The organism is Paracoccaceae bacterium Fryx2 (assembly GCA_032334235.1).
Classification (GTDB): domain Bacteria; phylum Pseudomonadota; class Alphaproteobacteria; order Rhodobacterales; family Rhodobacteraceae; genus JAVSGI01.
Window position 1 is genome coordinate 224,307 of record JAVSGI010000003.1, and the last position, 110,584, is coordinate 334,890.

122 protein-coding genes, 2 tRNA genes, 5 pseudogenes and 1 other annotated feature (2 of these 130 only partly in view) are annotated in these 110,584 nt (G+C 61.9%); of the genes and pseudogenes, 32 read left to right on the forward strand and 97 right to left on the reverse strand.

The features are described 5' to 3' along the window. On the forward strand, positions 1-56 hold the end of the coding sequence (locus RNZ50_02015; GenBank protein ID MDT8853826.1) for a DUF3489 domain-containing protein. 511 nt of this gene lie to the left of the window's left edge; the window shows 56 of its 567 coding nt (coding positions 512-567); its start codon lies off the left edge, out of view; it ends in the stop codon at positions 54-56. A gap of 11 nt (positions 57-67) precedes the next feature. Here RNZ50_02015 and RNZ50_02020 read toward each other — a convergent pair whose 3' ends face one another. The 20 genes and pseudogenes from RNZ50_02020 to RNZ50_02115 form a co-directional block, all read right to left on the reverse strand. Next, a complete protein-coding gene (locus RNZ50_02020; protein ID MDT8853827.1) occupies positions 68-511 on the reverse strand; it encodes a VanZ family protein in 444 nt (147 codons plus the stop codon). 67 nt (positions 512-578) lie between these two features. Next, positions 579-1,859, reverse strand: coding sequence for a site-specific DNA-methyltransferase (locus tag RNZ50_02025; GenBank protein ID MDT8853828.1), 1,281 nt, complete (start codon positions 1,857-1,859; stop codon positions 579-581). Between the two features lie 451 nt (positions 1,860-2,310). Then, on the reverse strand, positions 2,311-2,760 hold the full coding sequence (locus RNZ50_02030; protein ID MDT8853829.1) for a DUF6362 family protein: 450 nt from the start codon (positions 2,758-2,760) through the stop codon (positions 2,311-2,313). After that, the gene (locus RNZ50_02035; protein ID MDT8853830.1) at positions 2,750-2,953 is read right to left on the reverse strand and encodes a hypothetical protein; all 204 of its coding nucleotides are present in this window, start codon (positions 2,951-2,953) and stop codon (positions 2,750-2,752) included. The genes RNZ50_02030 and RNZ50_02035 overlap by 11 nt, the downstream gene beginning before the upstream one ends. 5 nt (positions 2,954-2,958) lie before the next feature. Beyond that, positions 2,959-3,495: a hypothetical protein gene (locus RNZ50_02040; GenBank protein ID MDT8853831.1), complete on the reverse strand. Its 537-nt coding sequence runs from the start codon at positions 3,493-3,495 to the stop codon at positions 2,959-2,961. A 704-nt stretch (positions 3,496-4,199) separates the two neighbouring features. Continuing rightward, positions 4,200-6,608 carry an AAA family ATPase gene (locus tag RNZ50_02045; protein ID MDT8853832.1) on the reverse strand — a complete coding sequence of 803 codons (2,409 nt, stop codon included), beginning with the start codon at positions 6,606-6,608 and terminating at the stop codon, positions 4,200-4,202. Then, the gene (locus RNZ50_02050; GenBank protein ID MDT8853833.1) at positions 6,605-7,333 is read right to left on the reverse strand and encodes a hypothetical protein; all 729 of its coding nucleotides are present in this window, start codon (positions 7,331-7,333) and stop codon (positions 6,605-6,607) included. Before RNZ50_02050 ends, RNZ50_02045 begins: the two co-directional genes overlap by 4 nt. 38 nt (positions 7,334-7,371) lie before the next feature. Then, the gene (locus RNZ50_02055; GenBank protein ID MDT8853834.1) at positions 7,372-7,572 is read right to left on the reverse strand and encodes a DUF6511 domain-containing protein; all 201 of its coding nucleotides are present in this window, start codon (positions 7,570-7,572) and stop codon (positions 7,372-7,374) included. A 266-nt stretch (positions 7,573-7,838) separates the two neighbouring features. Beyond that, positions 7,839-8,741 carry a helicase-related protein gene (locus RNZ50_02060; protein MDT8853835.1) on the reverse strand — a complete coding sequence of 301 codons (903 nt, stop codon included), beginning with the start codon at positions 8,739-8,741 and terminating at the stop codon, positions 7,839-7,841. Positions 8,742-8,951: 210 nt separating this feature from the next. Next, positions 8,952-9,713: an IS21-like element helper ATPase IstB gene (gene istB / locus RNZ50_02065; GenBank protein MDT8853836.1), complete on the reverse strand. Its 762-nt coding sequence runs from the start codon at positions 9,711-9,713 to the stop codon at positions 8,952-8,954. 12 nt (positions 9,714-9,725) lie between these two features. Further along, positions 9,726-11,264 (reverse strand): IS21 family transposase, encoded by a 1,539-nt coding sequence (gene istA, locus RNZ50_02070; GenBank protein ID MDT8853837.1) that lies wholly within the window; start codon positions 11,262-11,264, stop codon positions 9,726-9,728. Positions 11,265-11,397: 133 nt separating this feature from the next. Then, the gene (gene istB / locus RNZ50_02075) at positions 11,398-12,219 is read right to left on the reverse strand and encodes an IS21-like element helper ATPase IstB (GenBank protein ID MDT8853838.1); all 822 of its coding nucleotides are present in this window, start codon (positions 12,217-12,219) and stop codon (positions 11,398-11,400) included. Beyond that, positions 12,216-13,693: pseudogene (gene istA, locus RNZ50_02080) on the reverse strand (IS21 family transposase). Before istA (RNZ50_02080) ends, istB (RNZ50_02075) begins: the two are co-directional and overlap by 4 nt. Before the next feature lie 100 nt (positions 13,694-13,793). After that, positions 13,794-14,708 carry a DEAD/DEAH box helicase family protein gene (locus RNZ50_02085; GenBank protein MDT8853839.1) on the reverse strand — a complete coding sequence of 305 codons (915 nt, stop codon included), beginning with the start codon at positions 14,706-14,708 and terminating at the stop codon, positions 13,794-13,796. Positions 14,709-14,718: 10 nt separating this feature from the next. Next, positions 14,719-15,390, reverse strand: a complete 672-nt coding sequence (locus tag RNZ50_02090) for a hypothetical protein (GenBank protein MDT8853840.1) — start codon at positions 15,388-15,390, stop codon at positions 14,719-14,721. A 14-nt stretch (positions 15,391-15,404) separates the two neighbouring features. Beyond that, positions 15,405-16,304: an ATP-binding protein gene (locus RNZ50_02095; protein ID MDT8853841.1), complete on the reverse strand. Its 900-nt coding sequence runs from the start codon at positions 16,302-16,304 to the stop codon at positions 15,405-15,407. Next, positions 16,301-16,822 carry a hypothetical protein gene (locus RNZ50_02100; GenBank protein MDT8853842.1) on the reverse strand — a complete coding sequence of 174 codons (522 nt, stop codon included), beginning with the start codon at positions 16,820-16,822 and terminating at the stop codon, positions 16,301-16,303. Before RNZ50_02100 ends, RNZ50_02095 begins: the two co-directional genes overlap by 4 nt. Further along, positions 16,812-17,585, reverse strand: coding sequence for a hypothetical protein (locus RNZ50_02105; GenBank protein MDT8853843.1), 774 nt, complete (start codon positions 17,583-17,585; stop codon positions 16,812-16,814). The genes RNZ50_02100 and RNZ50_02105 overlap by 11 nt, the downstream gene beginning before the upstream one ends. Further along, positions 17,582-18,115: a hypothetical protein gene (locus tag RNZ50_02110; GenBank protein MDT8853844.1), complete on the reverse strand. Its 534-nt coding sequence runs from the start codon at positions 18,113-18,115 to the stop codon at positions 17,582-17,584. The genes RNZ50_02105 and RNZ50_02110 overlap by 4 nt, the downstream gene beginning before the upstream one ends. Continuing rightward, on the reverse strand, positions 18,115-18,468 hold the full coding sequence (locus RNZ50_02115) for a hypothetical protein (GenBank protein ID MDT8853845.1): 354 nt from the start codon (positions 18,466-18,468) through the stop codon (positions 18,115-18,117). The genes RNZ50_02110 and RNZ50_02115 overlap by 1 nt, the downstream gene beginning before the upstream one ends. Between RNZ50_02115 and RNZ50_02120 the strand changes: the two genes are divergently transcribed. Further along, on the forward strand, positions 18,461-18,919 hold the full coding sequence (locus tag RNZ50_02120) for a hypothetical protein (protein ID MDT8853846.1): 459 nt from the start codon (positions 18,461-18,463) through the stop codon (positions 18,917-18,919). The genes RNZ50_02115 and RNZ50_02120 overlap by 8 nt on opposite strands. A 271-nt stretch (positions 18,920-19,190) precedes the next feature. Here the strand turns inward: RNZ50_02120 and RNZ50_02125 are convergent, their stop codons facing one another. Both RNZ50_02125 and RNZ50_02130 read right to left on the reverse strand, forming a co-directional pair. Then, positions 19,191-20,153, reverse strand: a complete 963-nt coding sequence (locus RNZ50_02125; GenBank protein MDT8853847.1) for a hypothetical protein — start codon at positions 20,151-20,153, stop codon at positions 19,191-19,193. Beyond that, positions 20,101-21,354 (reverse strand): hypothetical protein, encoded by a 1,254-nt coding sequence (locus RNZ50_02130; GenBank protein ID MDT8853848.1) that lies wholly within the window; start codon positions 21,352-21,354, stop codon positions 20,101-20,103. Before RNZ50_02130 ends, RNZ50_02125 begins: the two co-directional genes overlap by 53 nt. A gap of 337 nt (positions 21,355-21,691) precedes the next feature. Here RNZ50_02130 and RNZ50_02135 point away from each other — a divergent pair, with 337 nt between their 5' ends. Genes RNZ50_02135 through RNZ50_02145 form a run of 3 tightly spaced genes read left to right on the forward strand, consistent with a single transcriptional unit; the run spans position 21,692 to position 23,879 of the window. Next, positions 21,692-22,147, forward strand: a complete 456-nt coding sequence (locus RNZ50_02135; GenBank protein MDT8853849.1) for a DUF2924 domain-containing protein — start codon at positions 21,692-21,694, stop codon at positions 22,145-22,147. Next, entirely contained in the window at positions 22,147-23,472 is a 1,326-nt protein-coding gene (locus RNZ50_02140; protein ID MDT8853850.1) for a recombinase family protein, read from the forward strand. Before RNZ50_02135 ends, RNZ50_02140 begins: the two co-directional genes overlap by 1 nt. Next, positions 23,469-23,879, forward strand: a complete 411-nt coding sequence (locus tag RNZ50_02145; GenBank protein MDT8853851.1) for a hypothetical protein — start codon at positions 23,469-23,471, stop codon at positions 23,877-23,879. Before RNZ50_02140 ends, RNZ50_02145 begins: the two co-directional genes overlap by 4 nt. Here the strand turns inward: RNZ50_02145 and RNZ50_02150 are convergent. Next, a complete protein-coding gene (locus RNZ50_02150) occupies positions 23,860-25,194 on the reverse strand; it encodes a hypothetical protein (GenBank protein ID MDT8853852.1) in 1,335 nt (444 codons plus the stop codon). The two genes, RNZ50_02145 and RNZ50_02150, sit on opposite strands and share 20 nt — an antisense overlap. Positions 25,195-25,749: 555 nt before the next feature. Between RNZ50_02150 and RNZ50_02155 the strand changes: the two are divergent. Further along, positions 25,750-26,010: pseudogene (locus RNZ50_02155) on the forward strand (transposase). A 22-nt stretch (positions 26,011-26,032) separates the two neighbouring features. On the opposite strand, the gene RNZ50_02160 reads toward RNZ50_02155, so the two are convergent. Further along, on the reverse strand, positions 26,033-27,196 hold the full coding sequence (locus tag RNZ50_02160; GenBank protein MDT8853853.1) for an ISAs1 family transposase: 1,164 nt from the start codon (positions 27,194-27,196) through the stop codon (positions 26,033-26,035). Between the two features lie 16 nt (positions 27,197-27,212). On the opposite strand from RNZ50_02160, the gene RNZ50_02165 reads away from it, so the two are divergent. From RNZ50_02165 to RNZ50_02185, 5 genes are all read left to right on the forward strand, one after another. Further along, positions 27,213-27,980 carry an IS1380 family transposase gene (locus tag RNZ50_02165; protein ID MDT8853854.1) on the forward strand — a complete coding sequence of 256 codons (768 nt, stop codon included), beginning with the start codon at positions 27,213-27,215 and terminating at the stop codon, positions 27,978-27,980. 157 nt (positions 27,981-28,137) lie between these two features. Continuing rightward, on the forward strand, positions 28,138-28,992 hold the full coding sequence (locus RNZ50_02170; GenBank protein ID MDT8853855.1) for an ATP-binding protein: 855 nt from the start codon (positions 28,138-28,140) through the stop codon (positions 28,990-28,992). After that, positions 28,989-29,657 (forward strand): response regulator, encoded by a 669-nt coding sequence (locus RNZ50_02175; GenBank protein ID MDT8853856.1) that lies wholly within the window; start codon positions 28,989-28,991, stop codon positions 29,655-29,657. The genes RNZ50_02170 and RNZ50_02175 overlap by 4 nt, the downstream gene beginning before the upstream one ends. Before the next feature lie 186 nt (positions 29,658-29,843). After that, the gene (locus RNZ50_02180; protein MDT8853857.1) at positions 29,844-31,406 is read left to right on the forward strand and encodes an ATP-binding protein; all 1,563 of its coding nucleotides are present in this window, start codon (positions 29,844-29,846) and stop codon (positions 31,404-31,406) included. A 260-nt stretch (positions 31,407-31,666) separates the two neighbouring features. Continuing rightward, positions 31,667-32,278 carry a hypothetical protein gene (locus tag RNZ50_02185; protein MDT8853858.1) on the forward strand — a complete coding sequence of 204 codons (612 nt, stop codon included), beginning with the start codon at positions 31,667-31,669 and terminating at the stop codon, positions 32,276-32,278. Positions 32,279-32,376: 98 nt separating this feature from the next. Here RNZ50_02185 and RNZ50_02190 read toward each other — a convergent pair whose 3' ends face one another. The 18 genes and pseudogenes from RNZ50_02190 to RNZ50_02275 form a co-directional block, all read right to left on the reverse strand. Then, positions 32,377-34,554: a CDC48 family AAA ATPase gene (locus tag RNZ50_02190; GenBank protein ID MDT8853859.1), complete on the reverse strand. Its 2,178-nt coding sequence runs from the start codon at positions 34,552-34,554 to the stop codon at positions 32,377-32,379. Between the two features lie 80 nt (positions 34,555-34,634). Further along, on the reverse strand, positions 34,635-35,030 hold the full coding sequence (locus tag RNZ50_02195; protein ID MDT8853860.1) for a gas vesicle protein K: 396 nt from the start codon (positions 35,028-35,030) through the stop codon (positions 34,635-34,637). After that, positions 35,027-35,734: a GvpL/GvpF family gas vesicle protein gene (locus RNZ50_02200; GenBank protein ID MDT8853861.1), complete on the reverse strand. Its 708-nt coding sequence runs from the start codon at positions 35,732-35,734 to the stop codon at positions 35,027-35,029. The genes RNZ50_02195 and RNZ50_02200 overlap by 4 nt, the downstream gene beginning before the upstream one ends. Further along, positions 35,731-36,054 (reverse strand): gas vesicle protein, encoded by a 324-nt coding sequence (locus RNZ50_02205; GenBank protein MDT8853862.1) that lies wholly within the window; start codon positions 36,052-36,054, stop codon positions 35,731-35,733. Before RNZ50_02205 ends, RNZ50_02200 begins: the two co-directional genes overlap by 4 nt. Further along, on the reverse strand, positions 35,945-36,775 hold the full coding sequence (locus RNZ50_02210; protein MDT8853863.1) for a GvpL/GvpF family gas vesicle protein: 831 nt from the start codon (positions 36,773-36,775) through the stop codon (positions 35,945-35,947). Before RNZ50_02210 ends, RNZ50_02205 begins: the two co-directional genes overlap by 110 nt. 12 nt (positions 36,776-36,787) lie before the next feature. Further along, entirely contained in the window at positions 36,788-37,825 is a 1,038-nt protein-coding gene (locus tag RNZ50_02215) for a GvpL/GvpF family gas vesicle protein (GenBank protein MDT8853864.1), read from the reverse strand. After that, positions 37,822-38,190 carry a gas vesicle protein gene (locus RNZ50_02220; GenBank protein MDT8853865.1) on the reverse strand — a complete coding sequence of 123 codons (369 nt, stop codon included), beginning with the start codon at positions 38,188-38,190 and terminating at the stop codon, positions 37,822-37,824. Before RNZ50_02220 ends, RNZ50_02215 begins: the two co-directional genes overlap by 4 nt. Before the next feature lie 37 nt (positions 38,191-38,227). Beyond that, entirely contained in the window at positions 38,228-38,533 is a 306-nt protein-coding gene (gene gvpO, locus RNZ50_02225; GenBank protein MDT8853866.1) for a gas vesicle protein GvpO, read from the reverse strand. Positions 38,534-38,570: 37 nt separating this feature from the next. Beyond that, the gene (locus tag RNZ50_02230) at positions 38,571-38,825 is read right to left on the reverse strand and encodes a gas vesicle protein GvpG (protein ID MDT8853867.1); all 255 of its coding nucleotides are present in this window, start codon (positions 38,823-38,825) and stop codon (positions 38,571-38,573) included. Beyond that, on the reverse strand, positions 38,822-39,604 hold the full coding sequence (locus tag RNZ50_02235; GenBank protein ID MDT8853868.1) for a GvpL/GvpF family gas vesicle protein: 783 nt from the start codon (positions 39,602-39,604) through the stop codon (positions 38,822-38,824). Before RNZ50_02235 ends, RNZ50_02230 begins: the two co-directional genes overlap by 4 nt. Next, complete coding sequence (locus RNZ50_02240) at positions 39,579-40,154, reverse strand: Hsp20/alpha crystallin family protein (protein MDT8853869.1); 576 nt, start codon at positions 40,152-40,154, stop codon at positions 39,579-39,581. Before RNZ50_02240 ends, RNZ50_02235 begins: the two co-directional genes overlap by 26 nt. A gap of 53 nt (positions 40,155-40,207) precedes the next feature. Continuing rightward, complete coding sequence (locus RNZ50_02245) at positions 40,208-40,561, reverse strand: hypothetical protein (GenBank protein MDT8853870.1); 354 nt, start codon at positions 40,559-40,561, stop codon at positions 40,208-40,210. After that, positions 40,558-41,586, reverse strand: a complete 1,029-nt coding sequence (gvpN, locus tag RNZ50_02250; protein MDT8853871.1) for a gas vesicle protein GvpN — start codon at positions 41,584-41,586, stop codon at positions 40,558-40,560. Before gvpN ends, RNZ50_02245 begins: the two co-directional genes overlap by 4 nt. A gap of 38 nt (positions 41,587-41,624) precedes the next feature. Continuing rightward, the gene (locus tag RNZ50_02255; GenBank protein MDT8853872.1) at positions 41,625-42,419 is read right to left on the reverse strand and encodes a hypothetical protein; all 795 of its coding nucleotides are present in this window, start codon (positions 42,417-42,419) and stop codon (positions 41,625-41,627) included. Positions 42,420-42,591: 172 nt separating this feature from the next. Next, complete coding sequence (locus RNZ50_02260; GenBank protein MDT8853873.1) at positions 42,592-43,119, reverse strand: hypothetical protein; 528 nt, start codon at positions 43,117-43,119, stop codon at positions 42,592-42,594. A 97-nt stretch (positions 43,120-43,216) separates the two neighbouring features. After that, entirely contained in the window at positions 43,217-43,420 is a 204-nt protein-coding gene (gene gvpA, locus RNZ50_02265) for a gas vesicle structural protein GvpA (GenBank protein ID MDT8853874.1), read from the reverse strand. A 394-nt stretch (positions 43,421-43,814) separates the two neighbouring features. After that, positions 43,815-44,180: pseudogene (locus tag RNZ50_02270) on the reverse strand (transposase). Positions 44,181-44,421: 241 nt separating this feature from the next. Further along, a pseudogene (locus RNZ50_02275) lies at positions 44,422-44,832 on the reverse strand (IS5 family transposase). Between the two features lie 346 nt (positions 44,833-45,178). On the opposite strand from RNZ50_02275, the gene RNZ50_02280 reads away from it, so the two are divergent. After that, complete coding sequence (locus RNZ50_02280) at positions 45,179-46,597, forward strand: IS1380 family transposase (protein ID MDT8853875.1); 1,419 nt, start codon at positions 45,179-45,181, stop codon at positions 46,595-46,597. A 428-nt stretch (positions 46,598-47,025) separates the two neighbouring features. On the opposite strand, the gene RNZ50_02285 is transcribed toward RNZ50_02280, so the two are convergent. The 18 genes from RNZ50_02285 to RNZ50_02370 form a co-directional block, all read right to left on the reverse strand. Then, on the reverse strand, positions 47,026-48,258 hold the full coding sequence (locus RNZ50_02285) for a radical SAM protein (GenBank protein ID MDT8853876.1): 1,233 nt from the start codon (positions 48,256-48,258) through the stop codon (positions 47,026-47,028). Further along, complete coding sequence (locus tag RNZ50_02290) at positions 48,258-48,887, reverse strand: hypothetical protein (protein ID MDT8853877.1); 630 nt, start codon at positions 48,885-48,887, stop codon at positions 48,258-48,260. Before RNZ50_02290 ends, RNZ50_02285 begins: the two co-directional genes overlap by 1 nt. Positions 48,888-48,889: 2 nt before the next feature. Next, a complete protein-coding gene (locus RNZ50_02295; GenBank protein ID MDT8853878.1) occupies positions 48,890-49,177 on the reverse strand; it encodes a hypothetical protein in 288 nt (95 codons plus the stop codon). Then, complete coding sequence (locus tag RNZ50_02300) at positions 49,167-49,913, reverse strand: hypothetical protein (protein MDT8853879.1); 747 nt, start codon at positions 49,911-49,913, stop codon at positions 49,167-49,169. The genes RNZ50_02295 and RNZ50_02300 overlap by 11 nt, the downstream gene beginning before the upstream one ends. Then, positions 49,910-50,518 (reverse strand): hypothetical protein, encoded by a 609-nt coding sequence (locus RNZ50_02305; protein ID MDT8853880.1) that lies wholly within the window; start codon positions 50,516-50,518, stop codon positions 49,910-49,912. Before RNZ50_02305 ends, RNZ50_02300 begins: the two co-directional genes overlap by 4 nt. Positions 50,519-50,594: 76 nt before the next feature. Next, on the reverse strand, positions 50,595-51,410 hold the full coding sequence (istB, locus tag RNZ50_02310; protein MDT8853881.1) for an IS21-like element helper ATPase IstB: 816 nt from the start codon (positions 51,408-51,410) through the stop codon (positions 50,595-50,597). After that, positions 51,407-52,915: an IS21 family transposase gene (istA, locus tag RNZ50_02315; GenBank protein ID MDT8853882.1), complete on the reverse strand. Its 1,509-nt coding sequence runs from the start codon at positions 52,913-52,915 to the stop codon at positions 51,407-51,409. Before istA (RNZ50_02315) ends, istB (RNZ50_02310) begins: the two co-directional genes overlap by 4 nt. Before the next feature lie 70 nt (positions 52,916-52,985). After that, positions 52,986-53,408, reverse strand: coding sequence for a hypothetical protein (locus RNZ50_02320; GenBank protein ID MDT8853883.1), 423 nt, complete (start codon positions 53,406-53,408; stop codon positions 52,986-52,988). Continuing rightward, entirely contained in the window at positions 53,405-53,998 is a 594-nt protein-coding gene (locus tag RNZ50_02325) for a tail fiber domain-containing protein (protein MDT8853884.1), read from the reverse strand. The genes RNZ50_02320 and RNZ50_02325 overlap by 4 nt, the downstream gene beginning before the upstream one ends. Positions 53,999-54,000: 2 nt before the next feature. Continuing rightward, positions 54,001-55,245, reverse strand: coding sequence for a head decoration protein (locus tag RNZ50_02330; GenBank protein MDT8853885.1), 1,245 nt, complete (start codon positions 55,243-55,245; stop codon positions 54,001-54,003). Beyond that, complete coding sequence (locus RNZ50_02335; GenBank protein ID MDT8853886.1) at positions 55,245-55,472, reverse strand: hypothetical protein; 228 nt, start codon at positions 55,470-55,472, stop codon at positions 55,245-55,247. Before RNZ50_02335 ends, RNZ50_02330 begins: the two co-directional genes overlap by 1 nt. A gap of 4 nt (positions 55,473-55,476) precedes the next feature. Beyond that, positions 55,477-55,839: a hypothetical protein gene (locus RNZ50_02340; protein ID MDT8853887.1), complete on the reverse strand. Its 363-nt coding sequence runs from the start codon at positions 55,837-55,839 to the stop codon at positions 55,477-55,479. 132 nt (positions 55,840-55,971) lie between these two features. Then, positions 55,972-56,220 carry a hypothetical protein gene (locus RNZ50_02345; GenBank protein ID MDT8853888.1) on the reverse strand — a complete coding sequence of 83 codons (249 nt, stop codon included), beginning with the start codon at positions 56,218-56,220 and terminating at the stop codon, positions 55,972-55,974. Beyond that, complete coding sequence (locus tag RNZ50_02350; protein ID MDT8853889.1) at positions 56,217-57,149, reverse strand: TIGR02594 family protein; 933 nt, start codon at positions 57,147-57,149, stop codon at positions 56,217-56,219. The genes RNZ50_02345 and RNZ50_02350 overlap by 4 nt, the downstream gene beginning before the upstream one ends. 112 nt (positions 57,150-57,261) lie before the next feature. Then, entirely contained in the window at positions 57,262-57,573 is a 312-nt protein-coding gene (locus tag RNZ50_02355; protein MDT8853890.1) for a phage holin family protein, read from the reverse strand. Next, positions 57,570-58,226, reverse strand: coding sequence for a tail fiber domain-containing protein (locus RNZ50_02360; GenBank protein MDT8853891.1), 657 nt, complete (start codon positions 58,224-58,226; stop codon positions 57,570-57,572). The genes RNZ50_02355 and RNZ50_02360 overlap by 4 nt, the downstream gene beginning before the upstream one ends. A 2-nt stretch (positions 58,227-58,228) precedes the next feature. Beyond that, positions 58,229-60,775: a phage tail protein gene (locus RNZ50_02365; GenBank protein ID MDT8853892.1), complete on the reverse strand. Its 2,547-nt coding sequence runs from the start codon at positions 60,773-60,775 to the stop codon at positions 58,229-58,231. A gap of 29 nt (positions 60,776-60,804) precedes the next feature. Beyond that, positions 60,805-61,212: a hypothetical protein gene (locus tag RNZ50_02370; protein ID MDT8853893.1), complete on the reverse strand. Its 408-nt coding sequence runs from the start codon at positions 61,210-61,212 to the stop codon at positions 60,805-60,807. A gap of 102 nt (positions 61,213-61,314) precedes the next feature. Here RNZ50_02370 and RNZ50_02375 point away from each other — a divergent pair, with 102 nt between their 5' ends. Both RNZ50_02375 and RNZ50_02380 read left to right on the forward strand, forming a co-directional pair. Further along, positions 61,315-61,542 (forward strand): AbrB/MazE/SpoVT family DNA-binding domain-containing protein, encoded by a 228-nt coding sequence (locus RNZ50_02375; protein ID MDT8853894.1) that lies wholly within the window; start codon positions 61,315-61,317, stop codon positions 61,540-61,542. Continuing rightward, complete coding sequence (locus tag RNZ50_02380) at positions 61,532-61,930, forward strand: PIN domain-containing protein (protein MDT8853895.1); 399 nt, start codon at positions 61,532-61,534, stop codon at positions 61,928-61,930. The genes RNZ50_02375 and RNZ50_02380 overlap by 11 nt, the downstream gene beginning before the upstream one ends. 16 nt (positions 61,931-61,946) lie before the next feature. On the opposite strand, the gene RNZ50_02385 is transcribed toward RNZ50_02380, so the two are convergent. From RNZ50_02385 to RNZ50_02410, 6 genes are all read right to left on the reverse strand, one after another. Then, positions 61,947-62,465, reverse strand: a complete 519-nt coding sequence (locus RNZ50_02385) for a hypothetical protein (protein ID MDT8853896.1) — start codon at positions 62,463-62,465, stop codon at positions 61,947-61,949. 41 nt (positions 62,466-62,506) lie between these two features. Next, positions 62,507-63,268 carry an IS21-like element helper ATPase IstB gene (istB, locus tag RNZ50_02390; protein ID MDT8853897.1) on the reverse strand — a complete coding sequence of 254 codons (762 nt, stop codon included), beginning with the start codon at positions 63,266-63,268 and terminating at the stop codon, positions 62,507-62,509. A 12-nt stretch (positions 63,269-63,280) separates the two neighbouring features. After that, entirely contained in the window at positions 63,281-64,819 is a 1,539-nt protein-coding gene (gene istA / locus RNZ50_02395; GenBank protein MDT8853898.1) for an IS21 family transposase, read from the reverse strand. 239 nt (positions 64,820-65,058) lie between these two features. Further along, positions 65,059-66,705 carry an IS1634 family transposase gene (locus RNZ50_02400; GenBank protein ID MDT8853899.1) on the reverse strand — a complete coding sequence of 549 codons (1,647 nt, stop codon included), beginning with the start codon at positions 66,703-66,705 and terminating at the stop codon, positions 65,059-65,061. A 216-nt stretch (positions 66,706-66,921) separates the two neighbouring features. Then, positions 66,922-68,034, reverse strand: coding sequence for a hypothetical protein (locus RNZ50_02405; GenBank protein MDT8853900.1), 1,113 nt, complete (start codon positions 68,032-68,034; stop codon positions 66,922-66,924). Beyond that, positions 68,034-69,053 (reverse strand): hypothetical protein, encoded by a 1,020-nt coding sequence (locus tag RNZ50_02410; protein MDT8853901.1) that lies wholly within the window; start codon positions 69,051-69,053, stop codon positions 68,034-68,036. The genes RNZ50_02405 and RNZ50_02410 overlap by 1 nt, the downstream gene beginning before the upstream one ends. Positions 69,054-69,162: 109 nt before the next feature. Between RNZ50_02410 and RNZ50_02415 the strand changes: the two genes are divergently transcribed. Further along, a protein-coding gene (locus RNZ50_02415; GenBank protein MDT8853902.1) for an IS3 family transposase occupies positions 69,163-70,406 on the forward strand; the annotation gives its coding sequence in 2 pieces (ribosomal slippage) (positions 69,163-69,469 and positions 69,469-70,406; 1,245 coding nt in all). Beyond that, positions 69,459-69,575 (forward strand) — a sequence feature (AL1L pseudoknot). It overlaps the preceding gene by 117 nt. Here RNZ50_02415 and RNZ50_02420 read toward each other — a convergent pair. Genes RNZ50_02420 through RNZ50_02430 form a run of 3 tightly spaced genes read right to left on the reverse strand, consistent with a single transcriptional unit; the run spans position 70,330 to position 74,492 of the window. Beyond that, positions 70,330-71,364, reverse strand: coding sequence for a hypothetical protein (locus RNZ50_02420; protein MDT8853903.1), 1,035 nt, complete (start codon positions 71,362-71,364; stop codon positions 70,330-70,332). The genes RNZ50_02415 and RNZ50_02420 overlap by 77 nt on opposite strands. Positions 71,365-71,404: 40 nt before the next feature. Then, on the reverse strand, positions 71,405-71,998 hold the full coding sequence (locus tag RNZ50_02425) for a hypothetical protein (GenBank protein ID MDT8853904.1): 594 nt from the start codon (positions 71,996-71,998) through the stop codon (positions 71,405-71,407). A 16-nt stretch (positions 71,999-72,014) separates the two neighbouring features. Then, complete coding sequence (locus tag RNZ50_02430; protein ID MDT8853905.1) at positions 72,015-74,492, reverse strand: phage tail tape measure C-terminal domain-containing protein; 2,478 nt, start codon at positions 74,490-74,492, stop codon at positions 72,015-72,017. A 70-nt stretch (positions 74,493-74,562) separates the two neighbouring features. On the opposite strand from RNZ50_02430, the gene RNZ50_02435 reads away from it, so the two are divergent. Beyond that, positions 74,563-74,775 (forward strand): AbrB/MazE/SpoVT family DNA-binding domain-containing protein, encoded by a 213-nt coding sequence (locus RNZ50_02435; GenBank protein ID MDT8853906.1) that lies wholly within the window; start codon positions 74,563-74,565, stop codon positions 74,773-74,775. Beyond that, positions 74,775-75,155 carry a type II toxin-antitoxin system VapC family toxin gene (locus RNZ50_02440; GenBank protein MDT8853907.1) on the forward strand — a complete coding sequence of 127 codons (381 nt, stop codon included), beginning with the start codon at positions 74,775-74,777 and terminating at the stop codon, positions 75,153-75,155. Before RNZ50_02435 ends, RNZ50_02440 begins: the two co-directional genes overlap by 1 nt. A 7-nt stretch (positions 75,156-75,162) precedes the next feature. Here the strand turns inward: RNZ50_02440 and RNZ50_02445 are convergent, their stop codons facing one another. From RNZ50_02445 to RNZ50_02455, 3 genes are all read right to left on the reverse strand, one after another. Beyond that, the gene (locus RNZ50_02445; protein MDT8853908.1) at positions 75,163-75,324 is read right to left on the reverse strand and encodes a hypothetical protein; all 162 of its coding nucleotides are present in this window, start codon (positions 75,322-75,324) and stop codon (positions 75,163-75,165) included. Positions 75,325-75,386: 62 nt separating this feature from the next. Next, a complete protein-coding gene (locus RNZ50_02450; GenBank protein ID MDT8853909.1) occupies positions 75,387-75,842 on the reverse strand; it encodes a hypothetical protein in 456 nt (151 codons plus the stop codon). Continuing rightward, entirely contained in the window at positions 75,839-77,110 is a 1,272-nt protein-coding gene (locus RNZ50_02455; GenBank protein ID MDT8853910.1) for a phage tail tube protein, read from the reverse strand. Before RNZ50_02455 ends, RNZ50_02450 begins: the two co-directional genes overlap by 4 nt. A 137-nt stretch (positions 77,111-77,247) precedes the next feature. Between RNZ50_02455 and RNZ50_02460 the strand changes: the two genes are divergently transcribed. Continuing rightward, a complete protein-coding gene (locus RNZ50_02460; GenBank protein ID MDT8853911.1) occupies positions 77,248-77,622 on the forward strand; it encodes a polymer-forming cytoskeletal protein in 375 nt (124 codons plus the stop codon). Here RNZ50_02460 and RNZ50_02465 read toward each other — a convergent pair. Beyond that, positions 77,595-78,014 carry an acyl-CoA transferase gene (locus RNZ50_02465; protein MDT8853912.1) on the reverse strand — a complete coding sequence of 140 codons (420 nt, stop codon included), beginning with the start codon at positions 78,012-78,014 and terminating at the stop codon, positions 77,595-77,597. The genes RNZ50_02460 and RNZ50_02465 overlap by 28 nt on opposite strands. Positions 78,015-78,063: 49 nt before the next feature. Between RNZ50_02465 and RNZ50_02470 the strand changes: the two genes are divergently transcribed. Beyond that, positions 78,064-78,139: transfer RNA gene (locus tag RNZ50_02470), tRNA-Ile, on the forward strand. Positions 78,140-78,238: 99 nt separating this feature from the next. On the opposite strand, the gene RNZ50_02475 is transcribed toward RNZ50_02470, so the two are convergent. The 10 genes from RNZ50_02475 to RNZ50_02520 all read right to left on the reverse strand — a co-directional run bounded on the left by RNZ50_02475 (position 78,239) and on the right by RNZ50_02520 (position 86,368). Further along, positions 78,239-78,526, reverse strand: a complete 288-nt coding sequence (locus tag RNZ50_02475; protein MDT8853913.1) for an HU family DNA-binding protein — start codon at positions 78,524-78,526, stop codon at positions 78,239-78,241. 77 nt (positions 78,527-78,603) lie between these two features. Then, positions 78,604-79,233 (reverse strand): DUF6441 family protein, encoded by a 630-nt coding sequence (locus RNZ50_02480; protein ID MDT8853914.1) that lies wholly within the window; start codon positions 79,231-79,233, stop codon positions 78,604-78,606. Then, positions 79,230-79,541 carry a hypothetical protein gene (locus tag RNZ50_02485; protein MDT8853915.1) on the reverse strand — a complete coding sequence of 104 codons (312 nt, stop codon included), beginning with the start codon at positions 79,539-79,541 and terminating at the stop codon, positions 79,230-79,232. The genes RNZ50_02480 and RNZ50_02485 overlap by 4 nt, the downstream gene beginning before the upstream one ends. Next, a complete protein-coding gene (locus tag RNZ50_02490; GenBank protein ID MDT8853916.1) occupies positions 79,541-80,554 on the reverse strand; it encodes a major capsid protein in 1,014 nt (337 codons plus the stop codon). Before RNZ50_02490 ends, RNZ50_02485 begins: the two co-directional genes overlap by 1 nt. A 22-nt stretch (positions 80,555-80,576) precedes the next feature. Beyond that, positions 80,577-80,942: a head decoration protein gene (locus RNZ50_02495; GenBank protein ID MDT8853917.1), complete on the reverse strand. Its 366-nt coding sequence runs from the start codon at positions 80,940-80,942 to the stop codon at positions 80,577-80,579. Between the two features lie 4 nt (positions 80,943-80,946). Then, a complete protein-coding gene (locus RNZ50_02500; protein MDT8853918.1) occupies positions 80,947-82,089 on the reverse strand; it encodes a Clp protease ClpP in 1,143 nt (380 codons plus the stop codon). A gap of 4 nt (positions 82,090-82,093) precedes the next feature. After that, positions 82,094-83,596 (reverse strand): phage portal protein, encoded by a 1,503-nt coding sequence (locus RNZ50_02505; protein ID MDT8853919.1) that lies wholly within the window; start codon positions 83,594-83,596, stop codon positions 82,094-82,096. Between the two features lie 3 nt (positions 83,597-83,599). Beyond that, positions 83,600-83,815: a hypothetical protein gene (locus RNZ50_02510; GenBank protein MDT8853920.1), complete on the reverse strand. Its 216-nt coding sequence runs from the start codon at positions 83,813-83,815 to the stop codon at positions 83,600-83,602. A gap of 2 nt (positions 83,816-83,817) precedes the next feature. Continuing rightward, positions 83,818-85,812, reverse strand: a complete 1,995-nt coding sequence (locus RNZ50_02515) for a phage terminase large subunit family protein (protein ID MDT8853921.1) — start codon at positions 85,810-85,812, stop codon at positions 83,818-83,820. Then, positions 85,760-86,368 carry a hypothetical protein gene (locus RNZ50_02520; protein ID MDT8853922.1) on the reverse strand — a complete coding sequence of 203 codons (609 nt, stop codon included), beginning with the start codon at positions 86,366-86,368 and terminating at the stop codon, positions 85,760-85,762. The genes RNZ50_02515 and RNZ50_02520 overlap by 53 nt, the downstream gene beginning before the upstream one ends. A gap of 113 nt (positions 86,369-86,481) precedes the next feature. Here RNZ50_02520 and RNZ50_02525 point away from each other — a divergent pair, with 113 nt between their 5' ends. The 6 genes from RNZ50_02525 (at position 86,482) to RNZ50_02550 (ending at position 88,551) form a co-directional block, all read left to right on the forward strand. Further along, positions 86,482-86,703 carry a hypothetical protein gene (locus tag RNZ50_02525; protein MDT8853923.1) on the forward strand — a complete coding sequence of 74 codons (222 nt, stop codon included), beginning with the start codon at positions 86,482-86,484 and terminating at the stop codon, positions 86,701-86,703. Positions 86,704-86,715: 12 nt separating this feature from the next. Continuing rightward, positions 86,716-86,931: a hypothetical protein gene (locus RNZ50_02530; GenBank protein ID MDT8853924.1), complete on the forward strand. Its 216-nt coding sequence runs from the start codon at positions 86,716-86,718 to the stop codon at positions 86,929-86,931. A gap of 13 nt (positions 86,932-86,944) precedes the next feature. Continuing rightward, entirely contained in the window at positions 86,945-87,250 is a 306-nt protein-coding gene (locus RNZ50_02535) for a hypothetical protein (GenBank protein ID MDT8853925.1), read from the forward strand. Continuing rightward, complete coding sequence (locus RNZ50_02540; protein ID MDT8853926.1) at positions 87,247-87,609, forward strand: hypothetical protein; 363 nt, start codon at positions 87,247-87,249, stop codon at positions 87,607-87,609. The genes RNZ50_02535 and RNZ50_02540 overlap by 4 nt, the downstream gene beginning before the upstream one ends. A 117-nt stretch (positions 87,610-87,726) precedes the next feature. Further along, complete coding sequence (locus RNZ50_02545; protein ID MDT8853927.1) at positions 87,727-87,954, forward strand: hypothetical protein; 228 nt, start codon at positions 87,727-87,729, stop codon at positions 87,952-87,954. Between the two features lie 87 nt (positions 87,955-88,041). Further along, entirely contained in the window at positions 88,042-88,551 is a 510-nt protein-coding gene (locus RNZ50_02550; GenBank protein ID MDT8853928.1) for a DUF3489 domain-containing protein, read from the forward strand. Positions 88,552-88,634: 83 nt separating this feature from the next. On the opposite strand, the gene RNZ50_02555 is transcribed toward RNZ50_02550, so the two are convergent. From RNZ50_02555 to RNZ50_02600, 10 genes and pseudogenes are all read right to left on the reverse strand, one after another. After that, the gene (locus tag RNZ50_02555; protein ID MDT8853929.1) at positions 88,635-89,075 is read right to left on the reverse strand and encodes a hypothetical protein; all 441 of its coding nucleotides are present in this window, start codon (positions 89,073-89,075) and stop codon (positions 88,635-88,637) included. Then, the gene (locus RNZ50_02560) at positions 89,050-89,358 is read right to left on the reverse strand and encodes a hypothetical protein (protein MDT8853930.1); all 309 of its coding nucleotides are present in this window, start codon (positions 89,356-89,358) and stop codon (positions 89,050-89,052) included. The genes RNZ50_02555 and RNZ50_02560 overlap by 26 nt, the downstream gene beginning before the upstream one ends. Further along, positions 89,355-89,837: a hypothetical protein gene (locus RNZ50_02565; protein MDT8853931.1), complete on the reverse strand. Its 483-nt coding sequence runs from the start codon at positions 89,835-89,837 to the stop codon at positions 89,355-89,357. The genes RNZ50_02560 and RNZ50_02565 overlap by 4 nt, the downstream gene beginning before the upstream one ends. A gap of 202 nt (positions 89,838-90,039) precedes the next feature. Beyond that, positions 90,040-90,627: pseudogene (locus RNZ50_02570) on the reverse strand (DNA cytosine methyltransferase). Further along, complete coding sequence (locus RNZ50_02575) at positions 90,551-91,924, reverse strand: ParB N-terminal domain-containing protein (GenBank protein MDT8853932.1); 1,374 nt, start codon at positions 91,922-91,924, stop codon at positions 90,551-90,553. Before RNZ50_02575 ends, RNZ50_02570 begins: the two are co-directional and overlap by 77 nt. Positions 91,925-92,518: 594 nt before the next feature. Next, positions 92,519-93,694 (reverse strand): Fic family protein, encoded by a 1,176-nt coding sequence (locus RNZ50_02580; protein MDT8853933.1) that lies wholly within the window; start codon positions 93,692-93,694, stop codon positions 92,519-92,521. Between the two features lie 77 nt (positions 93,695-93,771). Beyond that, positions 93,772-94,200 (reverse strand): DUF6362 family protein, encoded by a 429-nt coding sequence (locus RNZ50_02585; protein ID MDT8853934.1) that lies wholly within the window; start codon positions 94,198-94,200, stop codon positions 93,772-93,774. Further along, positions 94,193-94,393: a hypothetical protein gene (locus RNZ50_02590; GenBank protein ID MDT8853935.1), complete on the reverse strand. Its 201-nt coding sequence runs from the start codon at positions 94,391-94,393 to the stop codon at positions 94,193-94,195. Before RNZ50_02590 ends, RNZ50_02585 begins: the two co-directional genes overlap by 8 nt. A gap of 5 nt (positions 94,394-94,398) precedes the next feature. Further along, positions 94,399-94,929, reverse strand: a complete 531-nt coding sequence (locus RNZ50_02595; GenBank protein MDT8853936.1) for a hypothetical protein — start codon at positions 94,927-94,929, stop codon at positions 94,399-94,401. A 2-nt stretch (positions 94,930-94,931) separates the two neighbouring features. Then, complete coding sequence (locus RNZ50_02600) at positions 94,932-98,417, reverse strand: toprim domain-containing protein (GenBank protein ID MDT8853937.1); 3,486 nt, start codon at positions 98,415-98,417, stop codon at positions 94,932-94,934. Between the two features lie 572 nt (positions 98,418-98,989). Between RNZ50_02600 and RNZ50_02605 the strand changes: the two genes are divergently transcribed. From RNZ50_02605 to RNZ50_02620, 4 genes are all read left to right on the forward strand, one after another. Continuing rightward, on the forward strand, positions 98,990-100,441 hold the full coding sequence (locus RNZ50_02605) for a hypothetical protein (GenBank protein MDT8853938.1): 1,452 nt from the start codon (positions 98,990-98,992) through the stop codon (positions 100,439-100,441). A 216-nt stretch (positions 100,442-100,657) separates the two neighbouring features. Beyond that, entirely contained in the window at positions 100,658-102,196 is a 1,539-nt protein-coding gene (gene istA / locus RNZ50_02610; protein MDT8853939.1) for an IS21 family transposase, read from the forward strand. Between the two features lie 12 nt (positions 102,197-102,208). Next, on the forward strand, positions 102,209-102,970 hold the full coding sequence (istB, locus tag RNZ50_02615) for an IS21-like element helper ATPase IstB (GenBank protein MDT8853940.1): 762 nt from the start codon (positions 102,209-102,211) through the stop codon (positions 102,968-102,970). A gap of 737 nt (positions 102,971-103,707) precedes the next feature. Further along, positions 103,708-104,124, forward strand: coding sequence for a hypothetical protein (locus RNZ50_02620; protein ID MDT8853941.1), 417 nt, complete (start codon positions 103,708-103,710; stop codon positions 104,122-104,124). A gap of 152 nt (positions 104,125-104,276) precedes the next feature. Here the strand turns inward: RNZ50_02620 and RNZ50_02625 are convergent, their stop codons facing one another. Next, positions 104,277-104,978, reverse strand: coding sequence for a hypothetical protein (locus RNZ50_02625; protein MDT8853942.1), 702 nt, complete (start codon positions 104,976-104,978; stop codon positions 104,277-104,279). A 386-nt stretch (positions 104,979-105,364) separates the two neighbouring features. On the opposite strand from RNZ50_02625, the gene RNZ50_02630 reads away from it, so the two are divergent. Genes RNZ50_02630 through RNZ50_02640 form a run of 3 tightly spaced genes read left to right on the forward strand, consistent with a single transcriptional unit; the run spans position 105,365 to position 107,534 of the window. Then, entirely contained in the window at positions 105,365-105,811 is a 447-nt protein-coding gene (locus tag RNZ50_02630; GenBank protein MDT8853943.1) for a DUF2924 domain-containing protein, read from the forward strand. After that, a complete protein-coding gene (locus tag RNZ50_02635; protein ID MDT8853944.1) occupies positions 105,808-107,130 on the forward strand; it encodes a recombinase family protein in 1,323 nt (440 codons plus the stop codon). The genes RNZ50_02630 and RNZ50_02635 overlap by 4 nt, the downstream gene beginning before the upstream one ends. Beyond that, positions 107,127-107,534, forward strand: coding sequence for a hypothetical protein (locus RNZ50_02640; GenBank protein ID MDT8853945.1), 408 nt, complete (start codon positions 107,127-107,129; stop codon positions 107,532-107,534). The genes RNZ50_02635 and RNZ50_02640 overlap by 4 nt, the downstream gene beginning before the upstream one ends. 444 nt (positions 107,535-107,978) lie before the next feature. On the opposite strand, the gene RNZ50_02645 is transcribed toward RNZ50_02640, so the two are convergent. From RNZ50_02645 to RNZ50_02655, 3 genes are all read right to left on the reverse strand, one after another. Beyond that, positions 107,979-108,068 (reverse strand) — tRNA-Ser (locus tag RNZ50_02645). 67 nt (positions 108,069-108,135) lie between these two features. After that, entirely contained in the window at positions 108,136-108,855 is a 720-nt protein-coding gene (locus RNZ50_02650; GenBank protein ID MDT8853946.1) for an alanyl-tRNA editing protein, read from the reverse strand. Then, positions 108,852-110,584, reverse strand: partial view of a DUF3772 domain-containing protein gene (locus tag RNZ50_02655; protein MDT8853947.1) — the 3' portion only. The gene runs 736 nt beyond the window's last position; only the last 1,733 of its 2,469 coding nucleotides appear in the window; its start codon lies beyond the right edge, outside the window — the gene reads right to left on this strand; the stop codon is at positions 108,852-108,854. Before RNZ50_02655 ends, RNZ50_02650 begins: the two co-directional genes overlap by 4 nt.

The following is a 110,584-nucleotide window of genomic DNA, read 5'->3' on the forward strand; positions in this document are numbered from 1 at the left end:
TGAACATCACCTCCAAGAAAGAAGACCAGCGTGGAAGGGTATATCGGTTATCTTAAACAGCGTTCTATCAACGTTCCTCGCCGAGCTGGGAAATAGCAGAGTGCAAACGCGACGCATTCCGTGGGTTGGACAGCAGATATTTTTTGTCTCCACGGAATCTGCGAAGCCAAAGCCCAAGTTGGCGCGCAACAACCGCACCGAGGATAGCGCCGATCCCGTCTGCCACGAGGTCAGCCCATTCGGCCTGCCGACCAAAGAAGGGTTGGATCAGTTCAATGGCGCCGCCGTAGGCAATAACACCCACCACGACCCAGATCGTCAGTCGCGGCCGCACAAGCGGCAGAGGGAACGCGAGGCAGGCAAAGGCCAAAATATGATAGAGCTTGTCAGACCCCGAGGGGCCGCCCGAGGGCATAGGCGCGAGCGTCAGCACGGCAATGATCAGCGCCAAGACGATCGTCACCGCGCTGCAAATAGCTATCCGTCTCAGTTTCTTCTGCCCTTGCGTCACACATCGCTCCTGTCGGTGAATGTCTACCAGCGCAACATTCCCATGGAGTGTCAATGCCGTAGCCCGGTCAGGAATCCATTTTGGCGTCAACCGGCGGGGCTTCGCCGGATTTCAGGTCATCAAAACTCTGCCCACTGCTTTCCAACACCGCGGTCTCACCGGTGAACTGTTGCCACCGCTCTACGGCGACATCGACATACGCCGGGTTCAATTCGATCCCGAAGGACACGCGCCCTGTCGTTTCCGCCGCGATCAGCGTCGTGCCCGATCCCATGAAGGGCTCGTAGACGGCTTGCCCGGGGCTCGAGTTGTTCAGGATGGGCCGGCGCATACATTCGACCGGCTTTTGCGTCCCGTGAACTGTTTCGGCATCCTGATCCTTGTTTGCGATCTGCCACAGCGTTGTCTGCTTGCGGTCACCCGCCCAATGGCCCTTGCCGGTCTTTTTCACCGCATAGAGGCATGGCTCGTGCTGCCAGTGGTAATCGCCACGGCTCAGCACCAGACGATCTTTTGCCCAGATGATCTGCGACCGGATATTGAAGCCTGAGGCGATCAGGCTGTCGGCGACCGTGGTCGCGTGCAGCGCCCCGTGCCAGACATAGGCGACGTCGCCGGGGAACAACGCCCAGGCCTCGCGCCAATCAGCCCGGTCATCGTTCAGCACCTTGCCGATGCGTTTGGTCGCGGCGGCTCCCGCCTTGTTGCGCCAACCGGGATCGTATTGCACACCGTAGGGTGGATCAGTCACCATCAGCAGCGGCAGGACGCCATTCAGAACGTGCGCCACATCGGTGGCAACCGTCGCATCACCGCAGAGAAGCCGATGCTTGCCAAGCAACCACAGATCGCCGGGTCGGCTGATCGGGGTTTCAGGCGGTTCGGGAACATCATCCTCGCTTTCGCGGGAGGCGGTTTCAGGATCGACCTCTCCGGCCAACAGCGCCTCGAGTTCAGCGTCGTCGAACCCGATCAAGGACAGGTCGAAATCCTCGGCCAGCAGGTCGTTCAGTTCCGCCGACAGCAGCGCCTCATCCCATGCCCCGAGTTCGGTCAACTTGTTGTCCGCGATCCGGTAGGCTCGACGCTGGGCCTCGGTCAGATGGCCCAGCACGATCACCGGCGCTTCAGTCAGCCCGAGTTGCGTTGCCGCCAGAACCCGGCCGTGTCCCGCGATCAGTTCGCCGTCCTCAGCCACAAGGCAGGGCACGGTCCAGCCGAACTCGGCCATGCTGGCGGCGATCTTAGCAACCTGATCCGCGCCATGCAGCTTCGCGTTCTTCGCGTAGGGCTGCAATTGACTGATCGGCCGCATTTCGATGCGGTCTGGAGCAAAGGCGAGGGTCATGAGTTGCGTCCTGTTGCAGGATTGGCTGGCTTCCGGGGTGGACTCCGGATGCGGAATCCATGGTGGATTCCACTGGCTTCAAGCTGGACTCCGGAGTTCAGGGTATCCACCCCGGAGTCCACCAGCCAAGTATCTGTTTTGTTGTGCTATTTCAGGGTTTCCGGGTGGACTCCACGACGGGTGGACTCCCAAAAAAATCGCTCTGACGCTAGCGATATGCCGCGCTGCGCCCCCCCGTATACGTTTTCGGCCGGAAAGGAACCGGAAAACAATGGCTTAGGGGGTGGACCCCCGCTGGATTCCGGTTCGGACTCTGGGGTCCACCACGGTATCCACCCGGAGATCGATTGCAGTGGCAGTCTTCTGCACGCGTCACTCCCGAGTATATCCAATAGATAGCCTCCAGAGCCGTGTGATGGAATCCCTTCCGGTGTCTCTCTGAAAATTTTTCTCACATTATGATTTTCCTTGACAGATTGTTGGCGTTTTCAATCACGAAGCGCTTCGAACGTTTGGACGATGGCACGCGTGCCCAGAGCCGCCAGGTGATCAGCGCGATGCCATACTGCCAATGACGGTTGGCCGCCGGACGGCTGAGGCCCACCTCCCAGCAGACCTTCTTCCACTGCACATGGTTGGCTCGCAGCCAGACGATCCGTGCGTCGTCCTTCTCGAGCCAGCGCAGCCAGAGCATGGCCTCCTCCGCCTCGGTGATTTGGCGTGGGCCTGGCCGGGGACGACGCATCTGCGGCTCCTGACCAACCTTGTCCGCGAAGCTGTAGAAATAATCAGGCCAAGCGTTGACGAAGCCCTGTGGCCTCACACTGGGCAAGGCGCGGAAGACGTCGGCGGCGCTCTCCAGCCGATCCTCCACCTGTGTGGTTGTCCAGTCAGCGGCCATTGCGCACCTCCCATACCGCAGGAAGTTTGCCGTAAAGCCTCTCGCCAAGCTGTCGGACGAGTTCCCGCTCTGGCCAGGTCAGCCGATGATCGTCGAGCGAGACCGCCAGCATTTGTTGCTCCTGCCAGCCGTCGCGTTTGACCTGCTCGGGGCTACGGCGCTGGCCGCCGCAGCCCTTTGGGGTGAACCGCATGCCCATCACGCCAGCCCTCCCTGCGTTTCAAGGGCCCAGAACAGAATGGCGATGGCATCGGCCTCGTTGTCGTCGGCGGGGCTGAAACCCCGCGCACGGGCCGCCGTGATCATCGCCTCCTTTGGCGCATTGCCCTTGCCGGTGGCGTGGCGCTTAATCGTGCCGACTGGGACGCCCTGATAGGGCACACCCCGCAGCTCGGCCCATGCTGTCAGCGTGGCCATCAAGCCACCGTAGACGTGGGCTGCGTCAGTGCCGGTGTGGCGCCGGACCTCTTCGAACCAAATTGACCCTATCGGTCCAGACAGACGGTCCAGCTCACCCAGCCAGTTGGTGAAGCGCAGGTAGCGCATGCCGCCGCCGTCGAAACGGCCGGGGCGGAAGCTGGCGGTACCGCTGGTGATCAGCCCGTCGTAGCTGCGCCGCGCCCAGCCGGTGGCGGTGCCGAGGTCGAGGGCAAGGATTGTACGGGCCGTTTGCGGCGGCAGTGGCGATTCAGGTCTTGCGCCTCGGATCGTGGCGCGTTGAGTTAGGTCAGCCATGGGTGGTCTCCTTTTTGGGTGCATTGCTCGGGTGGAAGACGACGGCGATCATGTTCTTGGCGGAGCGGGTCGCCGTCGTCGGATTGGGGTTAAGATTTTTTACTGCTGCCATGCTTGCGTATGTATTTGGACGCGCGCTTGCGAGCCGCTAAGGCAACAGCCTTGCCAGGTGCGTGGTGTTGAGGGCAGCGACGGTTCAGTGTCCACGATCGCAGACCGCTCCAGCACTCGAACGGCCCACCACATTCTGCGCAGTGACTTTGCCAAAGGATGATCGGGACGATTTGCCCATCGCGGCGTTTGTACAGGTCGGAGCCAACCGCGACGTAGCGCTGCCCCTCATGCATCAGCACGGTTCCCGGCAACGGCAACACGCGGAAATTGATCTTTTGAACGACCCGCGCAAACTTGGCTTCAGAGGAACGCTTTCCACAATCGACAACAGCCTTGGGCAACCCGGTCGCGCGAATACTATCGTTGTGTGAGGGGGCAGGACGGCGTCCGCCCCCCTCATACTTAGTATAGGGGTTTCTAATCTTCCTCATCCTAACGACGCAAGTATCTGTTTTCATTTCAGTTTATCCCATTTTTGATGACAAAGGGGCATGATGGAGACCCTCGTCATCCTCATCAGCAAGTTGTTGATTTCATTGACTTCATGACCGCGGCATGAGGATGACAAAGGCCTTTGTCATATGACAAAGTCATTCATCCACCCCCTTCGGAAAGACCCAGACAGCAGGGTTTTCGACCTCCCTGGCACGGCCGGAATGGGGGCATTTGAAGTGGCTAGGAAGGACGATCTGGCCCTCGGCCAGCACCTCACCCGTGTCAGGATCGACCACCGGGTCACGACCAAAACACATGCCTTCAACGCAGAGATAGCCAAAGTGCGATTGGGTGGCGGAGAAGCCATGTTCGACCAGATCACGACGAAATTTCACGAAGCCCTTGGTCGCCAGGACATTCAGCCGATCCCGAATGGTAAACTGGCTGCCAAGGCCATGCTTGTTCTCAAAAGCAGCACCAAGTTGCGTCGACGTGTAGAGACGGCCTTCGACGGCTTCTTCGTAAAGCAGGCTCAGGATCACGTCGTGTTTCCGATCCCGCTCCGCGTCTTGCCGGGCCCCCGTCTCGGCTCTCACCAGCCGCTCGTTCATGGCGTTGATCTCGACCCATTCCCCGTTGACCTTGTCGATCAGCTTCGGCGCCAAGGCAGGCCCATTACGCAGCTCAATCTCCAGTTTGCGCTGGGGACTTTCCTCGTCGGGACGGTGCAGGATCAGGCCAGAAGTATAGAAGCCACGCAGCGCACTCGCCCCGGAGAGCGCCAGAAAGGGATCGTCTTTGACCTGCTGCTTGCTGAGTTTTTTCGTGTGATGCGCAAGGATCACGCCGCACTCGGGGTTGATGTGGTCTCGCAGAACTTCGACCCGGTCCTTCAGAAAGAACATCATCGCACCGTTGTCGTTTTCGCCGCCGCCGTCGGGTCCGCCGTCAAAGATGTTGCGAATTGGATCGATGCAGATGATGTCGACCGGATCGGTCGGGAAGGCCCGCCGAATGGCCTCGGCCACGCGCATGCTGCCTTCGGTGTCTAGCAGCATCTTCAGCTTCGGTGTCGCGACCAGGTTGTCGCGCGCGCCAGCCAAAACCCTTTGCGGCAGCGAAATCTGCTTCATCCGTTCGCGCAGATAATGATACTGGATTTCTGCCTGCAGGTAGAACACGCGCAGGGGACGCGGCGGTGTGAAGTCGAGAAACGGCACGCCAGCGGCCATATGCACGAGCCAGGAGACCAGCAGGTCGCTCTTGCCCACCTTGGGTGCCCCGCCCAGCACCAGAAGCCCACCGGGCGTCAGCACGCGCGGAGCGATGATATCAGCGGGCATCGGACTCTGGTCGTCCAGCAGTGCACCGAGCGTGAAGGCTGGCATATCATTGGGCACAGGGGCCGCGCTATCGAGACGGATCAGCGGGGGCCCGTGCTTCTCGACATGGATGGCCCAGAGCCGCTCGGACTCGCGCTTGAGCCGCTCCACTGGCCACTGGGGCCGCAGCATGGCCGCGTTGTAGCCGCAGATCGCCGTCCACCCCTCGTCCCTCGAGAGGCGCCCGTCATGGACCATGCGGATGAAGTATCCGATCGCCGCACTGGCGCCCTCAAAGCGTGACCAGTCGTCCTGCCCGCCTTCGCGAACGGGGGTGACCAAGACCTCGTCGGAGCGGGGCTTGTCCAGAGCCGTGAAATCCGGCTGCAACGACACCCCCGGCGCGGGCGGCATGTCTGCGACGGTATCGATGAATTCGCCCAAATCGCGTTCCAGCGCAGGGTTCATTTCCACGATCCGAACTTGGGTCTTGAGGTTGTTCTTGTAATAGACCGAGCCTGCCACCCGGATCGGCTGGTGGGCCGAGCGGAAGTGCATGTCACCGCCGACCTTGGCGGCGATGTCACCACGCAGACGGCACACCCGGCGAATGTCATCGCCCTCGGCGGGCTCGCTGAGTTTCCACCAGACATGGGCCTTGCGCTGCCCCTCGGGCGTCACGCCGCCACTCTCAACGACCATGGTAGGCAGGCCGAGGTGGCGTTCAAGATGGGCGCGTTTGGCGGCAATATCGCCGGTGTCGATATCCACGACCACGGTCTGCATCTGCAGGACTTCTGCGGCCTTGGCCTGGCCGGGGGCAGCGACTGTACCGGGGATGACGTAGACCGCCGCCCCTTCACGCCAGGCCCATGTTGCGAACGTCGTCATCTTATCGCCGGTGGCGGCATTGGCCTCGATCCAGATGTTATGCGGGCGGCCATCGATGCCTTGGCCCTTGTCGATAAAACTGCGCACCGGGATCAGCCCGTCGCAGTAGCCGAAGACCACCCCCATGAATTGGGCGATTTGCACGGGGTCCGGCTCGTCTCCGAAGACATCCACCTGCGAGACCGCATCGTTGAAATCCCGCCATGGGTTGAAATGGATCAGGTTTTCTTTGGGCTGGTCGATGGGCGGCGGCGTGTCGGACGGCGCGTGGTGATCGTCGTGATCATTACTCATTTTGGATCCCTCAAATTGATCTTGTGAACGGGGCGGGTCTTTGGGTGTGTCGCTCATGCGGGCATCCCCCAGCAGCGCTCCGCCCATGGGCAGAAGCGGCATTCAAAGAAATCGCGATTTTGGGCCACACGCGGCAGCAGCTCGCCCGCGTCCGTGGCCTGTAGGATCCGCACACCGCGATCCGACATCCGCTGCGCCAGATCCGCGTCGAACGGCACCAGCTCGTGGTGCATTTCGGCGGTGTCCTTGTTGATTGCGGTGAACAGCGCTGGCGCGGCGCTAATGCCAGGCACAGTCGCCTCCATGTACGCCTGATAGACAGCGATCTGCGCGGCGTAGACCGGCTTGGACTTGGTGACGCCATCCTTGACGCAGAGCCGCCAATTCTTGGCGTTCATCGTCTTGCATTCCCAGAGTGCGGGAATGGCCAACCCCAAGCCTTCGGGGCCTGCGGCGATGATGCCATCGACATGGCCACGGATGCGCCCGCCAGCGATGGAGAAGCCGAACTGGCCACCATCGGGGCGATTGCCCTTCCGCGTGTAAAGATCGAAGCCCGCGCCGCGCAGCCATGCCACCGCCAGATCCTCAAGGACATGGCCTATGGCGAAGATGCGCAGCAGCTGGCCGCTGAAATCCTGGCCCTCGTCCTTGGGGGCATGGGTGAACTCGAACTGCAGCGCGCGTTCGCAGGCATGGCCGAGCCGCGAGCCGCCGAGATAGTCGCGCGGAGTGCGTGCAGCATTGTCAGCAGTCAGGGTTGCGTCGACGGCGGCGTTCACCTTGTCGGCAAAGCTGGGCCTGTGATTATAGTCTAACATCAGAAGGGGATCTCCGTATCCTTGGTGATCAGAGCCATTTCAGCGCGAAATGCTGCGACCATTGTCACCATCAGCTGTTGCATGTCGTGCTGGGTGAGCTGACCCAACTGCCGGTTCCAGCCGATGCGCTCCATCTCGGGGGCGAGCGCGCGCATGACGGCGGGCAGCACTCGCGTTTCCTCTTCGGTGAAATCGACCATGTTCAATCCTTTTTGGGCTTTGAGGGTAAAGGCCGCCTGGCAGCCCATGGAGCAAAACCAGCGGCGGGTTCGGTGAGCCGGATCAGAAAACGGTCCGGGGGACCGTTTCCCCGGCGAACGGCGCGGCTGGTGGGGATCGAACCAGCCAAACCCCTGTGTGGGAGATGTGCAAACGGCGCAAAGCAGAGGACGCGGGTGCCAGAGGCGATCTGGACCCGGCCGATCCGGAGCCACCGGGGGCGGGGACGCGATTTGCGCGACATGGCTCATGCGGCCCTCCGCTGGTCGGGGCCGGAGGTCATGACGAGGTGGCGGATCGCCCGTTTGTTGAAGGTAAACGTCATCAGCGCCGAAGCATGATAGCGCGTCAGGCCATAATCCTGCCGATAGGCGGGCGGCAGGTATTGCAGCTGCTTGTCCGTGGCGGCCTGTTTCAGCCAGCCACGCGTTTTGAACGCACTTTCATCGGTCTCGACCTCGTTGAGCCAATCATCGGCCTGCGCAAGGCAGACGGTCCGCTCACCAATGCCCAGCAGGCGGGGATTTTGGCCCTTTGCGCCACCGACCGCATGCCAGCGCCCTTCCAGAAAGAAGATGCCGCCCCAGGCGTTGAACCCGTTGGCCATTAGCGCGTCATCGGCCCCAAACAGGTCGATCCAAGCAAAGCTGGACCGCTTCAAAAGGTCGATCTCGGTCATGATGAAGCCGGTCAACTCGGCGCGGCCCGTCGCCTCAGCCACGCCGTCCTCGTCAGCGCCAAGAACCTCGCCGCAGAGCGGGCATTCAAAGCAGGCCAGTGGAATGTCGGCGCAACAGGCAGGGCAGACCTTGGTTGGGGCGTCGCCAGTCTCGGTCTTGCCGTCAAGATCGACATCCTGCTCAAGCGTGCCGTGGATCAGGCTCGAGGTGCCGAAATCCAGCACAACGCAGTCGGTCTTGATGACGCCGGGGTGTTCCTCCGGATCGATGGTGCGCAGCCCGCGCCCGACCATCTGAATCATGGTGGATTTGTAGGATGAGGGGCGCAGCAGCACGACGCAGGAGGTCGGCGGGTGATCCCAGCCTTCAGTCAAAACCGAAACGTTGACGATGACGCGAATTTCTCCGGCGGCATATGCTGCCAGAACCTGACGGCGATCCTCGCTTGGCAGATCACTGTAGCGCGTCAACCAGCATGTCCGTGACCGTCAACCACGTTGGCCGGTTTTAGGCCGCTGGGTTGGCGTATCTGGAATTGTTTTTCGCTCAGCCTTCTCCTTTGTCTGCGGATTTCGCGGAGAATGGGCGCTGATTTCGCGCGATCGTGGGCACGCGTTTCGCGCCATTCTGGGCAGTCATTTCACGGGATCGTGGGCAGGCTGGCCGACGCTTTCATGGAGTCAGGCTTGAACGATTTGGTCAAGCTTTTTTGTGACGGCGGAGCGCCTGCGCAGGCTTTCACCTGAGAGGGTGAGGCGGTGTGCGTTGTGAACGAGGCGGTCGAGGATGGCATCTGCGAGCGTTGGGTCGCCGATGGCTTCGTGCCACTGGTCAACGGGGAGTTGGCTTGTGACGATGGTGGAAGCGCGGCCGTGGCGGTCTTCGAGGATTTCCAGCAGGTCACGGCGCTCCGGGGCGGTGAGGACGGCGAGGCCCCAATCGTCAATGATCAGCACATCCATGCGGGCGATGGTTTTGAGGATGCGTTCATGGCGGCCATCGCCACGGGCCAGAGCAAGGGCCTCGAACATGCGCGGCGCACGTTGATAGAGGACGGGCCGCCCATCCCGGCACGCCTTGTGGCCAAGGGCGCAGGCGATCCAGCTTTTGCCCAAACCGGTCGGCCCGGTTATCAGCAGGTTCTCGTGCCGGGCGATCCAGCCGCCATCGGCAAGATGCGCCATGACACTGCGGTCAAGACCACGTGGGCTGCGCAGGTCCAGATCCTCGACGCTGGCATCTTGGCGCAGAGCCGCAAACTTGAGCCGGGAGGCCAGTTTCTTGGTGTCGCGCTCTGCAGCCTCGCGGTCGACCAGCAGGCCGAGACGCTCTTCGAACGAGAGGGCGTCGAAGGCGGTTGACCTGCGTTGTTCTTCGAGCGCCGATGCAATGCCGGTCAGGCCGAGCGCCAACAGTCGGTCGTGGGTGGGATGGGTCAGCATTTTAGTCCTTTCTCAATGGTAATAGCTGCCGCCACGAATGTTGGCGTGCTGGAGGGGGGCGACCTCTTCGGAGCCTTCCAGGAAGGCGCGATCGAGGCCGGTCTTGAGGATCGAACGAATGGAGGTGACGGTGCGGGCCCGGATGGTCACACCCCGCTGGCAGGCCGCATCAACGCGCTCCGGCCCATAGGTTTTGACCAAGGCCAGCACACCCAGGCAGGTGCGGAACCCCTGTTCAGGATGGGGGCGGTCAGCCATCACCATCTCGCAAAAGGCGGCGACGGCGGGGCCGGTCTTGGTTGCCTGCGCCAGCATTCTGGCCGGGGTCCATTCGGCAAAGCGACGATGGGCCGATGGCATATGGTCGGCCACGGTGACATGGCTGCGCCGCCCCGGGGTGCGCACGTGGCTCGCAACCCTCTGACCACGATGGAATATCTCGACCGTCTGGCCGCTTGTGCGAACATCGACCTCTTGTTTGATCAGCGCGAAGGGCACGGAATACCATGAGCTGTCGACCTCAACGTGATAGTCGGGTGCCACGCGGGCGCGCTTCCAGCGGGCGAAGACATAAGGTTCGGGCGGTAGGGGCTGAAGATTGGGCCGATCCAAAGTGGCAAACAGATCGGCGCGGCTGGCGCCATAGCCGCGCATCACGCGCATGTTCAACTCGTCCAGCAGCCGCCGGATCGCCACGTTCAACTCGGCCAATGAGAAGAACCGGTGGTTCCGCAGCCGCGCCAGAATCCAGCGTTGTGCCACTTGGACAGCCACTTCCACCTTCGCCTTGTCCCGGGGTTTGCGCGGCCGGGCGGGCAGAACGGCGGTGCCATAATGCGCCGCCATCTCGGCATAGGTCCGGTTCAGCCCCGGATCAAACCGGTCTGCCTTGATCACGGCGGACTTCAGATTGTCCGGAACCACCGCCTTTGGCACGCCGCCCAGAAAGGCGAACATCCGGATATGCGCGAGGATCCAATCTTCCAACCCCTCCGATGCCACCGCCTCGGCATAGGTGTGATTCGATGCCCCCATTGCCGCCACGAACAGCTTCATGGCCCGCGCTTCGCCGGTCGTGGGGTCGATCACGTCGATGGTGTCGCCGGCAAAGTCAACGAACACCTTCTCGCCGCCCACATGTGTCTGGCGCATCGTCGGGCGCACCCGACCCTTCCAAGCCTCGTAATGCGTGCAAAACCAAGTATAGGCAAAACCCCCGGGGTGCGCGGCACGGTATTCTTCCCAGAGCAGCATCCGCGTCACCCCAGGGCGGCGCAACTCGCGGTCAATCTCCGCCCAGTCGGGCACAAGCCGCTCCGCGTCCGGCACCGTGGGCGGGGCTGGAAACAAAAGAAGTTCAAGGCTGTCGTCATCGATCCCCTCCGGCAAGGGCCACGTGAGCCCGGCATGACGCGCCCGTTGGGTGTAGCTTCCGACGCTCCCCTTGCTCAGACCGAGGGAAGCGGCAATGGACCGCTCGCTCAGGCCTTGCCCAAGCTTCAATCGCAAAACATCTCGTATCCGGCGCATGTTCAATCGTCCTGTCGGCATCAAGCCACCCCTTCATTCCTGAAGGCGCAACTATCCTCAATTTGCCGACCAGACCTGCCCGCGATCCCGCGAAATCAGTGCCCAGCTTCACGCGAAATGACTGCCCATGATCCCGTGAAATCGATGCCCACCATCAAGCGAAACACGCACCTTTGTCCTTGTTGTCGGCGATGGTTGTCGTTGGCGGTCTGCTCAGCGCCTCTTTGTTGGAGGCGGCCGCGCGCTGGCGGAAGCTTTCGGCATTCATCTCCAGGATCGCTGCGTGATGAACCAGCCGGTCGATGGCGGCGACGGTCATCGCCTTGTCCGGGAAGATCTGGTCCCAGCCGCTGAAGGGCTGGTTGGCGGCGATGGCGATGCTGCGGCATTCGTAGCGCCGGGCGATCAGCTCGAAGAGCACGCCTGTCTCGGCCTGATCCTTGTGGGCGTAGGTGATGTCGTCGAGGATGATCAGGTCGAACTTGTCGAGCTTGGCGAGCGCGGCTTCGAGCACCAGATCGCGGCGGGCGGCCTGAAGTCGCTGCACCAGATCGCTGGTCCGGGTATAGAACACGCGGTGTCCCCGCTCGATCAGGGCATGGCCTATCGCGCAGAGAATGTGCGTTTTGCCCGTGCCGGAATTGCCGATGGCGATCAGATTGCCGCCACCCTCCAGCCAGTCGCCGGCCGCCAAGGCCTCGATCCGGGCGCGCGGCAGGGTTGGCAGCGCCTTGAAGTCGAAGGTCGCCAGCGTCTTGCCAGCCGGTAGCTGTGCCTCGTTCATGTGGCGCTGAATGCGGCGCATGTCGCGCTCGGCCAGTTCGTATTCCGCGAGGACGGCCAGAAAGCGGGCAGCGGGCCAGCCTTCGGCATCGGCGCGGGTGGCGATGTCGGCCCAAAGCTTGTGGAAGCTGGGCAGGCGCAGCGCGGTCAGCATGCCTGGCAGCGTGTGGATGTCGATCTCGCGGGAGGTCATGCGCAGGCTCCCAGAAGGGCATCGAAGCTGTCGAGCGAGGGATGGGCGACGGTGACATCTGTCGGCAGCGCCGTTTGCTTCGGGCTCAGGCGGAGCATCAGCAGGTCAGGGTCCGGCACCCGGCCGGCGTCGAGATCGTCCGTCAGGAGATGTGCCAGTTCCGCCTCGCAGGCCCGGTCGTGGGCGATGAACAGCAGGTCGACCATGCGGCGGCAGGCGTCGCGGCGGGGCAGATCACGCTGCAGCACCTTCCAGGCCTCAGCGTATTCGGTTCGCGGGAACAGGCTGTCGCGGTAGATCGAACTCCACAGGGCTTGCGGTTTGCGCCGCAGCGCGTGGATGACGTGATGGTAGTTGATGACATGCACGCGATGGCCGTCGCCGCGACCACGCGCCCTTGTATGGCTGACGACCAGGGTGCTGCCGAGAAAGGCCTCAAGGCGATCGTCGTAAAGGTGGACCCGCAAGCGCTGCCCGATCAGCTGCGACGGGGCGCTGTAGAAGATGCTCTTGACCAGAAAGCCGCTGGTGCGGGTGACCGGAACCACGGTCTCTGTAAAGTCGGTGGTGCGCCGGGACGGCAGGGGCTTCAGATGCGCCTGTTCCGCCTGAACCGCGATCGCCCGCTGCCGGTTGCGCCGTGCCACCAGAATGTCGACGAAGCGCCGGTAGTCCTCGATGCTGGCGAAGTCGCGGCTGCCGCGCAGGATCAGCGCCTGTTCGATGGCCTTCTTCAGGTGCCGGTTCTGGGATTCCACCGCGCCGTTCTCGTGAGCCTCGCCGCGGTTGTTGCGACTGGCCTCCATGCCGTAATGGCCGACGAAGGCATTGTAGCGCGTGGTGATATCCTGGCGCTGGTCAGCCGTCAGGTTGCGGAAAGCGGCCGAGAGGCTGTCGGTGCGATGCTCCTGTGGTGCCCGCCGAGCGACCAGAGCGCCTGCTGCAGGTTCTCGGCCAGGGCCGTGAAGCTCTCCCCGCCCAGGACCACCCCGACATGCTCCCACCGGCTGTAGACCATGACGAAGTGGTAGAGCAGATGCGGGAATAGCTGGCCCGCGATCGTCACCTCCAGCTCCTCGGCATGGGTGAAGTCCGACTGGGCCATGCGGCCCGGCTCCGGCGTCTGGCGGAAGATGATGTCGCGCTCGGGTCCGTTCAGCGCCCGCCACTGCCGCACCCGCCGTTCCAGGGTGCGCCGGATGCGGTCATCGGGGAAGGCCAGCGGATGCAGGCCCTGAAGGTGGCGCAGCAGGGTGACGGCCTGCAAGGCGCTGTCCCTCTCCAGCAAGGGAAGGATGTCGCCCTCCCAAAAGCCTTCGAGGGGATCGGCCACCGTGCGCCCGTGAACGATCTTGCGGTTCGAGGGCAGCGTCGGGTTGGCATCGAACCGTCGGGCCGTGCGCTCGCTGAACCCGGCGCGGGCGGCCGACGTGCGCTGACTGTGATATCGGAGGTCGGACATGTATAATCTCAATTGCTGGTCGTTGATGGGTTTGTAGGCCAACCCGGATCCTCCGTTTGACGGCAGAGGAACCCGGCTTACCAACCCGCAGCGACCAGCACCTTCCCCGAAATCAATCAGGCCGGTGGGGCTGCCCTCCAGACGGGCATGCCCGTCTTCCGTTCAGCCCCACCGGCCAAGGTGGTTGTCGGCACCGGCCAAGATGGTTGTCGCGCAACAGATCACCATGAATCAGCCCGGCAGGCACGTCTGCGGCGTTGAAGGCCGCCGTGACATGGGCGGCGTGGGCGACGGTAGAACAGAACACAACCGTCTGCCGGTCACCCGCTTTCTCCTTCCAGTGGCGGATAACCTCGTCGGTGACCGGCGCGCGGTCCATGATCGACGCGACCTCTGCCATGTCGAAGTCAGCCAGCGACTTGCGCACAGTGCGCAACTTGTCCTGCACACCGACATCGATCACGAAAGTCCGCGGTGGCACCAGATGGCCCGAGGCGATCAACTCGCCCAGACGCACCTGATCAGCGACATTATCGAAAACCTCGCGCAGGCCCGTTTTGTCGCCGCGGTTCGGGGTTGCTGTGACGCCAAAGATCCGAGCGTCAGGATTGGCATTGCGGACATGGTCGATGATGCGGAGATAGCTTGCCGCCACCGCATGATGCGCCTCATCAATCACCAGCAGATCAAGCTGTGGCATGGCCGCGAGATTGCCGATCCGGGCCAGCGTCGGCACCATGGCGAAGGTCACCTGACCGGCCCACGCTTTGGCACTGGCATCGACCACCGACGTGGTGAGGCCCGGATTGACCCGGGCAAACTTGTCCCGGTTCTGATCGGTCAGCTCGTCGCGGTGGGCCAGCACGCAAGCCTTGGCGGCGCTGTCGCCGATCAACTCACCCGTGACCGCCGACAGCATTATTGTTTTACCCGCGCCGGTGGGCGCGATGCCCAGCGTGTTGCCATGAGCGCCAAGCGCAGCAAGGCTGCGATCGACAAAGAGTTTCTGACGAGGGCGAAGGCGCATTGCTCTGCCCTCACTCGGCCCAGCTGGGACGCCCGGAAAAACCGGGTGTCGCAGGGGTTTGTGGCGTCTGGGTTTGGGGGCTGGGTGCTGCGTAGCCCGGAGCCGGGGCGGCATAGCCCTGCTGCTGCGCACTGGTTGCCGGTGCCGGGGGCTGGCCATAGCGCGGTATGGAGGCAGCCCCACCCTGCCCCATCAGCTGCGCATAATCGCGGTGGCTGGGTGTGATGGCACTGCGAACCTCGTTCTTGTCCTCGCCATTGGTGTCAGAACCGATGTCCATGCGGGCAATGAATTCGATCCCGTCCAAATCGGCAAAGCCACTGATCCGGCGGCGGGCCTGCGCATCGGTTGAGTTATCCTTGTCGCCGATGCCTCGTGCCGAGTTCAGGATGCCCTTGACTAGGCCGCGCCCGGCGTTGCCCCAATCAGGGCCCTTGGGGCTGTAAAGCCCAATCAGCGACCAGATCTTGCGCTTGGTATAGGGCCCCTCGACGACGGTATATTCGGCGTCGAGATAGACCGCGCCGGTGGCACCGCGCTTGGCATAACCGCCAGTCCAGCCCTGCGACGGATCGTCAAAGCCGCCAGGGCGGATGGTCAGGCGCACCTTGGCCAGCGTGCCCTTGGGAATCATATCGCTGTTGGAATGTGCGGAGTTGAAGTCGTTCCAGAGTCCAGTCATCGGGTTTGTCCTTTTCAGTTTTCAGTAGAGGTGTTGGATGGGCCGGTGCTTTCGGCCACCGGGGGCGCGGGCAGCACCGGCGGTTTGAAGGTCAGGCGACGCTCAACAGGGAGCAGAGGGCCCCGGATTTTCTCCATCAGCTGACCCAAATGCGGGGGCTCCAGCAGCGAAAGACGACCTGATCGGTCCTTGGCCGGATAGCCCCAAGGGTTCAGCGTCTGGCAGACAAAGCCCCGCTGGGGCTGGCCCTTCGCATCAGGCACATCAATCATGGTGATGACCTGATCGACGATCCCGGGCAGCTCGAGGCCGGTCTTGGACCCATCAATTTGCGGCACGAAGATCTTGCGATTGAAGTCATCGAGCTTCTGGTCGAGGATCCCCACGAACCAGACGTTCTTGCCGCGTGTGTGCTGCAGGTGCGTGAGCCAGGCGATCATCTCGCGGCCATGCAGACCGTAAGCGCCCCGCACATCCGGCTTTCCGGTCTTCTCCGACAGGGCCTCTGGCTGGCCCTTGCACCACTGGAAGCAAAGCCGCCCCGCCACGGTGATCGAGTCGATGAAAACCGTGTCGTATTTACCGAGTACGGCCGGATCGCCAAACCGACCGCAGACCTCGTTATAATGTGCCTGGCTGTAGGGCTGTTCGCCACGCAGCGCTGGATTGGGCCCGCCGATGAACACCGCGAAATCGCGGCATTCCTTCCAGGTCCGCGGGCGGATGACGTCGATGGCGAGACCCTCGATCGCCAGATCCCCAGCTTCAAGATCGAAGAACAGCGTCGTGGTCGCCATCAGCGTCCACAGCAGCGTTGTCTTGCCGATCCCGGAGGGCCCAAAGATCACGCCCTTGATGCCGCGCGTCTCGGCCATGCGCTGGTCGGCGGTGATGATGGGAAGCGCGCCAGTCATGACAGCACCTGCGCGCCAGCAGCCACGCCGGTCACACGTGGCGGGTGGACGGCTTCAGAGCGTCTTTCATCAGGATCGTGGGCAACAATCGCCGCGAAGAGCGTGTCGAGCCGGTCAGCCTCCGCGAGGCATTCGATGCCCTTGCGGCGCATGAAGCGGCGGGCATCGTCCAGCAAATCGGGCTCGGCGATGAGTTCGGGGATACCAACATATTCCTGCGCACTTTCAACGAAGTAGGTCTTGGATCGCAGGGCACGAACGAGCGGTGAAAAGGTGTCGGCGATCTCCGCGAAATCCCCTTGCTCCATCGCATCGTTCTGGTTGCGCAGGATGCGCTTGACCTCAGTGATGACGCCCGTACGCAGCATCCTGAACGCCCCTTCTTGGCGCGCTTGCGCGCAGGTCTGCGGAAAGGCATCTTCCATCATGTTATCGGCGATTTTCGGTGCGTTGTTTCCAAGCTGGGAGGCGATCTCCCAGACACGTTCGGCAAAAGCCACTGTTTGGCTATTGAGCATCAAAGCATTCCTTGATTTGGGTGAAGGCTGCTGATCCACGGGCGATGGCCTGCGCATCGAGCTCGTGAAACGGGGCGTCGCGGGCCTCGCGCATGCCGTCATAGGCAAGGGCAAGGTTGGCGTCAGATGCCCATTCGGCGAATGCGCGGAACGTACCCGTGACATGCCGCCAAGCCGCCTGCTCGCGCGTCGGCGGGACATATAGGGGATTGCGTCGGCTGGCCGACCGCTGGGGGCGTAGGCCCCGCATGGCGGCATCCACCACCATCTTGCGCAAGGCCGCCCTTGTGGGTTCCTCGCCCCGCGCAAGGCGATCATCGAGGCTGCGGCGCACGATGCCGGGGTCATTTGCCTCAGCATCGCGGATCAGGCGCGCGTCATGGATTTCATCGTGACGCAAACCCAGGTTAGCTGCCGTGGCCTGAAAACTCTTGCCGCCTTCAAGAGTTTTTGGACGCCCCGCGGCTACCTCGCCCCGGGCCTGCGCCGCATCATATTCATCTGCCAGCCGGTGCTTGGCCTGCGCCTCGATTTCCAACGCATTCGCCTGTGCGCGGTGGGCGGCACCGATCAGCACATCATGCGCATCCTTAGCCCGCTGTATCCGCGCGGTGCGCTTTGCGACGTCATAAGCGAGGCCCGCCATCTCACGCGCATCAAGAATTTCGGCCGAACTGCGCGCGTTTGCGAGAATGCTTGCGGCGCGGTCGACCAGCGCACGCAGGTCATGCACCTCGCCTATGACAAGGGGAACGGCGGTCATTGCTGATCCTCCGCCGGGATCAGCGTGACGGACAGCGTGCCAGTGCGAACGGTGCGCGCAGGTTCAAAACCTTCGCGGATGGAATCGGGCCAAGCCGTGTATTTTCGCTCAGGCACCTTGTAGGTGATGTCGACATACTGGGCGGGATCGTCCTTGGCGGCGCGAATGCGAGCGACCATTGCGGCCAGCCGATCCTGATCCCAATCTACCCGTTTTGGAAGATCAGCGACCACACTGAAATCACCGTCGTCAAAACGGACAGTGCCGGTGTCCTTGGCCTGAACCTGACGTTCCTCGGCAGCGCGGGTGGCGTAGCGGATGACCAGCCCAGCATCGAAGCGGGTCTTTGCGGCCTTGTAGCGTTTTAGGCGCTCATCGATCTCGCGCTGCAGGATCGCGAGCAGTTCGACCGGCAGTGATGCGATATCGGCCGCACTGAGGGATGGCAGATCGTCGGGTGTGGGCGTGTTTTCAGGGAATGGCATGAATGGATCTCCATGATCGGTAAAAAGGGATTGAAATGCGGGCATCACGCGGCCTCCTGTTCGGCGAGCAGCAGCTCAGACATGGAGACAGCGGCGGCTTTGGGCTTGGGTCTGGCGACGGCGATATAGGCGAACAGGTCGATGCCGAGGCGCTCTTGCACAAGATGCACGAGGCCCAGTTCGGCGGCCCAAAATGCGCGGGAGGCGAGCCTCGCCAGTTCCGCCCGTTGCAGGTCCGACAAGCGGGCCAGTACCGGAAAGATGTCGAGGACCAGAAAGCCGCGATAATATTCCAGCCGGTCGCTTGGGCTGGCCTGCGCCACCCACGCGCAGAACTCGATTTCGGTAAGCGGTCGGCTGGCGCGAACCGTGGTGAAAGTTGTGGTCTTCATGAACATGATCTCCTCCATTTCCCTCTACTCAGGCCGCCACGAGATCGTCCCAAGCGGGACCGAGGCCGTGGGCGGTGAAAACGTGGCGAAGATCGGCGAGGCGGCGGTAAAGTGCGGACCGGCTGCCGAACCCCGCGCCCGCCAGCGCCGCAACCGGGCGATGCGCCAGCGCCGCGCAGAAGCGGCGGTCCTCGGCCGAAAGGTGCCCAAGGGCGGTTTGCAAGGCGTGGTGGAGTTCGATGTAGGCAGCGGCGCAGCAATTCTGACCGTGCCAGGCGGAAAGACCGTCCGCCTCGATCAACGTTTTGCCTACCGGCACTTGGCTTCCGGCCAAAGGCATCTCGAGCGACAGCAGAGACCCGCCCTGCGCGCGGCGCTGCTGGTGGTGACGGATTGCAATCCGCGAAGCCTGGTTGCGCAGGATCAGGCCAGCGAAGGCCCCAAGGCTGCCGCGTGATGGGTCGAAGGCAGGCAAGCGGCGCAACAGATCGACCAGGAGGTCCTGACCCAGATCCTCCCGCTCGCAGATCGGAAGACACAGCCGCCGCCGCAAACGGCGCGCCGCTGCATTGGCTTCGTGGATGATGGTGGCAATGTTGTCGGGGGAAATCTGTATCTGCATCGCGGCATACCTCGGTCATCGTTTCTGATGAGCCTAAGGTGCCTGATGCGGTCGTCGCCCAGGTGGGAACGAGGTGGGAAAAGAGTGGGGGTTTGGTGGGCGGCGTTTAGCCTTCGATCATGATCTCCGCTGCGGAAACGCCAAGACGGTAGCCCCTACCGCGCACAACCTCGATGAGGAATTTGGTTTCGGCATCGGTGAAGCCAACAGCCTTGAACGCTTCGCGCAGTTCCCGGATCAGATCCTTGGCTTCACGCCCGGTACCGCCTTCGACATGGGAACCGGAGGCAACCTGATCGCGTGTTAGGGCCTTCTCCAGCAGTCGCTGGAACAGCGGAAACATCTGGTGTGACAGGATGACGGAGCGTCCGGACCAGAACACTTCTGCTGCTCCTGTGCGGACCCGAAGCGACGCCACTGCCGGGACAGGGTTCAGCGATGCAGCGTCGATGGTGGTGCCCATTCCACCGGAAGCTGGCATCATAACGCGAAGGGTTTCAACCAGATGAAACCCGTTATCGAGGAATCGCAGCGCAGAATCTGCGGGCAGGTTCGGCCCGAGAATCGTGACAGCTTCGGATCGCGCAAACCGGCGGATCGTCGCAACGATGCTCTCACCAGTGAGGGCTGCGGGTTCAAAAGCAAGAAAGACTGCCCGGCCTGATGGCGTGACGCCAAGATGCCAGACTTTCCGTGCAGCGAGGGCTGGAGTCGCAACCAGTCCCGCTTTAACACCGATCAAAGATGCCAGGTGAGCGGCATCGATGTGGAACAGGCGTACTTCGTCATCGGTCAGAACAACGTCCTGACGGCGGTCGAGCGGACATTCCACCCGAAATCCGTCGCCCACCGGGCGGATCGTGCGTGAAGGCAAGCCGCATTCGCAGGCATCGCAGACATCCCAATAACTGAGCGGTGCCTGTTCGACCAAGACGCGCCTGGCCAGCAGCCGATCGAAGACCGGCCCGTGAAAAGGCTTGGCGAGATCGCCGGGCAGAATTGCGTCGTCGCCAGCTTCACTCAGCCGCGTCAACAACTGCAAAATCGTCTCGGGCATCGTCTCGCTCATTGATCAACCCGTTGCGTTCGATCAGCTTCATCACCCGCGCCTCATGCTGGGTGCGCCGGAATTGCAGGACGCCCGGCGGCCGCAACCTGACCGTCACCTGCGGCTGGCGCTTGCCGTCCCCCTTGAACAGGATCCGGAAGACCAACTCGCCCAGCCGCCAGGATCCGCCGAACGCGACCGGCGTGCCGCCGAAGTGCCGCAGCGCATCCCCGCCGAGATCCCGTGATCTGAGCGTGCGTGCGACGCGAAGATAGCCGTTCTTACCTGGTACAATCAGGTCGGCCGCAGCCTCGATAATCTGGACGCGGTCGATCTGCTGATCGTAGGTATGATCAAATGCAAAGCCCGCCTTGGCCAGTTCCACCGGGCGCAGGGTGTAGAGATCCTGCGCATCGTCGCCGTCGAAGAAACTCGTCTTCTCAAGGATGATCGATGCAAAGAGTTCCGCGATCTGGGGCTGATGGGCTTTGCGGATACCGGCCAACCGCAGCATGCCGGTGTTTTCGGAATAGCGCAGCACGGCATGGGAGATTTGCCGCACGCTGATGACCTTTTCTTGCTGGCCCTCGACGACTGGCATGGTCCACACCATCGAGCCATGACCGACCACGAGGTTGATCTCATCCGCATCCGCATAATCGCCGACCCGGCAATAATCGCCGAGGAACGCCTTGCGGAACAACTCGGCAACTGCGGCCCGGAATGCCTTGACCTTCTCCTCCGTAAGATCAATCGCGACGCCCCGTTCCCGACCGGCAAATTCGTGCAGGCGATCAGGAGCAAGCAGCGCCATATGATCCGCGGCAGCTTCAAACAGATCGGGATGCTCTAAGAACACCCGGACAGCTATGTGCTTGGGATCATGCGCCTTGTTCGGGGCATCTTGATCGGCGGTCATTATCTCCGGAAACAGGTCGATCCCTTCGCGATCCGCCTGCGTCTGGATGATTTCGAGTCCCCGGGCGTCGCCTAGTTCCGCGATCCTGTGCAGGTCGGCACGCAGGCCTTCGGGGTAAGTATCCTCCGCACCAGCCAAAAAGGCCTGCAGAGATTCGCGGGCGTCCTTCTCGTCCTGATCCAGCAGATCAAGCGAAAAGCCTTTGAATTTTCCATCGTGGCGGACCAGCAAGGCCGTCATGATGGTCATGTCGATTGTCTTGATGAACTTGGGGTTCACGAACTTCTTTAGATTGCCCGCCATATAGAATCCCCCGGCTTGTTATATAAGTGTTCATTGTATGTTCTCATGAAGGGGCGTGCAACCTTTGCGCGATTGGTTGGGACGAAAATCGAAGTTCATGAGTAGGAGCCAAAGGAGACGACCAATCAGAGGTTTCCATGAAGCGACCGAACCCATTGCCGCCCGACCAGATGACCCCAGCCGAACGCCGCGCCGAGTTGTGCGGGTTGCTGGCCACGGCTGTGGTGCGCCTCGTAGATCGCGATTGCGACCAATTATCCAAGAATAGTGGAGACTGTTCCCTACACTTACCAATCAAAAAGAGCGGTACTGCAGGTCCAACTCAACGGAGATCCACATGACAACATACGAACCAACCTTGGCGCGGCTGGCAGGATTGAAGGCCATGGCTGTCAGCGAACTGAAGGCCGAGTGGCAGCTGCTTTTTGATGCGCCTGCGCCGAATAACAGTCGGAACTTTCTGGAAAGAAGACTGGCTTACCGCATTCAGGAACTGACCTATGGTGGACCTGATCGGCAAACGAAGCGACTGCTGGACCTTCTGGCCGACGAAGTGAACGGCACCCTAACGCGCAAAACGCAGATTGCGGATCCCCGCAACCCAGTGGTCGGCACAAAGCTGATCCGCGAATGGGATGGCACAGCCCACACCGTCACCGTTCTGAAGGAAGGCTTCGAATGGGAAGGCCGACGCTACAAATCGCTCTCAGCAGTGGCACGCACCATCACCGGCACGCGCTGGAACGGATACCGGTTCTTTGGCCTGCGCGAGCGCAAGCGGGGAGAAACGTGATGGATGCCAGCACCAAACCGCCCCGCCGCCTGCGCTGCGCCGTCTACACCCGGAAATCCTCGGAAGAAGGGCTGGAGCAGGAGTTCAACAGTCTCCACGCACAACGTGAAGCCTGCGAGGCCTATATTGCAAGCCAGAGGTCGGAGGGCTGGGCGCTGGTGCGCGACCAGTATGACGATGGTGGTATTTCCGGTGGAACGCTGGAGCGGCCCGGCCTCAAGCTGCTGCTGGCCGACATTGAGGACGGCCTGGTGGACGTAGTCGTGGTCTACAAGATCGACCGCCTGTCACGCTCGCTGATGGACTTTTCCAAGCTGGTCGAGGTGTTTGACCGCAATGGCGTCACCTTCGTCTCTGTCACCCAGTCCTTCAACAACACGACATCCATGGGGCGCCTGACCCTGAACATCCTGCTTAGCTTCGCCCAGTTCGAGCGCGAAGTAACCACTGAGCGCATTCGCGACAAGGTGAAAGCCTCGCGCATGAAGGGCATCTGGATGGGTGGCCGAGTTCCCATCGGATATGACGTGAAGGATCGCAAATTGGTGGTAAACGAGGACGAAGCGGTCCAAGTCCAAATGCTCTTTCAGCGCTTTGTCGAAATTGGTTCGGCCACTAACTTGGCAAAGGACTTGAGAAAGGAAGGCTTTCGCAACAAGCGCGGCACCCTCATCGACAAAGGGTACCTTTACCGCTTGCTCAACAACCACGTCTACCGCGGCCTCGCCGTCCACAAGGACAAAGCCTATCCCGGCGAGCATAGCGCAATTATCGATGAGCGGCTCTGGGATCAGGTGCATGCCATTTTTCGCGAGTGCCCGCGCAAACGCGCCAACAACAGCCGCGCGCAAACCCCTGCATTGCTCAAAGGGCTGATCTTCACCGCCAGCGGCGTCGCGATGACCCCATCAAGCACAAAAAAGGGCTCGCAGCGGTATCGCTACTACGTCTCGATGGACGTCATCAAAAACCGCGATACCGGCGAGGAGGATATGCCCCACCGCCTTGCCGCGGACATGGTCGAGTCCGCGGTCGTGACTGAAATCCGGCGCATCATACGCACGCCCGAGACAAAGGCAAAGGTGCTGGCCACCTTGGCCCGCGATGGGCACTTCATCCCCGATGCCGAAGTCATCACAGCCCTGCAGCAGTTTCAGGGGCTCTGGGATCAGTTCTTCCCCGCCGAACAGACACGGATCATCCAACTTCTGGTACGCCGTGTCACCGTCACCAGCGGGGGGCTGGTGATTGATATCCGAACTGACGGGATCGCGGGAGTCATGCGCGAAATGATGACACCACACAAGCAGGAGGCCGCAGAATGAACCATGCACCCGACACCATCCAGATCTTTGTGCCTCTCAAGCTTCGCAAGAAAAACGGGCGACCCAAAATCCAGCCACCCGCCAATTATCGGCCCAGCGAGGACCAGACGCAGGACCCGCACATCCTGCGCGCCATCGGCAGGGCATGGGGCTGGCGGCGGCGCATGGAGGCTGGCGAATTCAGCACCATTCAGGAACTGGCAGAGGCTGTTGGGTTGGCTGAACGCCATGTCAGCAGGCAACTGCGGCTAGCGTATCTAGCACCAGAGGTCTTGAAGCGGCTGACCTGTGGGCGCGAGGCGTCGGCGGTCAGCATGTATGACCTTTGTTTTTTGGCAGGGGAGAATTGGGGGGAGCAAATGGTCAAGGCTTTTGGCGAAGCGTCGGTCAGGACCGCAGGTCGGTAATGCCGAGCTCTGTCCACATCCAACTGAAATCGTAATCATGCATCGGATCGTCCGCGGGAAGGCGGGCATTGTTTTGTTCGAAGCCTTTCAGCCAGTTGGCGACCGCCTGTCGTCCCTTGGCACTCCGCACGGCCTGTCGCGGTGTTTTGTCGCCCAGCATGGGTATCCGTTCGCCGAGTGCCTTTCGATATTGGCGGTCAAGAACCTGATGTACTGCCTCGTGCATGTCTTCCGGGCTCATGCCATCAGGGAGCCTCTTGGCTGAGGATGCTGAGGCATTACCCCTCGCGGCCATCGCCTGTTCAGGCGTAACCCGCTCAACCAGCGGTGTCTGGACCAGACCATCGAGAATCGGTGTCAGCAGATCCCGGATGCGCGTCGCGCGGACTTCAGAATTGACCATGACCTCGAGCGTTGTCGGGCCGAGCGTCAGATGCCCATGAATGGTACGTCCAGTGTCTGCACTCTCAGAGCGCGAGGACTTGCGTCCTTTGCGGCTGGGCCTGTCTGGCGTAAACCAGATCCAATGCTCCCCATCGTTTTCATCACGAATATCAGGTGCGCCAGCAAGCGCCGCAACAACATCGGCCGCCACAACCCCGAGCAACAAACGATAATGCAGCGTCATAAACTCCAGCTTCTCGCCGTCGCTGTTGGCGAGTTCAGGCAGTGGTGCGCGGTAGCGTCGGATCGTGTCGTTTAGCCAGAGTGTCGTGATAATCGGCGCGGCCACCGACATAAGCATGTCTTCTTTGGCCAGTTCGGCCTCGAGCCTTGCTTTTAGTATTGGGTCTGACGCCGCCGGGGTTTTGGCTGCCGCCTCTGATGCGCGGCCTTTTGAGCGCCGGATGAGCGCCAGCATCTCGTCTGCCAACCCCCGATCAACAGACAACACCGCGCCAGCCATCTGGACAACGCCCCGCACGGTTACAATCCGGGTCGCGATCACGTCCCACTGCACAAGCGTCTTCGTGGCTGTCCGTTCGCTCACTCGGATCGGGTCACCACCGCGCACAAGATCGCGCGCCAGAAAGCTTTCTCCAAGGCAAACATCGCTGACCTCATATAGGCTGACAACAGCATCCCGGAGCGCCTCGATATATGCGCGGTTGATCGCTGTTTCCTTCCAACCCCGCCGCTTGAGGTAATCGCTGGAGAGGTTACTTCCATCCTCCCAGGTAACCGTGCAGAAATCCTCGAATGCGCAGTCAATCGCCACACTTGCATGCTCGCCGATCACGCCCTGCAGGTCGTAGATGTCGAAGTCGTTCAGGTCACAGGCACGGCGGATATGCCGTTCAACCATTTCCCCCATGCGCTCGCGCCATGGATCACGGCGAGACCATTCAACAAGACCATGTGCATTTCCTCGCGGAACCATCACCAAACCTCAAAATACTGTGGTCGCCGATGGCGAGCCCTCGCGCCAATCAATATGCCAAAGGCTGTTTGGTGCCAATGGCTTCACGCAGACTCGCGCGCCAGAACGCCGCCTTCGGGTGTCTCTGAACGTTTCGATAGCGGTCGAACCCACCTCAACTGCGGCGCAACGAAAATTCCCCAAGCCACTGAAAACAAGCCTATTTTTTAATGCGCCTTAATTTGGGTGAAGGGCGGGTGGAAAGAGACGCTGGGCGTTAAGAGACCGATTTTGGACCAAAGGCCAGTCTCCGAAGGTCGGATGGCCTCGCTAAACCCCTTTGAAACAAAAAGAAAAAAGGCCCCATCAGGGACCTCGTTATAGGTTCGCAAATGGTTATTGGCGGAGGGAACGCGACTGCCGTCCAACCTTCTCTGGCAAAAAGCAAATGAATTCAATGGTACTGCATTTTCGTGAGCGTCTGATCGACGCGCTGGGCGCATCCCGTCGATGGCCGACCTGAACGGGCAATGGATTGACCGGTTTCATGATCGCAATGGCCTAAAGTATATTGTGCTGGACATGGACAGCTCGGTCAGCCCCACCCATGGCGATCAGGAAGGCACGGCCTGGAACGGGCATTTCGACTGCACCTGTTATCACCCGAATTTCCTGTTCAACCAGTTCGGCATGCTGGAACGTTGTGCCCTGCGGCATGGCAACGTCCACAGCGCTGACGGCTGGCGGGGCGTCCTCGATCCGGTCATCGCCCCAGGGGAATCGGGTGAGTTTTTCATTGCGCGATGAGGCTGACGAGGAAGTTGTCGTTCCAGGCTGCGACTTTGCGTTTGAGTCGCATGGAGTCTTTGGCTGGCGATCGTCGCATGGAGTCTTTGGCTGGCGATCGTCGCATGAGGTTGTATGCGACATGTTTGACGGTGGTGAAGTTTGCGGGCGCGTGGCCGGTGCTGATGCGGCATTCGTCATCGCGGAAGACCATATCCATGACCCAGTGCAGGCTGTTCTCGATCGCCCAATGCTGGCGAATGACGGGGCCAAGTCTCTCGGCGGGGTCGGTTGAGGATGTGATGTAGAAGCGGGTTTCGGTCTCGGTTTTGGGTCCGATTTTGCGCATGCTTTTGACCATGACGACACCTTTCAGCCCCGGCCAGTCGTGGCGCTTGCGCAGCCATCCCACGTCATGGATGACGGTGGTTTTGCGGGTCTCGATACGCCCGTGATCACCGTCGACGCTTTCGTGTTGGCTGATGGCGGTGTCTTTGAAATCATTGGCTTTTTGTTCGTTGATGAAGATGTTGACATCCGCGCGCAGCGCGCCCTGATTGGCCTTCAGTGCGAGGACGTAATCGGCGCGTCTGTCGATCACCTTGCGGGCGATTTTGCGCTGGCAGCCCATGGCGTCGATGGTGATGATCGCGCCTTCGATGACCAGCATGTCCAGAAGCTTGGGGATGGCAATGATCTCATTGGATTTCTCGGCCACCTTGATCTGGCCGAGCACCAGTCTTTTCCGGGCGGCAAAGGCCGAGACGATGTGGATCGGCGGTTCGCTTTTTTTGGCGAACGAGCGTCGGCTAGTCTTGCCGTCGATCGCAATGACCTCCGCCGAGATGCCGGTCTGAGCCGCCGCCCAAGCCACAAAACGCTGCTGGAACTGCTCGGCATCGAGGGCTGCAAATATCTCTCCCAATCGGTCATGGGGCGGCGTTCCACTGAGAAACGGCCGGAACCGGCGCAGAAGATCAAGCTTGTTGTCGCCGAACCGCGCGATGTCGGTGAAGGTCTCGGCCCCCGCCAGCACCGCCAAGAGCGATAAAAGCAGTACCTCATCGAGCGGGTAGATCACCTTGATCAACTGCCGAGGGTCCGGCAAATCCGCAAAATAGTCCAGAAAAACAATAGCACCGAAGATCGCCTCGTCACCCGCCGCCATCATCTGCTCTCCCAACCAAATCAGATGGGAGCACAGATTCAGCAACTCAGCGTCTTGTCACGCGATAACTCACCCGATTGCCCTGGTCATCGCCCGCTACGCTGGCCGCGACCTTGGAGGCCGCTTCTTCCGGGCCGACGCCGCCTATGCGATCCCGGCGATCTACGCGCGGCTGGAAGAAGCGGGCTATTTCTATGCCATCCGGCTGCCCACGAACACGGTGCTCAAGGAAAAAATCGCGCACCGGCTGACGCGACCGGCAGGGCGGCCGTCGCTGACCACGGTCAAACGCTTTTACGAGGACCTCGAGTATCAGGCGGCGTCCTGGGACAAGCCGCGCCGCGTCATAGCGAAGATCGAATGGCACCCGAGCGAGCTGTTCCCCAAAGTCGGCTTCATCGTCACCAACCTGCCGATGGAGCCCGATTGGGTCGTGCGGTTCTATAACCAGCGCGGCACCGCAGAGCAGCACATCAAGGAAGGCAAGTATGCCTTTCGCTGGACGCGGCTGTCATGCCGGAAGTTCCGCGACAACGAGGTGCGGCTGCAACTGCATGCGCTGGCCTACAACCTGGCCACCTTCTTGCGCTGCATCGAACTGCCCGAGGCCATGGCCGACTGGTCGTTGACCAGCCTCCAGCTCAAGCTGATCAAGATTGGGGCGCGTGTCGTGCGTCACGCCCGCGCCATCACCTTCCAGCTGGCCGAGGTGGCCGTCACAGGCCCAATGGTGCGCGCCATCCTCGCCGCGATCCACCGCCTTCGAGCGCCACCGCTATGCGCGTGACCGCGATCCCGGCTCCAACTGCTCGAAACCGGCTCGACAGGTCTGTCTCAATCGCTGAAAAACGTCGCCGCCAGGCTAGGAAGATGCGGGTTCGCGGCCCGATCCGGCCAGATCAAAGCGTTTGCGCGCCCACAGACACCGCTCAGGAGAAAAACGCTTGCTCAAAGGGCAAAATCAGGCGATCTTGACGTCAGACCGCAGGCTACTTGGGGAATGTCGGGTAACGGAGTTGTACATGCGGTTTAGGGGGGCAAAATTTGGGCGAACATCCTCAGCGCAAGTGATTAGGCGGGATATGGAGTGCTCCGCCAAACTGCACCTTGCCATGCTTAGTGCCGCGTCTCATCTTTCCCATGAGATGAACCAGTCGCTTGGCGCAATCGGGAATTATGCTGGCACCATTTTGCGTCGGGTGGTGGCGTCGGATGCTCATGCAATTGAATTGATCGAAATTACCGAAGCCATCCAGACCGAGGTCAAGCGCACTGCTGATGTAATAGCAACAATGCGATCCGTTATCGGAAACGTTGATGACGCGGTCAAGATTGACGATTTCCGGATGATCGTCCGTACCGCCCTCAAGCAAATAGAAACATGTTTGAGCGCCAGGCAATCCGCCCAAATCCGACTTGAAGCTGAATACCCGGAAACGGCTGCGAAAGTGCGGGGCAGCCCCGCGGTGCTGACTTATGCCCTATTCTGTCTGTTGATCAACAGTGTTGAAGCGCTGGAATATCCTTGGACCGGCCTCCGGGTCATAACGATCCGCATGCAAGTGGAAGATGACTTGATCGACCTCACCATCGCGGACACCGGCCCAGGTATCCGGCAAGACATCAAGCCGACCCTGTTCTCGGCGTTCGCAACCAGCAAACCTGGGCATCTTGGGCTGGGCCTTGCCATTGCGCGCGATATTTTAAATGGGTACGGGGGGTCAATCATCTCCGTTCCGCAATCTGAGGGTGCAAGTTTCAATATTCTCTTTCCAATTTTTGATGGTGACATTCCGTGACAGGACACATTTACATCGTTGACGACGACACCGGATTCAGAAAATCCTTGGCGGGGCTCGTCGCCTCGGTCGGCTTCACTGTGGACCAGTTCGCCGATCCACTGGCCATTTTTGCGGTGACCGATCTGGAACGCCCGGGTTGTGTAATTCTCGATTATCGCCTGCCGACGTTATCGGGAATGCAGGCTCTGGTACGACTGCGGTCCATGTCTACAATTCCGATCGTGCTTGTCAGCGCCTTTGCGAGTGTAAAAATTGCCGTCGCCGCCATACACGCCGGCGCTTCGATGGTGTTTGAAAAACCGCTGAACGACAACGAGTTCATTGAGATGGTCGAAAAATTATGCGTGCAGGACGCGGGCGCAATTAAGCTGCGGGATGAGTGCGATTCCATCCGGCAGCGTCTTGCGACATTGACGACATTCGAGAGTGCCATTCTGGACCAGTTGCTTTGCAACAATGGAAACAAGGAAATCGCGCATACCTTCGGTAAGAGTGTCAAGACTGTTGAGCGGTGCCGAACGCAAGTCCTGAGAAAACTCGGCTACCCGACACTCACAGCCGCATTGCTTGCGTGCAAGGTCTGCTCCATGCAAAACGTATCGCCGATGAACTGCAAGGGGCTCTGCCCCGCGTTAAGTTGGGAGAAGGCCATTGCGATTTGATCCGATCCGGGCGTCTTGCGGTTTCAGGACGGATGGAGCTCGGGGTCCGCGTGCCAGGATGGTGGTCCTGGCCAGTGCTGCGCGCACTGCACCCGGGCTGATCGTGCGGAGAGGCAATCGCGCCTGCGGTGTCGTTGCCCATATGGCGGCATCATGCATTCCGATTCATTGACTTCAGGCCATATGATGCGCGCCATTCTGGACACAGCGGCCTTTGAAAGCGCCTTGAACGCGAGCATTGCTATTTCCATAATGGACACTGATGGTGTCATCGAATATGCCAACGGAAAGTTCTGCAAAACATCCGGATATTCTTTGGATGAACTCGTCGGCCAAAATCACAGGCAGATCAGATCCAGCAGGCATACCGATGAGTTCTTCAAAAATTTATGGGGCGAAATTACGAGAGGCACGACCTGGACCGGCCAATTATGCAACCGGGCAAAGGATGGATCGAACTACTGGGTGGACACCGTCATTACGCCGATCATTCGCCCGGATGGAGCGATTGATCACCATGTTTCTTTTGGCGTCAACATCACCAACCGTATCGATGTCGAAACATCGCTGAGTGCGGCCAAAATTGCTGCAGAGGTGGCAAACACAGCAAAAAGCCGTTTCCTGGCAATGATGTCGCATGAAATTCGCACGCCGTTGAATGGCGTCATGGGCATGGCGCAAATGCTGATGACGCCCAAGCTACCCCACGCCTCTCGGATTGAATACGCCGGAGCTGTTCTTGATGCAGGCACGGTTCTGTCGCGCCTGCTCGACGATATTCTGTACTTGTCCAAAATCGAGGCCGGGCGGATGGACTTGGTGTATTCCGAATTTTCGCCATGGGCATTGGCCGGCGAAGTCGTTTACCTGTTTTCGGTCGCGGCCGCAGCAAAGAAGTTGCGGCTCGAAACAATCTGGAATGGCCCGACTGATCGCCGTTACATGGCAGATACCGTCAGATTGCGGCAGATGCTGACAAATTTGGTCGACAATGCGATCAAGTTCACAGATTTCGGCACGATCGAGGTTTCGATTTCGGAACTTTCGCGGGTCGACAATCTGGCAACGCTTGAATTCAGCGTGCGTGACACCGGTGCCGGAATTTTACGCGAGGATCTCACGAAACTCTTTCAACCGTTTTCCCAGTACATCGGCAATCTGCCCGCCGAGCCACGCGGTGCCGGTCTTGGCTTGTCCATCGTGCGGCAACTGGCCGAGTTGATGAATGGCTCGGTCGGCGTTGACAGCGCTCCGGGCAGGGGGGCGCGGTTCTGGTTTCTCATCGAGGCCGAGCAGGTCATTTCCAGCGCATTGGCGCCGGCGATCGAGACACCCCAGCCACTTGGGGCTTACCTGGGCGCCAAGAGAGGGCTGGCGCTGGTGGTGGAGGACGATATGTTGAGCCGCAGAGTGATAGAAGCCATGCTGACCCACCTTGGGTTGGAGATCGTGATTGCCGAAAATGGTCAAGTCGCGCTGGACATGCTAACCAATGGCGAGTTTAATGCCGACATCGTGTTCATGGATTGTCGGATGCCGGTGATGGACGGATTTTCCGCCACGCAGCGTTTTCGGTTATGGGAGCGGCGAAGAAGAAGCAGGCGCCTGCCCATCATCGCCCTGACCGCAGGGGCGTTCGAGGAGGACAGGGTTTCCAGTAAGGCGGTCGGCATGGACGATTTCATAAGCAAGCCCGTCTTCATGAACGATTTGAACAGCATCATTGACCGGTATCTGTCCCATCCCTGAATAACCGCGTCGCTGCTTGGCGTCTTCCGGCGCGATGTCTTTTCCAGTGCGCGGCGCGTGCGTGGCTTCGGTGTTTCCCGCAAGGGCCAGTCGTGCTGTGGGTTGGGGCGCGGATTTGGTCATGTTGCACAGCTGGGCGACCCGTTTGTCGGCGGATTGAACCGGGGGAATGCTTGCATGCCGATTGGGCATGGCTTGCTATCCCAAGAGAGCCAAGGCATGATTAACATCCGGCAGATGGTGACGTAGGAGATGCGCAAGTGACCCAATCAAGAACGCTGATCCATATTCCCATCGTGCACAGTGAAGCAGACATGGGGTCCTTATCCGATAACGTGCGGCAGGCTTATATTCGGCAAAAGGGGCTTCAAGCCTGGGAAAAAAGTCGCGCGGTTATCAAACAGTTCTGGGCTGACATTGATGCGGCCGTTTCGGCCCTTCACGTCGATTTTCACCGGATGCGCATTTACCAGGATGGGCTTCCGGTTTGCGCTTTCGAAGCAAGAATCGCCCGGGATCTGGCAGAAAGCCCGGCGGGCGGGGTGAATTACCAGATTCTCGCCAGATTGATGGATCTGGGCGCCAATCTGGAAGGAACCGAAGACCTCAGACTGATGCTTAAGGAACGTGAGATGTTGAAAACTGGCGCGTCCGATCCAAAGCGCGCGGCAAATGCCGCATCTTTTGAAACGGAATCGGTTATGAACAAGCTGCTGGATGAGCGAGATTGCTTCATCGCCAGGCGCATAGATGAAACGTTGCAACCCGGAGAAATTGGGCTTCTGTTCCTGGGCGCGTTACACAATGCAACCGCAAAGCTTCCCACCACGATTGAAGTTGTGTCGTTAGAAGAATTTGTCTCGGGAAACTGATTGGTCAGCCTCCCGACTTTTCGGCTTGGTATGTTCCGCGACTTGTTATTTTTGCCCAGCACGGTCTGTTTCCGCTTGGGCCGGGAGCGGGTAGATCGCTATTCTTTCTGCCTGACCGCCTGAACTGCCTCGTCAAAATGTTTCTGCCAGATCCTGAACGTGTCCAGGTTGGGCGGCGGCGAGGGATGCAGGGCAAGATAGTCCCGAATTGCCAATGTTCCGGCCCTCCGACACGCAAACTCGATATCCGCGCCATTCCAGCCGTTGCTTGCCTCCCCTGCGAGAATGTCTATCCGGACATCGTCGGCAAGCGGCTTGTCCTGCGTGTGCACGCCAAATATCTGCTTTCTGGCGTCGGCATCGGGAAGCGGCAGTTCGAGGACGAAGTCAAAACGGCCCGCCCTGAGCAAGGCGGGATCGACAAGATCCTTGCGATTGGTGGCCGCCAGAACAAGAACGCCATTCAGCTCTTCAATCCCATCCATTTCGGTCAGCAGTTGCGCGATCACCCGGTCGGTCACGGCTGATGCTTCTCCGCCGCCCCGGCGCGGCGCGATACTGTCAATTTCATCCAGGAATATGATGCAGGGTGAAGCCAGTTTCGCCTTGTGGAAGATATCTCTTACAGCGCGTTCGGTCTCACCCACCCATTTGCTCATCAGTGCGGGGCCTTTGACCGATATGAAGTTAATCCCGCTTTCGGTCGCCAGCGCCTTTGCGAGCATGGTCTTGCCTACGCCGGGCGGCCCGCAAAGCAGAATACCCTTGGGCGGTGATATGCCAGCCTTCTTGAACAGATCCTGATGCCGCAAAGGCCATTGTATGGTCTCGTCAAGCAGTTGTTTGATGTCGTTCAAGCCGCCGACGTCGCTCCATTTCACGTCCGGGATCTCGGTAAACAACTCGCGGATTGCCGATGGCTCGACGACGGCAAGTGCCTGCTTAAAATCATCCATGCCAATCGTGAGACCTTCTAGAACATCGTCTGGAACCTGATCCATGTCGAAATCGGCGTTCAGAAAGACTTGTCGCAATCGCGCCATCGCGGCCTCCCGCGCAAGCGACTGCAGGTCGGCGCCGACAAACCCATGCGTAATTTGTGCCAAGCGATCCAGATCAACGCTATCAGCCAACGGCATACCACGGGTATGGATGTTCAGGATTTCAAGCCGACCCGGCCGATCGGGAACGCCAATAACGATTTCGCGGTCAAACCTTCCCGGGCGCCGCAGGGCCGGATCAATGGAATCCGGCATATTGGTCGCCCCGATAACAATCACCTGTCCTCTGGAATCCAGCCCGTCCATTAGGGTCAACAGTTGCGAAACAACACGCCGTTCGACTTGCTGCTCCCCGCTCAAGGCGCTACGCTTCGGGGCTATGGCGTCGATTTCATCAAAGAAGATGATGCTTGGCGACCGCGATGCCTCCTCAAAGACTTTTCGCAGATGAGCCTCGCTCTCACCATAGTGTTTGTGCATGATCTCGGGGCCGCTGAGGGTGAAAAACTTCGCGTCCGTCTCATTCGCCACAGCCCGCGCAATGAGCGTCTTGCCGCAGCCCGGCGGGCCGAACATGAGGACGCCCTTTGGCGCATCAATACCAAGCTGTTCGAAAAGTTCCGGATACCGCAGGGGAAGCTCGATCATCTCGCGAATGGAGCCGAGTTCCCGCTTCAGCCCGCCGATATCCTCATAGGCAATGCGCTGGCCCGAAGTTGCATCGCTTGCCTTGCGGCTGATTTCGATTTCGGTCGAGGATTGGATCACCACGGCTCCTTTCGGAACCGCCCGCGATACAATGAAATCCCGACTGCGCGAGCCGATTGATGTCGTGCGGACGCGATCACCTTCGACAAGCGCCAACCCCTCAAGCAGTCGGCCAACATGGCGGTTGTGAAGCCCGCTCGCGCCGGCCCGTGGCGTCCCTATCGGAAGCAGCTCCAGTTTCACGGCGAGTTTCCAGTTTGTCCGCTGAAGATGCAGCTTTTCGCCCAGAGCGGTGCCCACGTTATCGCGGACCAGACCATCTATCTGCACGTTGTTCTTGCCGCGATCCTCGGGAAAACTCGGCAAGACCTTGGCAACGCTTTCCTTCTTTCCCGTAATTCGGATCACATCTCCCGGCTTCATGCCCATTTTGGCCATGTCGTCAGGATCAATACGCGCAATTCCCCGGCCAACGTCTTTCTGGAGGGCCTCTGCGACCCGCAGTTCGACGCTGCCGTCCGCCTGAACTTTCGGTTCATTCTTGTCCCGGATTTGTTCGCCACTCATGATATATAACCTCCAGAGCCATTTTAGCGGCAGATTTTAAAACGACGCGCATTCAGGCCGCAACTTGCACCATGTAGCGGTTATCCTTCATCATTCAGGATATCCTTGAGGTCTTGGACACTGCCAAAATGAAGACCAAGATCTTCATCAGCCAGACCGAAATGAGCTTTCAGTTCTACCATGCGTGCTTCAAGACGCATCAATGTTAGGCCAAGCCGTTCGATTTCCGCGTCGGACAGAACACCGCTTTCAACCCGGCGGATGGCTTGCCGTTCCATCAATTGCCGAACCGTGTCGATGACGGCCAATACGAGTTTTACCAGATCGTCGGCTGCTGTCTCGGGATCGGTCGAAAGACGCGGCGGCAGCGTTGCGCGTGGAGTCTGATCGGAAGGGTCATTCGAACCCGGCTGCGCCCCAAAGTCGGCCAAGACCTTTTCAAGTGTATCAAATTTCATGTCGGTTGCCGCTTTCATGGCTCGCCCGCCACCCCGGATTGCCCGACAAAGGAGTAGGGCGCCCATGGTCCGGTGCAGGTCACACGGGTATCCGAATTGCACGCGGCAATATCATCCACGGTTTGCAAAAAACGTGCCAAGTCGCCGCGCTTGACCAGACAGGATACTCGAATCGGAAGCACCTGCGGCTCGTCTGTTGGCCAGACAGACTCTGCCAGAAGCGGATCAAGCCCGGCGCGGATCGCACGACTGACCTCTTGCACCGAGAGCCGCGTTGCATCCGTGCCGCAGAGGCTTTGCCTCCTGGCCAACAAGTATGCGGTGCCGAGAGTGATGGCTGCGTCGGCTTGCGGCGCGGTTGTTTCCGGATGCTTTGCCAATATGCGAAGGGCGATTTCCACTTTGCCTTCGAGCCTTGCAAGATCCTTCAGCAACTGACCTCGACGCTTCCCGATGTCTTCAAGAAGCTCCGCAGCACCGGCGGCGATTGTCCCGAAGCGCACCGGAAGCACCGCATGGCGTGCCATCAGCGCGCTTAAAACCTTCTCGTGCCGCCAGACATTCGCACCCGAAACTTCGACCGTCGCTCGTTCCAGGCAACTGACCGCAACGGCAAGTTCATCACTGACAAGCGCAAACACCGGGGCTTCCTCATGCCCTGCGGGCAGCGGGTCAGCAAAGCTGGTCGCCCCGACAATCCCGTAGATATAGAGCCGTGTCATGGCCGTTTGCCCCCGTCCACAGGCTGGGCAGCCAAGCTGGCATCCGTCATCCGCTGCACAGCATCCACTGATCCAACGAGAACCTTTAACCCAACATAGACTAGATCGACACCAGCCAGCGAGATGGTCGCCTCGCCGCAAATGACGACCCCAGTGCTTAGCGCCCGGTCCAGCAAATCTGCCAGCGCCAGATCCTGTCCTCCCTTGGCCTTAGCCATTTGCGCTACCCCCAAACTGCTGGTCGGAAAAACTGTAGGCGGGCCAGGGGCCATTGGTCTGGTATCCAAGACCAAATGGCGCATGGGCGGCGCGCAACGCATCAATCGCTTGCAGGAACGCGCCTTCGGCACACCGGGCTACCAGATAGGACCTGTTGGCGACCATGTCATGCGCGTGCCCATGTACGGCGGGCGGTTGCAGCTTGATCGAAGCTCCCTCAAGCACATGGAGTTTCAGGCGTTCCTGCGTTTCGGCAAGGCACTGATTGAGCATGTTCTCGACCTCATCAAGGGTCAGGCGTTCCAGCCGCCGGCGTAGGAAGAAGGCGCGGCCCTCGCCCTTGTCGGCGATTTCGCTTTCCAGTGCCCGGATCGCCGCAACCGTCCCGGCCAGGCGCTGGCCCAGCAGCTCACGGTCGCAGAAGGCCTTCACACTCCATTCCAGCGCGCCCTCGATCCGGCAAAGCGACTGCTGAAATGCGGAGGCGCGCGCGTCCAGCGCTGCGATGACGCCGGCATCGCCGGTGAACACCGAACCGAACCGGAGCGGCAAAATCGTGTGCCTGTCGACCACGCTCGTCAGTACCAAATGGTGATCGAGGATCAGCCGCTGCGCCGCTTGACTGTCTTCCATAATGGTTTCAAGATCGCAGCCCTCCGGCAACGCCAGATCGCACACCAGCGCGGCGATGTCGCCAAGCGGGAGCACGCGCAACGGGCCGCGCTCGGCAATACCGGCAAGGTCGCCCAGCGGTGGGTTAAACGCAATATCCGACCCGGTGGCCAGAACACCGTAGACATAGACGATGGATGTTGCGGTCATCAGGGGTCCTTTCTATCCCGCATGTGTAGCCGCTTCCTGCCGCTGCACCGAAACCACGACTGGCCCCCCCGCATCGACGAAGGACAACAGCGTCCTGTAGGCATCCTTCAGTACAGGGATGCCCGCGCCTTCGTACTGATCGGTGGTGGCATCCGGATGCGCCAGCCGGGCAAGGCGATGATAGGCATATCTAACTTCATCCGAACTACGGGGAGAGTCGAGCTCCAGAAGACTGCATGCATGCTTGATCCTGGCCGGTTCGAGGAAAGTGATCTCGACCGTCGCGAAACTGTGCGGCGGCAAAGGGCCGACGCAGCGAAAGCTGAGCGCCCCGTGAAAGGCAGTGTCGAGATCTTCAAGGCATTGATCAAGCAAATCAGCCTTGTCGGACGCAACCAGCAAAGCCAAGTTTAGGATCATGCTGTCGTCCAAAATTGGGTTGACGACACTGTCAACGCCAACCTGCGACAGCGCGTCGAGCAGCACTTTGCCAGTTTCGGCCCGGCGCTGATCGAGGGTTGCCTTCACCAGCCGCCCCAACGGCTCCCAGCCTTCGGGGCCGGCACCACCCGCCGTGGCGGCAAGCTCTGCCTTCAGCGCCGCAACCGAAGGTTCATTCGCAATTTCCGCGAACACAGCAGCCACATCCCAAGTCACGATGATCTCGAATTGGGTCTTGCCAGACAGGCTGTCAAAGGCGGCGACAAACTGCGCGCGCCCCCGTTTAAGACCTAGCTCCACACTTTCGCGATCCGGTGCTAGTGTCGCGAATTTCACTGGTAGGACGGGTGCAACAGCCATGAAACTTTCGACAAGCTGTTGATGGATCAGCAGTTGCCTTACCAGTTCCTGCCGATCCCGGCTGACAATGGCATCCGCCGTAGGCACCATGACGACGGCGGAAAATCCGCCCTGCCCGATCAGTCGGATATCGCCCGGCGCATCGGTCACGCATTGCCGCAATGCAACGGAAGATTCCGGTGCCGCCACGATGGCACAGACGTAAAGGCCAGCGTTGCCGGTGGTGTTCATTTCGGCCGCTGCCGTCATTTGTGGGTCCCCCGCGCATTGAGTTCCTTGTCATGCGCGGTCACAGAAGCGGCGGGGTTCGCCGCTAGGGCCGTTGCCAGCGCGGCCTCCAGGCGATCCATCCGCTCCAGCATGGCCAGGTCGGCGACTGTCGGGGCCTGCGCTCCGACCGAAAGATAGGGGTCATGCGCCCACCAGTTGATGCCCATTTCCATCGCCTTGTCGACTGATGCAATCAGCAAACGCAGCCTGATATTCAGCAGCTCCACACCGACCAGAGAAATAGTCACATCGCCGGCGATGACAATGCCCTTGTCGAGAACCCGCTCAAGAATATCCGCCAGATTTGTGGCGTTCAGCGAGTGCTGCATTTGTCCGTCGTTCATCAAACCCACCCTACTTTTCTTGCGCCGTCGTTAGCGGTCACTCGCCATCATCCATGCCGACCTGATTTCGAAGGAACCGCCGAACTTGTTTGTAACTGACGATCTCTCCCGCCTGATCGAGGCTTAGCGCATATTCCGCAAGCACATCCGATCCAGACGGAATCCGGCTGAGTTCGATCAGGGTCACCAAGAGGTGCCAACCGTCCTCGACCTTCTTGACGCCGGTCACACTGTCGATCGGATAGTTGATCATGACCCCGAATTGCAGTTTTGCGCCTTCGATGATGTCAACGAGGCGCGGCGCGGCGTATCTTTTTTCTGCCGACAATTCCAGGGGGGGCAAGGGTTTTTTCGGGCCCGTGGCAGGGCTGGATATCGTGTTAGACGTTGTCATTTTTCTTTGCCTCTCGTACCTTTTGAAGTCTTTGCAATAAAACGTCCTCCTGCGCCTCGAAGTCCTCGAGTTCGATCTGGCCAAGATCGAGGCGCAGCTCCAGTTCAGAAAGCTCGACAAGGATCTTGCTGTCGTCATAGATCTCGGCATCGGCCTGATCTTTTATCTGCTCCGCCACCCAGAGAAGACCCTTCATCGGGCCAATCAACGGCGCCAGAAGTGTGTTCAGAATAATACTCATGCTGCTTTCTCGGCTCCCCAATTGACGACGATGTTGACAAAATTGTAGGGCGGCACCGGGCCCACATACTTGAACATAAGACGATCGCCAAAATCCCGGTCGAGCAATTGCACCGCCGCATCGACATCGGGTTCTTTGGCGGCGTCGACCAAGAATGCGCCATTCAGAACCATGCGCTCCCCAATGGTCTTGTTGCTGCGGGATTTGCGGACATGCGGCTTGATCCGCGAAAGGATCATTTGTTCATCGTGCAACCGCTTTTGCGTCAGTGCCTTTTCAATTGCTTCGCCTAATTGAATGCGTTCGTAATAACTGCCATCAAGTGACTGGCCTTCCAAGGCATCGCGCATCTTGCGGATAGAATCGTTTTCGCGCAACACTTCGCCAAATATGATTCCATCGTGCCAGAATGCCTTAATACCCAATTCGACACGTCCCTCGATCTGCCCAAGCAATTGCGCAAATTCGTCATGGCGAGGCACCAGAAGACGTTCTTCGATCGCGGCGGCCTCGGGCGCGACCGTATTAAAGCGGACTGGAAGCAGAGTAAAACTCTCCATGACCTCTTCAAGAACGGCGGTATGTGCCATCATGTTGCGCCGACTTTGATCGTATTCCATCACCGGTGAATCGCTGACCACCGCCGCCAGCCCGCCGTGGTTTATCGTGTGGACCACGTCACCGCGTTCACCGATCCCGCGTGCCTTGAATTCCATGGGCGTGCGGCAGTTTATGATGGCGTAGAGGTATTTGCTATTTGCCGTGTTTTCCGTCGCCATTAGCATCGCCTCCGGTTTCTTGTGTTGCCTTCTTGACCCGGATCTCCAGCACGCCATTGTTGTAGGACTGTCTGAGGCTTTTCGCGGACACGGCTTCCGGCAGCAGGATTTCCTTGGCGTAGTGCCGCTCGCCTTTAGTTTCAATCGTCACCACATCACCCTCGACACTGGTCCGGATCTCGCTTTCCAGCACACCGGGAAGCTCTGCTGTGATCACGATCTCGCTGTCTTCATCAAAAATGTCGACCAGCGGCTCTCTGACCTCGTCAACGACAAGCCCCGCTTCGCTGGTCCGCATATTGCCGAAGGGTTGGACACGCGGCTTTCCACCGCCAACGCCGCTGCGAATGCTGAATCCGTAGACGCCGCGTGCATTGTCACCAAGTCCCTTGACCCGGAATTCGCCTTCGCGTTCCGTGAGTTTCTCGCCGGTTTCAGCAAGTTTGCCGAGCAGATTGACAAAATCACCAAGGCCGCGGAACAACCCGCCGAGTTCCATTTCCGGTGCATCACCGGACGAGTCCGGCTTTTCAGTGGTTTTCTTCTTCACGGTTCACCTCTTCTGGCTGCACGGCAACCTACTGGCATTTCGGTGTCTTGGTTCTAGTAATTGAGTGGCACCGAAAGGTGCCGCGGCGTATTTGAACCCAGAACTTCGGATGAGGCCGGAGCATGACCTTGCCCACGGGGCCGCGATTTTACCGGCACGGGTTCGCCAAGCAGCAGGGGCCTTATGGCATCGATTTGTTCGATGACAGCAGCCAATTTAGCCTCGGTCGCTGTTGTCCGGGTTGACCACATGACAAGCTCGCGTTCCATTCGTGCGCGCTCGGCATCAAGGCGCGCGAACCGTCCAATCATATGCGAGCGTTCAAGTTTCTGCTGTCTTTGGACAACCGTCCGCACTGTGCCGATATCGCGAAGTCCTTTCAGGCCCTGCTCTGCAGTGCTTTTCATGACGGATCTCCCGCTGAAACCGGCCTTGGCCCGGAACTCGCAAAGGCACCGACCCCCGATGACTTTCGGTCAATTGCTGGCGAACAATGGTGTTTGAAGATACCCAGCAGCAATTTTTGCTGTTGGGCGCGCTTTTCGTGATCCTTGCCGCTAAACGTCGACTTAGACCCAAGCACGTCAAGGCATATCTGGACGAAATAGGGATCGTCGATCGTCGGGCTGATTTTCTCGTTTACCACCATGCGGCAGATCACGATGCAGGTCCGAAGCGTCGGGGTCTGGTCATATTCGCCAGTATCCCGGAAGGCGCGCACCATATCGACAATCGGCGTCGCAGTGGCCACGTCGAGACCAGAGCGGGCCGCGGCGATGGAAATCTCAAGCTCGCGGTCAGCCGCGCCAATGTCGATGGTCACGATGCGGTCGCTGAGCGCATCTTGGGCGTCGTGCACTCCGGCATATTCCTGGGGGTTGCTAGTGAATATCACCCGAAAATCGGGATGCACCCTAATATAGGGCTCCCCCCGGTTCTGGGCCGGCAGGACCAGGATGCCTTCTTCCAGCACACTCAGCAGGACGTTGTTTGCTTCAGCCCGCGACCGCGTGAATTCATCATAGATCAGGGTATAGCCTTCGCGACACGCTGTCGTGAGCCGGTGGTCATTCCAGGTTTTGTTCGAGCTTTCCTCGACCTTGCTGACTGTGTGGATAAAATTGTCCACGATCTTGCGATAATTGTAGCCGCTTTCCGCTCCGACGAGGTTTGATGTTACCATCTCTTCGTCGCCAGCAATCATCACCACCGGACGGCCAAGAAGTGCTGCGGTGTGCATTGCCAGCGTGGTCTTTCCGGTCCCGGCAGGGCCGCGGAAGTGCACCGAATAACCGGCATTAATATAGGCCAATGCACGTCGCGTCACGGACTTGACGCTGTCGGTCTGCACAAAATCCTTGCGGGCCTCCGGCATCAGCGTCGTGAAACTGCCGGGGCCATCCGGATTGCTGCCTCTCAAGATACTGTTCATCTACCTCTCCTTCGCAAAGCGTGGCTTTGCATTTCCCATTACACTTGCGCCGAATGGCGCGTTTCGAGCCGGCGGGCCTGATACCAAAGCTGCCTTTGCGCGGCGAACAGACCCGGCTCCTTGTCCCAAGCTACGCATCGGTCAAGAATACTTTCTATCCTTGGCTGCGCCGTAATCCAAGTTTCCTCGGCCCAGGGGCGGTCCCGGCACCATCCAACCTCTGCAGAGGCGTCCAGAATCGAACCACGTGCAAATGCATCGATTATTCCCGTTGCCACGCCGCTTGCGGCAAAGGCGAGTTGGTTACCGAACATCGCAGCCGTCTGCGCCGACAGTCCAAGCCGCAGTCCGACCACCGTTGCCAGACTCTCGATGATCCTGGAGAAGGCCTCCAGAACCGGCCTGATCGTACCGGGTTTTCCTTGATCATCGCCGTTATAAGAGCACTGGACGGCCAAGGCGTCGGCATAGGCTAGGATCGGTCGGTCGCTTTGCTGCGTTTCCGGAAAGAGCCCCAAGACGTAGTCACCCTCCCAAAACTCGCCGATATCATCAACTGTCTTCAGCGATTGCGCCAGCAAGCTCCAGGCCGCATCGAAAACCGGCAGAAGGGCATTGAAATCAGGGTGAAGAACCACCTCGACGGCAATTCCATCTCTTAATTCGATCCGACACATGACCCCTTGAAGTACCATCAGTCTGACCGGCAGCGTGATCTCTATGCTTCCGCTGTTACGGCCTGCCGATCTTATGATGCGGTCACCAAGGCACCTTGAAGGCTGTTGATCCAATCCATCGACCCTGCGACCGTCAGAACCCGAGCGATGTGCCATATTTTCCTCCCAGTTCGTCTAGCAGATCAACTGCTTATAAATTACCAAAGGACACCAACCGCAACCCTCTCCGCACTTTACAAACCACCAAAAATTGAGCCAAGTCGCCGCTGTGCAACTACTTGGCTCAAGTCTCGGAAAGTGCCGGGTGCGGCAATTCCCTTCGCCGAATCTATTTCTGAGGAGTGCTGCCCATTGCCGGAGTCGTTACAACCTGAGCGGAAACTGAAACAGTCTTCCCTGCCTCAACCGCAGGAGAAATGACAGGTGCCCGGGTGAAAATCGTGGCACTTGGCTTTACCTTCGACTGTCGACTAGCGGCATAGTCGCGAAAAACCCGCCCGGCGCCGACGCGGTCCAACTTCAAGCCTTGCATGACCTTTTCCATCATGGCGGTCAAACCAGTTCTATCAGACGCCAGCTTAGCCTTGAGCAACTTTGTACTGGCCTGGCGTGCAGCTTTGTAGCGCTTGATCAAACCGGAAGCTGAACTGCGGGTTGCAAAAACATTCCGCGAGATATTCTTCAGATCACGCAAGATCGAGTCATTGAGCTTAGACGAGGCAAGCTGTGCCGAGGCGCGCCCACCACTGATCTGACGCTGAAGCACATGCTTCATTTCGTCAATTTCGTGCGTCCTTTGCTTGAGCGAATTCCCCATAGCAAGGGTTATTCGCGACATTTCTGTAGTTAGTGTCATCTTGAACCTTCCCGCCAAAAATTGGTGAGTAATTAATAAGAACAGAAACCTGTGGCATTGAAGCCACAGGATTCCATGCTCATACGTCTTGCGCTGTCTACGCGGCGGCGGTAAGGCCGACCGCTTCGGCGTACTTCAGGTAGGTGTCGACGCCCGCGATAACCACACGCGCTTCAACAGCAATCAATTCGATACCCACCAGAGAAACGCGCACCCATGCGTCGATCACTACCCCCTTGTCGAGAATCCGATCAACTACTTCGGCGAGGCTGCTGGACGAATTCATTTTGTTGACGGCCATGATAGTATCTCCATTGTTGATGTCCAGTATTATTACTGGCGTTGAGGACCAGACTTAATAACTGGTTTTTATCACTACCACCCATCTGCATGATTCTGCATCACGGATAATCGTCATTTAGTGAGGAAGATCGACACTGACCGGAACTATAGGGTAAGCCTTCGGCGTGGGCCGTCTTCCTGAGTTGGTGATCTGGGCTTAGGGGCACCTCGATTTTTGACTGTTTTCGTGGCAACGGCATAGCAGGTTTCGCCTGAGGCGCGTCAGCGACCTTCAGCAGACCGAGTGTTGCCTTGGGTTTGATGATGTGCTGCGCATTTCGCTTCTCGGACCTTCGGTTCAGGGCCATTTTTCGCGATGCGCAGGACGATCTGCGTCCTTGGCCGGCCGTGTTTCAGGCTGGGTGTGGGCTGATGCGGCCCAGTTGGGCGAGACGGCGCATGTTGTAGGTGAGATTCTTCATCCCGATTTTGGCCTTGGCCCGAACCAGACCGATCGTGCGCACGAGGGTGCCGCCCATGTCGTTGGCTTGCGCGCCAAAAATATGCTCGACCCGGACCCGCACAGTGGACTTGGTCCGGTTACTGCCCTTGGCCTGTTCAGTCAGCGGCTTGCCGCGCTTGCCTTTACGGTGGATGTGGCTTTTCAGCTTGCGGTCGCGCAGCTTGGCCTCCATCTCCTCAGATCGATAAGCCGCGTCCGCCCACACGCCGGACCCGGTATTGCCCTGCATCAGCAGGTGGTCCACCGTCTGGCTGTCATCGGACAGAAGCGAGTCCTGGTTGGCCTTTAGCGCCAAACACCAGTCACCGCCTTGCGCATTGATCGCTGCAACCGTGCGGGATGGAACACCTATGGAGATGCACGCGTGCCTCTCGCTTGTCGTCCCCGTCAAGTTCTTTAGCTGCGAGCGGTGTATACGAAATTTTTGCCATCGATGTCTCCAGTTTTCAGCATCGTAGGCGCAAGAAAGTTGCCAAAACGCTAGGGCCTGTTGACATTCATCGCGTGCGAATGACCGTTGCTCCGATGTGGATCATTGCTTCAAAACTTGCGTCGCTTTTGCACGCCCGCATGGCTATCCGCTTGAATTCCTTTAGTTTCTGAAAGAAGTTTTCGACAAGATGTCTCCACTTGTAGACCTCCATATCACATGACGCCGGATTTTTGCGGTTGGATTTGGGTGGAATGACGGCCTCAATGTTGCGCTCAGCCAAAAAATCTCGCAACCAGTCTGCATCAAAAGCTTTATCCGCCAATAGGCTTTGGCAGCAAACATCCGCCAGCAACTCACGGGTCCTGACCAGATCATGGGCTTGTCCGGGCATCAATCTGAAGTCGACAAGGTTGCCAAGCGCGTCCGTCAAAGCCAGAATTTTGGTGGTCATGCCACCTCTAGATTTCCCGATAGCCTGAGGTCCTTGAGGTTTTCAATGAAATAATCGCCGCGCAAGACGCAAGTGTCGCGGACCCAGCCAATCGGCCAGTGGAAATCCCAAGAGGGCGGCCGCAAATCGAATGGCTCGAGGATTTTCAGCAGTGGTCTGTACGGGGACAAGTGCTGCGATGCCATTTGTCCGATGACGAAGATGGCAACTTGGTCGTCTATGTCGACGATAAAGAATTGGACGCGGACGCCTTCTTGTCTTTGATCAACCCGGCTTATTCACGGAAATCGGTAGGATTGGTTGCGTTCGTCTGAAAACGCTGTAGATTCAAGCTTCTAGACACAAACTGACGGCAGCATCGGATGCACGCATGGGTGAAACTTTACAGCGGGTCACGCCCAGTTTCAATCGTTCGCTTCGGATCGAGAGCAGGACAGATCGGCTGACCGGCGATCCGGGTGCGGTTGTGCTGAGAGAGATACTCGAGCGCAGCGGGATCCTTGGCTGGATGACCGCCCGCCTGAAAGACCCGCGCAGCCAGGTGGACGTCACCCACGACCTCGCCTCGCTCATCCGCACTTGCGTGCTTCTGTCGGCACAGGGCTGGCGGGACCACGACGATGCCGACGCGCTGCGCCAAGATCCCGCCTTCCGGTTGGCGGCGAGTTCCGCGGCGGGGCTCACCCCACTCGGGGGGCCGGGACTGGCCTCGCAACCGACGTTGTCGCGGTTTACCGCGCTGATGGCGGAGCCGGCCAACCTCAAGGTTCTGCGCGAGGCGGTGCTGGAACTTGCCGGCCGTGGCATCAGGGCCGAGCGGCGCGGCAAGAAGTTGCCATGCGTGACGCTCGACGTCGACAGTGCCCCCATTGAGGTTCATGGCCACCAGCCGAAGGCGGAGTGGAACGGGCACTACAACGCACGGATCTACCATCCGCTGATCACTTCGATTGCCGAAACCGGCGACATGCTCGACGCCCGGCTGCGCCCCGGCAATGTCGGCACAGCAGACGGCGCGCTCGATGTGATCCTCGACGTCGTGGACCGGGCGCGGAAGACCTTCTGCGACGTGGCCATGGTGCGCATCGATGCGGGCTTCCCTTCGGCCGCGCTGCTGGCGGGCCTTGATGCACGCGGGATCGACTATGTCTCGCGTCTGCGTGCCAATCCCGTGCTGGACCGGCTGGCGGAACCCTGCATGAAGCGTCCGCCGGGGCGCCGCCCGGCAGAACCGCGGAGCTGGCTCTATGAATTGCGATATCAGGCCGACAGCTGGGACAAGCCGCGCCGCGTGATCCTAGTCGTCAAGGAGCGCGCCGACGATCTCCTGCTCGACCGCTTCTTCCTGGTCACCTCGCTCGGCTGGACGGCGAAACTGCGCCACGAGGTGCTGGCCCACTATCGCGAACGCGGGAAGGCCGAAGGCCACATGGGCGAACTGAAGGACGTGCTGGCTCCGGCGCTCTCCTCCACCAATCGGGCAAAGTCGCACTGGCGCGGCAAGAAGCTGAAGTCGAAGACACCGGCCGTGGATGCCTTCGCCTGCAACGAGGTCCGGCTGCTTGTCGCCTGTCTCGCTTACCAGATCATGCATATCGCCCGCCGCGTTATGGCGAAGGCGACCGGGACGGGCTGGAGCCTGCGCCGCCTGCGAGAGCGGGTGCTCCGGGCCGGTGCGCGGCTGCTGATCTCGGGGCGCAGGATGACGCTGGCGCTGTCCTCAGCTGCGGCACCGTTCTGGTCGATGCTCTGGCCCGGGATCATGGCCCTGCATTGGGCCGATCCGTAGCGGCCTGACGTCGGCCCAGCCTGTGAAACCGAAAACGCCCGCGGGCGGCCCGTCGTCATGCGCAAGAGGCGACTGCCCGCCTCCGGGACCTGCCAAAAACGAACCCGGGGGGCCGACGGCCCCGCCAACCATCGACCGAGGCCGCTCACGGACCCGGAACAAGGCCATCGCGGGCTTCGAAACCGACCGGAGCCCCGCTCGGAGAGGGGTTCGATGAATATCCCGGGATCAAACCTTTCGCTGGATGGGGAATGCGGCTCACATTCATGGACGATAGTCAGGTTTATGACGAGCCAAGTGTGATCATTCGGGAACCCGACAAGGACAGATAATGGCGCGTCATTGATATATCGCCAGAGGGTGGCCACATGCCGTGGAATAGGCAACTGGCTAAAAGCTGATTTGCCACAAATACCTGTTACCAGATTTCATTCCCCTGACTTTGAAGCCTCCACCCCAACCACCACCATCCCCGTCAGATGCCAAATCGCGGCCATCATGACGCCGAAGTTAAACGCAAACTCATTGGCGCAGGACTGTGCGAAAAAGTCGCCCTCAAGGAACATGCAGGACCCTTTGCAGAGCTGGACAACTGGGCAGGCCATGCATTCGGGGCGGAAGGCAAAATGGGTGGCAGTGTTCAGCGCAATTTCATTAAACGCTTCTACATGGCCAATTTTATGCGCGCCCTTGGCGCCGGTGTTCTGGCAGGTCATGACATTGCCGCGCAGATCGACGGCGATTGTGTCTTCGCGGTCCATCCCGCATTTCTGGCCAAGGGCTTCGATTGGGCGGCGTCGCTGGATGGAGGCGTAGAACTCGTCAAGGCGTGTGCCTAGGCCAAAGGCGTTTGGATCCTCGACCAGCGCCTCAAAGATTGACCTCGTGAGGCTGTTCAACTGCGCAGGCTCAAAACGCCCCGTCCCGATGGCGGTCACCGCATCATAGACATTCACCACACCTTCCAGACCCACAAAGACATCCGGGCCAACCTTGTCGGCAAACCAGGCCTTCAGCGCGCCGAGATCATGATGCGTGCGTGTCAGTACCGCATTGAAGGACGTCTTGTCCGGGCGTTCGGCCAGCAAAGCCTCAATCCAGCGACGCGTCTGCGGATCCTCAAGCGGATCAGGCCCGCGCAGATGCTGGCCGGGCCCGTCATGTGAGATCGTGATGGCAATGTCATAGGCCGCGATGAAGTCGAGCTTTTCGCGGCTCAAAAGCGAGCCGTTGGTGATAATGGAGAACCCTGCCGCCGGGAACCGCTCCGCCAGCGCGGGGATCAGCCGCCTGATCTTGGCCCAGTAGAGAAACGGCTCGCCACCCCAAAGCTCAATACTTTCCGGGGCATCGGTTATCCAGCCGTCGAGCTGGACCAGAAAGTGCTCAACATCCACCAGTTTCGAGACCGTAGCATCCGCAATCTGGAATGCCTGATTGCAATAGCTGCAGGCGTAGTTGCACGACAGACCCAGCTGGATTTTTAGAATACGGGGTGCGCGGGACTTGCCAAGGGGCTTGTCTTTCGCCACCCGCGGCGCGGGTGCGAAGACGCCCGGCTCTACCGACAGCGGCAGCCCCTCAGCCTCAGAAGTGTGGGGGTTGTAGCGCATGGTGTGACGGCTGCCGTCACGCGCCTCAAGGGTCAGATCAAACCACATCAGTCAAATAACCTTTCTTCAAGATCGCTGGGCAAGGTGACGCGGAAGTTTGCGACGACCTGCACATGCGGTTTGCTCCCCAAGTGGGGATGCTGGTTGTGGGGGATATGAGAGGGAAAGAAGACCGAGAGCCCCGGCCTTGGATTGACCGAATAGCCGTGGCGGTCCTCAAACGGCAGCCGACCCTCGTCAAAATAGCGCGAAGGATCCTCGATCACAAAGCGCGGAGAACCAACGCTGTTGATCGGTTGCCCCGCACCGCCACCGGTCAGGAAGTGCACGCAGGTCAGATCGCCCTCGCGGCTGTCTTTATGGGTGGAGATGAACGCGCCGGGCTGCATCACGAGGGCGCGGTCTTCGCAATGATCGGGATCAAGGTATTGCGCCCAAGGACCAAGCATGGATCTGGCACAGGCAAAGAGATGCGCCTTCAGGGCTTGGCCCGCTTCGCTACGCTCCAGAATACCACGGACTCGGCGCTTGGCGGCGGAAGGGTTGGCCCCGTCCTCCAGCCCTGCAACGGCAATCGCCTCATCAGCCAATTGCCGGTTCACGGCCCAGTCGACGGGAGCCTCAAAAAATGCGATGCGCGTTGGCCATAGATCGAGCGATGTGTTGCGAACCTCCACCCTCAGCACCTGCAATTGCAGTTGCAGTTGAACGTCTTGCGGTTTGCCGTGACTGACACAGCACCTGACGTCCCTCCGCCGGAGAGGCTTTCGACGTAGCAGTTGCCCACATAAGCGCCAGCATAACTGCTTGCGCTGCCCGACACAGACGCACCAGCCGAAGGTGTACCATTTGTAATGGTCACCGCTGTGATGGTCCCAGATCCGATCGCGGGCTTATTGGCAATGCGCGACCAATCCACAGCACCGCTGTCATCAATCACGATGGTCGTTCCAACCTTATACGCCATGCGGGTCTCCTGTTGCTTGATGTGCCAGGATCTCTGCGAGCCCGGCTTTGCAGTGAGAATTGGGAAGGGTGAGCGAACACAGAACCGGAATGCACATCCGCTCCTCGCCCTTAAAATAGGTGCTGTCATGGGGCACGTGGCCCTCAAAGACGATCATGGACCCCGCCTTCGGCTCCACGGCGTACCAGCCGCCGACATAGGCGTCCGGGTTGTTGCAGGGCCAGAGCCGTTTGCCGACATTGGCTGGATCGTAAAACCGCACGGCACCACGGTGGAGCGATGTCTCGGGGCAATCGGCGTCCAGCACCACGCGCGGATAATAAGTGCAGACGATATCGGTCTGCATATGGGTATGCGCGTTGATGCCCACATTCTCGCGCGAACTGCGGCGCTGCCAGAAGGTGTCCGACATCATCTGAATGTCGCCCGCATGCTCATAGCCGTAGGCCAGCTGCAGATATTCCCGCACCGCCGCTGCCACCATTTGCGCCAGCACGGCGATGGCCGGATCGCGCCGGTCCATCAGAAAGTTATGGCGCAGATGGCCCAGATGATTGGTCTGATCGCCAATGTTGCGGCCGTCGCCTGCATTTTGTATCCGGTTTGCCGCAGCGTCCTCAGCCGCCAGAGCAAAAAGCCGGTCGTTATAGCCTGGCGGCATCTCCCAATGCTTGTGCATGACAAACGCTGGATAGATCATCTGCAACTCGGTGCTGGTCGCGATTTTTAGGCTCATGCCACCACCTCAACACGCAGCTTGCCAATGGCTGTGTAATGCTCAGTGTTGATTTTGACCGCGATCACATCGCCAACCGCAAGGCCTCGGGCCTCGACGCTGATTACGCCATGCCCATTTGCATCCGTGGTAACGCGGCGGCGCGGCAAATAACCGGCATCGGCCTCCAGCTTGAAGGTAGCGGACCGCATGACGGGGCTGCCGTCCGAGGTCCAGACCAGCTGGAACGGCACATCAACCCGACCATCTGGCGCGACCGTAACCACCTCAGTTGTGACTGCATGGAAGTAGAATTGCTTGAACCAGACGCCATCCTTTGGAATGGTTGCATCATCAATCCGCCCGGCAATCACTGTGCCGTTCAACAAGATCGGGTCGGTCTGACACAGCACCTCAATGCGGGCCTGATCAAAGGGCACGTCAAACGGCAAAAAGACCACCAGCGCATTGGCAATGCCCTCGCGGGCCCGATGCCGGAACGACAAATCGATCTTTTCGCGGGCCGATTGCGCAAAGCGGTTGCGCCAGGATAGGGGTCTTCCGCCCTGACCGACCGCGATATCCAGCAAGGAATAATCGACGATCTCATCAATGTAGCGCGTCAACCAGCATGTCCGTGACCGTCAACCACGTTGGCCGGTTTTAGGCCGCTGGGTTGGCGTATCTGGAATTGTTTTTCGCTCAGCCTTCTCCTTTGTCCTTGTTGTCGGCGATGGTTGTCGTTGGCGGTCTGCTCAGCGCCTCTTTGTTGGAGGCGGCCGCGCGCTGGCGGAAGCTTTCGGCATTCATCTCCAGGATCGCTGCGTGATGAACCAGCCGGTCGATGGCGGCGACGGTCATCGCCTTGTCCGGGAAGATCTGGTCCCAGCCGCTGAAGGGCTGGTTGGCGGCGATGGCGATGCTGCGGCATTCGTAGCGCCGGGCGATCAGCTCGAAGAGCACGCCTGTCTCGGCCTGATCCTTGTGGGCGTAGGTGATGTCGTCGAGGATGATCAGGTCGAACTTGTCGAGCTTGGCGAGCGCGGCTTCGAGCACCAGATCGCGGCGGGCGGCCTGAAGTCGCTGCACCAGATCGCTGGTGCGGGTATAGAACACGCGGTGTCCCCGCTCGATCAGGGCATGGCCTATCGCGCAGAGAATGTGCGTTTTGCCCGTGCCGGAATTGCCGATGGCGATCAGGTTGCCGCCACCCTCCAGCCAGTCGCCGACCGCCAAGGCCTCGATCCGGGCGCGCGGCAGGGTTGGCAGCGCCTTGAAGTCGAAGGTCGCCAGCGTCTTGCCAGCCGGTAGCTGTGCCTCGTTCATGTGGCGCTGAATGCGGCGCATGTCGCGCTCGGCCAGTTCGTATTCCGCGAGGACAGCCAGAAAGCGGGCAGCGGGCCAGCCTTCGGTGTCGGCACGGGTGGCGATGTCGGCCCAAAGCTTGTGGAAGCTGGGCAGGCGCAGCGCGGTCAGCATGCCTGGCAGCGTGTGGATGTCGATCTCGCGGGAGGTCATGCGCAGGCTCCCAGAAGGGCATCGAAGCTGTCGAGCGAGGGATGGGCGACGGCAACATCTCTCGGCAGCGCCGTTTGCCGCGGGTTCAGGCAGGATGCCAGAGGTCCGGGATCGGGCACCCGGCCCGCGTCCAATTCTGCTGCCAGCAGATGTGCCAGTTCCGCCTCGCAGGCCCGGTCGTGGGCGATGAACAGCAGGTCGACCATGCGGCGGCAGGCGTCGCGGCGGGGCAGATCGCGCTGCAGCACCTTCCAGGCCTCAGCGTATTCGGTTCGCGGGAACAGGCTGTCGCGGTAGATCGAACTCCACAGGGCTTGCGGTTTGCGCCGCAGCGCATGGATGACGTGATGGTAGTTGATGACATGCACGCGATGGCCATCGCCGCGACCTCGCGCCCTTGTATGGCTGACGACCAGGGTGCTGCCGAGAAAGGCCTCAAGGCGATCGTCGTAAAGGTGGACCCGCAAGCGCTGCCCGATCAGCTGCGACGGGGCGCTGTAGAAGATGCTCTTGACCAGAAAGCCGCTGGTGCGGGTGACCGGAACCACGGTCTCTGTAAAGTCGGTGGTGCGCCGGCGCGGCAGGGGCTTCAGATGCGCCCGTTCCACCTGCGTGGCCGCCGCCCGCTGCCGGTTGCGCCGTGCCACCAGAATGTCGATGAAGCGGCGGTAGTCCTCAATGCTGGCGAAGTCGCGGCTGCCGCGCAGGATCAGCGCCTGTTCGATGGCCTTCTTCAGGTGCCGGTTCTGGGATTCCACCGCGCCGTTCTCATGAGCTTCCCCGCGGTTGTTGCGACTGGCCTCCATGCCGTAATGGCCGACGAAGGCATTGTAGCGCGTGGTGATATCCTGGCGCTGGTCAGCCGTCAGGTTGCGGAAAGCGGCCGAGAGGCTGTCGGTGCGATGCTCCTGTGGTGCCCCGCCGAGCGACCAGAGCGCCTGCTGCAGGTTCTCGGCCAGGGCCGTGAAGCTCTCCCCGCCCAGGACCACCCCGACATGCTCCCACCGGCTGTAGACCATGACGAAGTGGTAGAGCAGATGCGGGAATAGCTGGCCCGCGATCGTCACCTCCAGCTCCTCGGCATGAGTGAAGTCGGACTGGGCCATGCGGCCCGGCTCCGGCGTCTGGCGGAAGATGATGTCGCGCTCGGGCCCGTTCAACGCCCGCCACTGCCGCACCCGCCGTTCCAGGGTGCGCCGGATCCGGTCATCGGGGAAGGCCAGCGGATGCAGGCCCTGAAGGTGGCGCAGCAGGGTGACGGCCTGCAAGGCGCTGTCCCTCTCCAGCAAGGGAAGGATGTCGCCCTCCCAAAAGCCTTCGAGGGGATCGGCCACCGTGCGCCCGTGAACGATCTTGCGGTTCGAGGGCAGCGTCGGATTGGCATCGAACCGTCGGGCCGTGCGCTCACTGAACCCGGCGCGGGCGGCCGACGTGCGCTGACTGTGATATCGGAGGTCGGACATGTATAATCTCAATTGCTGGTCGTTGATGGGTTTGTAGGCCAACCCGGATCCTCCGTTTGACGGCAGAGGAACCCGGCTTACCAACCCGCAGCGACCAGCACCTTCCCCGAAATCAATCAGGCCGGTGCGGCTGCCCTCCAGACGGGCATGCCCGTCTTCCGTTCAGCCCCACCGGCCAAGGTGGTTGTCGGCACCGGCCAAGATGGTTGTCGCTGAACACATCAACGCCGTTCATACCATCGGCAAAAATATAGGACCGTCCCTTGTAGATCGCCCCGGCGTCCGTGCCCGGCAGATCAGGGATCAGGGTTTCATTGTGCGCAAGATCCACAAAGCCCGCCTTGTTGCCAAAGGCAGGCGGCACCTCAAGGAGTGCCTTTAAATCCGCCCACGCCATGACACCGGCCATGCCAGTGCCAGATCCTGCGGGCACGCGTTCAAAAACAGCAATCCCGGCATAATCCGGCTTGATATCAACCGCGTAATGCAGCGCCCCACCGCAATTGGTGATGGCAAAGAGTCCGATCTCGATCACGGTGCATTCCTTTTCAGCTGTTCGACCTCTACAGCGAGGTCCTTGATGGCCTCGACCAACAGGCCGATGAGATTTCCATACGCGAGGCGCAACACGCCCTCGGCCTCGACCACGGCTTCCGGGGCCACGCGCTGCACATCTTGCGCGATCAGACCCATCTGCCGTCTGTCCGAGCCCCGCATTTGGAAGGTCACGCCGGTGAGCCTGTGCAATTTGCCAAGTGCATCCGGGATCGGGGTGATTTCAGATTTGAGCCGCAGATCGGAGGTGGTGACAAAATCGGGTGCAATCACGGCGCCTGTGAAGCTTGCCCCCGCCAGCTGCGCAAAGGCGCTGGCTTGGATCCCGTCGAGAAGATCGGCGTTCAGGCCCGATCCGGGTCCATCTTGGGCCAGCACCTTGGCAAAGAGCTCGGCGTCGCTCAGCGCTGCGGTTGTCACATCGACGATGCTCTCCACCCCGCTTGTGCTTTTCTTGAGATAGAGCTTTCCATCGGTCACGTTGACCGCCAACTCACCTGCAACCAGCTGCGCGGTCGTTGGCACGCGCCCTGCCACGGTGGTGTGTTTGACCAAGAGCGTGTTTGCCATGATCAGAACGTACCCCCGTCTAGCGCAATGCCGTTGATCGTACCGCCGGTGATGGCGACAGCGTTTGCGGCTTGCGTGGCCATGCTGCCAAGCCCGAGGTTTGCGCGCGACGTCGTCTTATTGGGCAGGTCTGCGAGGTTTGACGCGGAAGCCAGCTTGCCTGCCAAAGCATTGGTCACGGTGGCCGCAAAATTCGGATCATCGCCCAAAGACGCTGCCAACTGGTTCAGCGTGTCCAAAGCACCCGGGGCCGCATCAATCAGCGCCCCGATGGCAGCTGTGACAAACCCTGTCGTCGCTAGCTGTGCGGTATTAGTGCCAGAGGCTGCGGTTGGTGCTGTGGGTGTGCCGGTCAGGCCCGGCGAGGCAAGCGGGGCTTTGGCATCAAGCGCTGTCTGAAGACTGGTCACCTGCGAGATCGGATGGCTGTGGGTTGAAGGCGTAAAGCTGGTGGGCTTGCCTGTAACACCTGCCCAAGGCACAGCGTCGGCCAGTTCGGCCGTATCGACCTTGCCATTGCTGTTGGTGTCATAGGTTGTGGCCAGCATATCGCCGGGACCAAAGGCAACGATGGCCTGCTGCACAAAGGCCGTGGTTGCGAGCTGGGCTGTGCTGGTTCCGGTGTTGGCGGTCGGTGCGATGGGCACGCCCGTCAGGGCAGGCGATGCCAAGGGCGCTTTGGCGTCCAGCGCTCCTTGTAGCCCGTCCACGTTGGCAATGATGTGGTTGTGGCTGTCATCGGCCACGGCCGCCGTCAGGGTCACATTGGCCGCGCCATCAAAGCTGATCGCGCCCGAAAGATCGCCAGCCAGTGCAATTGTCCGCGCCGTCGCGAGTTTGCTTGCCGAGACGGCATTGGCCGATGCGCCGAGTTTGCCGTCGAGCGCACCCTGCAAGCCCGTCACACTGCCAATAATGTGGCCATGCGCAGCTTCGGCTTTGGCGGCAAGCCCCGCATCAAATTGCGATTTGCGCACCAGATCCGTCGCGCCACTGGCGTCTTGGGAGGACTTTGGAACGAGGGTGAAGGTTTTGGAGCCAGCGAGGGTCTGTGCACCGGTCAAGGCAACAAACGACCCCGCACCCGCAAGGGCCGCGATGGTGGTCGCATTGCCGGTGCCATCGTCCCCCTTGCCAACATAAAGCGTATCATCGACCTCGTTATGGGCAAGCTCGCCCGATTTAAGCGCTGCAGGTGCGCCTGCCACGCCGGAGCCGCGGCGCTTGAGCTGGATCGTATTGGCCATCAGAAAAATCCTCCGTTGATGGGCGCGTCGGTGGGCAGAATGGTCACGCCAGGCTCACCCTGATTGCCTTGCGCGCCTTGGGGTCCGCGCAAACCGTCTGGCCCGGGCAGACCCAGCAGGCGGACAGACACCGGTGCTGTGGCCAGGCGCAGGGTGATTGGCGACAGGGCCGAGACGCGAATGCGAATGGGCCCGGTCTGGAGCCGGAGATCGAGCGCGGCTGTCATGGCGTCAAAGTCCCCGCGTCACCGGTTGCTGAACCGGGATTTCCAGCGAGAAGCCAAGCGGGCGCTCCGGGGTGAGATCCGTGCGGATAAAATCCACAACCACACTGCCGGGAATGAGGGCGGCCGTCACATCCGCTGCCACCACAATCTCGAGGGTCCGCTCATCGTGACGCAGCGCGCTGCCGTTCGCCGTTGAGAGGGTGGCAAGGACTGTGCTGTCGGTTACCGTAGAGCGCAGCTGTCCCGTGAAGGTGGCCGCTTCAGGAAAAAGATCAGCCTCAGCCTGAAGCTGTAGGCGGTATTCATAGCCGATCAGAATGACTGGACCTTCCAGCGTGGAGACCCTGCTCAGAGACAGACCTGTCATGGCCGCCACCCGCAAAGCCGCGCGCCGGTCTCGTTATGGGTCAGGATTTGGAATGCAGTGCCATCCGTCAGCTGATCTTCGCGCGAGGGCATGATTGGCTCGGCCCAATCGCAATCGGCGGGGGCGCGCAGATCAATCCCGCATCCAGCGAGTAAGACGGCGCTTGCGCTCAGCGTCAGGCAAAACCTCAAGCTCATGGCGGATGTCCTTTGCAATGGTGAGAGAGCGAATGCGGGCCTCTGCCTGTTTGACAGCAAGATGCGCGCGCGCCTCCGCCCGACCTCGGGCGAAGGCAATCCAAAGGGCGCAGATCGCAATCGCCGCCAGCGCCAGACCCAAGCGCAGCCAGGTCCCCAAACGGAGCATTGCAGCCACGATCATGGTGTTTTTCCCAACCGGTGATCCTCGATCCGAGCGGCACGGGATTTAACCGCAAAGACGATGATGGCGAGGAAAAGCACGGCACCCAGTAGGGGGAGGACCGTGGCTGCATGCGCCCCAAGCCCAACCAAGTCCAACACCCGGGTCGCGAGATCGCGCCCATCTTCGGCTTGTGTGATCAGAGGCGCCAGATCAGTCAGGGCAATCCCCGCTGACCCGGCAGTACCGAGCGCGATCTGCGCATTGGCGGCGGTGACAATGCGCGAGGCGGCTGGCTGCCCAGATGCGCGCTCGGAGCTGACCGCGCGCGGCTTTGCGGTCTCCAGCGCTGCGACAAAAGCGGCGTCAATCACCGGCTCCAGCGGCAGGCCGTGGTCAGCGCGAAAGGCCAGAACAGCGCCCCTTGTGCGACTGCCCATTACACCATCAACCGCGCCCACTTCATGATAACCAAGATCGCGCAACATCGATTGCACTGCCTTGATCGGGGGCGGACGCCTCGATCCGGAAGCTGGCGCGCGCCGAAGACCGATCAGCTTTGAGACCGGATAGCGCTGCACGCTGACCGCATCACCCTGATTGCCGCCCAAGGCAAACAGCCACTTGCCTTCAACACAGTCGATAAAAAAGACATGGCCCTGCCAGGCCGAGGTGCCACGCGGGATGATGCCAATATCGCCCGGACGCACTGCGGCGAGATCCACAGCCTCACCCCAGTCCAGATAAGAGCGCGCGGTCAGTTTGCGGGTAGAGCGGATCCCAGCCTTCTCAAGGCAATGCCCCACAAAGGCCGCACACCAGGCCATGTCGTCGTGCTCGACCCAATCTTGGCCGATGGTCGCGTACATCTCGATGATTTTGGGGTTGTTTGCGGCTCCCGGTCCTTCGGTGGTGCCAATGTAGCTTTGGGCGATTTCAAAAGCGGTCATGTCGTTGTCCCATGCAAAAGGAAACGCCGCCCGAGATTGGGCGGCGCTTGGGGTCTTGGTGTTTGTGCAAATGTGTCAGAACACGCGCCGGAGCACGTGCCAGAACGGGCAATTACTTCTTGCGGCCCAGCCAGGACGCCAGCAGCGCCTCAGCCCCGCGGGGCCCAAGATAGGCGAGGGTTGCCACAAAGCCTGTCGAGACGGGTTGCGCGAGGCCGATGTAATTCGCTGCAGCCTCGCCAATCAGCGCCATGCCAACGGCAACGGGAATTTCCCAGAGGAGCTCCTTGCCAAAAAAGCGGCGCCGTCCGAGTTTCACCTCGCCTGAATGCCACATCAGCCGTCCGGTCAGCGCACCGATCAGGGTGGTGACAGCGCCGCCGAATACCGAATTGATCATGTCGATAAACCCACCATCATTCATCGGCGTGCCTCCTCTAATGCCGCAACACGCGCGGTCAATTCCTTGACGGCCTCAATGAGAAGGCCTGTGATATTGCCATAAGCGACGGACAGTTGCCCTGCCTGATCTGCCCGCACGACCTCAGGCAGAACCGTCTCCACCTCTTGCGCCACCACGCCGATCTGGCGGGTTCCATCCATGGTGAAGCGCACGCCGCGTAGTGCGCAAACCAGCGCCAGCGCATCCGGAATGGTCTCAATGTCAGATTTCAGGCGCGCATCTGACGAGGACACGAAGTTTGGCGCTGTCACCACCCCGGTGAAGGTCGCCCCCGTGAGCGCCGCCTTGCCTGCAATCGTGGCGTCATAATCCACTGCGGCTTTGGTCGCCATTGTGCCAAGTCCGAGGTTTCCCCGCGCCAGCGCCGTATTTGCCAACCCTGCCAAATTGCCCGCAGCATCCAAAAGCGCGTCCCAGCCTGTGTTCGTCGCATTGCGCCGCCGCAGCACCGGCGGGGAGGCAGAGGTGTCGACCCAGAGCATGCCAGCAATTGCTGCGGTCGGTGCCGTCGCCCCGGCGCTGGTGGATTGTAAGGCGGCGATCACCTCGTTGATCCGGGCGCGAACAGCGGCTCCGGCATCATTGGTGATTGCAAAACTCGATGTCTGGGGCATTCTCAGGCGACCTCATCGGCATAAAGCCGCAGTTGGGAGACAATCGGCGTGTAGGACGCATCCTTGGTGGAGAGATAGGCCCGGGCCTCAACAGCGCGGGCTTCGATCTCATGGTTGTCGAGCCGACCCCAAGGGCCCCAATTGGGGCTGCTGTTTGGGTCGTCATCAGTTTCGCGTATCTCGAAGAGCACGTCGATTTCAGCACCAGCCGCGCCGTCAAAGTCGGCCCAGCTGTCCATGAGTGCTGTGCGCGCATCGATCCGGTCGTTCAGTGCCAAGGCTGCAACGCCGATCTCAGAACGCAGGCGCACGCGTTTGACAGCCCCAAGATCGAGCCCAGCAGCAAAACCGTATTGCCCCTCCATTGCAGTGACCTGTGTGACGCCGCCAGTTGTTGCGGTCGTCAGTGTCAGGTTTGAGCCTGCTACTTGCAAACCCGTCTTGCTCCCCACGAACCCCGGATCAGCTTGCAGATAGGCCAAGGCCGAGAAGGCCAAGACCTGCGCGCCTTTTGTAGACACTCGGGTTTCCGGTCCGGCTCTGCCGCCACTATCCTCTGCCCGAAGAAGGTATGTCCCGGGCTTCAGTGGCACTACGGCTATAGCCTCGCCGCCGCCCACCCGGTCCATCGAATAGCTGTCCGACCAAGTCGCCGTGACTTCTTTCGAATGGCGGATCACGATATTGCCGCCAACCCGCACATCAGGATCAACGGAGCGGGCCCATTTCAGGATGGCAAGACCACCGGCGGTTTGCAGCGTGACGCTGCCCAGCCCGGCTGGGGGTGCTGTCAGGCCCAGAATTTCGACTGACGCGGTTTGCCAGACCGACGACACGCCCAGCACCGAGATCGCTTTCACCCGGAATTGCCATGCGCCGGGCGCAACATCACGGATCTCAAGGCTGGTACCATCGGTGCGGCCATAATCCAGCCAATCACCGCCTTCACTCTGCCGTGCCTGCAGTTGATAGCCCGCAACAAAGCCCGAAGGGGCGGCCTCCCAGGCAACGCGCGCCAGAACCTTGAGCCCGCCACCATCGCGGGTAATATAAAGATCCTCTGTAACCGTGGGCGGCCCCGGAGCTGGAATATCAAAAGCATTCGGCAACGCCGTGCGTGGGGCGGCCGCATATATCTGTGCCTCGCTTGCAGCCCAGTCGTACACCAGCGGCGAGGTTTCGCGCAGGACCAGTTCTGGCAGCAGCAGAGCCGCATCACCCGAGGCCGCAAGATCAAGACTGACGCCCTGCACCTCAAACGGTTTGGCAGCAAAGCCCCAACGATCGTAAGACAGCGCGACCACATCACCGACTGTGGCCGCCCAAGCGGACAGCTTGCCCGACAGCCGTACCGTCATTTGACGCCGCGCGCGTTCCAGCTCGATCTTGGCCAGTCGCTGCGCCATTGCCGCCGAGATGGTGAAGGGCAGCGAGATATCGCGCCATTTCTGCTCGCCGCCGTCCTCCGCCAAATAGGCCGCACTGGCATAGGCCGGAAAGTCATCGGGCTGCCAATCGTTCTCTGGGCTTACGAACTGTCCGCGCACCCCGTTGAAGTTTGATGACATCGTCACGCGCGTGGCCAAGGTCAGACCAGCCTCGCGAACATGATCTGCAGTCAGCGCCACGGACGGTGCGCGCCACGCTCCTGCATGAATGCGCCAAGACCCGCCCGAGAAAGCGCAACGCCCGGCGAAGGATGTCAGCAACCCCTCGATGATGGTTTTGGGAACCTCAGAAAGCGTGATGACCCCGTTGCAGGCATAGCGCAGCTCCGTCCCACCCCCTGCGAGTGCCACCGGCTCGTCGCAGATATTGGCCGCCTCAATGAGGGCCATCTCATCAATGCCGTCCGGTTGCCCGATCCGCGCGCCAATGCCCCAAGTGGTGTTGGCCATATAATCGGCCAAGCAAAGAGCGGGGTTTTCTGAATAAACGGACGTTTGGATGCGCGGATCCCAGATGTCATTCTTGCCCTCAAGATCCACTGTGATGTTTGGAATGCCGCCCGGGTAGGCATCCTGATCATAGGTCAGCCGCAGATGGATTGCAGCGCAGCCCCGCAGTCGGTGGTTTTCGGTCCATTTGTCGGGCAATGCTGCTTTCAGCGCCGCAAACGCAGTCTGGTTGGCATCACCGAGCTTCTTCTCAATGCTTACTTTGCCCGCCCAGCGACCTTGCGCAGCACCGGCTGCGTTCAGCGCGACCTCGCCTTCAAAATAAACAGCGCCGATGGAGTTCACCCGGTGCGTGGCCAGCACTATTACCAAATCAAGGACTGCGTTGTCTGACCCCGAGGAGTTCAGAAACACGATAACCCCGCCCTTGCGGGTGCGGCCGTACACCAAATCGCGCGGCACCACGGGTTCGCGGATGGTCACCGTGCGGTTTTGCAGCGTCGTCTGCGGCTTTGGCATCAAAGCCTGTGCTGCATAAGACAACAGAAGCGTGCCGCCGATCCGGATCAGGGCCGCGCCAATGCCGCCTGCGGCCAATACCCCGCTGATCGCCCCCGCAACGGCGACGACGGCTGAGACGATGAAGGGCATGGGGTGCTTCCAATATCAGGTTGGTGGTTTCAGATGGTCCAGGCAAGTCGGCAGGAAGTAAGCGGCATGGTCATGAGGCCTTCGGTTGCCATGCCTACCGCCGTAGCGCCGACGCAAATTCCAAAACCAAGGCCTGTGTCCGCCAGCACAATGTCACCCCGCTGGGCCAGCAGCGGCGTCTCTCGCGGCGCATCGAGCAGTGCGAGTCCCATGTCTTCCAGCGAGGCCCAGCCAAGACGGCGCATGACGCGCGCGCCGCCAAGCGCTGTGCTGTAGCGTCCGCGCCAGAGCGCGGCCACATCCGCGCCGCCGGTTAGGGTCATGCGGGTCTCAAAAGCGAAGGTTACGCAGTCGTGGAGGCCCCAAGCGAAGGGTTTTGCATGTGCGACGTCGATTGCCTCTGCGAGGTAGCGTTCCCAATTGTCGATGTGCGGCATTCGTGGTTGATCCTCGTGTCGCGTAAGCAGTTAGACTTGTTTCTTTGGTGTGTTGGATATACACGAATAAATGTATATCCAACACATGACAGGGAGACCGGAATGCAAGTCGCAAAATGGGGAAACTCGCTCGCCGTTCGTTTGCCTGCCGATCTTGTGCGCAAGCTTGGGCTAAAAGAAGGTGATGACATAGAATTGCATCCTGATGAGGCTGGACTGGTGGTTGCACGTCACCCGCGCCCCGAAGAGGTTTTATCGTCTCTGCGCCAGTTCCGCGGGCGACTGCCTGCGGCTTCGCGCCTAAGCAGAGATGCCGCGCATGAGCGCTGATTTTTTCGACACAAATATCATTCTCTATCTGCTTGATGATGGCCCAAAAGCAGAAACTGCCGAACGCCTTCTGGGCCAGCGGGGTACCATCAGCGTTCAGGTGCTCAATGAGGCGCTGGTAAATTGTCGCCGCAAAGCGGGGATGTCATGGCAGGAAGCCGGGCTGTTTCTTGGCGGCATTCGCAAGTTATGCACGGTGTGCGATCTGACGGTTGAGACTCATGACGTCGGACGTGCTTTGGGCGAGCGCTATGGATTTTCTGTTTACGATGCAATGATTGTTGCCGCGGCGCTCAGAGAAGGGTGCACAACACTCTACTCGGAAGACATGCATGACGGCTTGCTTGTCGAAGATCAGCTTCGCATTGTGAACCCTTTCAAGGCATGAATGATCTGTCGCTTTGTCATCCTCGTCCCCAGGTAATCTCGCGGTCTTGAATGGCGGTGACATATTCAAAGCCAAGATCGCCTGGATACAGCACCTGCTGGCTTTCATGGGTGTAGCGCCAGGTCCGCGCCACGGTCAGGTCGATCAACCGGCTCTCATAGCTGATGGTAATCGTGCAGCTGTCAGCATCATCCTTGATTTCTGGCACATCAAGACGGCCCGAGAAGGCCTGCACCGGATCGGCGATAACCTGACCTGTTTCAGACAAAAGCCCGAGCCAGATCCGGCCGGGAAGGCCCTGACGCGCTTCCTCAATGGCCATTTGAACCAAATCAAGCGGTACGCCAGATAACGAGACCGCCGTGCCGCCCGCCACGACCTCGCCGGTTTCATCAAGAGAACCGATGCCCAGAAGCGACCCCGCGCCAGCCCAAGTTTGGCCATTCCAGCCGATCTCGCCTGCGGATTTCGCGGAGAATGGGCGCTGATTTCGCGCGATCGTGGGCACGCGTTTCGCGCCATTCTGGGCAGTCATTTCACGGGATCGTGGGCAGGCTGGCCGACGCTTTCATGGAGTCAGGCTTGAACGATTTGGTCAAGCTTTTTTGTGACGGCGGAGCGCCTGCGCAGGCTTTCACCTGAGAGGGTGAGGCGGTGTGCGTTGTGAACGAGGCGGTCGAGGATGGCATCTGCGAGCGTTGGGTCGCCGATGGCTTCGTGCCACTGGTCAACGGGGAGTTGGCTTGTGACGATGGTGGAAGCGCGGCCGTGGCGGTCTTCGAGGATTTCCAGCAGGTCACGGCGCTCCGGGGCGGTGAGGACGGCGAGGCCCCAATCGTCAATGATCAGCACATCCATGCGGGCGATGGTTTTGAGGATGCGTTCATGGCGGCCATCGCCACGGGCCAGAGCAAGGGCCTCGAACATGCGCGGCGCACGTTGATAGAGGACGGGCCGCCCATCCCGGCACGCCTTGTGGCCAAGGGCGCAGGCGATCCAGCTTTTGCCCAAACCGGTCGGCCCGGTTATCAGCAGGTTCTCGTGCCGGGCGATCCAGCCGCCATCGGCAAGATGCGCCATGACACTGCGGTCAAGACCACGTGGGCTGCGCAGGTCCAGATCCTCGACGCTGGCATCTTGGCGCAGAGCCGCAAACTTGAGCCGGGAGGCCAGTTTCTTGGTGTCGCGCTCTGCAGCCTCGCGGTCGACCAGCAGGCCGAGACGCTCTTCGAACGAGAGGGCGTCGAAGGCGGTTGACCTGCGTTGTTCTTCGAGCGCCGATGCAATGCCGGTCAGGCCGAGCGCCAACAGTCGGTCGTGGGTGGGATGGGTCAGCATTTTAGTCCTTTCTCAATGGTAATAGCTGCCGCCACGAATGTTGGCGTGCTGGAGGGGGGCGACCTCTTCGGAGCCTTCCAGGAAGGCGCGATCGAGGCCGGTCTTGAGGATCGAACGAATGGAGGTGACGGTGCGGGCCCGGATGGTCACACCCCGCTGGCAGGCCGCATCAACGCGCTCCGGCCCATAGGTTTTGACCAAGGCCAGCACACCCAGGCAGGTGCGGAACCCCTGTTCAGGATGGGGGCGGTCAGCCATCACCATCTCGCAAAAGGCGGCGACGGCGGGGCCGGTCTTGGTTGCCTGCGCCAGCATTCTGGCCGGGGTCCATTCGGCAAAGCGACGATGGGCCGATGGCATATGGTCGGCCACGGTGACATGGCTGCGCCGCCCCGGGGTGCGCACGTGGCTCGCAACCCTCTGACCACGATGGAATATCTCGACCGTCTGGCCGCTTGTGCGAACATCGACCTCTTGTTTGATCAGCGCGAAGGGCACGGAATACCATGAGCTGTCGACCTCAACGTGATAGTCGGGTGCCACGCGGGCGCGCTTCCAGCGGGCGAAGACATAAGGTTCGGGCGGTAGGGGCTGAAGATTGGGCCGATCCAAAGTGGCAAACAGATCGGCGCGGCTGGCGCCATAGCCGCGCATCACGCGCATGTTCAACTCGTCCAGCAGCCGCCGGATCGCCACGTTCAACTCGGCCAATGAGAAGAACCGGTGGTTCCGCAGCCGCGCCAGAATCCAGCGTTGTGCCACTTGGACAGCCACTTCCACCTTCGCCTTGTCCCGGGGTTTGCGCGGCCGGGCGGGCAGAACGGCGGTGCCATAATGCGCCGCCATCTCGGCATAGGTCCGGTTCAGCCCCGGATCAAACCGGTCTGCCTTGATCACGGCGGACTTCAGATTGTCCGGAACCACCGCCTTTGGCACGCCGCCCAGAAAGGCGAACATCCGGATATGCGCGAGGATCCAATCTTCCAACCCCTCCGATGCCACCGCCTCGGCATAGGTGTGATTCGATGCCCCCATTGCCGCCACGAACAGCTTCATGGCCCGCGCTTCGCCGGTCGTGGGGTCGATCACGTCGATGGTGTCGCCGGCAAAGTCAACGAACACCTTCTCGCCGCCCACATGTGTCTGGCGCATCGTCGGGCGCACCCGACCCTTCCAAGCCTCGTAATGCGTGCAAAACCAAGTATAGGCAAAACCCCCGGGGTGCGCGGCACGGTATTCTTCCCAGAGCAGCATCCGCGTCACCCCAGGGCGGCGCAACTCGCGGTCAATCTCCGCCCAGTCGGGCACAAGCCGCTCCGCGTCCGGCACCGTGGGCGGGGCTGGAAACAAAAGAAGTTCAAGGCTGTCGTCATCGATCCCCTCCGGCAAGGGCCACGTGAGCCCGGCATGACGCGCCCGTTGGGTGTAGCTTCCGACGCTCCCCTTGCTCAGACCGAGGGAAGCGGCAATGGACCGCTCGCTCAGGCCTTGCCCAAGCTTCAATCGCAAAACATCTCGTATCCGGCGCATGTTCAATCGTCCTGTCGGCATCAAGCCACCCCTTCATTCCTGAAGGCGCAACTATCCTCAATTTGCCGACCAGACCTGCCCGCGATCCCGCGAAATCAGTGCCCAGCTTCACGCGAAATGACTGCCCATGATCCCGTGAAATCGATGCCCACCATCAAGCGAAACACGCAATCTCGCCCAGCCCCCCCAAGTTCGACAGTTAAACGCGTAAGTGATTGATATTATTATGGCGTAATAGCCAAAAATGTAACTACGGGGCCCTATCGGGCGGGTTTTGGCAGGCTCAGGGCATCAAAAAGCTCGAGTTGCGCCGGGGTTGGCGTGGTGGTTCCTTGGAACGTTTTTTCCGCGATACGGGCTTGATGCCTGTGGATGCGAGCCAGCAGGTCGAGCGCCGTGCGAGGGCTGCCGGCGTGTCCCTTGGCCTTCAGGCGCATGCGCATGACGCGGTAGAGCACGAGGGCGAGAAAGCAGATCAAGGCATGGGCGCGGATGCGGTCTGGCAGGCGATGATGAACCGGCGCGATCTCGATATCGGATTTCAGGACGCGGAAGCCGCGTTCGATATCGGCCAGGCTCTTATAGCGGGTGACTGCCTCCGCGGGCGTGAGGTCGGGAGCGTTGGTCAGAAGCGCCAGCTTGCCATCGAAGAGCTCTGCCTGGGTGATGGCATCCTCGTCCACGGCCCAGCTGAAGCGGTCTGCGGTATAGTCGGCCTTGATGAAGCGGGTCAGCTCGGCCTCTGCCACGGCGCGGGTGAAGCGGCTGTAGGCGCCCCGGTCGGAGGCGCGGCGACCGCGGGCGGTCTCGCCGGCGTCCTGTGCATCCAGCCGTGTCACCAGCTTGTCGGCCATGGTTTCCAGCTCCGCTATCCGCTCCCGCCGCTTGGCCGATTGCAGCGCTGCCCGGTCGGGATCCTGAGCCACGATGAGCCGGTTGCCAGCAAAGGCAGCCTCGGCAAGACCCTCCACGAAAGCCAACCCACGGAAGGTCTCGACGAGTTCCCCATAGCGGCGGGCCGGCACGGCCAAGATGAACTCGAGCTTGCGGCCACCATGATCGGCCATGGCGGTGAGCTCACCGATGTTGTCGAGGCTCAGCAGGCCACGGTCCGCCACCAAGATGATACGCTGGATGGGGAAACGCTGCAGCACGGTTTTGAGCATGGCCTGCAACGTCTTGGTTTCAGCCACATTGCCGGGGTGGACCGTATGCATCAGAGGCAGGCCCTCGGCGGTCTGCACGACGCCGAGGACGAACTGGCGGGCGATGCCGCCGGTTTCCTTGTTCATGCCAAAGGCGCGCAGATCGTCGTCGACCCTCCCCTCCCCGTGGATGCGCACGGTGGTCAGATCATAGAAGACAATGGCCAGATCATGATCCACGAGGGGCCTGATCTGACGGGCGAGCGCGCCCTCGACAGTCTCGGCATGGTCCATCAGCGCATCCATGGCACGCAGCAGATGCTGGTGGGTGACGCCCTGTGGCATCGCGGGCATTGCCACGGTTTCGAGCCAGCGCAGGCACCCGAGCTTGCTGTCCGGGGCGCAGAGCCGATTGAACACCATGGCGCGGATCAGGGCCTCAGCGTCGATCTCCCTGCGCCCGGATCGCAGGGCGCGCTGCAGGGCGCGATCAAAGCCGAGATCCTTCCAAAGCTCGTGAAGGGCGAAGACGTCGCCGTAGCCGAGGGAGGCATCGTAGATGACATCCGACGCCGTATTTTCAGCGCGCCCGGCTGCACGGTTCAGCCCGTTGATGAGGGCATCGAGCTGTCCCAGTTTGAACGCATCCAGCCGACCGAGATTGGCCACGACGCGCAGCCGCGACTTGCCCGCATCGTTGCGGAACGACTCGACAATCTGCAGGTAGCGGCGACCGCCGGACTCTGTGACGCGCGTAAACATGGAATGCAGAATAGAGGAAAAACCGCTGAAAATAAAGGGAATTTATCGCTAGGGCGTGTAACTACAGATACGTTGCAAAAGCCATCTTGGGGCGAGCTAACCACTTGATTTTCCTATCCTGACGATTCCAAAACTACCAAAAACCGCCCCGCAGCTGTCGAACTTGGGCGTGTGGCGCAGACAATGGTGTTGGCCTCGTCTGAGTATTGCAGAAATTCATACAACGGTGCTCTCCACATTTGAGTAGACTGGGGCGGGGAATATATTCGTACCGTCAGTGTAAATATAGGGGGTTGTGATTACACTGTTTCCAGTTCCGGAGCCGATTGAATGTTCAATATATAATGTGTCGCCCGGATTAACGGCTATATCAACTGATCTCTCAATAATAGAAAGAGACCCAGTTCTTGTGAATGTTGTCAAAGTTGTCAGAACCATCCCACGGGAGCGTTTGAACCTCATCGTTGATGTGTTACCCGTATTCGAGACCTGCTGGCCCGCCTTGTAAGTGACAGTACCGGCCTGCATAAACCCGACTTCGCCCATAATGGTGAATATCGAGCTGCTTTGTGTTGAGTTCGCGTTTTTCACCTTAACCACTGTCCCAACAGTCAGCCGTTCCAGCGCATCAAGTCCAACCGCCGCAACCGCCACAATCGCCGCCTCAGTGTAAATCGTCACAGTCGTTGCCGAGTCCACCCGGATCCGGAAAGTACCAGAGCCGTTGTTGATGACTGCGTTGCCGACGATGGTCACACCCGTGCCGCCCACAAGCGTCAGATTGAAAGCAGCAAGATTGACGATGGTGAACGCGCAGGTGGTTCCCACCACATATCCACCCAACTGGGCAATGATATTGGTGGCGATGGCTGTATTCACGTTCCGGTTGGCCGTTGGTGTGCCGACAAATATCTTGCTGTTGACCATGTTCGCTGCGGTCATGGTTGTGTTGGAATCTGGAAGAACAACTTCTGTGGCGAGGTTCACATCGCCTGCGGTGAAGGATACAGGGCCGGTGAATGCCGCGCCCGCCAGAGCGGCCTTCTCAGTGCCCAGCTCATTCAGCGCGGCCTGCACATTTGTCGCAGTAATCGTCCCGGAAGCAACGTTGGCGACATCAGCCGCTGTGATGCCGATCCAGCCGTTGTTGAGCGCATTGCGAATTCTCAGCACGGGAAGTGCGCCGGATGAATCTATCCATATCTGACCTGCTCTTGTTGTGAGTGGTGCCGTCGCAGCATACTCATTTCCCTGAAGATCTGTCAGGATCAGGTTCAGCTCGGCGCGGAACTGCGCTCCGGACAGGTTGGCAAGGTTGTAGTCGCCCATCAGAGAACCTCCTCGGCATGAATGCGTAGTTTTGTGACCAGCACGTTGAAATCCGGGCTGCTCGACGTCAGCCGCGCCCGAAACTCCGCCGCGCGCACATTGAACTCGGAACTGTCGAGGCGCGACCATGCGGACCAGACGGGCGACACTGCAGGGTTGTCGTCGGTAACCCGCGCCTCGACGATCACGTCGATCAGCGCCCCTTCGGAGTTGTCAAAATCGACCCAGGTGTCGATCAATTGCACACGGGCGTCGATCAGCGCGGCAAGGTTCAGCGCCGCCACGTCGATTGCCGAGCGCAGCCGCACCCGCTTCAGCGCGCCGAAGTCCATGCCCGCAGGGAAGGTGAAGAGCCCTTCTGCAGCTATATTGGTGAGTTTCAGCGCCCCGGTATCGACCACGACATTGACAAGTGTCCCGAGCCAGACCGGATCGGCGGTGAGGCTCAACACCGGGGCAAACAGCAGCACCTGCGCGCCCTTGCTCGAGACGCTCGCCACCGGCCCTAAATTGCCAGTGTTGTCCATCGCCCGCACAATGTAGGATCCGGGTTTCAGCGGAACGGTTGCGATGGCATCGGAACCGGCCACCTCGTCCATGCTGGTCGATGTAGACCATGTCGGGATCGCCGCCGCCGAATGGCGGATCACGATGCGCCCGCCGATCCGCACGTCGAGATCGGTGGAGGGCCGCCATTTCAGGATGGCGAGGCCACCGGCGGTCTGGATTGTCAGGCTGTCCAATGCCGCAGGCGGGGCGGTCAGCCCGAGGACTTCCATGCTGTTGCCTGCATAAGGGGAGGACACGCCGATCACCGAGATCGCTTTGACTTCCACCTCCCAGCGGCCGGGCTTCACATCGCGGATTTCCCAGAAGAGCTGATCGGTCCGCCCGAACGTTTTGAATGCATCCCCGGTGGATGCGCCGAGCTCGCTCACCACGCGGCGCGCCCGGATCTGATATTCGTGCACGAAGTCCGATGGTGCCTCGGTCCAGGACGCGAGGATCAGCGTGCGCACGCCGGTACCGCTGCGGGTCTCGTATAGCGCCTCTGCCAGCCACGGTGTGCCGGGGCTCTGAACCGCCCCGGGTTTACCGGAGGGCAAAACTCTCGGAGAATTGCCCATTATGGAACAGACACAAAAGAAGAAGACCGCGAAGCCGTATTCCCCCGAGTTCCGCGAACGTGCGGTGCGGCTGGTTATGGAACACCGCGATGAGTATGAGAGCGAAGGTGCGGCGCTGACGGCGATCGCAGGCAAATTGGGTTGTTCGCCGGACAGTCTTCGCGTTTGGGCCCGGCAGGTCCAGCGTGATGGCGGCGACCGGCCAGGCCAGACAAGTGCCGATAAGGCACGGATAAAGGAGTTGGAGCGCGAGAACCGGGAACTTAGGCAGGTCAATGAGATCCTGCGCAAAGCTTCAGCGTATTTTGCTCAGGCGGAGCTCGACCGCCCGTTTCGCAAATGATGGATTTCATTGAGGAAAGCCGAGAGGCATTCGGGGTCGAGCCGATCTGCAAAGCGCTGCAGTTTGCCCCTTCCACCTATTATGACCGGCGCGCCATTGTGCGTGACCCTGAGCGGGCATCGCGCCGAGCAAAGTCCGACGCTGCAATGAGCCTCAAGATCGACGGGGCCTGGGCGGACAACCGCAAACTTTACGGCGCCCGGAAGGTCTGGCACGTTCTGCGGCGAGACGGCGAAGATGTCGCCCGCTGCACGGTGGAGCGATTGATGCGCGCCTTGGGCATCAGGGGTGTGGTTCGGGGCAAAAGGGTCGTCACCACGAACCCGGACACGTCACTGCCCTGCCCCGACGATAAGGTGAACCGGATCTTCAAAGCGGATCGGCCAAACAAGCTGTGGGTTTCGGACTTCACTTATGTGCCGACCTGGTCGGGGACAGTCTACGTAGCCTTCGTGATCGATGTCTTCGCACGGCGGATCGTTGGCTGGCGCGTGTCCACATCCATGACGACCAAGTTCGTCCTCGACGCGCTGGATCAAGCGATCTGGCAAAGAAAAACGCTGGATAACAAAAGCTTGGTCCACCATTCCGACCGTGGATCGCAATACCTGTCGATCAAATATACCGAACGACTGGCTCAAGCTGAGATCGATCTCTCAGTCGGAACCGTCGGTGATGCCTATGATAACGCACTGGCCGAATGCGTCATAGGCCTGTTCAAAACCGAGGTGATCAACCAGATCGGACCGTGGAAATCGATGCGCGAAGTCGAATGGGAAACCCTGAAGTGGGTCGATTGGTATAACAATCGTCGCCTGCTCGGCCCTATCGGCTACGTCCCACCCGCTGAAGCAGAGGAGGCGTTCTATGCAAACCTGAACACAATCGATATGGTCGCCTAGTCGTTGAACAAATCACCCTCCGGTAAACCCGGGGCGGTTCACGTCCGGACCGCAGGGTCAGCGCCACCGCGACTGTCTTGAGCCCGGTGGTGGCGTAATCCATATCGCCGGTTTCCAGCAGCAGCGCATCAGGCCGACCGAGCGCATCGGCGCTGTAGATCACGACCTTGCCGAGCGCCGCGGCAACCGCGACCGTCACGTTGACCGCCAGCGTGTCGATAACAATGTCCACGCGGGGCATGAACGCAAAAAGCTCGAAGCGATCTGCAGCACCGATAAGGGCTCCTGTCGCCGAACCAGACCCCATGGTTGTCAGGATGTATTCGCCACCAACTGGCATCAGAAAAGGAACATCATTCTGCCCGTCGATGATCCATGTCTGGCCCCCCAATCGCGCCCGCAGTTGCCCCGTCGTCGAGTTGTGCCATATGGTGCCGTTCGCTGGACTGACCGGATCGCTGGCCTGCCCGGTCAGCAGCACCGGCACAGAAAAGGTCTTGGCTCCGGTAAATGTCTGAGCCAATCCAAGAACGGCGAGGGTGTCGCTCGCATTCGGTATGGTGAGGGTCCGGGTGGTGCCCGCGGTGATGCCCGACAACTGGAACTGCACCTTCCTGGTGTCGTTCGCATTGTCCACAATGGTGAACGTCGCATCATCGAATACCACGAAGTCCTGCGCCACCGCCGCAATGAACACATTGGCCGACCCGGACAGATTCAGCAGCGCACCCGTGCTGCTTTCGGTCAGAACGCGCGAAAGTGTCGCGGCGGCGGCGGTATAGACGCCGGTGCCGATTTCCCAGGCCGTGCCATCCTCGATCACATAGCGGACGCTGGATGCATTCGCCACGCCAGCAGCGGCAAAGGTGCGGAACCCACTGGCTGCCGCGCCAAGGGTGACGGTGCCCGTGCCTGTGGTGCCCGTGGCGACTTTTACGCGGTTTGCCAAGACGGGCATGGGATTTCCTTCGGGTGATGGTGCATGATTGAAGCGTGGCTCATAGTGCTTCCCTGGCGGCGAGGGTGAACAGGAAGGTATCGGCCCGCCCGATGCGCGATGGCACCGGGGCGGTCAGGCGCAGCAACACGCCCGGGGCAGCGATTTGCAGCGTGTCACCACCGGTGGGCGATGTTCGCAGCCGTGGCACGAAGGCGAGCGTCGCCGCACCTGCACCGCTGGTCACCACATCCGCGGTGAGCTGATACAGCCGCGTGGCGGTATCGGTGCCGAGCGAGAAGAAGTCCCCGGCAAACAGCGGGGTGCTTGAGAGCGGCCAGCCGCCGGTGACCAGCGTCCCGCCAACTTGTGCCCCGCCCGTGACATTGGGCGCGAGAACACTCCCAGGCTGTTTGATCGTCGGGTCGCGGAACAGGAACCGGCCGCGCAGCCCGCCGAGTGCTGCGAAGAATGCCGAGAGGATGCGGGCGTTGCGTCCATTGGTGCGCGCAATCTCGATTGCGTAGTCCCACCATTCCCCGCCCCAGTCCTGCACCTGTTCGGTGCCGGTAAAGGGTGATGTGGCCACCGCTGTGCTGGTCATCAGGCGGCGCTCGAGCGATTGCACGAAGGTGAGGGGAAGTTCTGGAATCATCGATCAGTCCCTCCGGTCAAAACGCATGGCCGCGACGCCTGCCGTCCGCCACGCTGGCCTTGGCGATCCGGGCAATCTCGGGAATGGCCGCGCGCATCGAGGCCGCGATCTGCTCGGCGACACCGGCCTGCGCCCCGCGCGCATCGATGCTGATCGTGACACCGCCCGATCCGCCACCCGCGCCGCCACCGCGTGCGACACCGCGTGCGACCTCGGCCCGCGACAGCACCCGTTCGCCGCGCTGCAAGATCGAAGGCACCTCGTCAGGCCGAAGACCTGCCCAGCCGCCCGCATGCATCCGTGGTGCCCCCGCGAAGGCCAGTGCGGGCACCATTCGGCTCGGGCCCGGTGCCCCGACCATGCCGCCTGCATGGTTGACCGACGCGGAGACCCCGCCGACCGCAGCGGAGATCCCCGCAGAGAGCCAATCGGCCAGCGGGCCCAGCACAGCGTTCTTGAAGGTCAGTGTTGCGAGATCAGCGAGGATTGACGAGATCAGCGCTTTGAAGTCGAACTTGCCGGTGGTCACGAACTCCCGGAACGCACTCTCGGCCGACTGGAAGGCCGAGGTCAGGGTTTCGCCCAGGCCCTTGCCCCAATCCATCGCGCCCTTGGCATAATCGGCCAGGGAGGCAGTGACCGCATCCCAGCCCGCCGCAGCCTCCTCTGCCGCCTTCTTGATCGCAGGACCAGCGCCACCTGCGGATTTGCCAGCATCCTCAAGGCCGACCTCCAAATCAGCGGCAGCAGCGGCAGCGGCGGCCAGCGCGTCCTCACCCTCATTGCCGGAGCCGAGAATGGCGTCTTTCAAAGCCTGCCAGGCGGCCAGCGGTCGGGTGGCCGCCTCGGTCAGCATGCCCGAGGCTTCGGTATAGGCGGCAGCACGGTCGCGCGCGTCATCGGCCATGGTGCCAAGCCCAAGGTCTGGCACCTCAAGGTAGGTCTCGCCCATCGCCGCCTTGAACGCATCGGCGGCGGCGGCCCCGGCGGCGGTTGCCGCACCCTCGAACGGATTGTCGACACGGCCCAAAGTGACCGGAACCACGGTGCCGATCTGAATGCCATCCCCGCCGGTGGCCCAATCGGGCAGCATCGCCAGTGCCGCGTTCAAGCCGCCGATGAAGGTGTTGATCCGAGTGACGACGCCGTTCAGCATCGCCTCGACGCCAGAGATCAGCCCGTTCGCCGCCTGAAACGCGAAGTCGCCAATCGCCGAGGGCAGCGCGGACCAGATCGCCTTGACGGCATCAAACGCCCCCTGAAACACCCCCGCTGTGGAGTTACCGAAGCCGACAACCGCCACCAGCGCGCCTTGCATCGCCTCGGCAACGGTGGCGGTGATCCCCGACCAGCTGGCACTCAGGCTGGCAACCACCGCATCGATGCCAAGGCCGATCCGATCCCAGACCTCGCTTGCAAGATCTTTCAGCAGCCCGAGGGCCGCGCCAAATCCACCCACGGCTGAGACCAGTTTGGAGAACTGATAGACCAACTCGCCCGCGCCGACGATCAGTGCACCAATGCCGGTGCGGATCAGCGCGCCGCGCAGGATCACCAATGCGGTGGCGAGGCCGCGCACCGAGAGCGCCGCTGCCGCCAGCGCGACCACCCAGCGCCCGGCAAAGAATGCGGCGAATACCAACGTGATGCTGGAAATCCGCCCGATATTTTCGCCCAGAAAGCTGATGGTGGTCTGGAACGCCCCGCCTGCCCGCGTGGCAGCGGCCAGCACATTGGCCACAGTCTCCAGCGCCGGAGCGACCGCGACGGTCAGCTGGTTGGCAAGGCCAAGCCAGACCAGGCCGAGCCGGTCGATGGCATCGCCCGCAGTGCGGATTTGATCGGCATCCTGATCTGACACCGCGACACCGAAGTCGGTCACGTCCTGGGATGCCTGGCGCAGCGTCGCAGAGTCGATCCGGCTGAAGGCGAGTGCGGCCTTGGCCCCGAACAGATCAGAGGCCACGGCAGCCCGCTCGGCAGGCGAGACAAACTTGGTCAGCGCATCTTGAATGGCAACGATGCGCTCATCGAGCGGCAGAGCCTGCAGATCGGCGGCGGTCAGGTGCAGCCGCTGCAAAGCTGTCACCGCCGTGCCGGTGCCGCCCGCCGCATTGGAGAGGTTCAGGGTCAGCTTCTTGGTGGCGGCTGTGATTTCCTCGATCGACACCCCGGCCAGATCGCCCGCAAAGGTCAGCACCTGAATGCTGCGGGTGGTGGTGCCGAGCGATTGCGCCAGATTGGCCTGCGCATCGATGGTTTCCAGCCCCGAGCGGACCATCGCGATGCCAGCGGCCGCCGCAGCCGCAATGGCCACCGCCGCCGCAATCTTCACCCGGGTGGAAAACGCAGCCAGCCTTGCGTTGGCCCTTTCCATCTCCGATGACAGGCGGCCGAAGCCGCGGGCACCGGCATCGCCGACGCCTTCCAACTCGGCGCGCACCTGTTTGCCGCCCACGGCCGACAGCCGCACGCTCACTCGTTTCTCGGTCATGGATCAGAAGCCTTGAATTTCAGGTTTGACTGTCTTACGTTTCTCGTATCGATCCAGAGGTGGTATGATCATGTCCGAAACCGCAACGCTGTCCACGAAGTTCCAGATCTCGATCCCCAAGGCGATCCGCTCGGCCCAGCATTGGAAGGCCGGGCTGACGTTTGCCTTCATTCCCAAAGGAACGGGCGTTTTGCTTGTTCCGGTCCCGCAGCGGGAGGCGCTGAAGGGCCTTGCGAAAGGCGCATCAGCGACCGATTACCGTGACCGCGCGGATCGCTTCTGATGGTGCTGGTCGATACATCGGCATGGATCGAATGGCTGATCGGCTCGCCCACTGGTGACAAGCTGACCGGACAGCTGCCGCAACAATCTGACTGGCTGGTACCGACAATGGTGCAGCTTGAGCTTGCTAAATGGCTTACCCGCGAGGTGGGCGAGGACAAGGCCGATCAGGTGACCGCCTTTACACAGGTCTGTCAGGTCATCCCTCTCGACACCGAGATTGCCCTTGCGGCGGCCGAGGCATGCCGCACGCACCGGCTTGCCACCGCCGATGCCATCATCTTCGCGACCGCCCGCCTGCGCGATGCGACACTTCTGACCTGCGACGCGCATTTCGACGGGCTGCCGGGTGTGATCCTGATCGGGAAGGTCAGCACCTGATCGCAGATCACCCGGACGAGGCGATCTGTTCGTTCAGCCTGCGCACCATCACCGCCTCCAGATGCGGCAGCAGTTCCGCCACCACCATCGGGTTCAGCCCCAGCGCTTGGGCGAGGGCCAAGGCCGCCGTCATGTCCCAGCCCAGCACGGCACCGGGGATTGCCCGCAACTGGCCACCAAGGCGGCCGACCAGATCCCAGACCTGCCAGCCGTCATGGCTCAGCGGCTGGTTCAGTCGGGCGGGGCAGTCCGGGCACGCCCCTTCGCTCGCCTCGCAGGCGTGACAGGCCTGGCAGTAGCTGTCGCCCCCACCGAAGTGCCAGTCGGCGAGGGCGCAGAGGCGTTTTTTTCCGCATCCAGCAGCATGCCCGGGCTGACGTAGTGCAAGTTGAATGCCTCGAAGATCGGCCAGAGCGACAGGAGCGCGTCGATGCCTTCGGGGCTGACGGCGATAGCCGTACCGTTCTCGTCACCCACGCCATCCCAATCCACGACGGCGCGGCGGGCGAGGGCAGCGGCGAACACCGCCGCCCGGCTGTCGTTGCTGGCATCGGCCTCCAGCGCCTGCACCGCAGGATCGGAGCGCGTCGCCACCATCAGCGCGGTGGTCAGCGGCATCAGCTGCAGCCGCACGCCGTGGCCGAGGTCTTGCCATTGCGGTTCAGGGGAAAGTTGGATCCGGATCATGGGTAACCTGCCAGAGAGTTGACCAGCACCACCGTGCACATCCGCGCCGGGCTGGTGGCCAGTGCGGCTTGCCAATCGAACGACGCTTGCACGCCTTTCGGGCCTTTGATCTCGATGCGCGGGCGCGGCAGATAGACCGCGTGGGCGGTGAGCGTCAGGCTTTCCCCGCTGCCCAGCAGGTAGCTGAACTCAAATGCCGCCGCCGTGCCATTGATGGCTTGCGTCAGCAGTGTCGTGTCGGCAAAGCGCACTTCGACCTTGCCGGTCAGCGCCGCGATGGTCGGGTCGACGCCATCGATCTTGCCGTCGGAGCGGATGGTTTCGATCCGGTCGAGATTGTTGGCATAGGTGATATCGGCCGAGACGATATTGCCCAAGACCACCCCGTCGCGCTTGATTGCGCCGTTGAAATGGCCGAAGCGCTTCAAGGAAATCGCAGCAGGCGATCCTGCGCCGGTTACCGCAGCGATGGTCTCGCCCTGCGCCACCAGAGTGGCTTTGCAACCGAGCAGACCGGAGCGTTCCATAGCCCACGACAGTTGATCCAGCACACAGCCCGAATACATCGCAAAGCGCGGCACTTCCGGCAAGCCGACCTCGATTGACATGCTGGGCAGGGTCCAACTGCCCGACAGAAAGGTGTGGGCGTTCAATCCGCCGGTCAGGGTCGACCCCGACACCGTGCCGTTGGAGGCGGGTGCAATGGACGCGGCCAGCGTGAAGCTGTTTCCGGTGCTGCCAAGGGCGTCATGCACGATGGTCAGCGCGGTGGCCGTGCCGGTATAGGTCGCGAGCGCCACGCCCGTCACCACGCTGGCATTCAGGGCAGAGGCGAGCGCTGTCATGGTGGCCGCGAGGCTGGCACCGATATTGATCTGGTTGCCGACAGCGCCCGAGGCCACAAAGGTGAACACCGTGCCGTTGATCGTCAGCGTGCTGTTGGCCAGCGGCTGCGCCGAGAAGGTGATCGCCCCAGTTGCCGCCACGGTGGCCACGGTGGTGGCTGCGCCGAACGCTGCCTTCAGCCAGAAGCCGAACCCCACCGCGTCAATCGGCACCTCCACATCGCCGTCGGTGGTGATCGCATCGAGGATGGGCGGGCGCGGATCGCGGCCATAGCCCAGCAGCTCAGACGACAGCAGCGGCTGCTCTGCCGCCAGTGAGCCAGTAATGAAGGGCATCTGGGTGTAGCCAGACCCCGGCGGGGTGCCGTAGACAGTCTCGAACGCAAGCGCCATCTGCGCCCGCGCTCCTTGTGCACGTGCCATGTATTGTCCTTTCTGATCATCGTGGTGTGGTGTCAAACTGACGTCTTGCGCATCACGCGCGGCCCGCTGATGCTGCGTCACTTGTTATTTACATTCGCCCGCAGACGACTCGCCCGGGCTAGAAAGGCAAAACTGCGATGACATCTTCCACGGCGCAACCGGCCAAGACCTCGTTTCTCGCAGCAGACCTCGAAATCACTGGTGATGTGAGATGCACCGGGCAGGTAATGATCGAGGCAAAGATTATAGGTAATGTCGTAGCCGATGACATTGCGATTGAGGCCGCCGCGCATGTCGAAGGCGATCTCAAGGCGCGCGCAATCAAGATCGACGGCGTGGTTCTAGGCAGTGTTGCGGCAGCTGAGCTGACGGTCACCGCGCGTGGTCGGGTCTCAGGGTCCGTTTCCTATGGCACATTGACCGTCCAGCCTGGCGCGACGGTGGAGGGTGATCTGAAAAAGGTTCGCCCCGCGACACCTCACGGTCAGCTGAGCGGATCGGCCGTGGAATAGTGCAGCACAATTGTAATCACGGCGGCCTTCAGCGTCGCCGCCCCCTCTACTGCCAAATCAACTGGGCGCGGCGCTTCCGCCTCGATCCAGTCGCAGAGACCGCCGAGGGTGCGATCAGTGACGATCACGGCGCCGATCTGCCCACACAGCGTGGCAAAGGCAGCGTCACGGCCCGCGCATTGAACGATGACTTCCAGCTCCGTACGATGCTGGAAGTGATACAAAAGTGGCGACAGCGTCACCGCCGGATCGCCCGGGTCGCCATCGCGCAAGATTAGCAGGCCTGCGGCTGGCACGCGTTCAGGCAGGACTTCCCCGCGCAGAACCGGGACGAAGGGGATCAGGCGCAATAGATCCGCTAGAGCGGTCAGGATGGTCTCGCGACCAGGCATCGGCATCTTGGTTGACCTCGTATGAAGAATAGCGTTTTTGCACGGCACTGGGCCTGTAGCTCAATGGTTAGAGCAGGGCGCTCATAACGCCTTGGTTGGGGGTTCGAGCCCCTCCGGGCCTACCAGTGCCTCTCGGTGGAGCGCGCCGATAAAAAAAGACCTCGACCGGCAAGCGCCCCGAAGCCTTTCTGATTGACGCCGCAGCGGCGTGAGAACCACCGAACTCAGCCGTTAATAGCGCCCTTCTGTGTTTTGCTGATGGTCACCTTGACCTGCCGATCTGCAGCTTTGGTCATGGTTTCACCGGTCGCCGGATTGCGCACTTGACGCTCGGGGCGTGCGCGACAGGCTACTTTGCCGATGCCAGGCACGGTTACGGCGCCACCCTGTGCTACCTCTTGTGTGACGATGTTCGCCAGTGCATCAAGAAATGCCGCCGCGGTCTTACGGTCAGTGCTTACCGCCTCCGCGATCATCGCCGCCAGTTGCGTCTTGGTTATCGGTTTGTTCATGTGGTTGGCCTTTTTGCTTTGTTTTCTAGTTTTTTCTTGCGCTTTATTTTCGAGGAAAGAAGGGGATAACACGCTCATCAGAGCCGGGTTTCCACCCAATTAGCCACAATCAACCCCGGCACGCGGTCCACAGCTCGTTCCGCATCCCGCGCCAGATCAAGGCGTTTCGCAAGCTTTACCTGTGGCACCAGCAAAAAGATTGGCACGGTTGCGACCCCACGTCCGGTCTTTGATCGTGAGGCAACACCAAGCCCACGGCTGTTGAGCCGCCCCTCCGCCACCAGCAGGCTTGGACCACGGCGACGATAGATGAAGCGCAAGTGCAGGCCGGTGCGCCGCTCCCACTCGCCGGGGGTGATCCGGCCGCCACGGGTGGATTTGCCTGCGGCTGGCGTCGGGATTGCCAGCCAGAAGCCGTTTTTCGAGCGGATCAGCGGGCCGGTGTCGTGCGCGCCGACGATCACCGGCGCGTTCGACCAGACCAGCGCGGCGGCGTTCAGGCTTTCGCCCGATTTTGGAAAGCTGGCGAGGCGGATCGAGTTGGCAAGCCGGGTGCCAAGCCCGGCCCCGGTGATCTGCGCGCGCCAGGCGGTTTTCAGGCCGGTGCCCGCCGCGCGCATGGCGGCGGTGACCGCCTTCTCGCCCGCCACGACCTCAGCCGCCATCATCGCGACGATGTCCGGGGAGATGTCGAGCTTCAGTTTCACGCAGGCCTCAGATCAACGGTCCAGACCAGCCGCTCGCGGTCGCGGACCGGCTCGCCCTGAATGAGGAAGGCATCACCGTCGATCTCAATTCGGTCGCCGGGACGCGGGTTTGGCACCTCGGCCACGCGCAGGTCGACGCGTGTCGTTTCCGACCAGAGCCGAGCATCGCCAAACTCGGTGATGTCATCGGCACGCCGGGCGACGACGCGCACCAGCACCTGCGCGCCGCCGTCGGAGATGTAGATTGCCTCTGAGCCGATGTTCGGATCGGCGAAGAGCATCTCGATGGCTGCGGCAAAGGCAGACATCACGTCCGCCGCGCCGAGCGCAGCACCTGCGGGCGGGTGCAGATTGGCAGCGGGTTCGACTCAATCTCAAGGCGCACCCATTCGTCGCGGTCCCGGTCGGGGATCATCCGCGCGTAAAGCGGCTGGCCCAGCGTGTTGACCGTCTCGAAGGTGTCGGCCGGGGCGTGGTAGATCTCGAACAACCCGTCGACGGCTTCGGGATAGAAGGCCGCCTTGTCGACAGCCACGCCGAAGCCTGCGCCGCCCCGGTAGCGGCGGAAGGTGATGCCGCCAAAGCTGACTTCGTCTGCGATGCGCGACCGCAGATCGGCGGCGGCGGCGGTGTTGAGGTAGGTCTCGCGCACTTCCTTGTGCGCCACCAGATCGGCAAAGAAGGCCGAGCCGCATTCGGCGCGCAATGCAATCGCACCGGTGGCAAGCCCGCCCATCGTGTCCTCGACGCTTTCGATCAGCGCCTGGCAACGCTTGCGAAGTGCGCCCGAGGCCGGGGTGGCGTTGTCGAGATCGAAATCCACTTCCGCCGCCGGGGTGATGCCGAACTCGGTGAAGTAGTTCACCACCGTGGCACCATCGCGCGGGTCTTTCACCAGCCCCTGGATGCCGTTGAACAGGTGATACTCGAAGGTGGTCTCGGCGTCGTTGCGCAGGCGACCCAGCTTGCGGGCGACTTCGGCCTGCACCTGCTGGGTGGCGGACTCGGAGCCAAAGTCACGCACCTGCTGGATTTCCGAGGCCCAGATCACGTCCTGCTTCTTGAACTGGCGGCAGACGAAGGCCCGCACATCGCGGCGCTCGGGGGTCTGCTGGTCATAGGCCGAACCGCGTTCCGAGAACGGGATCAGCGACAGGGTGCCATCGCGGCTCTCGATCACGACGGTGCGCGACCGCACACCGCGCGCGCCGAAGATGCCGGATCCGGACAGGGTGGCAGGCTTGTAGGGGATGTTCTCCAGTGCACGGGTGAGTTCGATGATCGAGAAGGCATCGCCTTCGAAGATGTCCATGGTGGCCATGGGGTGCCTCCTGATTTGGGGTTTATCGAGCGAGGATGCCGAGCGTCAGCAGGGCTGCATGCGCGGCGGCGATCTGGGGTGCGGTCGGCGTGCCGGGGATGGTGATCTCATGCTGGTTGACGATGGCGGGGCCGCGGATCAGCACGACGGCGTTGGTATCGCCGCCGCTGGCATCGACACTGTCCCAGAGGATGGCCGCTGCCGTCTGGGTGCCGTTCACGGCGGCGGGATCGTGAGCGGCGTATTTGCCCGAAGCGGTGATCTTGCCCAGAATGGTGCCGGGCGCGAGGTTGCCGGAGGCGAGGATGACGGTGCTGCGGCAATAGTCGCGCAGCGTTTCCCAGACGAGGAAGCCGCCCGCGTGGCGGGTTTCAGTGAGGATCGGCATGGTCTTATCCTTTCAGACGGAAGGTGCTGGCGATGACGTCGCCCCAGGGACGTGCGCCAGAGGGGCGGCCCGGTTGTGGATGGGCGGCGGAAATGTCGGGGACCGCCTCGGCGCGGGTGGCGAGCAGAGCTGCGCGGACATCGTCGATGCCGGTGTCGCGTTCGAGGAACCGACCCGCCATTTGCGGCTGTCCGGCAAGGCGACAGAGATCGACGACGGCACGGGCGTGGGACAGGACTTCGGCGCGGATGCTGGCGGCAAAGTCTGCACCGTAGGCCGCGGCAACGGTGCAGACGTCATCGTGAGGCGGGTCGGTGTCTGCGCCAAAAGTCTTGGAAGCGCCGAGAGTTTCCGCGCCCGGGTCGGATGGAGGATCGGGAACCGTTGACGGGATTTCGCCAGCATCAGAGCCAGCGGCGGCCAAGTCACTGGCGGGCGCAGTTTTTGGGTTCGCATCCCCGGCAGCGGGATCTTCGTCAGACGCCTCGCCTGCGATCCCTGCGGTGATTTCGCCATCGTCTGCATCGGCCGCAGCCGCCTCGCGCCCGTCTGCCGCGACCTCGGCGAGCGCGGGCGGCGCATTGCGGAACCGTGCCACATCGAACCGCGCGGCAATCCGCACCGGCTCGGCAATGCGGTCAGCAAAGCCGATATCCAGCGCATCCTTGGCATCAAGCCAGGTTTCTGCCGACATCAACGGGGCAATTTCTTCCTGTGGACGGCCCGACTTGGCGGCATAGCCCTGCAGCAGGCTGCCCTTCACCTTGTCCAGCGCCTTGGCCATCGCACGCATGTCGACAGCAGTGCCCATCACCATGCCGGCAGGATCGTGGATCATCAGAAAAGCATTTTCTGGCATCACCACCTCATCGCCCGCCATGGCGATGTAGGAGGCCGCCGAGGCCGCGATGCCGTCGATCCAGACCGTGACCGGGCCGGAATGCCGCTTGATTGCGTTGTAGATCGCGACCGCATCAAAGACCGAGCCGCCCGGGCTGTTCAGCCGCAGGGTGAGCGGCGTGGCGTCCGGCAATGCGCTAAGTTCTGCCAAAAACCCCTTGGCCGAAATGCCGTAGGCGCCGATCTCGTCATAGATCAGCACCTCCGCGCCCGTGGCTTGGGCGCGGATTGTATACCAGCTGTTCATGCGCTTACGCTCCTTGTTGTGTGTCGGCCCCGGACGCGCCGGTGTCAGGCAGGGTTTGCGGTGTCGCGCGCGCTCCTTGCGTCTCGCCGGGGCTGGTGCGGTAATGCAGACCCATCGCCCCAGCGCGCTTGGCGTCCGTTGCGTTTTCTCGGTCGATTTCCTCGACGTCGTAGCCCGTGGCCTCGACAACCTTGCGGCGCGATACAATCCCGGCCTCCATCGCCAGCACCTGCGCCTGGATGTCCTTTAGCGGATCGACCCAGTCCCAGCGCGGCGGGATCCATTGCACGGGGCGATAGCGAGCGGGTGACCCTGCAAAATCGGGCAAATCCAAGGCGCCCGACAGGACTGCCGTTTCCAACCAGCGCGCCCAGATCGGTCGGCAAAGCTGATACGCAACAACACCATGCTGCAATTGCTCGACACGGCGGCGGAACTCGACCAGTTCGGCGCGGATGCTGGAATAGTTGGCCTGGCGCACATCGCCGGTCACCAGATGATAGGGCAGCCCGAGCGAGGCCGAGACCGACAGCAAGGTGCGGTATTGGAACGCCTCGTAGCCACCACCGACATCAGCGGGGCTGGAGAACTTTACATCCTCACCCGGAAGCAGCACCTGCAGGGTGCCGGGTTCCAGACTGACGGTCGCGCCACTGGCATCGGTGGCCTCGATTTCGCCCATCAGCTGTTCTTCTGGTGCTGTCTTGGTGATGAAGCCCGCGAACATCGCCGCCGTCTTTTTGCGGTCAAGCTCGGCGTCATCATACTGGTCGAGCAGAAACAGTCGCACCATCGCCGGTGCCATATGCGGCAACCCCCGGATCTGGCCCGCGTCAATGGGGCGGTAGATGTGCAGCACCTCTTCGGCCGGAACACGGACCGTCTCGGGCAACATGGCACTCTGATCTGTGCTGTCGCCGGGATGGCGGCGGCGGAAATGATAGGCCTGACGCCGCCCGATGGCGTCGAATTCGATGCCGCAGCGGATGCGGTTGCCATTTGCGGCAATTTCGGTTCGCTCAAAGGGCAGCATCTCCGACTGCAGCAGCTGCAGCTGCAAGGGCACCAGCAAGCCGTCCTCGGCTCGGCGCGGCCGCAACCGCACAAAGCACTCGCCCGCGACGAACATCTCGCGCGCCACCATCGCCTGCAGCCCGTAGAAATCGGTCAGCCCGTCTGCATCCGCCTCATCGGTCCAAGCGAGCCACAACCGCTGCACCTGATCGCGCAAGGCCGGATCCTCGATCAGCGACGAGGGCTTGATCCCGTCGCCCACCAGGTTCGACGCAAAAGCCTCACAGGCATTCGCCGCATAGCCGTTGGTGACGACAAGTTCGCGCGACCGCGCCAGCAGTCGTGGCCCGCCCGAGGCGATCAGCGAGTTGATGTTCTCCATCGGCGGTCGCCAGCCGCGCAGCCGCCGCTGCGACATCGCCCCTTCCAGCCGGGCACGCACTTCTTTTGGGCCGCCGGTTCCCCTGCGGCGAAAGGCATCAAGCCAGCCCATGCGTCACAGCCCCTTGGTGGTGATCACACGCACCTGCCGGATGATCTTGCGCCCCTCGGCCGTGGCAATCTCGCGGTCCAGCACCTCGATGGCGCGGTCAATCTCGGCCAGGCTGCGGTAATCGACCGTCTTGCCGTCGTAGCTGACCCGCGCCACGCCGCTGGAGCGCTGCGCCGCCAGTGCCTCGCGGCGGATTTTGAGTTCGGTGATTGTGGGCATGTTTACCTCATGTAGTTTGAAGCCACTGTTCTGCGCCGTGCGGGGCTGCGCACCGCTCGAATGGATCCGGCGGCGGCCTTTTCTTGACTCCCTTCATTCTTGCCATCCCCTGCCACCTGCGCCTCCAGATCCACCCAACGCGCCTCGGACCAACGATCAGCCCCGACGATCCAGGCGGCCGCGCGAGCGTAGACCCGGCAGTCCAGAGCCTCGTTGCGCTCGCGCAGCTTTTGCCATTCAAGCCGGGCAAAGCCGCGCTTGGTGCGGACGGTGACCAATTCCTCGGCCACCAGCTGCTTCAGCCATTCGCTTTCGACCCAGTCCGGCAAATGCACGGTGCCGGGCGGATGCTGCACACCCGTTGCCAACTCCTCCCGCGTCGGGCGCGGCAGGCCGAGGTGGCGGTAGGTCTCCGCCTTGAAGGTGGAGACCGCCACCGTCCAGAGCCGCGCGCCCCGGCGCAGCCGCTTGCCAGCGTCCGTTACATCGACATAGGTTGGGCCCGACACCGGGCTGGAACGGTTGAATCCTTCGACGCCCTTGACCGGGGCGACTTGTGCCACCCCCTGCCGCCGCGACCAGGCATAAACGGCTGGAGCTTCATAACCGGTATCGACGGCGAGCTTGGCCAGCCGGAGCTGCGCACCGTTTTCATGGCTCCATGTCCGGTCCAGAAGCTTTGTCAGCTCTGCCCATGCGCCCTGATGGTCCGGGCCGCCGTCGATGACAATGTGATCAACCAACCAACTTGTCCCACCCCGACCCCAGGCCCAGACATCAACCTCGATCCGGTCCTTCTGCACATCGGCCCCGGCGGTCAGGAACAGCCCGCCCTGCGGAACGATCCCCGGCTTCCACGCCTCGCGCCGATCATAAAGCCGGGTCCAGTCCGGTGCTTCGCCAGATTCCACCCATGTCTCGCCAAGGATCGTGTTCTTGAACGCCCGGATAGCCTCGTCCGAGCCCTGTGCCGCCTCCCATGCCCGCACGATCCGCTCCCAGCTCAGCCAGCCGATCGGCGAATAAAGCGCCGAGAGGTGATAACCGACGGTGCCGGGATCGGCGGCGGTGGCGGTTGCCCGCCAAACGCCTGCCTCCAGCAACGCCGTCTTGTGGTGTTCCGGGATGGGCCGGTCGCAGCCCTCGCAATGGTATTCCGCAGCCTCGGGCCGCCCCTTCTCCCAGCGCAGCCGCTCGAACTTCAGCCACTGGAACTGGCCGCAATGCGGGCACGGCACGAAGAACCGGCGCTGATCGCTGGCCTCATATTCCCGCTCGATCCGGCTCAACCCCCGGATCGTCGGCGTCGAGACCAGAAACACCTTGCGCCGGTGCGCGAAGGTCAGCGACCGCGCCTCGGCCAGACTGATCGGGTCGCCTTCCTCGTCGGCCGAGGCCGGATAGGCGTCGACCTCATCGAGGAAAATGTAGCGCGCCGGGGTCGAGCGCAGCCCCACGGCCGAGTTCGCCCCGGTCATGATCAGGATGCCGCCCGCGAACTCCTTGGACAGCATGGTGTTGCCCGCATCACGCGACCGCGCCGGTTTGACCAGTTCGCGCAGTGCCACGCTTTCCTCGATCAGCGGATCGATCCGCTGGCGCGAGTTGCGTTTCGCCAGTTCCACGGTCGGCTGCACCGCGAGCATCGGGCCCGGCGCATGGTGGATGGCAAAGCCGATCCAGTTGTTCCCGGCCTCGGTAGCACCGACCTGTGCTGCCTTCATGAATACGATGCGCTGGACAGCGGAACTCGGTGACAGCGCGTCCATGATTTCGCGCATGTAGGGCGTGCGTGCTGTACGATAGCGCCCCGGTTCAGCGCTGGCCCGCGATCCCAGCATCCGGTGCGCATCGGCCCACTCCGACACCGTCAGATCGGCGTCGGGCTTAAGGCCCCGGCCCCAGCTGCGCAGCAGTTGATCGGAACCGTCGAAGGTGTCGGTCTCAACGAAGGTCGATACGGACCTCGGCGAGGCTGTCGAGTTGGGCACGGACATGGGCTTCCAGAACCTTCTGCATCATGACGGGCTCCAGACTTCCATGATCCGCGATCATCACCCCCAGTTCCGACGCCATCAGCGCCGCCGCCCGCGCGGGCCACGTCACCCAGGCGTCGCGTTCCTCTCGCGCCAGCCGGAACACCAGGCCCACCGCGCGGTCCCGGTCGATCAACTCGCCCTTCAGCTTGGCCAGCTTCAGCTTGCGCTCCTGCGCTTTCAGAACCTCGTTGGCGGTCCTGGCCTGCAGAAAGGTCGTGCCGCCGCCAGTGACTGGGGCGGGCAACCCTTCCTCGCGCAGCGTCTCACCCACGGCCGACAGCGCAGTGTCCGGCACCGGCTTTAGTTTGGGTGCCGGTGCCGGTGACGGTGCATTTCTTGCCTCGCCACGTTGCTTGGCAGGGTCCGTCATCGCAGCGCGCCGCGCATCAGACGCAGCCGCATCAATCGACCCATCGACGTACTGAACCAGCCGCCCGGTATCCTTGGCCTTCTGGATAGCACCGCGCGACAAGCCGACATGGGCGGCATATTGGCGCTCGCTCATCCCCTGCATCTCGCACCCTGTATTCTTCATAAAGCAATGATATTGCTTGGAAATGAGTTGATTACACTCTGCGAAGGAGCGATTCTCGGAACAGGAAATCACCCCTGATCGGAGACCAGATCATGACCATCGAGACCAAAGCCAAACCCGCCGTACCCGAAGCGTTGATCCTCGAGATCGCCACCAGACACTTCTTCGTCGAAACGCTGGAAACCCGGAACAGCGATCGGCTGGATTTCCATGATGTCGCCGTCTGGGCGATGCGCGCCGCCCTTGAAGATGCCTATGAGGCCGGACGCATTGCCGGTGCCAAGGCCATGCTGGCCGCCGCAACCTCCCGCTGAAAGGATCGAACCATGGCCACCACCACCATCCGCATCGACATCGCCACGCTGCCAGACCATCTGGACCGCAGCCGCCTGAACAGCGTCGCCGCCAGCATCGAGGAGGCGCTGAAGGAGGCAGGAATCAAAGCCGATTGCTCGGACCTGTTCTCTCACCTCAAGATCGAACTGCCGACCGCGCAGCTGGCCGCCGCCAGCGCCGTGCTGGTCGACCTGCAATTGATCTGAGGCAGGCCACACAATGAGCACGCGCGCACAGATCGCCATCCAGACCGGCCCCGAGGAATGGGCGCATATTTACGTCCACTATGATGGGTATCCCTCGCACATGCTGCCCGCGCTCGCGCGCTGGACGCCCAAAGACATCCTCGCCGCCAGTGAGATCAGGCAAGTGCGCGCTGATGAACTGGACTGTTTCGTGCCGCCACGCGCGCCGCAGATGCTGCCACGCCCAACCTGTCAGTTCTGCCACCTCTACATCTGGCAGGGCGGCGCTTGGGCCGACATCACCCCAGATACCCCCATGCCCGAAAGGCCCCAGCTATGACTTTTACCCTGAACTGCCTGCCTGAAGGCGAGATCCTCGCCGACCTGATCCGGCGCAACTGCGCCATCGGCTTCGATCTGCGGTTCTGTCGCAGCGTTGCTGTCACGCCCGAGGATCGCGACACCATCACCTGCGACCCGGGCGAGGCGGAGTTCGCGACGCTGTCTGCCCTCACCGATCTGGGCGAGGCCATCGCGATCCATGACGTCACGCTTTCCAGCGCTGGAGCCGACGAAGTGGCCGCCATCGCCCGCGCGCTGTTCGTGGCCATGGTCAATGTCCGCCGCGACCCGCCAGATGCTGCGCAGCGCCATGAAACCGAACAGGCAGCACTAATCGATCCCGACAGGATCGGATGACACGGCGTTGCACGATCATAAAGCACTGATATTGCTTAGATTTACCTACGACAATCAGCCCACCAGAGCGATGATTGTCACAGGAAAACGATGCAACTCACCCCCGGAGACCAAGCCATGACCACCCGCCGCGCCACCGACAATTCAAAAGCTTTGAACGCCTTCCTCACCGCGAAGGTCGAGATCGACGCGATGCTCGAACGCCTGACCACCCTCAGCGCGGACCATTTCGACGCTCACCCTGACGAGGTCAATTGGGGCCATGTCGGCACCCTCAATCATCATGCGGGCCTGCTGCGCCAGATCACCGACAGCGCCTTCAAGGAAGGCGAACACGCCGAGTAACGCACCAGCCATCGCGCCAGCCCCGCCCTGCGGGGCTTGACCTCGTAGAAGGGCCCGCATCCCGCGCGCCCCAATACGGAGACGACGATGACCCAGATTCAGTTGTCAGATGCCCAATCCATCATCCTGTCCACCGCCTGCGCCCGTGCAACCGGTCTGATCTTTCCCGTCACTTCCAGCCTCAAGGGTGGCGCTGTGGGAAATGTCTGCAAAAGCCTTCTGAAGCGCGGGTTGATCGAGGAAATCTCCGCCGCTGATCCCGACACGGTCTGGCGGCATGACGACGCGGGCCCCCTGACCCTGCGCGCCACGCAATTGGCCCATTCGGCGCTCGGGCTTGGCGACGCTGACCATGATGTGCCCGCCCCGCGACAAGACCTGACACTTCCGACTCAGCGCAAGGGCACGAAACAGGAGGCGCTGATCGCGATGCTGCGCGCCGACGGCGGCGCGACCATCCGCGAGATCGTGGCAGCCACTAATTGGGAGCCTCACACTGTGCGTGGATCGATGTCCGGGGTCCTGAAGAAGAAGCTCGGCCTGACCATCACTTCAGAAAAAGTCGACGGTCGGGGTCGGTGCTACAAGATTTCTTGAGCCTGACCACAGGCCGCAACACTGCCCATATTGCCGCCGTCGACCGAACCCGGTCGGCGGCTTTCACGTTCAGGCCAGTCTGATTATTGGCCGATCTGGCGCTGCTCCAGTGTTTCGTCGTCACCGTCCGACTTCATGACATCGGCGATAAGGTGGTTCACCATCTCGTCGAAATAGCGGGTCAGTTCCCGATGAAGGCTCTGAAACTCGGCGGCGATTGTCGCCTCGAAAACACTCTTGCGGGCCCGCACCATGACCGTCGTTCGTCGCTGACGAGGGTACCGATAAGGCTTCACATCATGCTTGCGGCACAACGCCACGAACACTCGCACGGCCCAAACATCCGGAAGGATATACTGCAATTCGGTTTCTGGCTCAGTCGTCTTGCTTCCGGCCAGATCCAAGCGTGCTTGCATCCGTCCAAGCGCTGCCCCGGCTGCTGCCCGTTCTCCGGGTGTCGCCCCACGCGCAAAGAGCGCCTCGAGCTTTATCAACTTGTCACGGATGTCTTCGTGGTTGTTCATCTTCACCGCGCCCTGATGCTTCAGGAGGTGGCGTAAAGCACCACCGCCTCAGCCGGTCAACCACGGCTTGGGCGTCTCGTCCTCGCTCGAACAGCCGCCGTAGCAGATAGCCACGCACCAGCGAGACGCCGACGAAGGCGAGCCCAATGGTCAGGTGCTCTGCAAAGCCGGTCGCGATGCCGAACCATGGGAACACCACGATTTGCGTCGCAATGGCCAGCACGTAGCCAACCACGATATTCGTCGCTGCCTCGACGAGCGACATGAGGCGCGACTGCTTCATCCCGCCACCTCATCCATCGGCCAGCAGTTCAGCTGCCAGAGTTCTGAGCGCATGCGCTGCAACCAAGGGGACCACACCGTTTCCACAGAGGCGGAGCCGGTCCACCCGGTGGGCCAGCCCATCAGCGCCTCGACGAACAGCGGGTTCAAGGTCCGGCGCACATCGGAGGTATCGCTCCCAGCCACCTGCATCACCAGGACTTGGCGGCCAAGCAGGCCGTTGACCGGCGTGTTCGCCAATGTCGTCGCCCCGTCCTTGTGATCGCGCGCCGTCGGCGTCATCCACATACGGCTGACATGGGTCAGATCGGCCGTCCGCCGGTTGCCCGCGCTCGGCTTGCAGCCGTCGTTCGCCATTGGCGTCGGCCAGTCCCGCGCCATGCCGTCCAGACCCTTTTCGTATTTCCGGTCGCCACCCCGACTCCTGAAGCTGTCGGTCTGCGGCGTAGGCCACAGCGCTGCCGTCGTCGCGAGATTCATGCCGTGCTGCCCCGCTTCCTGCGATGGCGTCGGCTTGGTCTGACGGTTCTCGTTCGCACTGGCGCGGGGCGTCGGCCAAAGCCGCAATAGTTCCGTCCGGTTCCCGCCACTCGAGCGGGTTCCAGAGCAGGCGCGCGGGGTCGGCCAACTCGTCCCCCTCGCGGATGGCGAGGATGAAAAGCCGTTCGCGCCGGTGGGGCGCACCGACTTCCGCCGCTGTAAAGAGTCCTGCCGCAAGCTTGTAGCCCATGCCGACCAGTCCGCTGGCGACTTCGGGGAAGCCGAGGCGGAGATGATGGGCGACATTCTCGAGGAAGACGAAGGACGGCCCGACCTCGCCGATGATGCGGGCGATATGCGGCCAGAGGTGACGTGGGTCTTCGGTGCCGAGCCGTTTGCCTGCAACCGAAAACGGCTGGCATGGATATCCTGCGCTGAGGATATCCACCGCGCCGCGCCACGGGCGGCCGTCGAAAGTTCCAACGTCGTCCCAGACAACAGCTTGATCCAGGGACGCATCTTCCATCCGCGCCACGAGAGTGGCTGCAGCGTATGTTTCCCGTTCGACATAGCCCACAGCACGATATCCGGGGATGGCGATGGTGAGGCCGAGGTCGAGCCCGCCTGCGCCGGAGCAGAGGGACAGGCCGAAGAGGCATGCGTCTTCGGTTCCGGAAGCGCGTCCGGTGGGATGTAGAGCCAGGTCATGCATGTCACGCTGCGGATTTGGGTTTGCGGGCGGGTTCTGGATCGGCGTCTTTGTCGGGTGCATCGGCGGGGGTGTCAGCATTATCGCCCAGCCGCTCGGTCCGCACCTGCCCAAACGTTCGGCCATCTCCCTCGAGGATCGCATCGCGGCCGGTGTCGGCCTGCCAGCGTTCGACGGCGACATCGATGTAGGCCGGGCTGATTTCCATCGCGAAGACCCGTCGCCCGTTGGCTTCGCCCGCCATGATCTGCGAGCCGGAGCCGCAGAACGGCTCGTAGCAAAGTCCACCCCGCGCCACATGCTGGCGCATCGGGATGCCAAAGGCGTCCAGCGGCTTTGGCGTGGGATGATCGGGCCGGTCAACCTTGGCGAAACTGGGCAAAGCCCAAGTGGATGCGAGGGTTTCCTCGGCCACCTTCGGCGGGCGATTGCCCCTGATCCAGCCCATGAAACAGGGCTCATGTTTCCAGAGGTAATGCGACCGGGTGAGAACACCGCGGTCCTTTACCCAGATGATCTGCTGGTGAACGAAGGCCCCGACCTTTTCCCAGCAGGCCTCCAGCATCGCCTGCCGACGCGAGGCGTGCCAGCAATACCAGGCCGCATCCTCGGTGATCGCCTCGGCAACAGCAGCGGCGATGAAGCCATCGTAAAGTTCGGCACCTTGGCTGCTGTCGTCCCAAGTCACACCATAGGATTGCGACCAGTCCTTGTTGCGCGTCGGATGGTTCGAGCCGTCGTAATCGACGAGGTAAGGCGGGTCTGTCGCAAACAGGATCGCGCGTTCGCCATTCATCAGGCGGCGCACATCCGTGGCGCTGGTGCTGTCACCGCATAGAAGCCGATGGTCGCCGAGGATCCACAGATCGCCGGTGCGCGAGGCCAGGTTGCGCGGCGGTTCCGGGATCACGACCGGCGGCACATTGGCACCGCCGCCTTCTTCGCCTTCGCCCTCGGGCACGTAGGCCAGCAGCTTGTCCAGCTCGCCATCGGAAAACCCGACCAGCGACAGGTCGAAATCCTCGGCCAGCAGGTCGTTGAGTTCGGCAGACAACAGCGCCTCGTCCCAAGTGCCGAGTTCGGTCAACTTGTTGTCCGCGATCCGGTAAGCCCGCCGCTGCGCTTCGGTCAGATGGCCGAGCACGATCACCGGCGCTTCGGTCAACCCGAGTTGCGTGGCAGCCAGCACCCGGCCATGCCCCGCGATCAATTCGCCGTCTTCTGCCACGAGGCAGGGCACCGTCCAGCCGAACTCGGCCATGCTGGCGGCGATCTTTGCAACCTGATCCGCGCCATGCGTCTTGGCATTTCGGGCATAGGGCTGCAAACGCGCGAGCGGCCATTGCTCGATGCGCTCCGGGGCGAAGCTGAGGGTCATGCTGACGTTCCTGATGAAGGATTTGCTGGCTTCCGGACTGGACTCCGGCTGCGGAATCCATGGTGGATTCCACTGGCTTCAAGCTGGCCTCTGGAGTCCAGGGTATCCACCCCGGAGTCCACCAGCCAAGTGTCTGTTTTATTGCGCTATTTCAGGATTTCAGGGTGGATTCCACGAGGGGTGGACTCCCAAAAAAATCGCTCTGACGCTAGCGATATGCCGCGCTGCGCCCCCCAGCATACGTTTTTCCCCGGAAAGGAACCGGAAAACAATGGCTTAGCGGTTTGGCTCAGTCCCGTCCGGTTACCGGTTGATCCGAAAAACCGTCGCCACCCTCGCACCCCGTCAACCGCCTGCCACTCGTCTTTCGAACCGTCTGGACCCCGATCTGGATTCCGGTTCGGACTCTGGGGTCCACCACGGAATCCACTTCAGCATCCGATCACCAACGGTTTGTTTCACGCACGACACCGACCCTGAGAAACTTGTAGCCTCAATCTCGGAGATTGTCTTGCCTCCCGATGTCCCACCGAAAATTGTCCCGCAAACACGAAACGGCTTGACAGCCAGCTACGCCCGAGGTCGAGCGCAGCCTCAAGAAGGCAGCGGTTCGGTGCCCTTGTCCAGCAGGGTCAGATAGGCGGAGTAGGCGAAGATGCGGCCCCGTTGCCTGCCCGTGGTTTCGCGTACGATCCCGGCCTCCCGCAGGTGATCGAGAGCCGCCCCGACCGTCGGAAACGACATTTCCAACGCCTTTGACGCCGACTGGGTCGTCAGGATCGGGCGGCTTTGCAGCAGGTCATGGACGCGCAACGCGGAAGGGGCGGCCCGGCCAAGGCGGTTGATCTTCTGGCGGTCGGCATCGAAGAGGGCGAAGAGTTCCCTTGCGGTGTCGGCAGCCTGCTCGGCGGTTTCGGCCACGCCGGTCAGGAAGAATTCCATCCACGCTTCCCATGCCCCCGCCTGCCGAACCTCCTGCAACAGCCGGTAGTAATCATCCCGCCGCGATTTCAGGAACAGGCTGAGATAGAGGATCGGCTCGCGCAGCACGCCAGCCTCGCACAAGATCAGCGTGATCAGCAACCGACCAAGCCGACCATTACCATCCAGAAACGGGTGGATCGTCTCGAACTGCACATGGGCCAGCCCCGCCCTGATCAGCGGCGGCATGCCCGGGTCGTCGCTGTGCAAAAAACGTTCGAAAGCGTCGAGACAGTCCGGCAGCCGGTCGGGCGGCGGCGGCACGAACAGGGCATTGCCGGGACGCGTGCCACCGATCCAGTTCTGTGACCGCCGGAACTCACCGGGTTGCTTTGAAGCGCCGCGACCGGATTTCAGCAGGATATCGTGCATCTCGCGGATCAGCCTGAGCGACAGGGGAAACCCGCCGCGCATGCGCCGGACACCATGCTCGATGGCGGCGACATAGTTCGAAACCTCGGTCACATCGTCGATGGCGACTTGCGGGATTTCGTCGCTTTCGAACAACAGCAGGTCCGACAACGACGACTGCGTGCCTTCGATCTGCGATGACAGCAGCGCCTCCTTGCGGACATACATGAACAGGAACATTGGTGTGGACGGCAGGATCGTGGTCACGCCATCCAGCCGTCCCACGGCTGCCGTTGCCCGGTCGTAGAGCCTGAGGATCGGCGCGAGGTCGAGCGGCGGCACGGGCGGTAAAGGTGCCGGAACATACGCCCGAACCTTCTCACCCCCAGCGACAGTCTCGATATGCGTGCCGAGGCGGGTCTGTTCCGGTGTTGGCATCTCGGCACCATCCTTTAATTGGGCATCCTCGTTATTAAAGGATAACGCATGAACCTTTAACAAGGAAGCCCGGTTATTCAAACTTCCCGCGCCTGCCGGATCACGTGGTTTATCGACCTCCTCGCTGACAATTGCCTTCCGTTCAGCCGCCAGACGATGACTGCGATGCCGTATTGCCAGCGCCGGTTTGCAGTGGCACGGCTGATGCCGATCTCCCAGCAGACCAGCTTCCACGGCTTGCGGTTGGCGCGCAGCCACAGAAGCCGGGCGTCGCCAGGCTCCAGCCAGCGCAGCCACAGGAGCGTCTCGTCAGCCTCGGTGATCATTCGCGGTGATGGCAACGGTTTACGCATGCGCGGCTCCTGACCCACCTTGTCGGCGAAGCTGGAGAGGTATTCAGGCCAGGCGCTGACATAGCCCTGCGGGCGCACCGGTGGCATCGCACGCATGACGTCTGCCGCAAGCTCCAGCCGGTCCGCAACCATGGCGCGGGTCCAGTCAGCCATGGCGCACCTCCTGCCCGGCAGGGCGCTTGCCATACAGTTTCTCGCCAAGCTGGCGGACCAGTGCGCGCTCAGGCCAGGTCAGCCGCTGGTCGTCGGCAGAGACGGCCAGCACGCCCTGTTCCTGCCAGCCGTCGCGCTTGACCTGATCGGGATCCCGGCGTTGGCCGCCGTAGCCGTGCGGCATGAACAGCATGCCGGTCATGTGGCACCCCCCTTGCTGACCTTCGCCATCGCCTGACGTGCCTGCGTAGCCAAGCGACGGTCCCCGCCGTTGTCGAGATCGATCCGGCTCAGGCCGGTCTCACGATCGACATGGCTGCTTTCGCTGTGGCGGGCCCAAGAAACAAACGCTCGGCTCATGTTTCTTTGGGACACTTCAAGCGCCGATTGCGCCGCTGCTGTGATCAGTGGCGCGATGTGCTGGGTGAAGAACGGCAGCCAATCGGTCCTGTTGGGGACAAGAACCTGTTCCACGAGTCCGGCTTCCGTCTCAATCAAGACGAATGTCCCGGCAGTTGAACTTGGCCAGAACCGGACCTCGAGCCAGCCCCCTTCGATGCTGCTGTCATCGGTAAGTGGCACGCTGTAGCAACCAAGCGCCCGTGTGAAGGAGTGGTGCCAGCTGTTACCTTCTTCTTGCCAAAGCCGGTTGGCTTCATGATACCAGTCCGGCAGGTCCACGTCGTAAAGACGCCCGGCTTCGTAAACGCGCAACGTGTTATAACACATGATCATTCTTCCTCTGTGTGTGGGTAGTTTGTGAACGTGGGGTTCGGCTTTGCTGCCTCCAGACGGGCTGCCAGCGCATCGAGGGCGGCGCGGCGCGTGGCGAGGACGGCCTGCATGCTGGCGGTCAGGCGGGATTCGAGGGCGTCGAGACGCTCGGCGTCGGGCTGCTCCGGCGCATCTTGCGCAGCGATGTCACATGGCGTTACCTCGAAGCTCGCCAGAGGCCCAAGGCGGTTGGTCAGCCAGGCTTCGGGATCAGGAATGCGGGCGAGATCGACGGGGGCGATACGGGCGCGGTGGCCGGGACCCTCGGGGCGGTAGGTCACCTCCGCAGAGGAGTGTGACATTTGGCTATTATAGAGATCCCTATAATAGCCAAATGTCACACTCCTCGCCCGATCTTGCCGGGCTGCCTCGGCCGAGGGCCAGAGGTTCGGGAAGCAGGCGGCCATGTCTGCTGCATTGTCGAGCACGATGCCTGCGAGCGCCATCAGGTCGCGCCGGGTCGGCTTGAGGTCGGACCATGGCACGAGTTCGTCCACCGTCACGGGCAGGACGACGTCGGCGAGGATGTCGATCCCGAGTGGGGTGTCCACCGTCCGGTTGACGCCGCGCCCACGCCCCATCGCCTGGATCAGTTCGCCCTCGCAGATGCTCCAGCGGACTGCCTCGGCGATCGGGTCGGCGTGGGTCTCCATGGCGAGGGGGGCAGTCCGGTCGCCCGCGAGGCGCAAGCGTCGCTCGGCCATGGGATACCACCAGCCCGCATCCTCCGGGTTCGGGGCGGGCACGCTGCCGGTCAGCGCCATGGCGATGAGCTCTACTGTGCGCGGCGCGGGCAGCGTGCGGCCCAGCACGATCAGGCCGCCGATGTCGCCCCAGCGGTCGAGCCCGCTCAGTGCGTTGAAATGCACCGCCTCCACGCGGGGCGGCAGACCGGCCGCCCGCAGCGCGTCGATCGCGGCCTTCTGGCCGACGACCAGCAGATCGATGCGCGCGCCGGGGCGGCGGCACTGACGGGCGCGCAGCGCAATCCAGGCGGCAAGGTCGCGCAAACGGCTTGCGGCGGTCTTGCGGTCGCGCTCCGGCGCGTCCGGTCCGGGCGTCAGCCCACGGGCTGAGGTCGGGCTGCCGGTGACCTGGCGGATGCGGACATGGGGCTGGCGCGCGACAACGGGCGCGCCGATGTCGATCAGCGGCAGGTAGGTCTGGACCAGTTCGGGGCGTAGCGTGGCATCGAGATGCAGGATCGGTGCCTCGGCCGCCCAGCCCGCGCGCAGACGGCTGCGCCAGCGCAGGCGCAGGGCGCGGACCGAACCGGCGTCGGTGCGCTCATGGCCGAGTTCGGCACCGGCGGCATCGTGGCCATTCTCCAGCGCCTCGGCGAGGATCAGCCAAAGCGTGGCGCAGCGCCCCGGCGGCGCCCATGGCTCACCCGGGGGCGGCAGGACCTTGTCGATCCGCTTGCGCCGTTCGACGGATGACATACCCGGCAACAATCCGGCATCGCGCATCCGGCGGCGTTCCAGCCTCGCGGCGGCACGACAATCCTCGGGGGTGAGACCTACGGCTTCCAGAAGCCCGACGCGCAGGGGCCCGGGTTCCGCGACCTGCAGCGCCTTCCACAACCGGGTGCGGGCAGCGACGAGGTCCGCCGTGGCACCCATGTCGATCTTGCCCTTGGCCCCGTAGCAGACCAGCGAGCTCCGCCCCGGTTCCAGCCCGTCCTGAGTCAAGGTGGCCTTGCCGTCGAGGCCGCGCAGGCCCGATTGCCAGAAGGCCTCGTCGATGACGAGGAGCCCGACGGTGCCGATGGCCTCGGGCTTCATGTGGAACAGGCTGTCATGGGCGCAGACGACGACCTGCGCAGCCTGTGCGATAGCCTTCTGCCGCTGATAACCGCAGGCGTGGAAATGCGCGCAGAGGTGCAACTCGCCGCCGCGCTTGACCTTGCAGCAACTCTGTTCAACCGGATGCTCGATCTCCAGCGCGTCGAAGGTCGCCTCGCTGTCAAGGCACATGAGCTGGTTCGGGTTATCGGGCGAGGGATCGGGCGCGGTGCGGCCTTTCCAGAGCATGGCGCGCAGGCCAAGGCCCGCGAAGACTGTCACCTGTTCAGCGCCGAGGTCATGGCGCGGCACGGCATAGACGACCTTGCGCCCGTCCAACCCGCCCGAGGCGAGGAGGTCAGCGATGGCGGCGCGGGCGCGCGATGTCTTGCCGAGGCCCACATCGACTGGCAGGCCGAGCAGCGGCGGTAGTGGGGCCCACGCCACCAGGTTGAAATCTAGCGGATCGCGGTCCTCAGCCGCGTCCTGTGCCGCCTCGCGGGCGACCTCGACGGCGGTCCAATAGGCAGGCACGGCGGCCATGAAGCGCGAAATGGCGTCCGCGAGTGTCGCGCGGGCTTGGTCCGGCGTCAGGAATGGTGCCGGGTATGTCGGCGGCGGTAGCGGGATCTTCGCCGCGACCGCCACGAGGGCCACGACCGCCTCCGGACCTGCGGCACAGAACAGATCGTTGGCGTCGCCCGGAGCTTCGGGCACAGCAATGCGGGCATCGACGGCAAGGGCGGCCTTGCGCGCACCATCGACGCCGGGGTTGGTGTCGCGGTCGGGCCTGGCGTCATTGTCGGCGAACAATACGAGATCGGCGTTGGGGAGGCGGCTGCGCAGCGCCTCTGTCACCGGCAGCAGGTTGCCCGCATCCATCGCGGCGATGACGGTGTGGCCGGTTGCCATGTGTAGGCTGGCCCCGGTGGCCCAGCCTTCACAGATCAGGATCGGACCGGTGGGGTCAGCGATGGAAGCCGGGTCTGCCCCGATGACGCAGAAATGCCCGCGCTTGGCACCGCCCGCAAGAAATCGCTTGGCCCCGTCAGGGGCGATTGTCTCGAGGCTGTGAAGATGGCCATCCGCATCCTGAAGCGGCACGACCAGGTGCCCGCAGGCATCAGCGCGCAAGGCCAGCGGCCGGACCTGCTTGCCAGTGAGATAGGGATGACCCTCGGGGGCCGGATGCGCCATCGCCCAGATCCGTGCGGCGCGGGCGGCGGCTCTTGCGGCGGGGGTCGCGGCGTCCGGCTCGGGCGCGCCGGAGGCGGCACTAACCGGCTCGGCAGAGACAGAGGCGCCGCGCGGGCTGATCAGACTATCCGTCGCAGGACGCGTCGCCCGCTTGGCGATGCGCGGGTGCATCCCGAAATCGCCCGCCACGCCGATGCGATCACCGATCCAGTGCAGGGCTTCGTGACGGTTCAGTCCACGAAGGCGGCAGACAAGATCGACCAGCCCGCCGCCGATCCCTGCCTCGTGGTCGAACCACATCCCGGCCTTCGGACCGGCGATCACGACCGCCAGGCTGCCCTTGGTGCCCCAGCGCCATTCCTGGCCTGCACGCACACTCGGCTTGCCCAAGAGCTCGACCGCAAGCTCCTGCGCCCGTGCCCGCAACTCGGCATCGAAGGCCTGCCAGTCCCGCCCGCTCATCGCCGCCCCCGTGCATCGGGCACGCGCGCGCCGGCCAACCCGAGGGCCGTGGCGGTGGCGTGCAGGGGGTGATGCAGATTGGCGGACAAGGTGGATCAGAACCGGAGTTGGGGTGTCATTACCCCCCGGTTCTGCCGCCTTCCGGGCCTTGTCCGAAACGTCGGAACCGGTCCACCCGGTCAAGCGTCACCTCGCCGGAAAGGGTGGAACCCTTCCCGCAAGATGCTGAAATCACGTCAGATAAAGGGTGGACCCCAAGGGGTCAGAAGGGCTGTTCCGAGGACCGCCCGCCGCCGTCAGGCGAAGGTGGGTGGAACCCTTCCGGGCGTGAATGGGGTGAACGGTTCTACCCACTCGTCGGGGTGTGGCGGGAAGGGTGGAACCCTCGACGGGGGGCACAGGAAACGCACGCGAAAGAAGCCACGTAGGGGTGATCCCGGCCCAAGATTCCGCTCCCCGATAATCGCAAGCCTCTCAAATCGCCCAATTCCCAAACGCGATTCCCCTGTCTCTGGTCCGAGGATTGCCTTAATTGTCAGAACCGGTGTCGTCCCGGGGGTCATTGCGGGTGCATGCCAGAGATAGGGCCTTGGGGCTCTGGGAAATTCGGAGGGTGTGCAGTGAGCAAGGTGAGGGGAAATGCCGACGGCGTCGTCGAATGGTCGCGCCGCGATCCTTGGCGGGAACGCATGGTCGAGATGGTAGAAAAGCACTTCCGCAAGGCCTGCGATCTGAACGACATCGACATTCACGACCTGGACGATGTCATCGGGGATGCGGGCATGGTTGCAGTGAACTGCGCCTTCGAGGATTGTTGCACCACAGTCTGGGAGGACGGCAGCAATCTGTGCGCCGATTATCTCAAGCGGCGCGGCTGGAAGGAAACCGTGATAAACCGCGCCTATATCGAGGCGCTGCGCGACTCGGTCATGACACTGTACGAAGTGATCGATGTGCGACCGGGCGAAAGTTTCATTGCCCGTGACCTCGTACGCGGTGGTGATCCCGTCCGCGTTTGCGAACGCACCGCGACGAAGACGCTGGTTGTCTGGGACATCGTTGCAACCCGGATCGTGACGGTACGCGGGGTGGTGCAGATGACCGGCGCGGTTTTGCCGATCGGCCGGGACCTGGCGGAAGATATGCTGGGCCTGCTGCGCCGCACCAAGGTGCGCGCCTCGGGCATGGCTGCCGAAACCTACGGGGCTGTTGACCCTGCCTTTAGCGCTCAACTGGAGGCCGAACTGACCGACGACGAGCAGCTACTTCGCGCAGGTGCTGCCACCATCACCACGCTCTGGCTGAATGACGCAATCCGCCGCTATCTCGCCCCGCCACCGCAACTGGCCAACACCGATGGCGAGCCGATGGCGTTCGTCACACTGCATTACCGGCTTGCCCCGAACGCCACGGCGGCGGCCATCGCCGAGGCCGTGGCCAGGGTTCCCGACCTTCGCGCCGATGACGACGGCGCGCACTGGACTTGGTTCGCGCCTGCAAAACTCGCCAGCAAGGCTCGCAAGCGCCAGGGCGGCGATGATCCCGATGTCGGTCGCACGATCCACGGCGGCGTCGCCTTGAACGACGGAAAGCTGGAAGTCCGGGTAAACTCCGAGGCGCGGGCCGCGCGCATCCGCGCCTTGCTGGCGCCCGCACTCGCCGGACTGGTGCGGGAACCGCTGATCGAACGCATGACGGTCGAACAGGCCATGGCGCAAGCCCAGCGGGCCAAGGAACCGGCACCTCGGAGCCTCGAAGGTGGTGCGGGCGCGGCCGATTTGCGCAAGGTGGTTCACGAGGTCCTGGACCGCCAGTACCGCAAGACCCTGAACGCGCCGGTGCCGATGCTGGACGGCAAGAGCCCGCAGCAGGCCGTGCGCAGCGCGAAAGGTCGGATTGCCGCCGCCAACTGGCTGAAGGTGTTCGAGCAGAACACGGCACGTCTGCCTGCGGACGATCCGATGCGCGACTACGATTTCGGCTGGATGTGGGACAAGCTCGGGATAGCCGACCTGCGGTCATGATCCGCATGGATGTCCCCAGGTCTAGGGGCAACACAGGCTGGAAAAGTCTTGGGGGCGGCAAGAGATTTGCGTGTTTCGCTTGATGGTGGGCATCGATTTCACGGGATCATGGGCAGTCATTTCGCGTGAAGCTGGGCACTGATTTCGCGGGATCGCGGGCAGGTCTGGTCGGCAAATTGAGGATAGTTGCGCCTTCAGGAATGAAGGGGTGGCTTGATGCCGACAGGACGATTGAACATGCGCCGGATACGAGATGTTTTGCGATTGAAGCTTGGGCAAGGCCTGAGCGAGCGGTCCATTGCCGCTTCCCTCGGTCTGAGCAAGGGGAGCGTCGGAAGCTACACCCAACGGGCGCGTCATGCCGGGCTCACGTGGCCCTTGCCGGAGGGGATCGATGACGACAGCCTTGAACTTCTTTTGTTTCCAGCCCCGCCCACGGTGCCGGACGCGGAGCGGCTTGTGCCCGACTGGGCGGAGATTGACCGCGAGTTGCGCCGCCCTGGGGTGACGCGGATGCTGCTCTGGGAAGAATACCGTGCCGCGCACCCCGGGGGTTTTGCCTATACTTGGTTTTGCACGCATTACGAGGCTTGGAAGGGTCGGGTGCGCCCGACGATGCGCCAGACACATGTGGGCGGCGAGAAGGTGTTCGTTGACTTTGCCGGCGACACCATCGACGTGATCGACCCCACGACCGGCGAAGCGCGGGCCATGAAGCTGTTCGTGGCGGCAATGGGGGCATCGAATCACACCTATGCCGAGGCGGTGGCATCGGAGGGGTTGGAAGATTGGATCCTCGCGCATATCCGGATGTTCGCCTTTCTGGGCGGCGTGCCAAAGGCGGTGGTTCCGGACAATCTGAAGTCCGCCGTGATCAAGGCAGACCGGTTTGATCCGGGGCTGAACCGGACCTATGCCGAGATGGCGGCGCATTATGGCACCGCCGTTCTGCCCGCCCGGCCGCGCAAACCCCGGGACAAGGCGAAGGTGGAAGTGGCTGTCCAAGTGGCACAACGCTGGATTCTGGCGCGGCTGCGGAACCACCGGTTCTTCTCATTGGCCGAGTTGAACGTGGCGATCCGGCGGCTGCTGGACGAGTTGAACATGCGCGTGATGCGCGGCTATGGCGCCAGCCGCGCCGATCTGTTTGCCACTTTGGATCGGCCCAATCTTCAGCCCCTACCGCCCGAACCTTATGTCTTCGCCCGCTGGAAGCGCGCCCGCGTGGCACCCGACTATCACGTTGAGGTCGACAGCTCATGGTATTCCGTGCCCTTCGCGCTGATCAAACAAGAGGTCGATGTTCGCACAAGCGGCCAGACGGTCGAGATATTCCATCGTGGTCAGAGGGTTGCGAGCCACGTGCGCACCCCGGGGCGGCGCAGCCATGTCACCGTGGCCGACCATATGCCATCGGCCCATCGTCGCTTTGCCGAATGGACCCCGGCCAGAATGCTGGCGCAGGCAACCAAGACCGGCCCCGCCGTCGCCGCCTTTTGCGAGATGGTGATGGCTGACCGCCCCCATCCTGAACAGGGGTTCCGCACCTGCCTGGGTGTGCTGGCCTTGGTCAAAACCTATGGGCCGGAGCGCGTTGATGCGGCCTGCCAGCGGGGTGTGACCATCCGGGCCCGCACCGTCACCTCCATTCGTTCGATCCTCAAGACCGGCCTCGATCGCGCCTTCCTGGAAGGCTCCGAAGAGGTCGCCCCCCTCCAGCACGCCAACATTCGTGGCGGCAGCTATTACCATTGAGAAAGGACTAAAATGCTGACCCATCCCACCCACGACCGACTGTTGGCGCTCGGCCTGACCGGCATTGCATCGGCGCTCGAAGAACAACGCAGGTCAACCGCCTTCGACGCCCTCTCGTTCGAAGAGCGTCTCGGCCTGCTGGTCGACCGCGAGGCTGCAGAGCGCGACACCAAGAAACTGGCCTCCCGGCTCAAGTTTGCGGCTCTGCGCCAAGATGCCAGCGTCGAGGATCTGGACCTGCGCAGCCCACGTGGTCTTGACCGCAGTGTCATGGCGCATCTTGCCGATGGCGGCTGGATCGCCCGGCACGAGAACCTGCTGATAACCGGGCCGACCGGTTTGGGCAAAAGCTGGATCGCCTGCGCCCTTGGCCACAAGGCGTGCCGGGATGGGCGGCCCGTCCTCTATCAACGTGCGCCGCGCATGTTCGAGGCCCTTGCTCTGGCCCGTGGCGATGGCCGCCATGAACGCATCCTCAAAACCATCGCCCGCATGGATGTGCTGATCATTGACGATTGGGGCCTCGCCGTCCTCACCGCCCCGGAGCGCCGTGACCTGCTGGAAATCCTCGAAGACCGCCACGGCCGCGCTTCCACCATCGTCACAAGCCAACTCCCCGTTGACCAGTGGCACGAAGCCATCGGCGACCCAACGCTCGCAGATGCCATCCTCGACCGCCTCGTTCACAACGCACACCGCCTCACCCTCTCAGGTGAAAGCCTGCGCAGGCGCTCCGCCGTCACAAAAAAGCTTGACCAAATCGTTCAAGCCTGACTCCATGAAAGCGTCGGCCAGCCTGCCCACGATCCCGTGAAATGACTGCCCAGAATGGCGCGAAACGCGTGCCCACGATCGCGCGAAATCAGCGCCCATTCTCCGCGAAATCCGCAAGAGATTTGAAGGCGGCAAGGATTATGCCTCTTGAGGCATATCATTCCAGTCTGTTGCCAAAGCACGGACATTTGCTCTGTGGCAATGGTCGGTCCGATCGTCCGGACCCGCGCAACGCCGTTGCTGGCATCGGCGAGGACCGTTGCTGCCGTTATCCGCCGCAAGGCGACGGGGGTTGCAGGGCGATCGGCGTCGCCGTGCAGCGTCGGGATCGGCCACCAAAGGGATGTTGGGTTCTGCAACATCCCTCGCAATCTGCCCACCGGACCGGTTAATGGTCTCCCCTGCCCGCGCCCGATGGGCAGCGACGATCAGATCGTCATATGTGGCTTTGACGTCGTTCAGTCGCGGGGAGTTTGGGAGCGGAACCAGCGGCGTTGGCATCGCGAAGCTGTCTGGCTTCGTGGATCTGATCACGGCGCAGGCCGATGTCGGCCGCAGTCGCAATCGGGTTGGTGTCGCCAACGCGATTCTGGCCTCCGTCAAGTACCCTCACTGCTTCGCCCGCGCATGCGCGGCGTCGTAGCTGTTGGCCAGACGCCGCTTGGCTGCGGCCTTGGCGTCGTTCAGTCGCAGGGATCGGAACCATCAGCGTTGGCATCGCGAAGCTGTCTGACTTCGTGGATCTGATCGCGGCGAAGGCCGATGTCGGCGGCTGTGGTGATGTTGTGTTTGTCAACACCACGTTCCCACCCGCGTTTAGCCACCTCGCCGCGCGCCTGCGCCGCATCATATTCGTCGGCCAGACGCGGCTTGGCTGCGGCCTCGATTTCGAGCGCATGGGCTTGCGCCCAATGGGCCGCGGCGACACGATCATTACAAATGACATGGGGGGCGTTCAGCCAATGGCAGTGGCGGGCGAAAAGCTGTTGGAATCGTCAACAGCTTTTGTCGGGCCGCGTTGCCCGCTGAATGCCACCTCGCCCCATGCCTGCGCCGCGTCATACTCGTCCGCCTGCCAGTCGCCGGCCAAACATGACGCCCAAGTTCAGGCAGGGAGCTCCGTTGTGACCCACAACGCAGCTTGTCTTCGCTGAGGTCCAGTCATGTGGGTGTTCCGGGCCGAAACACCCGCCGCCGAGTTGCAGGTCCCGATGCCGCAGCATCAAGCTCTGCCGTCGCGAACCTCGTTCCCGATCAGAACGAGGTTCGTCCAAGGATTCCGATCCGGCCACTGGCATCCCCGAGCCTATCCAGCGTTTCGCAGATCCGGTACGAACACCCGCTTTGCTCCGCCGCGCTGCGCTGAGGGTAGTCGGATCAGCGTTGCCATGGCATCGGCAAGCTTGTTCGATACAGGTTCGCCTTCTACCTGTTGTTCGAGAAACCAGTCCAAAAGGCACTCCTTCTTTCCCTGGTTCTCAGCAGTGAGCCCGAAATGCATGATCGCGGCCTGCATCAGGTCGAGATAGGGCGTGCTGTAAAGCGATTCCGGCATCTGCACCGGCACGGCAGGCAGCACGAAATCTGGCCAGATCGCCTTGACCATGAAGCGCGGCATGCGGATATCGATGAACTCCCAGTCCCGCGCTGTCAGGCCCCATAACGAATACTTGCCCTCTCGCCACTGCTCGGGCCGGATGCTGGTGTGATAGCCTGAATGCAGCCCGAACCCACTGAAGTTCCCTTGGGCCCAGCTGGTGCGTTCTTCTGTGTGGCGACCCTGTGCAATCAGATCGCCGTCGCGCAGGGCGACCAGTAACTCGGTCTGACCCTCCGCCTTCCATACGACTGTCGGATCCTGCGGTGGGTTCCATTGCTCATGCGCCGGCTTGGGCTTCGGTGGTTGTTTGGCGACCTCGTTTGCGTGTCGCGCGACTGTCACGTTCTGCACATGGGACAGCGCTTCGGAATAATCCCATTGCGTACGATCAAGTGTTTTCATCGACATCGGCAGCCTCGTGACTCGGATAGGGGACTTCGAACATAAGACGAACATCCATCTCGCTCAAGCCGTTTCGATCATGAGGGTGGAACCGTTCCACCCTTTCCGGCAGGGCGAGGGTTGACCCGTTCCGAGGTCGCGCCGGGCGGCGAAATCCTGCACCGATGGGCCATGATGTTTGATCCCAGCCCCCTCCGCCGCCCCAATCCCCTACCACCCGACCAGATGACCGCCGCCGAGCGCCGCGCCGAACTCTGCGGGCTGCTGGCGCTCGGCCTGCGCCGTTTGCATATCCGAGACGCGGCCCAACTCTCTGACGCAAATGGAGAAAGTTCGCTACACTGTCCGCCCGACCAATGGCCTCGTGCAACTCCAACTCACCGGAGACACGCATGACCAATCCCATCCCCGCGCGCCTGGCCGCGCTGAAGACCACCCCAACGCCGGGCCTGAAACAGCAATGGCGCGACTTGTTCGCCACCGAGCCGCCACCGTTCAATCGCAGGTATCTCGAAAGCCGACTGGCCTACCGCATCCAGGAACTGACCTACGGCGGGCTCAAGCCCGAGACGATCCGGCGGCTGGAAATGCTTGGGGAACAGCTGGATGGCGGCAATGTCGTCACTCGCCGCATCCGCAGCAACCTGAAGCCCATGGCCGGAACCCGGCTGATCCGGGAATACCAAGGCATCGAGCAGGTCGTGACCGTATTGCGGGACGGCTTCGAATGGCAGGGGCGGCCCTACCGCTCGCTGTCGGCCATCGCGCGCGCCATCACCGGCACCCGCTGGAACGGCTGGGTGTTCTTCGGCCTCAAGAGCAACAGGGGGATGGCATGAGCAAACCCGCACAACCGGACAAGCTGATCCGGAAACTGCGCTGCGCCATCTACACCCGGAAATCCTCCGAGGAAGGTCTGGAGCAGGAATTCAACAGCCTGCATGCCCAGCGCGAGGCCTGCGAAGCTTACATCGCCAGCCAGCGGTCCGAGGGTTGGGTGCTGGTGCGCGACCAGTACGACGACGGCGGCGTCTCGGGCGGCACGCTGGAACGCCCGGGCCTGAAACGGCTGCTCGCCGACATCGAAGACGGGCTGGTCGATGTGGTCGCCGTCTACAAGATCGACCGGCTGTCGCGCTCGCTGATGGATTTCTCCAAGCTGGTCGAGGTGTTCGACCGCAATGGTGTGACCTTCGTTTCCGTGACCCAGTCGTTCAATACCACCACGTCCATGGGGCGGCTGACACTGAACATACTTCTGTCTTTCGCCCAGTTCGAACGCGAGGTGACGTCCGAACGCATCCGCGACAAGGTCCGCGCCAGCCGGATGAAGGGGATGTGGATGGGTGGTTGCCCACCGCTAGGATATGTCGTGAGAGACCGGAAACTGGTGGAAAACCCCGCCGATGCCGCGCACGTCCGCTGGGTCTTCGCCCGCTTCATCGAGATCGGCTCGGGCACCGAACTGGCGCGCGAACTGGCCGGGCGCGGGGTTACCACCGCTCGCGGCCACCGCATCGACAAGAAGTTCATCTACCGGATGCTGAACAACCGGGTCTACATCGGCGAGGCCGTGCACAAGGGCACCAGCTATCCCGGCGAACACGCGGCGATCATCGACCGCGCGACATGGGACAAGGTGCACAGCATCCTGACCGAAAGCCCGCGCAAGCGCGCTGCCCGCACCCGGGCCGACACGCCCGCGCTGCTGAAGGGGCTGGTCTACGGCCCGGACGGCGCGGCCTTCTCGCCAACCCACACCCGCAAGGGCAGCAGGCTCTACCGCTACTACGTCAGCCAGACGGTGCTGAAGCACGGTGCCGGATCGTGTCCCATCGGTCGCGTCCCTGCAAGCGAGATTGAGGCGGCAGTCATTGACCAGTTGCGCGCCGTGTTCCGCCAGCCGGAGATCATCGCGGGCACATGGAAGGCGGCGCGGGTGCAGGACGGTGGAATCACCGATGTCGAAACCCGTGAAGCCCTGACCCGCCTCGACCCGCTATGGGATGAGTTGTTCCCCGCCGAACAGGCCCGTATCGTGGCGCTGCTGGTCGAGCGGGTCGACATCGGCACCGAGGGAATGAACGTCCGGCTGCGAATGGACGGGCTGGCCGGGCTGGCGCGCGAAATGATCCCCGATGTTGGAGAGGCTGCATGACCCGCGCGAAGGCAATCCCCGAGACCATCACCATCCACGTCCCGTTCCGCATCGTGAAGCGCGGCGGGCGCAAGGAGATGATCCTGCCGCCCGGCGCACGTGAGCCCCGCCAGACCGACGATACGCTTGTCAAGGCTCTGGCGCGGGCGTTTCGGTGGAAGCGAATGTTGGACTCGGGCGAGTATGCAACGATCGCCGAGTTGGCCCAGCGCGAGCGGATCGCGGCACCGTTTCTGACGCGGACAATGCGGCTTGCACAGCTGGCACCGGATCTGGTCGAGGCGATTCTGGACGGTCGACAGCCACGAGGGCTCACGCTGGAGGCGCTGCGTAGCCCGCTGCCATCTGACTGGGCAGGGCAGAGACAGGCCTTGGTCGCTTCCGAACCCCAGCGCGAAGGATAACCCGGGCTCATCGCAGCCGGTGTGTCTTGGGGCCCCACGGCCAGCTGATCCCCCATGTTCGGGGCATGCCGCGCCATCCACGCGTGGCAATCCTGCCTGCGCCGCAGGGGCATGGCACACCTGCGAAAGCCATTCGAGGCGGCCTTCGAGCATCTCCGAAAGATGTAATGTCGCATTGCTGTTCGACGCCAGTCGTGCGCTCGATGCGAATGGTTTTGCAAACGCCATCATTCCGGGCAAGGAGGATTTTCTTTGTTTTCCAGTGCGTTGTTGCTCTGAACCGGAATGGGCGCGGTTAACAGGTCCGGAGAATATCGGCCCGGAGAGAACACTTTCGGGCCTCGCGCCACCGACCCCGGTTAACAGCCCCTCCCGCATAACCCTCGAAAACAACGGAAAAATCCGGCCTCAGCCGGATCGGGAGAAACTTTCCTCAAGGGCAACTGGCGGACAGAGAGGGATTCGAACCCTCGAGACGGTTCCCCGCCTACACACTTTCCAGGCGTGCGCCTTCGACCACTCGGCCACCTGTCCGTGGACGGGTGTTTAGCCTGCAAGGCGGGGCGGTTGCAAGGGGGGCGCGTGGGGAAATCGGCGGGGGTCAGTCGATGAGGGTCAGGGTGACGCGGCGGTTCTGGCGGCCCTTCTTCTCGATGCGGCCGATCTCGACCCGGCCGATCTCGCCGGTGCGGGCGACGTGGGTGCCACCGCAGGGTTGCAGGTCGACCTGGCCCGTCCCCTGCCCGATCCGCACCAGCCGCACGCGGCCCTGGCCGACAGGCGGCATCACCGACAGGGTCTTGACCAGCCCGGGGTTCGCCTGCAGGTCGGCATCGGTGATCCAGTCCTCGGTCACCGCCAGATCGCGGTCGATCAGCGCGGCGAGGGCGGCGTTCAGCGCGGCGATGTCGGCGGGCGGCTCGGGCATGTCGAAATCCAGCCGACCGCGCCCGGCGCCGATCTGGCCGCCGGTCACCGGCAGCGGGATCACCACCGACAGCAGGTGCAGCGCGGTGTGGACGCGCATGTGGCGATGCCTGCGGTCCCAGTCCAGCACCTGCCGCACCAGCGATCCGACCGGCGGCATCGGCACCGGCTCGGCCGGCACCAGCGCGACCCGGCCGCCTTCGGCCTTCACCGCCGTGGCAATGGCGATGCGGCCGCCGTCCCAGGCCAGCGTGCCGCTGTCGCCGGGCTGGCCGCCGCCGGTGGGGTAGAACAGCGTCGAGTCGAGCACGATGCCGCCCTCGGCGGTGTGGCCGGACACGCGGGCCTCGGCCTCGCGCAGATACGGGTCGTCACGGAACAGGAGGCGGGTCATGGGCGCGGGTCTTCGCTGTCGGAGGGATGGACATGGTCGGGAATGTCGGAGGGGTCGCGGTCCTGCGGCAGGGCCGGGCTTTCATCGGCGGGGGGCATCGCGGCCGGGTTGACCTGCACCACCCCGCGCAGCACCTCGGGGTTGCGCAGCCAGATGTCGCGCTGCGCGAAGGGCATGTCGATGCCTTCCTGCTCGAACCGGCGGGCGATCTGATGGTTGATCTCGGACCTGACCGACAGCGAGAAGTTCACGTCGCGCAGGATCACCCGTATCTCGAAGTTCATCGAATCCGCGCCGAACCCCATGAAGGCCACCATTGGCGGCGGGTTCAGCACGGCCAGCGGCTGCGCCTCGACGATCTCGCGCAGCACGCGCTCGACCTTGCGGGTCTCGCTGCCGTAGGCCACGCCGACCGGCACCGTCAGGCGACCCGACAGGTTGAACCGGGTCCAGTTCGTCACCCGCCCCGAAATCAGGTCGGCATTCGGCACGATCACGTCGTTGCGGTCGAAGGTCTGGATGCGGGTCGAGCGGACCGAGATCGCCTTGACGATGCCCTGCACGCCACCGACCTCGATCCAGTCGCCCTCGGACACCGGGCGCTCGATCAGCAGGATGATGCCCGACACGAAGTTCGACACGATGTTCTGCAACCCGAAGCCGATGCCCAGCGACAGCGCACCGGCAACGATGGCCAGCCCCGACAGGTCGATGCCCGCGAAATTTATGGCAACCAGCCCGGCAAGGAAGATGCCGATGTAGCCGACGCCAGCCACCACGGCGTTCTGCCCGCCGTGATCGAGGCTGGTCTTGGGCAGGATGGAGGCTTTCAGCGCCCCCTGGAACAGCCGCGTCAGCATGTAGCCGAAGGCGAACACCACGGCGAAGGCCAGAAAGTCGGTCGGCGAAATGCGGGTTTCGCCCAGTTGAAAGCCCTCGCGGAATCGGGTCCACATCTCGGTGATGTCGGCCATCCGCGCGCCCCAGACCAGCGCGAACAGCGGCAGCGTCGCCAGCGTCAGGACGAACCCCGCCAGCACCGGCACGAGCGCCTCGCGGCTGCCGGTATCGTCGTCGCGGTGCATCGCCAGCGCATAGACGTCGCTGATCAGTTGCTGCAGGATGACCAGCAGCGCCACCAGCCCCAGCGAGACCGCCGCCGGATAGACCAGCGCAGCCGCCGCCGAGACATATCCCACCGCCGCCAGAACCGGCCCGACGGTGCCGATCAGAACCGCGCCCTGCCCCAGCAGGCCGATCAGCCGGTTGCGGTAGCCGACGGGCTCGCCCGGCGTGGTGTCGGCAACGACATGGCGGCGCAGCAACTGGCCCAGCCGCACCAGCAGGAGCCCCGCCACCACCAGGATCGGAAAGGTCACCACCGCGGTCGCGGCATCGCCGGTCATCGCCGGGTCGAACACCACCCGGCGCAGCGCGTCGATGCCCAGAAGCAGCCCGAAGGAAAAGGCATGGATCCGGCCTTCCGCCCGCCGCTCGGGCGTCAGGCGCAACAGCGGGTCCGCCTGGCCGTTCCGCGGAAAGACCTGCCCGCCCAGCCAGTTGGCCGCGAATACCACGAACCCGATGGCGGGAAGCTGCTCGGCAACCACCGTGCCGAGGCTGCCAAGCATCCCGCTGCGCTGCAACGCCGTCGCCAGCGCCACCACCCCCAGCGTCGGGATCACCATCTGCCCCAGCGACACCAGCAGCGCCAGGACCGTCTGCCCCC

Bases quoted from the DNA above. Each gene is read 5' to 3' on its own strand.
- RNZ50_02405 (MDT8853900.1), bottom strand. From the start codon at position 68,034: ATGGGCGACTACAACCTTGCCAACCTGTCCGGAGCGCAGTTCCGCGCC.
- RNZ50_02425 (MDT8853904.1), bottom strand. From the start codon at position 71,998: ATGATTCCAGAACTTCCCCTCACCTTCGTGCAATCGCTCGAGCGCCGC.
- RNZ50_02440 (MDT8853907.1), top strand. From the start codon at position 74,775: ATGGTGCTGGTCGATACATCGGCATGGATCGAATGGCTGATCGGCTCG.
- RNZ50_02330 (MDT8853885.1), bottom strand. From the start codon at position 55,245: ATGGCCAATACGATCCAGCTCAAGCGCCGCGGCTCCGGCGTGGCAGGC.
- RNZ50_02530 (MDT8853924.1), top strand. From the start codon at position 86,716: ATGGCCACCACCACCATCCGCATCGACATCGCCACGCTGCCAGACCAT.
- RNZ50_02110 (MDT8853844.1), bottom strand. From the start codon at position 18,115: ATGCCCGCATTTCAATCCCTTTTTACCGATCATGGAGATCCATTCATG.
- RNZ50_02115 (MDT8853845.1), bottom strand. From the start codon at position 18,468: ATGTTCATGAAGACCACAACTTTCACCACGGTTCGCGCCAGCCGACCG.
- RNZ50_02105 (MDT8853843.1), bottom strand. From the start codon at position 17,585: ATGACCGCCGTTCCCCTTGTCATAGGCGAGGTGCATGACCTGCGTGCG.
- RNZ50_02230 (MDT8853867.1), bottom strand. From the start codon at position 38,825: ATGAGTATTATTCTGAACACACTTCTGGCGCCGTTGATTGGCCCGATG.
- RNZ50_02435 (MDT8853906.1), top strand. From the start codon at position 74,563: ATGTCCGAAACCGCAACGCTGTCCACGAAGTTCCAGATCTCGATCCCC.
- RNZ50_02040 (MDT8853831.1), bottom strand. From the start codon at position 3,495: ATGGCTGACCTAACTCAACGCGCCACGATCCGAGGCGCAAGACCTGAA.
- RNZ50_02025 (MDT8853828.1), bottom strand. From the start codon at position 1,859: ATGACCCTCGCCTTTGCTCCAGACCGCATCGAAATGCGGCCGATCAGT.
- RNZ50_02215 (MDT8853864.1), bottom strand. From the start codon at position 37,825: ATGACGGCAGCGGCCGAAATGAACACCACCGGCAACGCTGGCCTTTAC.
- RNZ50_02120 (MDT8853846.1), top strand. From the start codon at position 18,461: ATGAACATGATCTCCTCCATTTCCCTCTACTCAGGCCGCCACGAGATC.
- RNZ50_02030 (MDT8853829.1), bottom strand. From the start codon at position 2,760: ATGGCCGCTGACTGGACAACCACACAGGTGGAGGATCGGCTGGAGAGC.
- RNZ50_02180 (MDT8853857.1), top strand. From the start codon at position 29,844: ATGCGCGCCATTCTGGACACAGCGGCCTTTGAAAGCGCCTTGAACGCG.
- RNZ50_02145 (MDT8853851.1), top strand. From the start codon at position 23,469: ATGAACCATGCACCCGACACCATCCAGATCTTTGTGCCTCTCAAGCTT.
- istB (MDT8853838.1), bottom strand. From the start codon at position 12,219: ATGACCTCCCGCGAGATCGACATCCACACGCTGCCAGGCATGCTGACC.
- RNZ50_02385 (MDT8853896.1), bottom strand. From the start codon at position 62,465: ATGACTGCCCAGAATGGCGCGAAACGCGTGCCCACGATCGCGCGAAAT.
- RNZ50_02280 (MDT8853875.1), top strand. From the start codon at position 45,179: ATGGGTGAAACTTTACAGCGGGTCACGCCCAGTTTCAATCGTTCGCTT.
- RNZ50_02625 (MDT8853942.1), bottom strand. From the start codon at position 104,978: ATGTCGATGAAAACACTTGATCGTACGCAATGGGATTATTCCGAAGCG.
- RNZ50_02560 (MDT8853930.1), bottom strand. From the start codon at position 89,358: ATGAAGCAGTCGCGCCTCATGTCGCTCGTCGAGGCAGCGACGAATATC.
- RNZ50_02455 (MDT8853910.1), bottom strand. From the start codon at position 77,110: ATGGCACGTGCACAAGGAGCGCGGGCGCAGATGGCGCTTGCGTTCGAG.
- RNZ50_02545 (MDT8853927.1), top strand. From the start codon at position 87,727: ATGACCACCCGCCGCGCCACCGACAATTCAAAAGCTTTGAACGCCTTC.
- RNZ50_02135 (MDT8853849.1), top strand. From the start codon at position 21,692: ATGACAACATACGAACCAACCTTGGCGCGGCTGGCAGGATTGAAGGCC.
- RNZ50_02580 (MDT8853933.1), bottom strand. From the start codon at position 93,694: ATGCCAACACCGGAACAGACCCGCCTCGGCACGCATATCGAGACTGTC.
- RNZ50_02340 (MDT8853887.1), bottom strand. From the start codon at position 55,839: ATGACAGGTCTGTCTCTGAGCAGGGTCTCCACGCTGGAAGGTCCAGTC.
- RNZ50_02465 (MDT8853912.1), bottom strand. From the start codon at position 78,014: ATGCCTGGTCGCGAGACCATCCTGACCGCTCTAGCGGATCTATTGCGC.
- RNZ50_02525 (MDT8853923.1), top strand. From the start codon at position 86,482: ATGACCATCGAGACCAAAGCCAAACCCGCCGTACCCGAAGCGTTGATC.
- istA (MDT8853939.1), top strand. From the start codon at position 100,658: ATGCCGACAGGACGATTGAACATGCGCCGGATACGAGATGTTTTGCGA.
- RNZ50_02450 (MDT8853909.1), bottom strand. From the start codon at position 75,842: ATGATCCGGATCCAACTTTCCCCTGAACCGCAATGGCAAGACCTCGGC.
- RNZ50_02055 (MDT8853834.1), bottom strand. From the start codon at position 7,572: ATGGTCGATTTCACCGAAGAGGAAACGCGAGTGCTGCCCGCCGTCATG.
- RNZ50_02095 (MDT8853841.1), bottom strand. From the start codon at position 16,304: ATGACTGGCGCGCTTCCCATCATCACCGCCGACCAGCGCATGGCCGAG.
- RNZ50_02125 (MDT8853847.1), bottom strand. From the start codon at position 20,153: ATGAGCGAGACGATGCCCGAGACGATTTTGCAGTTGTTGACGCGGCTG.
- RNZ50_02600 (MDT8853937.1), bottom strand. From the start codon at position 98,417: ATGAGCGGGCGGGACTGGCAGGCCTTCGATGCCGAGTTGCGGGCACGG.
- RNZ50_02345 (MDT8853888.1), bottom strand. From the start codon at position 56,220: ATGATCGTGGCTGCAATGCTCCGTTTGGGGACCTGGCTGCGCTTGGGT.
- RNZ50_02335 (MDT8853886.1), bottom strand. From the start codon at position 55,472: ATGACAGCCGCGCTCGATCTCCGGCTCCAGACCGGGCCCATTCGCATT.
- RNZ50_02585 (MDT8853934.1), bottom strand. From the start codon at position 94,200: ATGGCTGACTGGACCCGCGCCATGGTTGCGGACCGGCTGGAGCTTGCG.
- RNZ50_02350 (MDT8853889.1), bottom strand. From the start codon at position 57,149: ATGACCGCTTTTGAAATCGCCCAAAGCTACATTGGCACCACCGAAGGA.
- RNZ50_02130 (MDT8853848.1), bottom strand. From the start codon at position 21,354: ATGGCGGGCAATCTAAAGAAGTTCGTGAACCCCAAGTTCATCAAGACA.
- RNZ50_02255 (MDT8853872.1), bottom strand. From the start codon at position 42,419: ATGGCACATCGCTCGGGTTCTGACGGTCGCAGGGTCGATGGATTGGAT.
- RNZ50_02510 (MDT8853920.1), bottom strand. From the start codon at position 83,815: ATGCCCACAATCACCGAACTCAAAATCCGCCGCGAGGCACTGGCGGCG.
- RNZ50_02460 (MDT8853911.1), top strand. From the start codon at position 77,248: ATGACATCTTCCACGGCGCAACCGGCCAAGACCTCGTTTCTCGCAGCA.
- RNZ50_02430 (MDT8853905.1), bottom strand. From the start codon at position 74,492: ATGACCGAGAAACGAGTGAGCGTGCGGCTGTCGGCCGTGGGCGGCAAA.
- RNZ50_02500 (MDT8853918.1), bottom strand. From the start codon at position 82,089: ATGAACAGCTGGTATACAATCCGCGCCCAAGCCACGGGCGCGGAGGTG.
- RNZ50_02260 (MDT8853873.1), bottom strand. From the start codon at position 43,119: ATGACACTAACTACAGAAATGTCGCGAATAACCCTTGCTATGGGGAAT.
- RNZ50_02140 (MDT8853850.1), top strand. From the start codon at position 22,147: ATGGATGCCAGCACCAAACCGCCCCGCCGCCTGCGCTGCGCCGTCTAC.
- istB (MDT8853940.1), top strand. From the start codon at position 102,209: ATGCTGACCCATCCCACCCACGACCGACTGTTGGCGCTCGGCCTGACC.
- RNZ50_02565 (MDT8853931.1), bottom strand. From the start codon at position 89,837: ATGAATCTCGCGACGACGGCAGCGCTGTGGCCTACGCCGCAGACCGAC.
- RNZ50_02595 (MDT8853936.1), bottom strand. From the start codon at position 94,929: ATGTGTTATAACACGTTGCGCGTTTACGAAGCCGGGCGTCTTTACGAC.
- RNZ50_02355 (MDT8853890.1), bottom strand. From the start codon at position 57,573: ATGAATGATGGTGGGTTTATCGACATGATCAATTCGGTATTCGGCGGC.
- RNZ50_02100 (MDT8853842.1), bottom strand. From the start codon at position 16,822: ATGCTCAATAGCCAAACAGTGGCTTTTGCCGAACGTGTCTGGGAGATC.
- RNZ50_02090 (MDT8853840.1), bottom strand. From the start codon at position 15,390: ATGACTGGACTCTGGAACGACTTCAACTCCGCACATTCCAACAGCGAT.
- gvpN (MDT8853871.1), bottom strand. From the start codon at position 41,586: ATGAACAGTATCTTGAGAGGCAGCAATCCGGATGGCCCCGGCAGTTTC.
- RNZ50_02200 (MDT8853861.1), bottom strand. From the start codon at position 35,734: ATGACACGGCTCTATATCTACGGGATTGTCGGGGCGACCAGCTTTGCT.
- RNZ50_02520 (MDT8853922.1), bottom strand. From the start codon at position 86,368: ATGCAGGGGATGAGCGAGCGCCAATATGCCGCCCATGTCGGCTTGTCG.
- RNZ50_02540 (MDT8853926.1), top strand. From the start codon at position 87,247: ATGACTTTTACCCTGAACTGCCTGCCTGAAGGCGAGATCCTCGCCGAC.
- RNZ50_02245 (MDT8853870.1), bottom strand. From the start codon at position 40,561: ATGAAAAGCACTGCAGAGCAGGGCCTGAAAGGACTTCGCGATATCGGC.
- istA (MDT8853837.1), bottom strand. From the start codon at position 11,264: ATGCCGACAGGACGATTGAACATGCGCCGGATACGAGATGTTTTGCGA.
- RNZ50_02235 (MDT8853868.1), bottom strand. From the start codon at position 39,604: ATGGCGACGGAAAACACGGCAAATAGCAAATACCTCTACGCCATCATA.
- RNZ50_02360 (MDT8853891.1), bottom strand. From the start codon at position 58,226: ATGCCCCAGACATCGAGTTTTGCAATCACCAATGATGCCGGAGCCGCT.
- RNZ50_02370 (MDT8853893.1), bottom strand. From the start codon at position 61,212: ATGCCGCACATCGACAATTGGGAACGCTACCTCGCAGAGGCAATCGAC.
- gvpA (MDT8853874.1), bottom strand. From the start codon at position 43,420: ATGGCCGTCAACAAAATGAATTCGTCCAGCAGCCTCGCCGAAGTAGTT.
- istB (MDT8853881.1), bottom strand. From the start codon at position 51,410: ATGACCTCCCGCGAGATCGACATCCACACGCTGCCAGGCATGCTGACC.
- istB (MDT8853836.1), bottom strand. From the start codon at position 9,713: ATGCTGACCCATCCCACCCACGACCGACTGTTGGCGCTCGGCCTGACC.
- RNZ50_02210 (MDT8853863.1), bottom strand. From the start codon at position 36,775: ATGACCGCAACATCCATCGTCTATGTCTACGGTGTTCTGGCCACCGGG.
- RNZ50_02295 (MDT8853878.1), bottom strand. From the start codon at position 49,177: ATGGCGTATAAGGTTGGAACGACCATCGTGATTGATGACAGCGGTGCT.
- RNZ50_02035 (MDT8853830.1), bottom strand. From the start codon at position 2,953: ATGCGGTTCACCCCAAAGGGCTGCGGCGGCCAGCGCCGTAGCCCCGAG.
- RNZ50_02375 (MDT8853894.1), top strand. From the start codon at position 61,315: ATGCAAGTCGCAAAATGGGGAAACTCGCTCGCCGTTCGTTTGCCTGCC.
- RNZ50_02515 (MDT8853921.1), bottom strand. From the start codon at position 85,812: ATGTCCGTGCCCAACTCGACAGCCTCGCCGAGGTCCGTATCGACCTTC.
- RNZ50_02635 (MDT8853944.1), top strand. From the start codon at position 105,808: ATGAGCAAACCCGCACAACCGGACAAGCTGATCCGGAAACTGCGCTGC.
- RNZ50_02590 (MDT8853935.1), bottom strand. From the start codon at position 94,393: ATGCTGTTCATGCCGCACGGCTACGGCGGCCAACGCCGGGATCCCGAT.
- RNZ50_02475 (MDT8853913.1), bottom strand. From the start codon at position 78,526: ATGAACAAACCGATAACCAAGACGCAACTGGCGGCGATGATCGCGGAG.
- RNZ50_02045 (MDT8853832.1), bottom strand. From the start codon at position 6,608: ATGAGCGACACACCCAAAGACCCGCCCCGTTCACAAGATCAATTTGAG.
- RNZ50_02630 (MDT8853943.1), top strand. From the start codon at position 105,365: ATGACCAATCCCATCCCCGCGCGCCTGGCCGCGCTGAAGACCACCCCA.
- RNZ50_02380 (MDT8853895.1), top strand. From the start codon at position 61,532: ATGAGCGCTGATTTTTTCGACACAAATATCATTCTCTATCTGCTTGAT.
- RNZ50_02555 (MDT8853929.1), bottom strand. From the start codon at position 89,075: ATGAACAACCACGAAGACATCCGTGACAAGTTGATAAAGCTCGAGGCG.
- RNZ50_02150 (MDT8853852.1), bottom strand. From the start codon at position 25,194: ATGGGGGAAATGGTTGAACGGCATATCCGCCGTGCCTGTGACCTGAAC.
- RNZ50_02640 (MDT8853945.1), top strand. From the start codon at position 107,127: ATGACCCGCGCGAAGGCAATCCCCGAGACCATCACCATCCACGTCCCG.
- RNZ50_02085 (MDT8853839.1), bottom strand. From the start codon at position 14,708: ATGCGCCTTCGCCCTCGTCAGAAACTCTTTGTCGATCGCAGCCTTGCT.
- RNZ50_02190 (MDT8853859.1), bottom strand. From the start codon at position 34,554: ATGAGTGGCGAACAAATCCGGGACAAGAATGAACCGAAAGTTCAGGCG.
- istA (MDT8853898.1), bottom strand. From the start codon at position 64,819: ATGCCGACAGGACGATTGAACATGCGCCGGATACGAGATGTTTTGCGA.
- RNZ50_02650 (MDT8853946.1), bottom strand. From the start codon at position 108,855: ATGACCCGCCTCCTGTTCCGTGACGACCCGTATCTGCGCGAGGCCGAG.
- RNZ50_02400 (MDT8853899.1), bottom strand. From the start codon at position 66,705: ATGTTTACGCGCGTCACAGAGTCCGGCGGTCGCCGCTACCTGCAGATT.
- RNZ50_02365 (MDT8853892.1), bottom strand. From the start codon at position 60,775: ATGCCCTTCATCGTCTCAGCCGTCGTCGCCGTTGCGGGGGCGATCAGC.
- RNZ50_02505 (MDT8853919.1), bottom strand. From the start codon at position 83,596: ATGGGCTGGCTTGATGCCTTTCGCCGCAGGGGAACCGGCGGCCCAAAA.
- RNZ50_02205 (MDT8853862.1), bottom strand. From the start codon at position 36,054: ATGCGTTGCGCGCCGCCCATGCGCCATTTGGTCTTGGATACCAGACCA.
- RNZ50_02550 (MDT8853928.1), top strand. From the start codon at position 88,042: ATGACCCAGATTCAGTTGTCAGATGCCCAATCCATCATCCTGTCCACC.
- RNZ50_02485 (MDT8853915.1), bottom strand. From the start codon at position 79,541: ATGTCTGCCTTTGCCGCAGCCATCGAGATGCTCTTCGCCGATCCGAAC.
- RNZ50_02490 (MDT8853916.1), bottom strand. From the start codon at position 80,554: ATGGCCACCATGGACATCTTCGAAGGCGATGCCTTCTCGATCATCGAA.
- RNZ50_02160 (MDT8853853.1), bottom strand. From the start codon at position 27,196: ATGATGGCGGCGGGTGACGAGGCGATCTTCGGTGCTATTGTTTTTCTG.
- RNZ50_02220 (MDT8853865.1), bottom strand. From the start codon at position 38,190: ATGAACGACGGACAAATGCAGCACTCGCTGAACGCCACAAATCTGGCG.
- istB (MDT8853897.1), bottom strand. From the start codon at position 63,268: ATGCTGACCCATCCCACCCACGACCGACTGTTGGCGCTCGGCCTGACC.
- RNZ50_02420 (MDT8853903.1), bottom strand. From the start codon at position 71,364: ATGCCCGTCTTGGCAAACCGCGTAAAAGTCGCCACGGGCACCACAGGC.
- RNZ50_02605 (MDT8853938.1), top strand. From the start codon at position 98,990: ATGCCAGAGATAGGGCCTTGGGGCTCTGGGAAATTCGGAGGGTGTGCA.
- RNZ50_02325 (MDT8853884.1), bottom strand. From the start codon at position 53,998: ATGGCAAACACGCTCTTGGTCAAACACACCACCGTGGCAGGGCGCGTG.
- RNZ50_02495 (MDT8853917.1), bottom strand. From the start codon at position 80,942: ATGCCGATCCTCACTGAAACCCGCCACGCGGGCGGCTTCCTCGTCTGG.
- RNZ50_02285 (MDT8853876.1), bottom strand. From the start codon at position 48,258: ATGTGGTTTGATCTGACCCTTGAGGCGCGTGACGGCAGCCGTCACACC.
- RNZ50_02300 (MDT8853879.1), bottom strand. From the start codon at position 49,913: ATGAGCCTAAAAATCGCGACCAGCACCGAGTTGCAGATGATCTATCCA.
- RNZ50_02195 (MDT8853860.1), bottom strand. From the start codon at position 35,030: ATGAAAGCGGCAACCGACATGAAATTTGATACACTTGAAAAGGTCTTG.
- RNZ50_02535 (MDT8853925.1), top strand. From the start codon at position 86,945: ATGAGCACGCGCGCACAGATCGCCATCCAGACCGGCCCCGAGGAATGG.
- RNZ50_02575 (MDT8853932.1), bottom strand. From the start codon at position 91,924: ATGACCCTCAGCTTCGCCCCGGAGCGCATCGAGCAATGGCCGCTCGCG.